This window comes from Vreelandella salicampi, from assembly GCF_013415105.1.
GTDB lineage: Bacteria > Pseudomonadota > Gammaproteobacteria > Pseudomonadales > Halomonadaceae > Vreelandella > Vreelandella salicampi.
The window spans coordinates 57,672-172,493 of the sequence record NZ_JACCDF010000010.1 but is presented as its reverse complement, the minus strand read 5'-3'; the positions used below and the strand labels follow the sequence as shown (position 1 = coordinate 172,493).

105 protein-coding genes and 2 tRNA genes (1 of these 107 cut by a window edge) are annotated in these 114,822 nt (G+C 54.4%); 48 read left to right on the top strand and 59 right to left on the bottom strand.

The window, feature by feature from the left end; all coding sequences use genetic code 11:
* Together HZS81_RS17975 and HZS81_RS12365 are read left to right on the top strand one after the other, a co-directional pair.
* A partial coding sequence (locus tag HZS81_RS17975) for a hypothetical protein (RefSeq protein ID WP_206679553.1) occupies positions 1 to 302 on the top strand: 302 nt, incomplete at its 5' end.
* A gap of 535 nt (positions 303 to 837) precedes the next feature.
* Entirely contained in the window at positions 838 to 1,827 is a 990-nt protein-coding gene (locus tag HZS81_RS12365) for a cytochrome-c peroxidase (RefSeq protein ID WP_179930863.1), read from the top strand.
* An 82-nt stretch (positions 1,828 to 1,909) separates the two neighbouring features.
* Here HZS81_RS12365 and HZS81_RS12360 read toward each other — a convergent pair whose 3' ends face one another.
* Positions 1,910 to 2,884 (bottom strand): calcium/sodium antiporter, encoded by a 975-nt coding sequence (locus HZS81_RS12360; protein ID WP_179930862.1) that lies wholly within the window; start codon positions 2,882 to 2,884, stop codon positions 1,910 to 1,912.
* A 235-nt stretch (positions 2,885 to 3,119) separates the two neighbouring features.
* Here HZS81_RS12360 and HZS81_RS12355 point away from each other — a divergent pair, with 235 nt between their 5' ends.
* From HZS81_RS12355 to HZS81_RS12320, 8 genes are all read left to right on the top strand, one after another.
* The gene (locus HZS81_RS12355; RefSeq protein WP_179930880.1) at positions 3,120 to 4,454 is read left to right on the top strand and encodes a PqiA/YebS family transporter subunit; all 1,335 of its coding nucleotides are present in this window, start codon (positions 3,120 to 3,122) and stop codon (positions 4,452 to 4,454) included.
* Positions 4,447 to 6,126, top strand: coding sequence for an intermembrane transport protein PqiB (gene pqiB, locus HZS81_RS12350; protein WP_179930861.1), 1,680 nt, complete (start codon positions 4,447 to 4,449; stop codon positions 6,124 to 6,126). Before HZS81_RS12355 ends, pqiB begins: the two co-directional genes overlap by 8 nt.
* 32 nt (positions 6,127 to 6,158) lie before the next feature.
* Entirely contained in the window at positions 6,159 to 6,773 is a 615-nt protein-coding gene (locus HZS81_RS12345) for a PqiC family protein (RefSeq protein ID WP_241697489.1), read from the top strand.
* Positions 6,774 to 6,936: 163 nt separating this feature from the next.
* The gene (locus HZS81_RS12340) at positions 6,937 to 8,190 is read left to right on the top strand and encodes a DEAD/DEAH box helicase (protein ID WP_179930860.1); all 1,254 of its coding nucleotides are present in this window, start codon (positions 6,937 to 6,939) and stop codon (positions 8,188 to 8,190) included.
* 112 nt (positions 8,191 to 8,302) lie between these two features.
* Entirely contained in the window at positions 8,303 to 8,806 is a 504-nt protein-coding gene (locus HZS81_RS12335; protein WP_179930859.1) for a hypothetical protein, read from the top strand.
* 9 nt (positions 8,807 to 8,815) lie between these two features.
* On the top strand, positions 8,816 to 10,015 hold the full coding sequence (locus tag HZS81_RS12330; RefSeq protein ID WP_179930858.1) for an MFS transporter: 1,200 nt from the start codon (positions 8,816 to 8,818) through the stop codon (positions 10,013 to 10,015).
* A gap of 33 nt (positions 10,016 to 10,048) precedes the next feature.
* Positions 10,049 to 11,119, top strand: a complete 1,071-nt coding sequence (locus HZS81_RS12325) for an asparaginase (protein ID WP_179930857.1) — start codon at positions 10,049 to 10,051, stop codon at positions 11,117 to 11,119.
* 112 nt (positions 11,120 to 11,231) lie between these two features.
* Positions 11,232 to 11,471: a DUF2789 domain-containing protein gene (locus HZS81_RS12320; protein ID WP_179930856.1), complete on the top strand. Its 240-nt coding sequence runs from the start codon at positions 11,232 to 11,234 to the stop codon at positions 11,469 to 11,471.
* A gap of 72 nt (positions 11,472 to 11,543) precedes the next feature.
* Here the strand turns inward: HZS81_RS12320 and HZS81_RS12315 are convergent, their stop codons facing one another.
* Positions 11,544 to 11,966 (bottom strand): SRPBCC family protein, encoded by a 423-nt coding sequence (locus HZS81_RS12315; protein ID WP_179930855.1) that lies wholly within the window; start codon positions 11,964 to 11,966, stop codon positions 11,544 to 11,546.
* A gap of 93 nt (positions 11,967 to 12,059) precedes the next feature.
* Complete coding sequence (gene trhP, locus HZS81_RS12310; RefSeq protein ID WP_179930854.1) at positions 12,060 to 13,472, bottom strand: prephenate-dependent tRNA uridine(34) hydroxylase TrhP; 1,413 nt, start codon at positions 13,470 to 13,472, stop codon at positions 12,060 to 12,062.
* Positions 13,473 to 13,669: 197 nt separating this feature from the next.
* Between trhP and queC the strand changes: the two genes are divergently transcribed.
* A complete protein-coding gene (gene queC, locus HZS81_RS12305; protein ID WP_179930853.1) occupies positions 13,670 to 14,392 on the top strand; it encodes a 7-cyano-7-deazaguanine synthase QueC in 723 nt (240 codons plus the stop codon).
* Positions 14,389 to 14,679, top strand: a complete 291-nt coding sequence (locus HZS81_RS12300) for a YkgJ family cysteine cluster protein (protein WP_179930852.1) — start codon at positions 14,389 to 14,391, stop codon at positions 14,677 to 14,679. Before queC ends, HZS81_RS12300 begins: the two co-directional genes overlap by 4 nt.
* A 21-nt stretch (positions 14,680 to 14,700) precedes the next feature.
* On the opposite strand, the gene HZS81_RS12295 is transcribed toward HZS81_RS12300, so the two are convergent.
* Together HZS81_RS12295 and HZS81_RS12290 are read right to left on the bottom strand one after the other, a co-directional pair.
* Positions 14,701 to 18,603, bottom strand: coding sequence for an ATP-binding protein (locus HZS81_RS12295; protein ID WP_179930851.1), 3,903 nt, complete (start codon positions 18,601 to 18,603; stop codon positions 14,701 to 14,703).
* Positions 18,604 to 18,633: 30 nt separating this feature from the next.
* Complete coding sequence (locus HZS81_RS12290; protein WP_179930850.1) at positions 18,634 to 19,290, bottom strand: MiaE family protein; 657 nt, start codon at positions 19,288 to 19,290, stop codon at positions 18,634 to 18,636.
* Between the two features lie 446 nt (positions 19,291 to 19,736).
* Here HZS81_RS12290 and acnB point away from each other — a divergent pair, with 446 nt between their 5' ends.
* The 3 genes from acnB to HZS81_RS12275 all read left to right on the top strand — a co-directional run bounded on the left by acnB (position 19,737) and on the right by HZS81_RS12275 (position 25,063).
* The gene (gene acnB / locus HZS81_RS12285) at positions 19,737 to 22,340 is read left to right on the top strand and encodes a bifunctional aconitate hydratase 2/2-methylisocitrate dehydratase (RefSeq protein WP_179930849.1); all 2,604 of its coding nucleotides are present in this window, start codon (positions 19,737 to 19,739) and stop codon (positions 22,338 to 22,340) included.
* Between the two features lie 185 nt (positions 22,341 to 22,525).
* Positions 22,526 to 23,038: a ribonuclease E activity regulator RraA gene (gene rraA / locus HZS81_RS12280; RefSeq protein ID WP_179930848.1), complete on the top strand. Its 513-nt coding sequence runs from the start codon at positions 22,526 to 22,528 to the stop codon at positions 23,036 to 23,038.
* A 141-nt stretch (positions 23,039 to 23,179) separates the two neighbouring features.
* Positions 23,180 to 25,063 (top strand): glycerophosphodiester phosphodiesterase family protein, encoded by a 1,884-nt coding sequence (locus HZS81_RS12275; protein WP_179930847.1) that lies wholly within the window; start codon positions 23,180 to 23,182, stop codon positions 25,061 to 25,063.
* 6 nt (positions 25,064 to 25,069) lie between these two features.
* Here HZS81_RS12275 and ggt read toward each other — a convergent pair whose 3' ends face one another.
* Both ggt and ppsA read right to left on the bottom strand, forming a co-directional pair.
* Complete coding sequence (gene ggt, locus HZS81_RS12270) at positions 25,070 to 26,866, bottom strand: gamma-glutamyltransferase (RefSeq protein WP_179930846.1); 1,797 nt, start codon at positions 26,864 to 26,866, stop codon at positions 25,070 to 25,072.
* A gap of 105 nt (positions 26,867 to 26,971) precedes the next feature.
* Positions 26,972 to 29,344: a phosphoenolpyruvate synthase gene (ppsA, locus tag HZS81_RS12265; protein WP_179930878.1), complete on the bottom strand. Its 2,373-nt coding sequence runs from the start codon at positions 29,342 to 29,344 to the stop codon at positions 26,972 to 26,974.
* Positions 29,345 to 29,608: 264 nt separating this feature from the next.
* Here ppsA and ppsR point away from each other — a divergent pair, with 264 nt between their 5' ends.
* Positions 29,609 to 30,442, top strand: a complete 834-nt coding sequence (gene ppsR, locus HZS81_RS12260; protein ID WP_179930845.1) for a posphoenolpyruvate synthetase regulatory kinase/phosphorylase PpsR — start codon at positions 29,609 to 29,611, stop codon at positions 30,440 to 30,442.
* A 22-nt stretch (positions 30,443 to 30,464) separates the two neighbouring features.
* Here ppsR and HZS81_RS12255 read toward each other — a convergent pair whose 3' ends face one another.
* The 4 genes from HZS81_RS12255 to HZS81_RS12240 form a co-directional block, all read right to left on the bottom strand.
* Positions 30,465 to 31,043, bottom strand: a complete 579-nt coding sequence (locus HZS81_RS12255; RefSeq protein ID WP_179930844.1) for a hypoxanthine-guanine phosphoribosyltransferase — start codon at positions 31,041 to 31,043, stop codon at positions 30,465 to 30,467.
* Positions 31,044 to 31,073: 30 nt separating this feature from the next.
* The gene (nagZ, locus tag HZS81_RS12250; RefSeq protein ID WP_179930843.1) at positions 31,074 to 32,093 is read right to left on the bottom strand and encodes a beta-N-acetylhexosaminidase; all 1,020 of its coding nucleotides are present in this window, start codon (positions 32,091 to 32,093) and stop codon (positions 31,074 to 31,076) included.
* A 66-nt stretch (positions 32,094 to 32,159) separates the two neighbouring features.
* Positions 32,160 to 32,678, bottom strand: coding sequence for a L,D-transpeptidase (locus tag HZS81_RS12245; RefSeq protein ID WP_179930842.1), 519 nt, complete (start codon positions 32,676 to 32,678; stop codon positions 32,160 to 32,162).
* Complete coding sequence (locus HZS81_RS12240; protein ID WP_179930841.1) at positions 32,665 to 33,333, bottom strand: TetR/AcrR family transcriptional regulator; 669 nt, start codon at positions 33,331 to 33,333, stop codon at positions 32,665 to 32,667. The genes HZS81_RS12245 and HZS81_RS12240 overlap by 14 nt, the downstream gene beginning before the upstream one ends.
* 273 nt (positions 33,334 to 33,606) lie before the next feature.
* On the opposite strand from HZS81_RS12240, the gene lexA reads away from it, so the two are divergent.
* On the top strand, positions 33,607 to 34,278 hold the full coding sequence (gene lexA / locus HZS81_RS12235) for a transcriptional repressor LexA (RefSeq protein WP_179930840.1): 672 nt from the start codon (positions 33,607 to 33,609) through the stop codon (positions 34,276 to 34,278).
* A gap of 24 nt (positions 34,279 to 34,302) precedes the next feature.
* Here lexA and HZS81_RS12230 read toward each other — a convergent pair whose 3' ends face one another.
* Both HZS81_RS12230 and purU read right to left on the bottom strand, forming a co-directional pair.
* Entirely contained in the window at positions 34,303 to 34,974 is a 672-nt protein-coding gene (locus tag HZS81_RS12230; protein ID WP_179930839.1) for an energy-coupling factor ABC transporter permease, read from the bottom strand.
* 22 nt (positions 34,975 to 34,996) lie between these two features.
* Positions 34,997 to 35,866, bottom strand: a complete 870-nt coding sequence (gene purU, locus HZS81_RS12225; RefSeq protein ID WP_179930838.1) for a formyltetrahydrofolate deformylase — start codon at positions 35,864 to 35,866, stop codon at positions 34,997 to 34,999.
* A 264-nt stretch (positions 35,867 to 36,130) separates the two neighbouring features.
* Between purU and HZS81_RS12220 the strand changes: the two genes are divergently transcribed.
* Complete coding sequence (locus HZS81_RS12220; RefSeq protein ID WP_179930877.1) at positions 36,131 to 37,714, top strand: ribonuclease J; 1,584 nt, start codon at positions 36,131 to 36,133, stop codon at positions 37,712 to 37,714.
* A gap of 19 nt (positions 37,715 to 37,733) precedes the next feature.
* Here the strand turns inward: HZS81_RS12220 and moaE are convergent, their stop codons facing one another.
* The 10 genes from moaE to HZS81_RS12170 all read right to left on the bottom strand — a co-directional run bounded on the left by moaE (position 37,734) and on the right by HZS81_RS12170 (position 45,710).
* Positions 37,734 to 38,186 (bottom strand): molybdopterin synthase catalytic subunit MoaE, encoded by a 453-nt coding sequence (gene moaE, locus HZS81_RS12215; protein ID WP_179930837.1) that lies wholly within the window; start codon positions 38,184 to 38,186, stop codon positions 37,734 to 37,736.
* Position 38,187: 1 nt separating this feature from the next.
* The gene (gene moaC / locus HZS81_RS12210; RefSeq protein WP_179930836.1) at positions 38,188 to 38,997 is read right to left on the bottom strand and encodes a cyclic pyranopterin monophosphate synthase MoaC; all 810 of its coding nucleotides are present in this window, start codon (positions 38,995 to 38,997) and stop codon (positions 38,188 to 38,190) included.
* 70 nt (positions 38,998 to 39,067) lie between these two features.
* Positions 39,068 to 39,646: a molybdopterin-guanine dinucleotide biosynthesis protein B gene (gene mobB, locus HZS81_RS12205; protein WP_241697488.1), complete on the bottom strand. Its 579-nt coding sequence runs from the start codon at positions 39,644 to 39,646 to the stop codon at positions 39,068 to 39,070.
* 31 nt (positions 39,647 to 39,677) lie between these two features.
* The gene (locus HZS81_RS12200) at positions 39,678 to 40,871 is read right to left on the bottom strand and encodes a uracil-xanthine permease family protein (RefSeq protein WP_179930875.1); all 1,194 of its coding nucleotides are present in this window, start codon (positions 40,869 to 40,871) and stop codon (positions 39,678 to 39,680) included.
* 161 nt (positions 40,872 to 41,032) lie between these two features.
* Positions 41,033 to 41,662: a uracil phosphoribosyltransferase gene (upp, locus tag HZS81_RS12195; protein ID WP_179930835.1), complete on the bottom strand. Its 630-nt coding sequence runs from the start codon at positions 41,660 to 41,662 to the stop codon at positions 41,033 to 41,035.
* Between the two features lie 96 nt (positions 41,663 to 41,758).
* Positions 41,759 to 42,442, bottom strand: coding sequence for a uracil-DNA glycosylase (gene ung / locus HZS81_RS12190; RefSeq protein ID WP_179930834.1), 684 nt, complete (start codon positions 42,440 to 42,442; stop codon positions 41,759 to 41,761).
* A gap of 65 nt (positions 42,443 to 42,507) precedes the next feature.
* A complete protein-coding gene (gene gpt, locus HZS81_RS12185) occupies positions 42,508 to 42,987 on the bottom strand; it encodes a xanthine phosphoribosyltransferase (protein WP_179930833.1) in 480 nt (159 codons plus the stop codon).
* 7 nt (positions 42,988 to 42,994) lie between these two features.
* Positions 42,995 to 43,540, bottom strand: a complete 546-nt coding sequence (locus tag HZS81_RS12180; RefSeq protein WP_179930832.1) for an adenine phosphoribosyltransferase — start codon at positions 43,538 to 43,540, stop codon at positions 42,995 to 42,997.
* Between the two features lie 33 nt (positions 43,541 to 43,573).
* Entirely contained in the window at positions 43,574 to 44,872 is a 1,299-nt protein-coding gene (locus tag HZS81_RS12175) for an NCS2 family permease (RefSeq protein WP_179930831.1), read from the bottom strand.
* A 211-nt stretch (positions 44,873 to 45,083) separates the two neighbouring features.
* Complete coding sequence (locus HZS81_RS12170) at positions 45,084 to 45,710, bottom strand: riboflavin synthase subunit alpha (protein WP_179930874.1); 627 nt, start codon at positions 45,708 to 45,710, stop codon at positions 45,084 to 45,086.
* Positions 45,711 to 46,193: 483 nt separating this feature from the next.
* Here HZS81_RS12170 and HZS81_RS12165 point away from each other — a divergent pair, with 483 nt between their 5' ends.
* From HZS81_RS12165 to HZS81_RS12150, 4 genes are all read left to right on the top strand, one after another.
* The gene (locus HZS81_RS12165) at positions 46,194 to 47,252 is read left to right on the top strand and encodes a methionine ABC transporter ATP-binding protein (protein WP_179930830.1); all 1,059 of its coding nucleotides are present in this window, start codon (positions 46,194 to 46,196) and stop codon (positions 47,250 to 47,252) included.
* Positions 47,233 to 47,886 (top strand): methionine ABC transporter permease, encoded by a 654-nt coding sequence (locus tag HZS81_RS12160; RefSeq protein ID WP_179930829.1) that lies wholly within the window; start codon positions 47,233 to 47,235, stop codon positions 47,884 to 47,886. The genes HZS81_RS12165 and HZS81_RS12160 overlap by 20 nt, the downstream gene beginning before the upstream one ends.
* 83 nt (positions 47,887 to 47,969) lie before the next feature.
* On the top strand, positions 47,970 to 48,761 hold the full coding sequence (locus tag HZS81_RS12155) for a MetQ/NlpA family ABC transporter substrate-binding protein (RefSeq protein ID WP_179930828.1): 792 nt from the start codon (positions 47,970 to 47,972) through the stop codon (positions 48,759 to 48,761).
* A gap of 74 nt (positions 48,762 to 48,835) precedes the next feature.
* Positions 48,836 to 49,312: a GAF domain-containing protein gene (locus HZS81_RS12150; RefSeq protein WP_179930827.1), complete on the top strand. Its 477-nt coding sequence runs from the start codon at positions 48,836 to 48,838 to the stop codon at positions 49,310 to 49,312.
* A gap of 77 nt (positions 49,313 to 49,389) precedes the next feature.
* On the opposite strand, the gene HZS81_RS12145 is transcribed toward HZS81_RS12150, so the two are convergent.
* The 3 genes from HZS81_RS12145 to HZS81_RS12135 form a co-directional block, all read right to left on the bottom strand.
* A tRNA-Val gene (locus HZS81_RS12145) sits at positions 49,390 to 49,466 on the bottom strand.
* Positions 49,467 to 49,513: 47 nt separating this feature from the next.
* Positions 49,514 to 49,590, bottom strand: a tRNA-Val gene (locus tag HZS81_RS12140).
* Positions 49,591 to 49,684: 94 nt separating this feature from the next.
* Positions 49,685 to 51,061 (bottom strand): class II fumarate hydratase, encoded by a 1,377-nt coding sequence (locus HZS81_RS12135; RefSeq protein WP_179930826.1) that lies wholly within the window; start codon positions 51,059 to 51,061, stop codon positions 49,685 to 49,687.
* A 257-nt stretch (positions 51,062 to 51,318) separates the two neighbouring features.
* On the opposite strand from HZS81_RS12135, the gene HZS81_RS12130 reads away from it, so the two are divergent.
* Positions 51,319 to 51,693, top strand: coding sequence for a phasin family protein (locus HZS81_RS12130; protein ID WP_179930825.1), 375 nt, complete (start codon positions 51,319 to 51,321; stop codon positions 51,691 to 51,693).
* 65 nt (positions 51,694 to 51,758) lie between these two features.
* Here HZS81_RS12130 and hda read toward each other — a convergent pair whose 3' ends face one another.
* Positions 51,759 to 52,463, bottom strand: coding sequence for a DnaA regulatory inactivator Hda (hda, locus tag HZS81_RS12125; protein ID WP_179930824.1), 705 nt, complete (start codon positions 52,461 to 52,463; stop codon positions 51,759 to 51,761).
* Positions 52,460 to 53,578, bottom strand: a complete 1,119-nt coding sequence (locus HZS81_RS12120; RefSeq protein ID WP_179930823.1) for an AI-2E family transporter — start codon at positions 53,576 to 53,578, stop codon at positions 52,460 to 52,462. The genes hda and HZS81_RS12120 overlap by 4 nt, the downstream gene beginning before the upstream one ends.
* A gap of 176 nt (positions 53,579 to 53,754) precedes the next feature.
* Between HZS81_RS12120 and purM the strand changes: the two genes are divergently transcribed.
* Positions 53,755 to 54,822: a phosphoribosylformylglycinamidine cyclo-ligase gene (gene purM, locus HZS81_RS12115; RefSeq protein WP_179930822.1), complete on the top strand. Its 1,068-nt coding sequence runs from the start codon at positions 53,755 to 53,757 to the stop codon at positions 54,820 to 54,822.
* Positions 54,819 to 55,562 (top strand): phosphoribosylglycinamide formyltransferase, encoded by a 744-nt coding sequence (gene purN, locus HZS81_RS12110; protein WP_179930821.1) that lies wholly within the window; start codon positions 54,819 to 54,821, stop codon positions 55,560 to 55,562. The genes purM and purN overlap by 4 nt, the downstream gene beginning before the upstream one ends.
* Before the next feature lie 62 nt (positions 55,563 to 55,624).
* Here the strand turns inward: purN and dcd are convergent, their stop codons facing one another.
* The 5 genes from dcd to HZS81_RS12085 all read right to left on the bottom strand — a co-directional run bounded on the left by dcd (position 55,625) and on the right by HZS81_RS12085 (position 60,981).
* Positions 55,625 to 56,191, bottom strand: a complete 567-nt coding sequence (gene dcd, locus HZS81_RS12105) for a dCTP deaminase (protein WP_179930820.1) — start codon at positions 56,189 to 56,191, stop codon at positions 55,625 to 55,627.
* 10 nt (positions 56,192 to 56,201) lie between these two features.
* A complete protein-coding gene (gene apbC, locus HZS81_RS12100) occupies positions 56,202 to 57,002 on the bottom strand; it encodes an iron-sulfur cluster carrier protein ApbC (RefSeq protein ID WP_179930819.1) in 801 nt (266 codons plus the stop codon).
* Positions 57,003 to 57,111: 109 nt separating this feature from the next.
* A complete protein-coding gene (locus tag HZS81_RS12095; RefSeq protein WP_179930818.1) occupies positions 57,112 to 57,912 on the bottom strand; it encodes an enoyl-CoA hydratase-related protein in 801 nt (266 codons plus the stop codon).
* The gene (locus HZS81_RS12090; protein ID WP_179930817.1) at positions 57,909 to 60,074 is read right to left on the bottom strand and encodes an acetate--CoA ligase family protein; all 2,166 of its coding nucleotides are present in this window, start codon (positions 60,072 to 60,074) and stop codon (positions 57,909 to 57,911) included. Before HZS81_RS12090 ends, HZS81_RS12095 begins: the two co-directional genes overlap by 4 nt.
* 61 nt (positions 60,075 to 60,135) lie before the next feature.
* Positions 60,136 to 60,981 (bottom strand): enoyl-CoA hydratase/isomerase family protein, encoded by an 846-nt coding sequence (locus HZS81_RS12085; RefSeq protein WP_179930816.1) that lies wholly within the window; start codon positions 60,979 to 60,981, stop codon positions 60,136 to 60,138.
* Between the two features lie 284 nt (positions 60,982 to 61,265).
* Between HZS81_RS12085 and HZS81_RS12080 the strand changes: the two genes are divergently transcribed.
* The 3 genes from HZS81_RS12080 to HZS81_RS12070 all read left to right on the top strand — a co-directional run bounded on the left by HZS81_RS12080 (position 61,266) and on the right by HZS81_RS12070 (position 65,970).
* The gene (locus HZS81_RS12080) at positions 61,266 to 62,192 is read left to right on the top strand and encodes a MurR/RpiR family transcriptional regulator (protein WP_179930815.1); all 927 of its coding nucleotides are present in this window, start codon (positions 61,266 to 61,268) and stop codon (positions 62,190 to 62,192) included.
* 239 nt (positions 62,193 to 62,431) lie between these two features.
* Positions 62,432 to 63,616 carry a TRAP transporter substrate-binding protein DctP gene (dctP, locus tag HZS81_RS12075; RefSeq protein ID WP_241697487.1) on the top strand — a complete coding sequence of 395 codons (1,185 nt, stop codon included), beginning with the start codon at positions 62,432 to 62,434 and terminating at the stop codon, positions 63,614 to 63,616.
* 155 nt (positions 63,617 to 63,771) lie between these two features.
* Positions 63,772 to 65,970, top strand: a complete 2,199-nt coding sequence (locus tag HZS81_RS12070) for a TRAP transporter large permease subunit (protein ID WP_179930814.1) — start codon at positions 63,772 to 63,774, stop codon at positions 65,968 to 65,970.
* Positions 65,971 to 66,044: 74 nt separating this feature from the next.
* Here HZS81_RS12070 and HZS81_RS12065 read toward each other — a convergent pair whose 3' ends face one another.
* Positions 66,045 to 67,022 (bottom strand): NADPH:quinone reductase, encoded by a 978-nt coding sequence (locus HZS81_RS12065; RefSeq protein WP_179930813.1) that lies wholly within the window; start codon positions 67,020 to 67,022, stop codon positions 66,045 to 66,047.
* Positions 67,023 to 67,140: 118 nt separating this feature from the next.
* On the opposite strand from HZS81_RS12065, the gene HZS81_RS12060 reads away from it, so the two are divergent.
* The gene (locus HZS81_RS12060; RefSeq protein WP_179930812.1) at positions 67,141 to 67,914 is read left to right on the top strand and encodes a glycerophosphoryl diester phosphodiesterase; all 774 of its coding nucleotides are present in this window, start codon (positions 67,141 to 67,143) and stop codon (positions 67,912 to 67,914) included.
* Positions 67,915 to 68,047: 133 nt separating this feature from the next.
* A complete protein-coding gene (locus tag HZS81_RS12055; protein WP_179930811.1) occupies positions 68,048 to 69,466 on the top strand; it encodes an amidase in 1,419 nt (472 codons plus the stop codon).
* 80 nt (positions 69,467 to 69,546) lie between these two features.
* Here the strand turns inward: HZS81_RS12055 and HZS81_RS12050 are convergent, their stop codons facing one another.
* Positions 69,547 to 69,978, bottom strand: a complete 432-nt coding sequence (locus tag HZS81_RS12050) for a hypothetical protein (RefSeq protein WP_179930810.1) — start codon at positions 69,976 to 69,978, stop codon at positions 69,547 to 69,549.
* 221 nt (positions 69,979 to 70,199) lie between these two features.
* Here HZS81_RS12050 and HZS81_RS12045 point away from each other — a divergent pair, with 221 nt between their 5' ends.
* From HZS81_RS12045 to HZS81_RS12020, 6 genes are all read left to right on the top strand, one after another.
* Positions 70,200 to 71,930, top strand: coding sequence for a proline--tRNA ligase (locus tag HZS81_RS12045; RefSeq protein ID WP_179930809.1), 1,731 nt, complete (start codon positions 70,200 to 70,202; stop codon positions 71,928 to 71,930).
* Positions 71,902 to 72,483: a lytic transglycosylase domain-containing protein gene (locus HZS81_RS12040; RefSeq protein ID WP_338401857.1), complete on the top strand. Its 582-nt coding sequence runs from the start codon at positions 71,902 to 71,904 to the stop codon at positions 72,481 to 72,483. The genes HZS81_RS12045 and HZS81_RS12040 overlap by 29 nt, the downstream gene beginning before the upstream one ends.
* Before the next feature lie 120 nt (positions 72,484 to 72,603).
* On the top strand, positions 72,604 to 73,281 hold the full coding sequence (locus HZS81_RS12035; protein ID WP_179930808.1) for a cupredoxin domain-containing protein: 678 nt from the start codon (positions 72,604 to 72,606) through the stop codon (positions 73,279 to 73,281).
* Positions 73,282 to 73,310: 29 nt separating this feature from the next.
* The gene (locus tag HZS81_RS12030) at positions 73,311 to 75,659 is read left to right on the top strand and encodes a bifunctional diguanylate cyclase/phosphodiesterase (RefSeq protein ID WP_179930807.1); all 2,349 of its coding nucleotides are present in this window, start codon (positions 73,311 to 73,313) and stop codon (positions 75,657 to 75,659) included.
* 164 nt (positions 75,660 to 75,823) lie between these two features.
* The gene (locus HZS81_RS12025) at positions 75,824 to 76,567 is read left to right on the top strand and encodes a DUF3034 family protein (protein WP_338401856.1); all 744 of its coding nucleotides are present in this window, start codon (positions 75,824 to 75,826) and stop codon (positions 76,565 to 76,567) included.
* A 33-nt stretch (positions 76,568 to 76,600) separates the two neighbouring features.
* A complete protein-coding gene (locus HZS81_RS12020) occupies positions 76,601 to 77,053 on the top strand; it encodes a group I truncated hemoglobin (RefSeq protein ID WP_179930805.1) in 453 nt (150 codons plus the stop codon).
* Positions 77,054 to 77,186: 133 nt separating this feature from the next.
* Here HZS81_RS12020 and ccoM read toward each other — a convergent pair whose 3' ends face one another.
* Complete coding sequence (ccoM, locus tag HZS81_RS18180; protein ID WP_277814995.1) at positions 77,187 to 77,297, bottom strand: cytochrome c oxidase subunit CcoM; 111 nt, start codon at positions 77,295 to 77,297, stop codon at positions 77,187 to 77,189.
* A 167-nt stretch (positions 77,298 to 77,464) separates the two neighbouring features.
* Positions 77,465 to 77,980, bottom strand: coding sequence for an FKBP-type peptidyl-prolyl cis-trans isomerase (locus HZS81_RS12015; RefSeq protein ID WP_179930804.1), 516 nt, complete (start codon positions 77,978 to 77,980; stop codon positions 77,465 to 77,467).
* A 94-nt stretch (positions 77,981 to 78,074) separates the two neighbouring features.
* Between HZS81_RS12015 and HZS81_RS12010 the strand changes: the two genes are divergently transcribed.
* Complete coding sequence (locus HZS81_RS12010) at positions 78,075 to 79,436, top strand: AmpG family muropeptide MFS transporter (RefSeq protein WP_179930803.1); 1,362 nt, start codon at positions 78,075 to 78,077, stop codon at positions 79,434 to 79,436.
* Between the two features lie 35 nt (positions 79,437 to 79,471).
* Here HZS81_RS12010 and HZS81_RS12005 read toward each other — a convergent pair whose 3' ends face one another.
* Positions 79,472 to 81,289 (bottom strand): SEC-C metal-binding domain-containing protein, encoded by a 1,818-nt coding sequence (locus tag HZS81_RS12005; protein WP_179930802.1) that lies wholly within the window; start codon positions 81,287 to 81,289, stop codon positions 79,472 to 79,474.
* A gap of 96 nt (positions 81,290 to 81,385) precedes the next feature.
* Complete coding sequence (locus HZS81_RS12000; RefSeq protein ID WP_179930801.1) at positions 81,386 to 82,636, bottom strand: ABC1 kinase family protein; 1,251 nt, start codon at positions 82,634 to 82,636, stop codon at positions 81,386 to 81,388.
* Positions 82,637 to 82,809: 173 nt separating this feature from the next.
* On the opposite strand from HZS81_RS12000, the gene HZS81_RS11995 reads away from it, so the two are divergent.
* On the top strand, positions 82,810 to 84,735 hold the full coding sequence (locus HZS81_RS11995) for a DNA topoisomerase III (protein WP_179930800.1): 1,926 nt from the start codon (positions 82,810 to 82,812) through the stop codon (positions 84,733 to 84,735).
* Positions 84,736 to 84,737: 2 nt separating this feature from the next.
* Here HZS81_RS11995 and HZS81_RS11990 read toward each other — a convergent pair whose 3' ends face one another.
* From HZS81_RS11990 to HZS81_RS11975, 4 genes are all read right to left on the bottom strand, one after another.
* Positions 84,738 to 85,253, bottom strand: a complete 516-nt coding sequence (locus tag HZS81_RS11990) for an MgtC/SapB family protein (RefSeq protein WP_179930799.1) — start codon at positions 85,251 to 85,253, stop codon at positions 84,738 to 84,740.
* Between the two features lie 70 nt (positions 85,254 to 85,323).
* On the bottom strand, positions 85,324 to 86,613 hold the full coding sequence (locus HZS81_RS11985) for a cation:proton antiporter (protein WP_179930798.1): 1,290 nt from the start codon (positions 86,611 to 86,613) through the stop codon (positions 85,324 to 85,326).
* A gap of 102 nt (positions 86,614 to 86,715) precedes the next feature.
* The gene (locus HZS81_RS11980; RefSeq protein ID WP_179930797.1) at positions 86,716 to 87,306 is read right to left on the bottom strand and encodes an O-methyltransferase; all 591 of its coding nucleotides are present in this window, start codon (positions 87,304 to 87,306) and stop codon (positions 86,716 to 86,718) included.
* Between the two features lie 35 nt (positions 87,307 to 87,341).
* The gene (locus HZS81_RS11975; RefSeq protein WP_179930796.1) at positions 87,342 to 87,968 is read right to left on the bottom strand and encodes a LysE family translocator; all 627 of its coding nucleotides are present in this window, start codon (positions 87,966 to 87,968) and stop codon (positions 87,342 to 87,344) included.
* 230 nt (positions 87,969 to 88,198) lie between these two features.
* Between HZS81_RS11975 and glaH the strand changes: the two genes are divergently transcribed.
* Both glaH and lhgO read left to right on the top strand, forming a co-directional pair.
* A complete protein-coding gene (gene glaH, locus HZS81_RS11970; protein ID WP_179930795.1) occupies positions 88,199 to 89,161 on the top strand; it encodes a glutarate dioxygenase GlaH in 963 nt (320 codons plus the stop codon).
* Between the two features lie 64 nt (positions 89,162 to 89,225).
* Positions 89,226 to 90,434, top strand: a complete 1,209-nt coding sequence (gene lhgO, locus HZS81_RS11965; protein ID WP_179930794.1) for an L-2-hydroxyglutarate oxidase — start codon at positions 89,226 to 89,228, stop codon at positions 90,432 to 90,434.
* A gap of 110 nt (positions 90,435 to 90,544) precedes the next feature.
* On the opposite strand, the gene HZS81_RS11960 is transcribed toward lhgO, so the two are convergent.
* From HZS81_RS11960 to HZS81_RS11950, 3 genes are all read right to left on the bottom strand, one after another.
* Positions 90,545 to 91,462 (bottom strand): extracellular catalytic domain type 1 short-chain-length polyhydroxyalkanoate depolymerase, encoded by a 918-nt coding sequence (locus HZS81_RS11960; protein WP_179930793.1) that lies wholly within the window; start codon positions 91,460 to 91,462, stop codon positions 90,545 to 90,547.
* A gap of 331 nt (positions 91,463 to 91,793) precedes the next feature.
* Positions 91,794 to 94,205, bottom strand: a complete 2,412-nt coding sequence (locus HZS81_RS11955) for a sensor domain-containing protein (protein ID WP_179930792.1) — start codon at positions 94,203 to 94,205, stop codon at positions 91,794 to 91,796.
* Between the two features lie 780 nt (positions 94,206 to 94,985).
* Complete coding sequence (locus tag HZS81_RS11950; protein WP_179930791.1) at positions 94,986 to 96,143, bottom strand: endonuclease/exonuclease/phosphatase family protein; 1,158 nt, start codon at positions 96,141 to 96,143, stop codon at positions 94,986 to 94,988.
* A gap of 207 nt (positions 96,144 to 96,350) precedes the next feature.
* Here HZS81_RS11950 and HZS81_RS11945 point away from each other — a divergent pair, with 207 nt between their 5' ends.
* Positions 96,351 to 97,388, top strand: coding sequence for a sodium:calcium antiporter (locus HZS81_RS11945; protein ID WP_179930790.1), 1,038 nt, complete (start codon positions 96,351 to 96,353; stop codon positions 97,386 to 97,388).
* A gap of 45 nt (positions 97,389 to 97,433) precedes the next feature.
* Here the strand turns inward: HZS81_RS11945 and HZS81_RS11940 are convergent, their stop codons facing one another.
* Positions 97,434 to 97,658, bottom strand: coding sequence for a ChaB family protein (locus tag HZS81_RS11940; RefSeq protein WP_179930789.1), 225 nt, complete (start codon positions 97,656 to 97,658; stop codon positions 97,434 to 97,436).
* A 326-nt stretch (positions 97,659 to 97,984) separates the two neighbouring features.
* Here HZS81_RS11940 and thpD point away from each other — a divergent pair, with 326 nt between their 5' ends.
* Entirely contained in the window at positions 97,985 to 98,920 is a 936-nt protein-coding gene (gene thpD / locus HZS81_RS11935; RefSeq protein ID WP_179930788.1) for an ectoine hydroxylase, read from the top strand.
* An 80-nt stretch (positions 98,921 to 99,000) separates the two neighbouring features.
* Here thpD and HZS81_RS11930 read toward each other — a convergent pair whose 3' ends face one another.
* Together HZS81_RS11930 and HZS81_RS11925 are read right to left on the bottom strand one after the other, a co-directional pair.
* On the bottom strand, positions 99,001 to 100,266 hold the full coding sequence (locus HZS81_RS11930; RefSeq protein ID WP_179930787.1) for a phospholipase D-like domain-containing protein: 1,266 nt from the start codon (positions 100,264 to 100,266) through the stop codon (positions 99,001 to 99,003).
* Positions 100,267 to 100,470: 204 nt separating this feature from the next.
* Entirely contained in the window at positions 100,471 to 100,926 is a 456-nt protein-coding gene (locus tag HZS81_RS11925; protein WP_179930786.1) for a hemerythrin domain-containing protein, read from the bottom strand.
* A 568-nt stretch (positions 100,927 to 101,494) separates the two neighbouring features.
* Here HZS81_RS11925 and HZS81_RS11920 point away from each other — a divergent pair.
* From HZS81_RS11920 to HZS81_RS11900, 5 genes are all read left to right on the top strand, one after another.
* On the top strand, positions 101,495 to 101,740 hold the full coding sequence (locus tag HZS81_RS11920) for a hypothetical protein (RefSeq protein WP_241697486.1): 246 nt from the start codon (positions 101,495 to 101,497) through the stop codon (positions 101,738 to 101,740).
* Between the two features lie 37 nt (positions 101,741 to 101,777).
* A complete protein-coding gene (locus HZS81_RS11915) occupies positions 101,778 to 102,200 on the top strand; it encodes a hypothetical protein (protein ID WP_179930785.1) in 423 nt (140 codons plus the stop codon).
* A gap of 181 nt (positions 102,201 to 102,381) precedes the next feature.
* Positions 102,382 to 103,509, top strand: a complete 1,128-nt coding sequence (locus tag HZS81_RS11910; protein WP_179930784.1) for a type III polyketide synthase — start codon at positions 102,382 to 102,384, stop codon at positions 103,507 to 103,509.
* Between the two features lie 4 nt (positions 103,510 to 103,513).
* The gene (locus HZS81_RS11905) at positions 103,514 to 104,215 is read left to right on the top strand and encodes a methyltransferase domain-containing protein (RefSeq protein WP_179930783.1); all 702 of its coding nucleotides are present in this window, start codon (positions 103,514 to 103,516) and stop codon (positions 104,213 to 104,215) included.
* 5 nt (positions 104,216 to 104,220) lie between these two features.
* Complete coding sequence (locus HZS81_RS11900; RefSeq protein WP_179930782.1) at positions 104,221 to 105,396, top strand: NAD(P)/FAD-dependent oxidoreductase; 1,176 nt, start codon at positions 104,221 to 104,223, stop codon at positions 105,394 to 105,396.
* A 227-nt stretch (positions 105,397 to 105,623) separates the two neighbouring features.
* On the opposite strand, the gene HZS81_RS11895 is transcribed toward HZS81_RS11900, so the two are convergent.
* The 7 genes from HZS81_RS11895 to HZS81_RS11865 all read right to left on the bottom strand — a co-directional run bounded on the left by HZS81_RS11895 (position 105,624) and on the right by HZS81_RS11865 (position 110,525).
* Complete coding sequence (locus HZS81_RS11895; RefSeq protein ID WP_206679552.1) at positions 105,624 to 106,718, bottom strand: mechanosensitive ion channel family protein; 1,095 nt, start codon at positions 106,716 to 106,718, stop codon at positions 105,624 to 105,626.
* 339 nt (positions 106,719 to 107,057) lie between these two features.
* The gene (gene brnA / locus HZS81_RS11890; RefSeq protein ID WP_074396173.1) at positions 107,058 to 107,327 is read right to left on the bottom strand and encodes a type II toxin-antitoxin system BrnA family antitoxin; all 270 of its coding nucleotides are present in this window, start codon (positions 107,325 to 107,327) and stop codon (positions 107,058 to 107,060) included.
* On the bottom strand, positions 107,317 to 107,580 hold the full coding sequence (locus HZS81_RS11885; protein WP_179930780.1) for a BrnT family toxin: 264 nt from the start codon (positions 107,578 to 107,580) through the stop codon (positions 107,317 to 107,319). Before HZS81_RS11885 ends, brnA begins: the two co-directional genes overlap by 11 nt.
* A 99-nt stretch (positions 107,581 to 107,679) precedes the next feature.
* The gene (locus HZS81_RS11880; protein ID WP_179930779.1) at positions 107,680 to 108,150 is read right to left on the bottom strand and encodes a restriction endonuclease PLD domain-containing protein; all 471 of its coding nucleotides are present in this window, start codon (positions 108,148 to 108,150) and stop codon (positions 107,680 to 107,682) included.
* Positions 108,151 to 108,171: 21 nt separating this feature from the next.
* Complete coding sequence (locus HZS81_RS11875; RefSeq protein WP_179930778.1) at positions 108,172 to 109,002, bottom strand: hypothetical protein; 831 nt, start codon at positions 109,000 to 109,002, stop codon at positions 108,172 to 108,174.
* Positions 108,999 to 109,841, bottom strand: a complete 843-nt coding sequence (locus HZS81_RS11870; RefSeq protein ID WP_179930777.1) for an ion channel — start codon at positions 109,839 to 109,841, stop codon at positions 108,999 to 109,001. Before HZS81_RS11870 ends, HZS81_RS11875 begins: the two co-directional genes overlap by 4 nt.
* Before the next feature lie 111 nt (positions 109,842 to 109,952).
* A complete protein-coding gene (locus tag HZS81_RS11865) occupies positions 109,953 to 110,525 on the bottom strand; it encodes a hypothetical protein (RefSeq protein ID WP_179930776.1) in 573 nt (190 codons plus the stop codon).
* A 341-nt stretch (positions 110,526 to 110,866) separates the two neighbouring features.
* Between HZS81_RS11865 and HZS81_RS11860 the strand changes: the two genes are divergently transcribed.
* The gene (locus HZS81_RS11860; protein ID WP_179930871.1) at positions 110,867 to 111,799 is read left to right on the top strand and encodes a ketopantoate reductase family protein; all 933 of its coding nucleotides are present in this window, start codon (positions 110,867 to 110,869) and stop codon (positions 111,797 to 111,799) included.
* Here the strand turns inward: HZS81_RS11860 and mmsB are convergent.
* The 3 genes in view from mmsB to HZS81_RS11845 are tightly spaced (at most 59 nt apart) and all read right to left on the bottom strand, a layout consistent with a single transcriptional unit that may run on beyond the window.
* Positions 111,781 to 112,677 carry a 3-hydroxyisobutyrate dehydrogenase gene (gene mmsB / locus HZS81_RS11855; protein ID WP_179930775.1) on the bottom strand — a complete coding sequence of 299 codons (897 nt, stop codon included), beginning with the start codon at positions 112,675 to 112,677 and terminating at the stop codon, positions 111,781 to 111,783. The two genes, HZS81_RS11860 and mmsB, sit on opposite strands and share 19 nt — an antisense overlap.
* Positions 112,678 to 112,736: 59 nt before the next feature.
* Positions 112,737 to 113,858, bottom strand: coding sequence for an enoyl-CoA hydratase/isomerase family protein (locus tag HZS81_RS11850; RefSeq protein ID WP_179930774.1), 1,122 nt, complete (start codon positions 113,856 to 113,858; stop codon positions 112,737 to 112,739).
* A gap of 34 nt (positions 113,859 to 113,892) precedes the next feature.
* Positions 113,893 to 114,822 carry the 3' portion of an acyl-CoA dehydrogenase family protein gene (locus HZS81_RS11845; protein WP_179930773.1) on the bottom strand. 225 nt of this gene lie beyond the right edge of the window, so only the last 930 of its 1,155 coding nucleotides appear in the window; its start codon lies beyond the right edge, outside the window — the gene reads right to left on this strand; the stop codon is at positions 113,893 to 113,895.

Genomic DNA, 114,822 nt, shown 5'->3' with positions numbered 1-114,822 from the left:
TCAATCTGAGCCATGATCAAACTCTTCAGTTTACAATCATTGTGATCCTTACTCGTCTCTTCCGGAGAAGACACAAAAGCGGATCAAACTTGGCTCAAGGTTTTCAAACGTTCTTCAAAGACCCGAAGATCTTTGTCGAGTCGCTTGCCTTGATATTTGGTGATTTATCACCCTCATCGGCAAGCGCCCACATGAATTACCTGATCACATTATTAAAGAGCAACAAGATGACAAAACTCTTTGCCCTCTCGATGGGTGCGTATCATACTAGCTTTTCGATCTCGGTCAAGGCCTGCCAATAACTTTTCATTCCCAAGAGAACTATCGACGACGCACCATCGTATCAACCACTCGAAAACCAAGAATTCCAAAAAATATTGCGATCAAGACAGTGGGAAGAAAGTAGTAGGCGTGCGTAAGCACCCATAAATGGTAAATACCCATCCCGCCGAAACATAAATGAGGCGATGCAACCAACGCTAAGCGGACCACCTCATTTTCTGGGGAACCCAACGAAAAGATGTCAACGCAGGTTCTCAAAGAGCCTTTCGGGGTAACTTCTGCCTCGGGAATGGGGTAACGAGGCATTAGCATGCCTCCTCGCGGTCAAGCTCTTTGACATCTGTAAGCGATGGCATTTCATATAAATAACCACGCTAGCACGATAAATTCGTGTTAGATGAAGCAAAAGCTGACACAACTCAATTTAAAGGCTTATCCGACTAAATCACTAGGTTGATTTTTGCCGCTAGATCAACCTTACTGGTGACTATAACCACACTAAATATCACCCTCCGCTCGAGAGGGGCCGTGAATAGCAAGTAAAGGGGACACTCTATGAAAGCCGTAAAAAGAATCTTGCCTGCACTTATTGCAAGCGCAGCACTCTTACCAGCAAGTTTGGCCGTTGCGGAAGATGGACTCGAAGATTATCGAGATCGTTTTGAGCCACTGCCCTATCTTCCCCCTATCCCAGCAGACAACTCCTTAAGTGCTGAAAAGGTTGAGCTTGGCAATATGCTCTTCTTTGAGCCGCGTATTTCCTCTAGCGGCGTCATCAGTTGCGCAACTTGCCACAATCCAGCTTTGGGTTGGGCTGATCGCATCCCACGTGCGACAGGTCACGATGGCCAGGTAGGTGAGCGTAATACACCGACAGTACTCAATAGTGGCTTTTTGGAATCACAGTTCTGGGACGGTCGAGCACCCGATCTTGAGGCTCAGGCACTAGGCCCCATTGAAGCTGGCGTTGAGATGGCAATGGATCTTGACTCTGCACTTGCACGACTAAATGAATTCGACCTCTATCAGCGTAAATTTAAAGCCGCTTTCCCTGATGATGAAGATCCTATTAATGCGGACAATCTGGCAAAATCGCTAGCGTCGTTCCAACGTACACTGAATACGCCCCATTCACCGTTTGACCGCTATCTGCGCGGAGATATGGAAGCCATTAGCGACCAGGCAAAAGATGGTATGGTTGCCTTCGTTGACAATGGCTGTGTTGCTTGTCACCGCGGCCCAGAGCTAACTGATAGCCAATTCCATGCGATTCAAGTCCCCGGCTCAACTGATTTAGGACGCTACACCGTCACAGAAGAAGACAGTGACAAGTATCGCTTCAGAACGCCGACGCTGCGCAATGTGGCTGTCACTTATCCCTACATGAATAACGGCGCTACTGAAAGCTTGGAAGAAGCCGTGTCGATTATGGGCAAAGAAATGCTAGGTCGTGATCTTGAGGAAGAGACTGTCAATGATATCACTGCTTTCTTAAACACGCTGACGGGTGAAATGCCGGACTTCGAAATACCCGCACTCCCCTAACCACCCACAAACCTAGATATTGAATATCAATCGGCCAGCTGTCACCAGCTGGCCGATTGATTTTACATCTATAGCTAAGACGTCAAGCACCAACCACCAACGAAACCATGTACGCCGTATAGGCAACAAAAAGAAGGAGTAACGTTCCCCCTTCTACCCGATTGATGCGCCTTGATCGTCCTCTCCAAGAAAAGGCAAACACAACCATAAGGATTGTCATCACGACCATCACTATCCAATCGCGTGATAAAACCTCACTGCCTGTTTGTATGGGCGTGATCACGCCGGCCAACCCAACCACACCCAACGTATTAAATAAATTAGAGCCGACCACATTACCCAGCACCATATCGTGCTCGTTACGCCTTAGCGCACTAATAGACGAGGCCAATTCGGGCAGTGAGGTGCCGATAGCCACCACGGTAAGGCCAATAATGAGTTCACTGACGCCGAAAGCCGTCGCGATTTCAACCGCACCCCACACAAGAAACCGGGAGCTTGCCACCAAAAGAGCAAGACCTATCAGTGTCCAAGCCACCGCCTTACCACGCGTCATAGGGTGGCTTTCCAGCGTAGAGGCAACTTCATCAACCAGGACGTCATCTTGTTCACCGCGTGATTTCACGATACTGATAGTGATGAATGTCAAAAGCACCAACAACAAGATGATCGCTTCCCAGCGCGCCACGAAACCATCCCATAACATCAGCCCGGTAAGGAGAGTGACGGCAAAGAGCACAGGCATCTCCCTACGAATAACACTCGAGTGAACAGCAAGCGGCGCCAATAACGCCACAAACCCCAACACTAAGCCAATGTTAGCAATATTGGAGCCATAGGCATTCCCTACCGCTAACCCCGGACTTCCTTGCAATGCGGCCAGAACCGATACCATCATTTCGGGAGCAGAGGTCCCGAAGCCAATCACCAGCATCCCGATCAGAAGCGGCGATAACCCCAGCCAGCGCGATGTCGCGGCCGCTCCTTCGATAAATTTCTCAGCACTCCAAATGAGTAAAATCAATCCCCCAACGACGGAGAGTATTGGAAGCAACATGTTATTTCCTTAAATGGCAGGACCAAGCACAATTGCGCGAGCATCGTTGTGCAAGCAAGCATCCAGGTCAAGTATTTCATGCTATTTGTACCAAAGCTTGACTCGTGTAGTGAGGTCGGCATATTAGCATCATCCATGGTGAAATTTGACGAGGCGCTCATTGCGTGATTCCCATTCCCCCAATTTGCGCTCACCCCAAAAGCACAAGGGGCTTTTTCGCGTCGTCCCTTATCGGCTGGCCAAACAGCGTTTACTGGCACCGCCTATATCGGACGTTGATCACGCACCACCCGAGGTTCGTACTCAACGTAGACGGCTAAGAGCCTGCCATGAGTGCGACTGGGTCAGCGCATTACCGCCGCTTAAATCCGGCGAAAAGGCCACCTGCCCACGTTGCAGCTATACACTTGTGAGACGTCATCGCTACCCAGCGCAACGCAGTATGGCACTGGCGATGTCTGCCCTGGTGGCGTTACTGGCCGCCATCTCATTTCCTTTTGTCAGTTTTAGCGTCAGCGGGGTAGGCAACCGTATTGAGTTAACGCAAACAGCCACAACCCTGATTGGCTTTGATCAACCGCTGGTTGCCATTGCCGTTATCATGACCATTGTGGTGCTACCGGCTGTTTACTTGATAAGTGTAATCTGGCTTCAGTTTGGACTTCTACGTAACCATCCTTTGCCGTTCAGCCGCGATATTGCACGCTCTTTGTCTCACTTAGCGCCTTGGCTAATGGCAGATGTGTTTATTATTGGCGCGCTGGTCAGCCTCATCAAAGTTGCAGGCATGGCTCAGGTAGAGCTAGGTATTTCTTTTTGGGCCTTCTGCGTATTCGCCGTTTTGCTCCTCGCCACCACTCAGTCGCTTGATGCCGACTGGATGTGGTTTTCACTCGATGACGGCGAGTCGCGAGCCCCGGAAGGTACACGCACGGCTGCCACTGCCGCGACGCAAGGTTTGGCCGGCTGTCACACTTGCGGCCTAATCAACCGCATCGATCCGGCGGCAAAAAAGACGCGTTGTTTACGCTGTCATGAACCGCTTCACAACCGATTACCCCATAGCTTACAGCGAACATGGGCGCTGATTATCGCCGCGACGATCATGTATATTCCTGCTAACCTTTACCCCATAATGAACACTACAAGCCTAGGAAACACGTCTCCCTCTACGATTATTGGCGGCGTAGTTGAGCTTGCCCAGATGGGTTCCTGGCCAATTGCGGCAGTTATTTTTATCGCCAGCGTGATTGTTCCCGTAGGCAAACTGGTCGCCCTTACGTGGCTTTGCCTCGTGGTCAAACGTAGCAATGAAATTAACGCCCACAAACGCACAGTGCTATATCGCATCACTGAATTCATCGGGCGTTGGTCGATGGTCGACGTTTTTGTCGTCGCCATCCTAGTCGCATTAATACGCGCGGGCTCTCTCATGTCGATAACACCTGGCCCCGCAGCTCTCGCCTTTGGCGGCGTTGTGGTACTCACAATGATAGCCGCCATGACGTTCGATCCGCGCCTCATCTGGGATACACCACCCCCGCGTTACTCAGGAAATGTTGATGACTAACGAGAACTCAACACATAACTCCACGGATGAAAAAGACCTACACCGCGCCAAACCTTCCCCACAGGCACGATTGTCTCCTATTTGGATAATTCCTCTCGTTGCCATTCTTATCGGTATGTGGCTGGTTTATGATAATTACACCAGTCGCGGCACGCTCATCACGCTCACCACTGAGAACGCAGATGGCATCGAAGCCGGCAAAACGCTTATCCGCAGCCGCAGCGTTGAGGTTGGTCGCGTAGAAAGCGTTAAGCTCTCTGAGGATCTTTCTCACGCTGTCATCGCCGCGCGCATAAACCCAAATGCCGAGTCGATGCTCAATGCAGAGAGCCGTTTCTGGGTCGTCAAACCGCGTATCGGTCGTGAAGGAATCAGTGGTCTAGGCACTGTTCTTTCGGGAGCCTATATCCAGTTAGAACCCGGCAATGCTGAGCAACCAAAACGTCAATTTAATGTTAGCGACACCCCCCCTGTTTCCCCCGCTGGTGTTGCGGGTTTACAGCTTAGCCTGGTCAGTCAATTAGGCAATTCACTCAACGTGGGTGACCCCGTTTCCTACCAAGGTTACACCGTAGGGCGTGTGGAAGAAGCGAACTTCAACGCCGAAGAGCGCACCATGAACCATCAAATCTTTATTGAAGAGCAATACGCTAATTTGGTGACGGATAGCACACGTTTTTGGGTCGCTAGTGGCATCGATTTCCAACTGGATGCCGACGGCGTTCGCGTCAACCTTGAATCGCTTGAGGCGCTACTTGGTGGCGGGGCGACTTTCGGTGTGCCGGAAGACCTACCTATGGGGCAACCCGTTGATGCCAATACCCGTTTCAATCTTTACGCGGATGAAAATAGTGCACGGGAAGGGACCTTTAACCGTTACCTTGAGTATGTGTTGCTTGTTGATGACTCCGTTCGCGGCCTAAGCAAAAGCGCCTCTGTGGAGTTTCGCGGTGTACGTGTCGGTACCGTCGCCGCGGTGCCATGGAATTTCACTGCACCCCAGCCCGATTCTCGCGCACGTTTTGCCATCCCCGTCTTGATCCGTATTGAACCTCAGCGCCTGGGTATCGAAAGCGCAGACATTGATTTAGAGGAGTGGGACGAACGCTTTAAGCGTATGTTCAGCATAGGACTTCGCGCCTCTCTGAAAAGTGGCAATTTGCTCACGGGCGCTCTATTTGTAGACCTTAATTTCCAGCGCGAGAGTGCAAAAGAGTATCAGGCTGAAACCTTTGCAGGACATACCGTTTTCCCCACAGTAGCGGGCGATTTTGCGCAAATTCAGGCACAAATCACCGCCCTGTTAGACAAGCTCAACAGTCTAGAGGTCGAACCGATCCTGACGGGGTTAAACCAGAATTTGGCCGCTTCGGAATCGGTGCTTAAGGAAATAAACACGTTATCTCAGTCAATTAACCAGCTGCTCAATGACCCTGAAACGCAGGCCGTCAGTGGCAATATCAATACGACGCTTGAAGAGTTGCGCACGACACTAGAGGGTATGTCCCCTAGCTCGCCTGCCTATCAAGAGCTTATCTCTACGGCTGATCGTATAGACCGCTTGCTCCGCGATTTACAACCCCTGACGCGGACACTAAACGAAAATCCTCGCGCGCTTTTATTCGATAATGTCGAGACACAAGATCCTATTCCTCGCGCGCCGCGTGATTAAGGCGTGTGTTTACCGAAAGGGTGAAGGAAGCGATGATGTATAAGGAAAAAAAAGTAACCCAATGGGCACAACCGACGTTACTGGCACTACTCCTAAGCTTGTTGTTAAGCGCTTGTGCGAGCAACGTCACGCCACCTACGCGCTATGTGCTCCTCAACGACAACCAGCCACATGCGCCCGGATCTCCCAAGGCGGAACTGAGTATTGATACGGTGCGTTTGGCGCATTATCTCGATGTTGAAGGTATTGTCATGCAGCTTGACGATATCGAAATGCGAGAAGCACGCGAGCATCAGTGGGCAGAAGGCCTAAATCGCCAATTAGCGCGCAACTTACGTGATGATCTCGCTGTTTTATTAAAAGAGGTTCAGGTGGTACAAGGCAGTACGGGAAGCGATGACGCTTTAACATTGCAGCTAGATGTCGATGAGTTTCATGGCCGCTACGATGGCTACGCGGTTGCTAGCGGCCAGTGGCAATTGCGCGACGCACAAAATAAGCTATTACATCTCGACCGCTTTCAAGCGCGCGCGGCATTAGAAAACGATGGCTACCCGGCACTCGTTCGTGCGCTTAGCCAAAGCTGGAAGAATGTTGCCGACGACATTGCCTCTACCTTGACCCAAAAAGGCTACTTACCGCAGTAGTCTCGTTCAAAGCGCTATGTTGGCCCTGTAGGATTCATGCCTACAGGGTTTCCAGCATGTTATGCTTACGGACAGTTTGATACTTGTCATCCCCTTTATAAATGCTGAGAAACTCAGCTACATCACATCAAAAGCGTGGCTCCTTTGGCTACGCGGAGACACTATGCACGCTTCTTCCGCTGTTGCTTTTTCTGATCTATCCCTATCAGAAGACCTTTTAAAAGCCGTTAAAGCCAAGGGCTATACGCACCCTAGCCCGATCCAGATTCAAGCTATTCCCGTTATCCTTGAAGGCCGCGATTTACTCGCCAGTGCGCAAACCGGCACCGGCAAAACCGCAGGCTTCACCCTGCCTCTTTTGCAGCGTCTAAGCCAATCGACCAAGAGCCAAAAACATCATATCCGGGCGTTAGTACTTACACCGACGCGCGAACTCGCCGCTCAGGTTGCTGAAAGTGTCCGGGACTATGGTCGTTATTTACCACTGAAGTCGCTAGTGATTTTCGGCGGTGTTGGGCAACAGCCCCAAGTCGACGCATTAAAGCGTGGTGTTGATGTTTTAATAGCCACACCTGGGCGACTACTCGATTTACATCAGCAGGGACATGTCGATCTTTCGCAAATCGAAACCCTGATATTGGATGAAGCTGACCGCATGCTCGACATGGGCTTTATCCATGACATTAAGCGATTGCTGCGTTTGTTGCCAAAACAGCGCCAGAACTTACTTTTTTCGGCGACGTTCTCCAATGAAATTCAAACGCTGGCGAAGCAGCTCCTAAACGATCCTGCGTTTATCGAAGTCGCTCCACGCAACACCACCGCCGAAAAAATCGAACAGTCGGTATATCGTGTTGACCGCGATAAAAAGCGCGAATTACTCGCCCACCTCATCGAAAAGCATCGCTGGTTTCAAGTGCTGGTCTTCACCCGCACAAAGCACGGTGCTAATCGCTTAGCGGAACAGCTTTCTAAGCAGTCTATTCCGGCGATGGCCATCCATGGCAATAAAAGCCAAGGGGCGCGAACCCGGGCACTTGAGTCCTTTAAAAGTGGTGACTTACAAGTTCTCGTCGCTACTGATATTGCAGCGCGTGGCCTGGATATTGACGATTTACCCCATGTGGTAAATTTTGACTTACCCAACGTCGCCGAAGACTACGTACACCGCATTGGACGTACAGGCCGCGCAGGACGTCAGGGTGAGGCTGTATCACTTGTCTGTGTTGACGAAAATAGCTTACTCCAAAACATTGAGAAGTTGATTAAACAACCTCTCACACGGCATACCGAGCCTGGTTTCGAACCCGACCCCAATGCCACTCCGCAGCCAATTGAAAACGGTCGCCGGCAGCAGCGTGCCCCGCGTCAAGGAAAACCATCCAGTCATCAACAAGGCAGGCGCTCACGCCGCTAACCCGTGCTGCTAGCCCCGCTAACCCGTGCTGCTAGCCCTTGCATAAGGAATATGCGATGGTATTGCTTACGTTTTTATTAACCATGCTAAATCACCACAGTGGGAGTGACTAATGGCGTCGTCTCAACTTATGGCGGACTATCGCCGCTGGCTCACTTTTCAACGTCAAGAACAGCTTAGCCGTGAACATCAGGGCATTGAGCAACGTATTGAACAAGCAAGGGCTAGCGCAACACAAGTCGTGCAGGGTTATCGTAGCATGGCAGAAAAAGCCGCCACGGAGGGCGCTTGCTATCGTACGCTATTTCTTCGTAGCCACGACAACGAAGACGCGCTGGTGTGCGAAGGCTGGTTATTTATTCGCCGCATGTTAAGTGAAAGCAATCAAACGCGCGTGCGGGCGACGCTTTTGGAAACCTTCACGCTCGAAGACGGCATCATGCAACCCGGTGACAAGCCCGCTCGCAAAGTGACATTAGAGATTTATGATCGCTTGCAAATGGAAAAGGGAATGCGCACCAACCCAAGGGTTGACTGCATTGATGCCTCTGAAGGCTATCACTTCCTCACGCTATTGGACGCTGTGCGTGGCGACTTACGACAGCACTTGAAGTAATCGCCGCTTATGTTCTCGCGACATTCGCTCGTATTTTTACTGCTTATGGTGGCGGTGGGGCTTAACTTGCGCCCTGCAATGTCTTCGGTCGCCCCATTGCTTACTCGCCTACAGGAGACTGCGGGGCTCTCTCCCGCAGCGGCCGGGATGCTGACCACTCTGCCCGTGTTGTTTCTTGGCTTAACGGCACCGCTTGCGCCGCTGCTTGCCATCCGTTTAGGCAGCGAACGTGCCCTGAGTACCGCTCTTATCATACTGGCCGCAGGGCTAATTCTGCGCGGACTGCCATTACCCGGCGCCCTATTTATCGGCTCCGCCCTGGCGGGGAGTGCCATTGGTTTAGGTGGTACGTTGTTACCAGCATTGGTGAAGCGTGAACTCCCGGACAGCGCCGACCTAGTCACCGGGCTTTACACAATGGCGCTCTGCTTAGGGGGTGCCCTTGGCGCTGGACTAAGTGTGCCGCTGACCAACCTATTGGGGGGCTGGCAAGCAAGTTTAATGAGCTGGTCACTGTTGGCCGTCACCGCACTGCTTCTTTGGCATTTCAGCATGCCAAGCCGCCCCCAAACAGCCATCACGCAGCCGAAAGCCAGCGGGTTACTGAAACTCTTAGGTCAGCCGCTTACTTGGTATGTAATGCTGTTTATGGGGCTGCAGTCCTCTATGGCGTACGTGGTGTTTGGCTGGCTGCCCTCGCTTTTGGTGGGTCGCGGTTACAGTGAAGCCGCCGCAGGCTGGACGATGGCGATTTCTATTATGTTTCAACTGGTATCGGCACTCACCGCGCCTTGGCTCGCTCGTCTAGGGCGTGACCAGCGCCCAGCGCTTTTGCTCGTTCAATGCCTTACCGCATCGGGGCTTTGGCTACTGTTGATGGCACCTATGGCGTGGAAGTGGCCAGGCGCTATGCTATTAGGACTGGGCCAAGGGGGAAGTTTCAGTCTCGCCTTGAGTTTGCTGGTGTTGCGTACGGCCAATTCCCGCCTTGCCGGACAACTCTCCGGCTTGGTACAAGGCGGGGGCTACACGCTTGCCTCCATGGGCCCATTTCTCGTGGGATTACAACTTCAAGCAGGGGCAACGATCTCGGCAATCACTTGGATGCTAATCACCATCCTTGCCCTGTGCAGTGGGTTTGCCCTCTTTGCCGGACGTAACCTTCGGCTGGATAATCGAGATGGCGAGCTGATTGTGCATCGTTATTAGCCTCGCCCAGTCGATCCAAACGGGAGTTTTACCATGAGCACACCCTCGCCTTTAGCAGCCTGCGCTCCATCTGAAGAGCGTATATTGATTATCTATACCGGCGGCACGATCGGCATGGAAGTCTCCCCAAATGGCCTAGTCCCTAGTGGCCATTTCGATAAACGCCTAGACCAAGCGCTAGCACAGTTACCTCTGCCCGAGCGCCAACGTCTTCCAGTGTTTGATCTTTTAAGCTATTCGACGCCCATCGACTCAAGCGCTGCTAATCCCATGACCTGGCAACACATTGCTGCTGACATTGGTGCTCGCTTAAGCGATTATCGGGGCTTTGTGGTGCTCCACGGCACCGACACCTTAAGCTGGACGGCCGCAAGCCTTGCGTATCAGCTACAAGGGCTAGATAGGCCCGTTGTGGTCACCGGGGCTATGCAGCCGCTGGAAATCGCCAATAGCGACGCACTTGAAAATATCCAAGGGGCGTTACATTTTGCAGCTCAATCAGCGCTTCAGGAAGTCGCCATCTATTTCGCAGGTCAACTCCTACGCGGTACGCGAGCCGTAAAACAGCACACCGAAGCGGCGAATGCCTTCACAAGCCCCAATTACCCTCTGCTGGGCGAGCGTGTCGAAGAGGATTTTGTTTATTACCCAAGCCGTGGCCTTTCCCATCAACAGCGCGGTGCACCACGTTTTGAGTTGCCTGACTACGCCCCTCTGGCTCAAGGCGAAGTGGTCAGGGTAACGCTTTGGCCGGGCATGGCCGCTTGGCAACTTGCAGCATGGCTAAACGATGCCCGAGTACGGGGCGCACTGTTAGAGCTTTGGGGAGCGGGCAACATCGCCAACGACCCCGATATCGTAGCGGCTATCGCCGCGGCAACCGGAGAAGGCAAACTCATTGCGGCCATCAGCCAAGCCCCGCAAGGTAGTGTCCATCTTGGCGCCTACGCGGCTGGCCACGATTTAGTAGAAGCTGGCGTTATCTCGGGCGATGGTATGACGCCTGAGGCGGCTTATACCAAGCTCATCCACTTGCTTGCCCAGCCCCTCACTGAGGCCGGGCGTCGTCAACAATTCGTGACACCCTTGGTGGGCGAGCGCTAGTATATTTCGTCGCGACCCAGTGCCACGTCAACGTAGCATAAACGCGCATACGCGCTATGGTGAGAGTAGCGACGAATCACTTGTTACCGACTGTATCGAAAGGAGAAAATCGATGGATAAACCGGTTCACCACTTTAGCGAACTGTTTGAACAACTTGGCCTAGCCAATGACACAGCCTCAATTGAGCGCTTTATCGAACGTAACTCGCCGCTGCCTGAAGAGATGCCGTTGGCCGATGCTGCTTGCTGGAACGAAGGTCAAGCGGAGTTTCTGCGTGAAGCCGTGGATGAAGACGCCGACTGGGCAGAAGTCGTTGACCATTTAGACGTCTCAATGCACAAAAACAACTAAGCAATTCAAAACGTAGTGTTTAATCTCAACATGACCCGCTAAGTGACTGGATTTTAAGCCATCACTTAGCGATTATTTCTCTGCGTTTAGCCGGGCTTCTACTCGTTCCAAAATTTGACCGCTGACCTTTCCCACTAGCGGGTTCACCGCTTTATTCACCGCCTTTTCGACGAACCGGTTGCGGATCTCATACGTTAGTGTAAGCGAGACCTCCGTGCCGTTAGGGACTGGGCGCAACTGATACCGCCCTTGATTTTTCACGCCATCAAGCGACTTCCACGCCAGTACTTCCGGTGCTTTTGCTTCCGTTACTTCCACGTCAAACGTCCAGTCCATACCGACCGCCCGCACGTACCAGCGATAACGGTCATTGCCTAACGGCTCAATACGCTGAATTAGGTCGGAATAATCAGCAAAATCTTCCACACGGCGCAACAGAGCAAATACTCTGTCAGGCGAAGCAGATAGGATTTCACTATGTTGAATCGTTGCCATAAGTTTATCTCGCGTTGGCGGAGGTTCAGCGTAGCACTTACTAGCTCAGCGACGCCGTGAAGACGCTGGTTGGTCTACTCATCTTTGATGCTCTCACGTTAAATCGCGCATCAATAGGGCGAACTCGATGCGTTCTGACGCAATCGCCTCACCGGGTACGGGAATACGCACCACATGGCCGGAGCCAGGCGCTACACCAACTGACTCGCCGCGCTTGTTTTGGATATATTCCAGCACAAAGCGGCGGTTACCGCCCGGCAACATCAGCTCCACCCCGTCACCGACTTCAAAACGATTTTTCACATCGATTTCTAGTTCGCCATGGGCAGGATCATAGCCGATCACCTCGCCGACAAATTGCTGATGCACACCGATCGAGTTACCTTGTTGGTAATTTTGGTATTCGTCGTGCACGTGGCGGCGATAAAATCCTTCGGTATAGCCGCGGTTGGCCAGATTATCGAGCTCATCCATTAAGCGCATATCGAAAGGACGACCCGCCACGGCGTCATCGATGGCGCGACGGTAAACCTGAGCAGTGCGCGCCACATAGTAATGCGACTTGGTGCGCCCCTCAATTTTCAGAGACGTCACTCCCATACGGGCCAACTCCGGCACATGCTGAACCGCACGTAAGTCTTTGGAGTTCATGATATAGGTGCCGTGCTCATCTTCGAATACCGGCATGAGCTCACCGGGGCGTGTGCGATCTTCAATTAACGCAGAGAGCTCGTCTTGGCCTTCTAAACCGCCGGCGGTGGCGGTTGATTCCGCGACACTTCCATTGCCTGCGGCAATCAACCCGCCTTCACCTGGTACCCATATGCCGCTTGCCGAATGAGCGCGCGCCGAGTTAGCCGGCACAATATCGCCGGTTTCATCCTGCGAAGCCGCCACAGTGTTGTACTTCCAACGGCAAGCGTTGGTGCACGTACCTTGGTTGGGGTCGCGGTGATTAAAATAGCCCGAGAGCAGGCAGCGGCCTGAATACGCGATGCACAGCGCCCCGTGAACAAAGGTTTCGATTTCCATATCCGGACACTGCGCACGGATTTCCGCAATCTCCGCAAGCGACAGCTCACGCGATAAAATAATGCGACTGATACCTTGCTGCTGCCAGAACTTTACCGCCGCCCAGTTGACCACGTTGGACTGCACCGAAAGATGGATCACCTGATCTGGCCAGCGCTCACGAATCATCATGATCAAACCGGGGTCGGACATGATCAGCGCATCGGGGCCGGCTTCTATCACCGGCTCCATATCGCGCAGGTAGGTTTTCAACTTGCTATTATGCGGCGCAATATTGGAGGCGACATAAAATTGCTTACCGCGCTCGTGAGCGTACGCGATACCTTTATGCAAGTTATCAATTTTAAAGTCATTATTGCGGACCCGCAGCGAGTAGCGCGGTTGCCCCGCATAAACCGCATCCGCCCCATAGGCAAACGCGTAACGCATATTTTTAAAGGTGCCAGCGGGTGAGAGTAATTCAGGCGCTTTCATCAACAATATCCACTCATAAGGTGGGTGAATAGTACCAAGCTGGCTTTTCACTGACCAGGCAGCCAAGCCTGGTCAGATAAAGATGTGTTACGTACACTTGCTGACTTCCGGACCGGACCCCGGAAACCTTCTCGGCGCAAATACCCTACTTTGCGCCAGCCAGAAGAGATAAATTCTCCGACCAAGAGACGTTTTATATGCCCCACCCTTCAGAAAATACTACCGTGGTAATCTATTCCGGTGGCATGGATTCATTTACCGTTCTTCATCGTGCCCTGCGCGAAGGACTTAACGTTCATGCGTTATCGTTTGATTATGGTCAGCGCCACCGTCGCGAACTCGACGTGGCAACGCACGTTTGCCAAGCGCTCACCATCCCTCATCAGGTGGTCGATATTCGCGCCATCCATGGTTTAATGGATAGTTCAGCGCTGACTAACCCCGGGCGCAGCGTACCTGATGGCAACTACGACAGCGAAAATTTGGCTGCCACAGTCGTTCCCAACCGTAATATGGTGCTGCTCTCGCTAGCCATTGCCAAGGCCGTGAATATTGGCGCGACACGAGTGGACTATGGCGCCCACGCTAGCGATCACGCGCTATACCCGGATTGCCGCCCCGAGTTTTTCGACGCGATGAACCACGTTGCAGGCATTGCCAACTTCACCCCGGTCACCCTTCACGCGCCCTATCTTCACGCCAGCAAGGCCGATATTCTGCGCGACGGCCTCGCTATGGGGCTTGATTACACCCACACCTGGACTTGCTACGAAGGTAAGACATTAGCGTGTGGGGTGTGCGGTAGTTGCCGTGAGCGCCTTGCCGCCTTTGAGCAAAACGGCGCGGTAGATCCGCTCAGTTATGCCTCACACCCCGATGACTCAGACTCCACTGCGCCTCTTGTTGAAGGCTCGCCATGAACGCTCTGATTCAAACCGATCAAGCCACCCCTAGCGAGGGTTGCCGCCCCGGTTGCGGGGCATGCTGCATAGCGCCTTCCATCAGCACCCCCATACCAGGAATGCCTAACGGCAAGCCTGCCGGGATACGCTGTGTGCAACTCGATGAACATAATTTGTGCCGCCTATTTGGCGACGCCTCACGCCCAGCGGTTTGCGCGCAGTTTCACTTCGATTCAGCGCTATGCGGCGAGAAACGTGAAGACGCCCTCGCCGCGCTAACCCAACTGGAAAGCGCAACAGGCTAAGCCAGCCGCGCCAGGACAGCGCTAATCGCTTTCTAGGCTTTCGGGTGCCAAGCGACGACCAAGCAGGCTGACCCAGCGCACTAGCACCGGTGCGTCACTGTGGCTGACTTCATTGAGCAAGCGCCGGAAGGTTTTCCGAGCTTTTTCATCATCCGGCGCTATATCCGTCAGCCAAAACTCCAGAGCCGCTAACTCTTGATGGCGGTTACCGTGCTTTCGCGCCTGAGAAATCGCCAGACTCGCAAGCGCTTTAACCTCTTGAGGTGCGTGCCCCAAACGCTGACGAACCCGAGCTAACTGAGTGGCCAACTCAGGCAAAAATAGCGTGGTACGTTCCTGCGCAATAACCAAACACTGATCTAAGTAGTCTTCTGCGGCTTTCAGCTCACCTAATGCCACACACGCATCGGCGTACCATAATACCGGGCGCTGGTAACGATCACGCCCATTCAGCTCGGCCATTTGATTCAGGCTCTCTTCGATACTCTGCAAGCCGTTTTTGTCGCCGCCTAACGCTCGCTGCCAGCCCAAAATGGCTTGGGCGGCAATTTGCCAAAGTTGTAAATCCGGTGTGCCGGTCATCGCCGCTGCCCGCTCGGCGTGGCGCGTAGCCAAATGCACATGTCCAAGTTGGCGATAAAGAGCCGCTGCAAACAACAATGCCATAGCGAGCGTGCCGGGGTGGCCGATTTGCTCCGCCAAGCGAATGGCCGCAGAAACTTGCCGTTCGGCGCGCTGATAATCACCGCGCAAACACAGGGCCCAGCCCTGAAAACACGCCGCCGTGACTTGCGGGTGATCCGAGAAGGGCAACCACTCAATCATCATCGGCGCGTTGAGCGGATCGATCTCATCAAGGTGATCATGCGCTTGCTGAATACGCCCTGCCCAATATTCGCAGTGGGCTCGTGCGTAATCCGCCAGGCGCTGATAGCGCGGGTCTTCTAACTTCGCGGCGATACCCGCCAACGTTGATGCCAACGCAAACGCGTCCGCATGCGCGTAACGCTGACTGCGCCCCACCCAGAGCCCCCACTTCACCAAAAAGATTTGTTCTAAATCTTCTGGCTCATCGGCACTCTCCTGACCGGTGCTACGCAAAAGCTCTCGAGCACGGACAAAACTTTCATGCGCGGTTGGCGAGCCGTGGCCTTCCAATGCAAACGCGGCCTGGCCACGCACGGTAAGTAAGCTGACTTCGCGCTCGGTTTGATGGTCTACATGACGCAGGCTAGCAATGCCAAAGTCAGCCATACGCAGCGCCGTGCGGTTAGCGCTGACTTTTAGGGCCTCGCGCGCGGCAAGCTCAAAGTAACGTGCACCGCGGGCGTAATGACCACTACGGCGCAGATGGGTGGCAAAATCGCCAGGATGTCGGCTAATCCACATCGGAAAGCGCTCTTCGATCAAGCTCACCACTTGTTGATGGAGCTTGACGCGCACATCCCGTGGGCAGGAAAGATAAGCCGCTTCCTGCAGAAGCTGATGGCTAAACTGGTACTCCGGATGATCCCCCTCTTTTTCAACCGGCTCGACAATTTCAAGCTGGCGCATATGTTCCAACGCCTGCTGCAGCGCTGGTGGCTCGACGCCGCTGCACTCGGCAAGAAAATCCAGCCGAAAGCGTTTACCCAATACAGCAGCCACATGGGCTAAGTGGCGATCTTGTTCTAACTGATCAATGCGGCTAGCGAGTAGGCCTAAAAGCCCTTTGGGCAAATCATCAAACTGTATGGATCGCCCCTCACGACGGTCCATATCCAGACGCCGGCAAATCTCCTGCATATAGAGCGGCACGCCGTCGCAACGCTCAATAATTTGGTTGCGCAACCGCGGGCTAAGATGAATACGGTAACGACGTGCCAACTGCGACAACAACCGCGAGGACTGCAATTCATCCAAACGCCCTAGCGTGATTTGCTGGTCCCAGTGAAGCTTGACCGGCAGCGCCTCGCGACCATGGTGACTTGCGACGAGCATAAAGGCCGTGTTGATGGGTAAGCGTGCCTGTAAGCCAGATAGCACTTTGAATGAAGGCTCATCTAACCACTGTAAATCATCGAGCATTAATACGAGGGTTCGTTCCGACGCCTGCTGCTCTATTAAACAATGCAGCAGGTTTACCACCAGCTCTACGGCTTCACCGCTTTGTGTCAGCTGGGTAATTTCCTGAACGTCGCGCACCCCTAGCGCTTCTTCCAATAAGCGCTGGCGGGCATCGTCAAGCTCAGGCATGCCCAAGCGGGCCTGCAGCTCATTCACTAGGCCAGTATCAGGCTCGGCATCGAGATACCAAGCGATCAACGAACGAGCCACGCCGTATGGCTCTAATACCGACAAGCGTGTGGCAGGCTGCCAACAAATCGCGGCGTCGCGGCTAAGTTCCAACTGACGAAACCCGACCATCAGCGCGGATTTCCCCATGCCGGAAGGCCCTCGCACTAACACGCTTTGGCGTAACCCAATGCCAGCCCGTGCCAGGGCATCACGCAATGTGCGTAAGGCCATTTCGCGCCCGACCAAACTTGGCGGCATGGCATCGCGACCGCCCTCGTTTTTGCCTAGGGCTAAGGCTCGCAGTCGCACGCGGCCATCGCTTGCTAGCAAGCGCGACGTAAGGCGTGGTTGCAAATCAAGCGCGGGCGGCATGTGTTGGCTCGCCTCTTGCGAAATCACAAGTTCACTACCTTCTGCGGCACTCATTAGTTCAAGCGAAACCTGCGTCACTTGCCCTAGCGGGTCAGCTAACTGGCGTTCTGGCAGGTAAACGACGCGGCCACTGTGCAAGCCCGCTGCCAACTCAAAGCTTGGCGGCTCACCTTCTCCCGTCCAGTGGCGTTCGCACTCCTGCGGCAGCGCATGTCGGCAGTGCTCGTATAACGCCACTAGCTCAGCCAGCTGGTGCGCGGGCCCGTGCGTGCCAAAGCAGGCTAAGCCCAAGCCCCCCGTGGCGCCAGGTAACCAAAATCCGCCCAAGTGATGGCACTGTTGCTCCAGCCAGCGCAGCAACTCAAGCTGCAAGGTCAGGCAGCTGCGGGTCGCTCCGCGGTCTTGCCAATCACCTTGCAAACGCAGACGTATGGCCATAACCGAAAGCTGACGAAGTTCGATTTCATCCTCGCGCAGCGGCTTACTATCTGCCGCCAAGGTACGAGAATAGGCCCCTTGCGGGCTGATCATGCGTGGGTCCTGGTGCCCATCTGACCAATAGTTAGCAAGCTGTAAAAAGCTGGGTTCCGGTTGCTGACCCGAGAGCGCCAACAGCTGTAAATAACTATTGTACTGCTCATGGGCAGCGGCCATTTGGTCTTGCTCCGCCAACTGCTTCACCAGCCGCTCATGGAAAGGGCCATAACCCGAAAAGCGGCTTACCAAGGTTTCTAACATGGCATCCGGCAGATCGGTGTGTGCGTCCAGTACCTGTTCGGCAAAACGGATAACACGCTGACGCCATTCGTTGCGTACTTGCACCAGCCAACGCTGAAATTCGGCACAGTTGGTTAGCTGCAACTCTTCGATCAAATCCCCTTGGTAGCAGGCCAGCACCGCGTCGAGCGTTTCAAGATCGCGCGGCCTTTCGAGCAAACGCTGCAACTCATGTAAATCCACCTGCCAATGGGGGGGCAAGTTAAAAGCGATTGTTTGGCGGGAAACGTTGAGCACCTGGTCCGCTTTATCCCCAAGCGACTGACGCAAACAGTGCAACGCATGACGTAGGTTAGTACGCCCTGACGATAACCCTTGGTCTGGCCAGAGAAGCTCCGCGAGCGCGGCACGATTCACCGGCTGGCGGTGTAGTAGCAAGTACACCAGCAACGCTTTCACTTTGTCATAGCTGAAATGGGTCAGCACATCCTCCCCCTGGGAGAGGGAGAAATGGCCGAAGAGAACCAGCTGATCAGACTCACTTACTTCATCGCGCATGGGACACATCCTGCCTAAGCGAATGGCGGGTTACGCCGGGACACCACTGTGAAAACGAAACACCGTATCAACCGACATAATCAATTCCTGCTCACAAGCCACAAAGAACGCAATGCGTTCATCGATAGGTTCTCGGGTCTGCTGACCTGCCAGCAAAAGGTAATCCTCAAAATGGCGCCCTTCCGATTTCACCAGCGTACGATAGAACTTAGCAAGCTCGGTATCTAAATAAGGAATCAAGCAAGCAAAACGTTCACAGCTACGCGCCTCAATCAACGCACCGATAATCAGCACATCGATCAACCGCTCAGGCTCATTGGTGCGTACATGCCGTCGCAGCCCTTCGGCATAGCGCGAGGCGGTTAAATGCCGATACGTTACGCCACGCTTTTCCATCAATTGAACCACTTGTTCAAAATGTAAAAGCTCCTCACGCGCTAGCTGCGACATTTTGCTAAGCAGTAAGGGTTGATCAACATACCGATAGAGCAAACTCATCGCCGTTGACGCGGCTTTTTTTTCGCATTGTGCGTGATCAATCAGTAGCAGCTCGGGATTTTCCAGCGCCCAACTCAACCACACCTTAGGGGTGGGGCAGGCTAAAAAATTCAGCAGACTATCAGGCAGCAAATCATCTCCTGTTAGAGAATGATCCGCCTGGTTTAATTCAGCGGCAAATATCGACATAACACCCGTACTCAACAAAACGTTTTCGCCATTGTACAAGACATGTATCTAAAACGTAGGCATTGTGCAACATCAATTATCACTACAGGTACACGGCATGACATTTGCTATTACGTCATGATTAGCCGATTCATATTAACGTGGCAACGCCAGAATCACACCTATTGGCTTATGCTCCATCTTGATACTGGATTCTCATCTGCGGGCTTTTATCAAAACACTTTCGCCATAGTGCTTGCACCAAAGTACTTTCACCGAAGTACTTTCACCAAAGTACAAGGCCTTTACCCGTCTGCTCGCTTAACATTGTCGACAGTTTACCGTAGAATCGCCTACACCTAACCAGACGCTGTTTGTCAAGCGTATATCGTATGCCTGGCCTGTCCGCTGCTGACTTTCAGTCGCTACCCAGCCAGCCATCATAAAGCAAATGAGAGGGCCCCAACGTGCTTGAAGCTTACCGCCAACATGTCGAGGAACGCGCTACAGAGGGCGTACCACCCAAGCCCCTGACCGCAGAGCAGGTTGCTGATCTTGTAGAGTTATTGAAAAACCCACCGGCGGGTGAAGAAGAGTTCATTCTCGACTTGATCACCAACCGTGTGCCGCCCGGCGTCGATGAAGCAGCTTATGTAAAAGCAGGCTTTTTAACCGCCATCGCCAAAGGTGACGCCACTTCCCCGCTGATCGACAAGATCCACGCGGTCAAACTGCTCGGCACCATGCAGGGCGGCTACAACATTGTCTCGTTGGTTGAGCTTTTAGATAACGAAGACTTGGCCCGCGAAGTTGGCGAACAGCTCAAGCACACCCTACTGATGTTTGATGCCTTCCACGACGTGGAGGAGCGCGCTAAAAACGGCAACGCTGTTGCCAAGGACGTTATTCAGTCCTGGGCAGAAGCCGAATGGTACCTCTCTAAGCCGGCGCTGGAAGAAAAAATCACCCTGACCGTATTCAAGGTGCCGGGCGAAACCAACACCGATGACCTGTCTCCGGCACCGGATGCTTGGTCGCGCCCGGATATCCCGCTGCACGCTCGCGCCATGCTGAAAAACGAGCGCGAAGGCATCAAGCCGATTGAGCAAGGCAAGGTTGGCCCGCTCGAGCAGATCGAAGAAGTAAAAGCCAAAGGCTTCCCGGTGGCCTACGTCGGCGACGTCGTGGGTACCGGCTCTTCACGTAAATCCGCTACCAACTCGGTGCTGTGGTTCTTCGGTGACGATATCCCGAACGTGCCTAACAAGCGAGCCGGCGGCTTCTGCTTTGGCGGCAAAATCGCCCCGATCTTCTTCAATACCATGGAAGACTCGGGCGCGCTGCCGGTTGAGATGGACGTATCCAATCTCAACATGGGCGACGTCATCGACGTTTACCCTTACGAAGGCAAAGTGTGCAAGCACGGCACCGACGAAGTACTGACGACTTTCGAACTCAAGACCCAGCTGATTCTTGACGAAGTGCGCGCCGGTGGCCGTATCCCGCTGATCATCGGCCGCGGTTTGACCGGAAAAGCACGCGAATCGCTCGGCCTTGAGTCGTCTGACGTCTTCCGTCTGCCAGAACAACCGGTTGATACCGGCAAAGGGTTTACGCTGGCGCAGAAGATGGTCGGCAAAGCGTGTGGCATGGACGGCGTGCGTCCGGGCATGTACTGCGAGCCGAAAATGACCACCGTGGGCTCTCAGGACACGACCGGCCCGATGACCCGCGACGAACTTAAAGATCTTGCTTGTCTCGGTTTTCAGGCCGACCTGGTCATGCAGTCGTTCTGTCATACGGCGGCCTACCCGAAGCCGGTTGACGTCGACACTCACCACACACTGCCCGACTTCATCATGAACCGCGGCGGTGTTTCGCTGCGCCCGGGCGACGGCATCATTCACAGCTGGCTTAACCGCATGCTGCTGCCGGATACCGTGGGTACCGGTGGCGACTCGCATACTCGCTTCCCGATGGGTATTTCCTTCCCTGCCGGTTCTGGCTTGGTGGCATTTGCCGCCGCTACCGGCGTGATGCCACTGGACATGCCGGAATCCGTGCTAGTGCGCTTTAAAGGCGAGCGCCAGCCGGGCGTTACACTGCGCGACTTGGTTCACGCCATTCCGCTTTACGGTATCAAGCAAGGCCTGCTGACCGTCGAGAAATCCGGCAAGAAAAATGCTTTCTCCGGCCGCGTATTGGAAATCGAAGGGCTTGACGACCTTACCGTCGAGCAGGCATTCGAACTTTCCGACGCGTCTGCAGAGCGCTCTGCGGCGGGTTGTACCATTACGCTTTCCGAAGACAGCGTAAGTGAGTACTTGAAGTCCAATATTACACTGCTTAAGTGGATGATCAGTAACGGTTACGGCGATGAACGCACTATCAGCCGTCGTATCGAGGCAATGGAAGCCTGGTTAGCCGATCCGAGCCTAATGCGTGCTGACAAAGATGCGGAATACGCCGAAGTCATCGAGATCGATCTGAGCGAAATCAAAGAGCCGATCCTCTGCGCACCGAACGACCCGGACGACGCCCGTTTGCTTTCTGATGTCGCTGGCGAGAAGATTGATGAGGTATTCATCGGTTCGTGCATGACCAACATCGGCCACTTCCGCGCCGCAGGCAAATTGCTTGAGAAGCAGCCGGCCGGCAGCCTGAAGACCCGCCTGTGGTTGGCGCCGCCTACCAAGATGGACCAGCATCAGCTGACCGAAGAAGGGTATTACGGCATCTACGGTCGTGCTGGCGCGCGTATGGAAATGCCAGGTTGTTCGCTATGTATGGGTAACCAAGCACGCGTTGCGGCGAAATCCACGGTGGTTTCCACTTCCACACGTAACTTCCCCAACCGTTTGGGCGATGGCGCCAATGTCTACCTCGCTTCCGCCGAACTGGCTGCCGTGGCGGCGGTAGAAGGTCGTCTACCCAGCGTTGAAGAGTATCAGCGCTACATGAGTGAATTTGATGCCATGGCCAGCGAAATCTATCGCTACATGAACTTCCACGAAATCGAGGAGTATCAAAAGATCGCCTCGAACGTGATTCCGGTGGAACAAGAAGCGTAAGCATCTCCATCTGACCGACATCGCCGATGCTCGCACCATCACAGAAGCAAGCATTACGCTTCTGAGCCGATGACCGAACGCCCCGTTCCTGCCTTTGCAGGCGGGGCGTTTTTTTGCACATTAGCATTCATGGCATGCCATTGGATAAGATCACTTTCTATTAGATAAAGCAGAAGGAGTTTTCCATGAACGTTTCTATTAACGTCAATACAAACGATATCGTGACCCCCGATATTTGCGATAGCTATCCCGACGTCGCCGTCATTGAGCCACTCTTTGCCAATTTCGGCAGTTTAGACGCGTTCGGCGGTCCGGTACGGACGATTAAGTGCTTTGAGGACAACTCAATGGTAAAACAGGCTGTTGCCGAGCCAGGAGACGGCGCCGTACTGGTGGTCGATGCTGGCGGCTCTTACCGCTGCGCGATGCTCGGTGATATGCTCGCCGAACAGGCAGTAGAAAACGGCTGGGCAGGCGTTGTGATGTATGGCTGCGTACGTGACGTCGATATACTCGCCACACTGTCCCTCGGTGTGCAGGCGCTCGGTAGCCATCCGCGCAAAAGCGAAAAGCACGGCGAGGGGCAGCGCGATATTGCCATCACCTTTGGCGGGGTCACCATTGAACCCGGGCAGTGGCTCTACGCCGATAACAACGGCATCGTGATTGCCAAAGAACGCCTGACACTTCCCGCTTGATTGTCGCTTCGCTTGCCAGCGGTGGTGGAACAGTGCCACCCTGGCTCTTTAACTCGATACGCTTCGGCACTGTTTAGCCACTTATCGTTTCTCACGGCCGTTTCATCACTATTGGTCAGCTACGCTTATTCAACCATCACTATGCAGCCACTGAAAACGCTAGGAAGATCCTTAGTCAGAACACTGCGTGACCACCTCCGGCCACTCATAGCATTTCACCTGTTTTTTACCCTGCTCGCCTCTTCTCTGCTTCTACCTGCCGTTTTCTGGGCGATACACGCGTTGTTGGCGCAGCTCAATCGAACGGTTGTCACGACCGATGAACTGGTAGCCCTTTTGTTTAGCCCACTGGGACTTGGCGTGTCGCTAGTTGCATTGGGGCTTGGTTTTTTGGTGCTTTATTGGCAGCAGGCCGGCATGCTTCACGTTGCCATACGCCCACGTAACAATCACTACCGCTTAGCCTTAGACGCACTGTGGCTAAGCACCCGGCGTCTGCCCGCGCTAGCCAGCCTCGTCACCCTGCAAGTCGGCTCTCACCTCTTGCTGATTGCGCCTTTTATGTTCGCCCTCACATGGCTTTACGGCGCTTGGCTTGGTGGGCTAGATACCTATTACCTGCAACGCGTAAAGCCGCCAGTACTGTGGTACTTTTTAGCGTCGGCACTGCCCATAATGGGGCTTTGGGTATGGCTTGCAGCGAGACTTTACCTACGGTGGTTACTGGCACTGCCTTTAGTGGCACTGGAGAACATCTCACCCTGGGGTGCCCTCAAGCGCAGCGTTGTGCTTACCCGTGGCTGGCATCGCTCGATTGGCATGGCGGTGCTTCTCGTACTGGTCAGTATTATTGTGCTGCCAATTTTAACCACGCTGCTTTTTGATCGATTGTTCACCCCTCTGCTTTGGTGGTTACCGGAACATAACGCCGTCCTGTTGCCGGCAATGTTGGCCTATCTGACGGGCTATGTCCTCGTGACCCTTGCCATCACGTTTTTGGGCATTGCGGTCAACGCCATGCTGTCAGCCTGCTTATACCTGCAACTTTCCCATCGCTCGCAGCACGCAGCAGCACCCCAAGCTTCACACCCGGGGCGTCTTGCGTGGGCAGTAGAGCTTGGCGTGCTGCTATTTGCGGGATTACAGGCGTGGTGGATACTTAATAGCTTCGAGCTAAGCGACGATATCGAGATTATCGCCCACCGGGGCAGCTCCATGGTGGCTCCTGAAAACACGCTAGCAGCGATTCATCGGGCAATCAGAGACGGTGCCGATTCAATTGAGATTGATGTTCGCTTAACCGCCGATGATCAAGTAATGCTCTATCACGATCGCAGTATGGCGCGCCTAACAGGTGACCGGCGCGAGTTTGGCGATTTAACCCGCGAAGAGCTAAGCCACTTTGATGTGGGCAGTTGGTTTGGTGATGCCTTTCAAGGTGAGCATATCCCTGGCCTAGATGAAACCTTACGTGCCGTGCGCGGCAAAGCCAGCCTGATGATAGAGATGAAGCCACTCCCAGGCCAAAGTCGACGACTCGCCGATGCCGTTATCGCCTCGCTACATACTGAAAGCGACGAGCGACGTACTTGCTGGTCTCAACAGCAAGCACCACTGGATGCCTATGCACGCTGCGGTTTTCCTAATGCATTTATGGAAATGAGCGTGGCTACGATGACACCAGCGTTACTTCGCCATTTAGAAGCACGCGCGCCCGCCTTACGCACAACGTTACTGGCCCAACTGATTCTACCTGGCACCCTCAACCGGCATGAATTTGATGCGCTTGGCTTGCGCCACAACCGCATCACAGAACGAGAGATGCGCTTGGCAGTCCTTTATGATTACGAAGTCCACGCTTGGACGGTCAATAGCCGCGCCCACATGTCAACGCTGATAGATATGGGCGTCGATGCGATTATTACCGACTACCCTGATCGGCTCAATGAACTGCTGACTGATCGCCACGAACTTAGCGACGGTGGCCTTATGCTGGTCAAACTGCGCAGCTGGTTACGCCAGTGACGAGCGTTATTCGCCCATCACGACCCCTTCTCGCCGAGGATCAGCACCGCCGAAAAGAGTGCCGTCATCTTGGCGCATAATCACTTGTAGCCCACTTGTGAGTTCGCGCTGCGTTACCTTGTGTCCGTAATCCTCTAGCGCGTCTAGCGTCTCTTCCGGGAAGCTATCAGCTTCAACAAACACACGATCACCGAGCGTTATAGCATGTGGGAGGTTTAACGCCTCTTGGGCATTTAGCCCCCAATCTCGCAACGCCACTAACGTACGCGCCGTGTAGTGAATAATTGCCGCCCCGCCGGGTGAGCCTAAGCTGCCCACCAGCTCTCCACTTTCGCGCTCGAAAATGAGCGTTGGGCTCATGCTAGAGCGTGGCCGCTTACCTGCTTCTGCTCGGTTAGCAACCAGTTTACCGTCTACTTCGGGCACGAAAGAGAAATCCGTGAGTTGATTGTTGAGCAGGTACCCCCCGGCAAGCCCTGTGTCACCATCGGCAAGAATTCGCGAGCCAAATGCCTGCTCAATCGAAGACGTCATCGCCACCGCTCGGCCGTCGGCATCCACGATGCTGATATGGCTGGTACCATATTCTGGTTGCGAAGGTGCAACCGCCCAGCTAACGTCTAGCTCACCCGGGTTGCCAGGCTCGGCCCCGTTTCCCATGCTTTTTTCAGAAGATACCAAGGCTGCACGCTTGGCCAAGTACGCAGGCGCAAGCAATGTGTTCCAGTCATCGCCTGGCGCATCTACAAAGGCGGGGTCGGCGATGTAACGGTTGCGATCTGCAAAGGCGAGCCGCGAGACCTCTAAAAACTGGTGCAACCAGCCCCCACTTGGCGCCCCATCATCTAGCGGCGCTTCAAGCATTGACCGCTGGTCCAGCATGCCCAATATCTGCATTACGGTTAAATGCCCCGACGAGGGCGGGGGAAAACCACATACCTCCCATTGAAGCCAGGGGGTACACAAAGGCTCACGGGACAAGGCGTCATACTCGGCCAAATCGTCCAGGCTCATCTCCCCTGGGCGGTGGCGATGCGTATTGACGCGTTCGACCAAATCTTTCGCGATGGCCCCTTCGTGCAGGGCATGACTGCCGTGCTGGGCAATTTGGCGCAGAATCGCTGCCAGCGCAGGATTTTTCAGCGTCTCTCCGACGCTCACTGGCGTATCTTCGCCTTGGTAGTAAAACGCTTTCGCCAACGGGTCGTTTCGAAGCGCCTCATCGCTCGCTAGGCTTTCATGTAACCGGGGGCTAACCTCGAACCCCTCTTCCGCCAAGGTGATAGCCGGAGTAAAAAGCACTTCCCACGCTAGCGCACCATGTTCGCTATGCGCTTTTTCGAGCATTTTTAGCGTACCCGGCACGCCGACTGAAAGCCCGCTTGCTACGGCCTCCATAAAAGCCAGCGGCTCGCCTTGTACGTCAAGGAAAAGATCCTCGTCCACGGCTGCCGGCGCTGTCTCACGCCCATCGAATGCTTGAACGTTGGCCCCATCAAAATGGAGCAAAAAGCTGCCGCCACCGATACCGCTTGACTGCGGCTCGACCAAGGCCAGCACCATCTGCACCGCCACGGCCGCGTCCATCGCATTGCCACCCGCTTTGAGCACCTGATAACCCGCATCAGCAGCCAACGGGTTTGCCGCCGCCACAGCAAACATCTCTGTCTCCCAGCCAGGCTTCTCTTCAAAGCCCGATTCGGTTTCCGGCGAGATGGCAGGGGCTTCGTAGCTAAACCCCGCAGCAGACAGCGGCAGCAGCAAAAAACCTAGCGGCCAGAGGTTTTTCCAGTGGCGTAGCATAAGCACTCCTTTTCGGACGTGGTGTTCATTACGTCTCACTTTACCTCAAGCTAAAACGCCCGACGTTAGGCCGGGCGTATGAAACAAGAAAAGACGTTACCGTTTTTAGGCGAGCTTCTCACCGGCGAGCATAAACCAGGTTTCCAAGACGGCATCAGGGTTGAGCGAGACCGAATCGATCCCTTGCTCCATCAGCCATTTTGCCAAGTCCGGGTGATCCGACGGACCTTGTCCACAAATCCCCACGTACTTGCCTTGCGCTTTACACGCTTGAATCGCCATGGCTAGCAGTTTCTTGACCGCTTCATTACGCTCGTCAAAGAGATGCGCCACGATACCCGAGTCACGATCTAGGCCCAATGTCAGCTGGGTTAAGTCGTTAGAGCCGATCGAGAAACCGTCAAAGTACTGCAGGAACTCATCGGCCAGTAGCGCATTAGCCGGAAGCTCACACATCATGATGACCTTCAAGCCATGGTCACCTCGTTTGAGCCCGTTGGCCGCAAGCAGATCCACCACCTCACGCGCTTCCTCGGTCGTACGCACGAAAGGCACCATGATTTCGATGTTATCCAGCCCCATCACTTCCCGAACGCGCTTAAGCGCACGGCACTCAAGCTCAAAACAAGGGCGAAATGCATCGGAGATATAGCGCGAAGCACCGCGGAAACCAAGCATCGGGTTTTCTTCACCGGGCTCGTAAAGCTTGCCGCCGATTAGGTTTTCGTACTCGTTGGACTTAAAGTCCGAGAGGCGAACGATGACGCGCTGCGGATAGAACGATGCTGCCAGCGTCGAGATGCCTTCAACCAATTTATCAACGTAGAAGCTAACCGGATCATCATAGCCGGCGGTGCGCAAATCGATAATTTGCTGCAAATCCGACGGCAGCGTGTCGTACTCCAACAGCGCTTTGGGGTGAACGCCAATCATACGGTTGATGATAAACTCAAGGCGCGCCAAGCCCACACCTGCATTGGGTAAGCTGGCAAAGCTGAACGCACGATCTGGGTTGCCGACGTTCATCATAATCTTGAACGGGATCTCCGGCATTGCATCAATGCTTGTGACCTTACGATCAAACTCTAGTAGGCCCTCATAGACGTGGCCGGTATCGCCTTCCGCACAAGAGACTGTCACGTCGCTACCTTCATTAAGAAGTTTCGTGGCATCGCCGCAACCCACTACAGCAGGTACCCCTAATTCGCGGGCAATGATCGCCGCATGGCAGGTGCGCCCGCCTCGGTTGGTAACAATGGCAGAAGCGCGCTTCATGATCGGCTCCCAATCAGGGTCGGTCATGTCGGTCACCAGCACATCGCCGTCGTGAACCTTGTCCATTTCATCCGGGCTGAGTACCACCTTGACTGCACCACGGCCAATACGCTGGCCGATCGCACGCCCGGTTACCAACGTGCGCCCCTTCTCTTTGAGGTTGAAGCGCTCAAGTTTGCCGCCCTCTTGTTGAGAGACGACGGTTTCCGGGCGGGCTTGAACGATGTAAAGCTTGCCATCATCCCCATCAAGCGCCCATTCGATATCCATGGGGCGCTGATAGTGCTCTTCAATCGTCATAGCTTGTCGCGACAGCGCCATGATCTGCTCATCGTTGATGCAGAAACGTCCCCGGTCCTTAAGCGGTACATCGACGGTTTCCACTGATTTTCCTGCGCTGGCATCTTCACCGTAGACCATTTTGATCAACTTAGAGCCAAGATTACGGCGCAACACGGCCGGGCGACCTGCCGCCAGCGTCGACTTATGCACATAAAACTCATCCGGGTTCACCGCGCCCTGTACCACAGTTTCACCCAAACCCCAGGAAGCGGTAATAAACACCGCATCGCGATAGCCCGATTCGGTATCCAGGGTAAACATGACCCCGGCTGCGCCGGTTTCCGAGCGCACCATTTTCTGGATACCGGCGGAAAGTGCGACGTTTTCGTGGGCATAGCCGCGATGAACGCGGTAGGAAATCGCACGGTCATTGAACAGCGAGGCGAAAACTTCTAGCACCGCACGTTTGATATTGGCGAAGCCTTCGATGTTAAGAAATGTCTCTTGCTGGCCAGCAAACGACGCGTCGGGAAGATCTTCAGCGGTTGCCGAGCTGCGCACGGCAACTTTCAAATTCGGGTGTTGCTTCTGAAGGTGCTCGTAAGCCTCGCGCAGCGAGGCTTCAAAAGCGGGAGGCAGCGGTGTATCCATAACCCACTGACGGATATTGCGTCCAGCTTCGCTTAGCGCTTTAACGTCATCGACATCCAAGCGTTTCAGCGTGTCGTTGATGCGTTCGTTGAGGCCTTCGTGGGAAAGAAATTCACGGTAGGCGTGAGCGGTTGTAGCAAAGCCGCCAGGGACGGTAACCCCCACTTCCGACAGGTTGGAGATCATCTCACCCAGCGAGGCGTTTTTCCCGCCGACGCTCTCAACGTCGGCCATGCCCAACTGATCAAACCACAGAATGTACTCTTCCACGCAACCCCCTCGCATTTAAACTCCGTACGGCCAGTGGGCCGCCACTAATTGACGCTGACACCCTAGCACTAGCCGGATATATTCGCCATTAGTCTAACTGCGGAGAGAGTGGAGGATATTTACAACATAACGGTTTTTTTGTCGAGTTGTGTAGTCAGAACACTAATGGCTCGCAGGAGAACATTGTCATCCGCGCCACATTGTCATTAGCACTCCAACGCTCGACAATAACCGCTACTTTTTTGACTGCTGATTGGGAGCACCATGACACGCACCGCTTTTTTTATCTCTGACGGCACCGGGATTACGGCAGAAAGCCTAGGCCGCAGCCTGCTGGCACAGTTTGAAAATGTCGATATCAACATGCAGACGAAGCCCTACATCGACACACTGGAGAAAGCCCAGGCGTTAGTAGAAGTGATTGAAGCCACCGCCAATCGCGACGGCGAGCGCCCGATCATCATTGACACCATCGTGGATCAAGAGATTCGCGACGTCATTCGCGAAGCGTCAGGCTTCAAGGTAGATATTTTTTCTACTTTTCTTAAACCGTTGGAGCAAGAGCTCAATACACACTCCTCGTACAGCGTCGGGCGTACGCACTCCATCGGCAGCGATGACGTCTACATGGACCGCATCCACTCGGTTCACTTTGCGCTGGATAACGACGACGGGGCGCGTACACACCAATACAATAAAGCCGATATTATTCTGGTAGGGGTCTCGCGCTGCGGCAAAACGCCTACGTCGCTCTATCTAGCGCTGCAGTTTGGGATTCGCGCGGCCAACTACCCCCTTACTGAGGACGATCAAGACGAAGATGGTGTACTCAAGCTGCCGAAAGTTTTGGCCCCGCACCAGCATAAACTCTTTGGCCTGACCATCGATGCCCGTCGGCTCGCTGCGATTCGTCACGAGCGCCGGCCGAATAGCCGCTATAGCTCAATGGATCAGTGCTTGCAAGAAGTGGAGCAGGCCGAGTCACTCTACCGTTCGATGCATATCCCTTACATCGATACCACTCGCTTCTCGGTAGAAGAGATCTCGACCCGCATGATTGCCGAAACAGGGCTGGCTCGGCGTTTTTCTCCGCGCTGATGGCAGCGCTTAACGCATTACCCTAAAGTCCTTTGGGCGCAAAAATACCGGGGGCGTTACGCCAATAGCCTTTGTAATCCATGCCAAAACCAAAGACAAAACGATCCGCGACTTCTAGCCCGCAATAATCGGCTTTAAGTCCGGGTACCGCTTTGCGATCATGCTGTTTATCTACCAGCACGGCGGTGCTGATACTCGCCGCTTGCGCTTCTTTGCAGTAAGCCAAAATAGCGGCAAGGGTGGCGCCCTCATCCAAAATGTCGTCAATAATCACAACGTGGCGACCCGCCATAGGGACTTCGGGTGAGACACGCCAAAAAAGCTCACCGCCGCGCAGTTCACTGCGGTAACGCGTCGCGTGGAGGTAGTCCACTTCCAAAGGGAAGCCAAGACGTGTCAGCAGATGCCCGGTGGTAATCAAGCCACCGTTCATCACACAGTAAAAAACAGGCAGTTTATCGCCAAGATCACGGTTAATTTCGTCTGCCATACGGTCAAGCGCGTGCTCGACCTGCTCTTGGGTGATCAAGCAGTCCGCGTCGTCCATTAGCTCACGCATGGAGTCGAGCGAGGCGAGCGCCTCTTTGTCTAGCTTAGCCATGTCTTATTTCCAAACGTCACAAAAGAAAATTTAGGCGTACTCAGCCGCCAGCGCTTCAAGCTTAGCGTGAGTACGACGCCAACGCCCGAGGGCGGTGAGCGCATTGATATCTGGGCGAGCACGCGCGTAACGTAGTTTCGTCGGTCGCTTGGCACCGAGACCAGCGCAGGCAGCCACCACGTCGAGCGCCGCCTCGCGGTCATTACACACCAGCAACATATCGCAGCCTGCTCGCAGGGCTGCTTGGGCGCGCTCCGCTGGGGCTCCAATCTCTTGGGCACCAGTCATGCTTAAGTCATCCGAGAAAATACAGCCTTTAAAACCTAACGATTCTCGCAGCATCCCCAACCAGCTGGGCGAAAACCCCGCAGGACGATAATCAAAAGCGCGATAAATCACATGGGCGGGCATGATGCCATCTAAGTCGCTGGCGAGGTGAGCAAACGGGATCAGGTCGTGCTGCTTGATAGTGTCCAACGGGCGCTCGTCAATGGGTAGCGCTAGATGCGAATCTTCTGCCACGCTGCCGTGGCCAGGAAAATGCTTACCAACGGCTGCCATACCCGCCTCATGGAGGCCAGTAATAAAGGCTTGGCCCAATGCGCTTACTTGCTCAGGGTCGGCGCCAAAGCTACGATCACCAATCACGCTCGAAACGCCGCTGTCGATATCCAACACTGGCGCGAACGTGATGTCTATGCCGCAAGCCGCCATTTCCATACCTAATAACCAGCCGGCATCTTTCGCCAAAACAGCGCCTTCTGCTTGCGTGCTTTGGTATCGTTTACCCAAAGCGGCCATCGGCGGTAAGCGCGTCACCCCCTCTTTGATGCGCTGTACGCGTCCGCCTTCTTGATCCACCGCGATAAGAAGCCCTGGCCGTTCACGGCGAATGGCATCGCAAAGCGTTCGAACCTGATAGGCACTTTCGACGTTACGCGCAAATAAGATCACGCCGCCAACGGCTGGGGCTTTTAATAGCTTGCGCTCATCGCGGGTTAAAGAAAGCCCGTCAAGGTCAAGCATGACCGGGCCAAAGGGGTGCGACATGGCGAAAGATCCTGAAAAAAAAGGAGCGCTAATTCTAGACAAACACTCGGTACATGCAACTATTCGCTAACCGTGCAGCCACACCGGCGTTCCCGGCGGGGCATGATCAAACACGTAGAGCAAATCGTTTCGGCTTAGGCGAATACAGCCATGAGACAGCGCTTGCCCCATAGGCTCGCTTTCCGGCGTGCCATGTATATAGATATAGCGGCGTTGGGAATCCACGCATCCTCTACGGTTACGGTCCGTTTCTAAACCACATAACCACAGGATACGGGTTAATATCCAATCGCGCTCGGGATACTGCTGGCCTAGCGTGGGCGTGTAGACTTCACCTGTCCAGCGTCGACCACGAAATACCGCATTCACCGGCGCATCGGTACCCATAGCGGCACGCACATAGTGCCACCCGTGAGGCGTTTTCCCGCTGCCCTCCTCCTGCCCAATGCCGGCTTTCGCCGTAGAAACCAAGCAAGAGAAAAACGCTGTCCCCCCTTTCCATAAAGTAAGCCTCTGACACTGGGTATCAATCTCTAGCCAATAGGCGTGCGAAGGCGGCAACTCACTGAGCTTAGGCGTTCGCATACTTCTCCTCATCGACGTTTGCCGGCAGCGGTGCGTTCATCGCAGCTACTACGACGGGGCGCAACCGCCTAACAAGGTCACGCACGGAAACCTGCTCTTGATAGTCTTTTTCCGCAATATCGCGTAGGGCATCCAAACCCGAAAGAGTAAAAATCACCGTACCAAGCATGAAATGCAGGCGCCAAAATCGCTCGGCATCGGGGATATCTGGCGTTGCCTGACGCACTAGCTCCGTAAAGCGCGTGAACACATCACCGTACTCGTCTTGAATAAAACGGCGTAAATGCCCTTGCGCTTGGCTATAAGCAAGTCCGAGCAGGCGCATAAACACCTTCAAGCTATTACGCTCGGCAGGTACGGCCAGCACCGTAGTGGCCATGGTTTCCAGTAGTTCTTCTAGAGGAATCACCTGTCCTTCGTAGCGCCCTTCCAGCGTATCAAGCGCAGTGTGAAAGCGCTGCGTAAAAGGATCAAGGTAGCGCGAGAACACCGCTTGAATCAGGGCTTTTTTAGAGCCAAAGTGATAATTCACGGCGGCCAAATTGACCCGTGCCTTACTGGTGATATTACGCAGTGACGTTTCCGCAAAACCGCGTTCGGCAAACAATACTTCAGCAGTATCCAGTATCCGTGTCACCGTATCAGACTGAGCCATGGTCGCTCCTAAAAAACGAGTGTTTTAAACATTCTAGAATGTTACGCCATGTGTTATGCGGGCTCAATGTCGATGAATCGGGAGTTTTTAACGCTAAAGTGACGTTTGCCCTTTTACACTTAAACAGCCATACCAGAAAAATGAGGAAAAATGCACATAACGGTTGTACTGGACAGAGCGACATACTGTATACTTAATCACACAAAACCACTTTGCGTTATTGACGTAGTAGTACCATCGAGATGTCAAAACGTGCATAAATAGGAGCTTGCGATGTCACGGCCTTTAACAGCTCGTCAGCAAAATGTTTACGACTTTATTGTCAAAACCATGGGCGAGTACGGTTACCCGCCGACGCGCGCCGAAATTGCTAAAGCACTTGGGTTTCGCTCCCCAAACGCAGCCGAAGAGCACTTGCGCGCACTAGAGCGAAAAGGTGCCATTCGCATTATCCGCAACACCTCTCGTGGCATCCGCTTACCCGCGCAAGAGACCATCGAAGGACAAGAGTTCTCTAACGAGAGTACTGCTGAGGGCACAGCGCCCAACGGCTTGCCGGTCATTGGCGAAGTCGCAGCGGGAAGCCCCGTTTTAGCCGCCGAACACATTGACCGCTACTGCCCGCTACCGCCTGAATACTTCACGCCGAAAGCCGATTATTTATTGCGCGTGCGCGGGCTCTCGATGAAAGATGTGGGAATTTTAGAGGGCGACCTGCTAGCGGTCCATCGCACCGAGCGCGTGCGCGATGGTCAAATCGTTGTCGCTCGTATTGAAGACGAAGTCACTGTTAAGCGCTTTAAGCGCCAAGGACACAACGTTCAGTTGATCGCGGAAAACGCAGAGTTTGATCCGATTGTGATAGACCTGCGCACTCAAGCGCTAGAGATTGAAGGCGTTGGCGTTGGCGTAATTCGTGGTGGTAATGGTCAAGCCCTTGGGTAGAGTAGAATGCTCTAAGCTAAAGAGTTATTGCATATCGATATAACGGTGGTCATTGAATGTGGCCACCCAGCTGGGGTAATAAACCATCAACACGCTTAACAGCATCCCCGTAATAAAGGCTTCAGACGGCATCAGTAAAGGCAAAAAGCGCGCATACTCTTGCGCCAAATGAATAGCTTCGGGATCAGTACCCGCAGCGACAATCAGCCCAACGGCCGTCAAGCCGCCCCCCAGTGTCGCAAGAGCCGAACCAAAAAAACCGCACACAAACAAAAAAATCATTAGGTTATCGGGCAGCTTACGATCCACAAGACGCCAGATAATGCCCACCACCAACGCCGGCATAATGCCGGTGACGAGCACATTCGCGCCAAGCAGTGCCCACTCATTGCGACCAATCACCACCATCGCCACGTTAATCATCACATTACTGATCAGCGCAAGCGGTGCTTTAAAAACCAGTGTCATCAATGCCGTGAAGACCAAGTGCAGCGTCAGCCAGTCAACGGCTTGAGCGCGCAGCTGCCACATCAACACGACCGCTAAGGTAGCGGCCAGCCAGCGATGCTGCAGCGCGGTATCCTCGAGTAAGGATTGCCACGGCTTCAGCGCCATGACACACACCAGCACGGCCAGCGAAATAGCGCCACATAACCATAATGCCCAAGGAGCCAGCACACTTTCCGCGAATGACATAGCCACCTCAGCCGTCGATGAATTAGCTAAACACCACTGTCTTGTTACCGTGAATAATCACGCGGTCTTCCAAATGCCAACGCAACCCACGCGCCAGCACAGCTTTTTCTACATCACGCCCAAAGCGCACAAGATCCGTCGGCGTGTGGCAGTGACTCACGCGGTGAATATCTTGTTCGATAATCGGCCCGGCATCGAGCTCTTCGGTCACGTAATGGCAAGTAGCGCCAATGAGCTTCACACCGCGTTCATATGCTTGGTGGTAAGGCTTCGCTCCCGCAAACGAGGGTAAAAAACTGTGGTGAATATTGATCACACGCCCCCGATAGCGCTGGCACAGTGCTGGCGGCAAAATCTGCATATAACGCGCTAGCACCACGCAGTCAGTATCAAGAGTTTCTATTTGCGCTTCGACGGCATCAAATGCCGGCTGCTTATCCTGCGGGTCAACGGGGATATGGTAATACGGAATACCATACCACTCGGTAAGCGCGCACATATCGCTGTGGTTTGAAATAACGCCCACAATGTCACACGCCAATTCGCCCGCCTGCCAACGGTAAAGAAGGTCCACTAAGCAATGGGATTCCTTGGAAACCATCAGTACGACACGCGGAAGGCGCTTCGTATCGGTCAGCGCCCATTGCATGTTGAACGCTTGCGCTATTGGGGCAAAGCCCTCGCGCAACGCCTGCGCTGTAATACCAAGCGACTCCGCCAGAATTTCGTAGCGCATGAAAAAGCGCCCGGTTTCTAAGTCAGAATGCTGGCTTGCCTCGGTAATAGAACCGCCCTGCTGGGCGATAAAGCTAGATACACGAGCTACAATTCCGACCTGATCGGGACAAGAAACCACCAGGCGATAATAGTGAGACTGAGGAACATTAGACATAGGTAAGTGTACTCTATCAACCGAATCTAACCGCCAAGCGGCGAAAAACAACTATGGTAACAACGCAAAAAACACCCGGCACTGCACACCGCAACAGGCGCCATGAGTGACAAGTACGATTGTGACACGCCCCTGCAATCCCGTATAGTAAAGGCCCAACTTTCAAGGCTTTTCATCAACATGCAAGCACCGCGCGTACTCATTCGCCCTCGCCGCCGTCGCCCCTTGCGCTTACTGCCGCTAGGGGGGTGTGGTGAAGTGGGGATGAATTTCACGCTGTATGGTTTCGCGGAGCATTGGATCGCCGTCGACTGCGGCATGATGATACGCCAGGACTTGCCCAATACCCCACTGCAAGTCCCTAATCTTGATACGCTGACAACGCTTGATATTTCCCCAGCCGCACTATTTATCACCCACGGGCACGAAGATCATATCGGCGCGGTGGCTTGGCTGTGGCCCCATTGGCAATGTCCGATTTACGCCACGCCATTAGCCGCTGGGCTATTGCGGCTCAAATTTGCCGAGCACGGCCTAAAACACGATGCCATTAAGGTTATCGAGCCCGGAGAAGCGCTAACCTCAGGCCCTTTCACGCTGCGTTACTTAGCGCTAACCCACTCTATCCCAGAGAGCTGCGCGCTTGTCATGCAAGCCGGCGACTACCGGATACTGCACACCGGTGATTGGAAGCTCGATGCCGAGCCACTGGTAGGCAAGCCGATCGATGCCGCTCAATTTCGCGCTCTCGCTCCGATTGATCTCGTCGTAGGTGACTCCACCAATGCCCCTATGCCAGGTCATTCAGGCAGTGAGGGCGATGTTGGCCGTGCTTTGGCCAAAACGCTTGCTACCTGCAAAGGCCGTGTCGTGGTGTCGTGCTTTGCCAGCAATGTAGCGCGTATTGTCGCCATCGCCCGCGCAGCGCAACGCTGCGGGCGAAGGATCAGCTTGATGGGGCGTTCAATGGAGCGCATGGTAACGGTGGCACGTGGATTAGGCTACTTAGACGAGCTGCCTCCGCTGGTACCCGCACACGACTTGGGTTATTTGCCGCCGGAAGAGATCGTGATTATTGCCACCGGCAGTCAAGGCGAACCACGCGCGGCTCTTCAACGCTTAGCGCAAGGTCGACACCCGTTTGTCGACCTGGAGCCGGGCGATAATATCATTTTCTCAGCAAAGGCCATCCCCGGTAACGAACGCCCTATCGAGCGACTGAAAAAACGTTTCGTTCAACTCGGTGTTACGGTATTTGATGAATTCAACCACCCTGAACTTCACGCCACCGGGCACCCGGCCCACGATGAACTATGCACGCTCTATCGCTGGGTAAAGCCCAAGCATTTGCTACCGGTGCACGGTGAAGCCCGCCACCAGCAGGCTCACCAAGCTATCGCAGAGTCCCTGGGAATTGAAGCGCCATTAGCCCCGATTAACGGCGATATGCTGATATTTGATAGCCATGGGCTGCGATGCGAAGCGCGCTATCCGCAGCCACCCTGTATTGTGGATCAAAACAGTGTTACGCCCCACCCTGGGCTTGAAGCGCCCAGCCATAGCTCGCGACGTGGCAGCCTCTACCTCGCCTTACCCGTTACTGCGAGTGACACGGGCTGGTGGCGCATCGGTCGTTTGATGTTGGATAACGCCGGCGCCAGCCCACTAGATGAAGACAGCTTTAGCGATTGGCTCGACGAGCAGCTAGACGAGATCCACGCGGATACGCTGGCGGAGCTCCGCCAAGCCTTGCAACCTCGTCTGATTGCGTGGCTCGCGGAGCATATGCAGCATTTGCCTGAAGTGCATTTACAAATCATGGCCGCCGAGATGCCTGAGTCACCTTGATGCTTAACTTGCGTTTCAATCACCAGCGCGAGGCATCGTGTTGATCGGTATCGCGCTCTTTCACCCAATAGTCGCCTTTTTGAGCGTGCTCTTTTTTCCAAAACGGCGCCTGGGTTTTAAGGTAATCCATAATAAAGTCACAGGCTTCAAAGGCATCACGACGGTGTACACTTGCCACGGACACCCGCACGATAGGGTCGCCCGGCGCCATGTAGCCGATGCGGTGAATGATACGCACGCCCTGAAGCGACCAGCGCTGCCAAGCTTGTTCACTAATGTCTTCTAGCGTGCGCTCGGTCATGCCCGGGTAGTGCTCAAGCGTTAAGCCGGTTACCTCGGGCGACTCGTTAAAGTCACGCACCAACCCCGTAAAACTCACCACGGCGCCCACATCGGTTCGCTGAGCGAGCAAATCTTCATAGCCATAGGCCATATCGAACGGGGCCAACTGTACCTTCACGCCAATATTCATCTTACCCCCCGGTGACAGGTGGAAAGAACGCCACTTCGTCATCGTCGGTTACCGGTGCATTGTCGTTGGCCATCACCTGATTAACGGCACACAACGCACGGCGATCACTCAACGCGGCAAAGATATCGCTGCGCTTTGCGAGTGCCACTTTAAGCCCACCAACGTCGCGCGACTCCATCTCATCTAAGTTGATGATGGCTTCGCTCTCACCCAGCCGCTCGCGTAATTCGGCAAGAAACTTCACGCGGACACATGGCGAGGCACAGCGCTCACCTATACTGACTTCACCAGCGGCGCCGGTACCGGTCACAATGGGGGGCACATTTTCATAACCGCTGCCGTCGCGCTGGTAGTCACCGCTCTTACCACCTCGCTTACTCTCAAGCTGAACGGCGTCGATGCGCATCGTTTTGTCCACCGCCTTGCACATATCATAAAGCGTTAGGCATGCGACCGAGACCGCCGTCAGCGCCTCCATCTCAACGCCGGTTTGCCCACTTAGCCGGCACATCGCCTCAACGTGAACACACTCATATTGCTCGTCGATGTCAAAATCGAGCGCCACTTTTGACAGCGAAAGCGAATGGCACAAAGGGATCAGTTCATGGGTTCGCTTCGCGGCCTGAATACCTGCAATGCGTGCTGTCGCAATCACATCACCCTTAGGCAACGCGCCGTCCACCAATAGCTTGAGCGTTTGTGGCTGCATCATAATGCGCCCTGTTGCCACGGCCTCACGGCGCGTTGCTTGTTTGTCGCCCACATCCACCATATTGGCTTCACCACGGGCGTTAAGATGCGTCAGCTGCATGTAAATCACCTTAAATCACTTTAGCGGATAGGATACCAAGTCAGACGAGCGCTCGGCACCACCACGTCTGTTAAGCATTCACCTCACGTGTTGCCAGCGTCCACTGCCTCACCCACTGGGCAATTGCGTGAATATCATCAATATCTAGCCGGGTGACATCTGGCCTTAACGGGCGCTCATATTCCACTTTAAGCGCCGCCGCGCGCGCCCACGCATCATCCAAAATCGCGGGGTCTCCAACCCCCTCACGGTAGAGGACCAACTTTGCCAACGGCCAGGCTTTAAAGCCTTCAACAATCACCAAATCGGGCGCATGCGGCACCATCAAACCAAGGAGGTAATTAAGATCGGGCTCCTGGTGCTCAGGGGTTTCCTGCATCAAAGCAAAGCGCTGATGTGAGGCAACCAGCATAGGCGATGCCCCTGCCTGGCGAAGCTCATAGCTATCTTTACCCGGCTTATCGACATCAAAGCTGTGGTGCGCGTGTTTAACGACGCCCACGTGAAGGCCGAAATCGCGCAGCATCGGCATTAGCTGTGTGAGCAGCGTGGTTTTACCGGTACCGCTCCAGGCAGCAACGCTTAGCACAGGAAAAGGCATCGGCGTCACAGGGGCGATATGGGCGAATGACGAAGGCGTTGACGGCATTGCGGCGTGCTCCTTTTATTTCGTAAACGGGTTACGCATCTTCACTGGCACCCGGCAACACCCAATTCAGCACAATACCCACTAGCGCCGCAAGACTTACGCCTTGAAGCGTGAATTGACCACTGCCGAACTGCATACCGCCGATACCAAAAACAAGTATTAGCGACACGACCACTAGATTACGGGGAGCTGTCAATGAATGCCCCGCGCGCACCAGCGTGTTCATCCCCACAACGGCAATCGAACCAAAGAGCAACGTCATAATACCGCCCATCACAGGACCGGGAATGGTCTGTAAAAGAGCCCCTAGCTTAGCAACGAAAGCCAGAAGGATAGCTATCACCGCTGCTACGATCATGTACATCGGGTTAAAAGCACGTGTTAGCGTCACCGCGCCGGTCACTTCCGAATAGGTCGTGTTGGGAGGACCACCAAAGAGAGCCGCCAAGGTCGTCGCTAAGCCATCGCCTAAAAGCGTGCGGTGCAGCCCCGGTTTTTCAAGATAGTTATTACGCGTGACCGAACCAATCGCGACCATATCACCAATGTGCTCTACCGCCGGCGCAATAGCGACAGGAATCATGAACAAAATTGCGGCCCAATGAAACTCGGGGGCGGTAAAACTGGGTAAAGCGATCCAGCTTGCCTCAACCACCGGTGAAAAATCGACCACGCCCATTAAAAGTGCCAGCACATAACCGGTCACGATACCGCCAATAATGGGCACCAAACGAAGCAATCCGCGCCCAAAAACGGCGAGCACCAGGGTCACCAAAAGGCTTGCCATCGACAGCACAATCGCCTTGGTATAGTTGATACTATCGCTCGTTTCGCCGGTGGCCATATCCACCGCTACCGGCGCTAGCGCCAACCCAATCACCATAATCACCGGGCCCACCACCACGGCTGGCAGCAACCGGTGTAACCATACCGTGCCTTTGAGTCGCACCGCTTGGGATATCACCACATAGACCAAACCCGCTGCCATCAAACCGCCTAGGGTGGCGGGAATACCAAAGTTAGCAATGGAGCCTTGGATGGGGGCAATAAACGCAAATGAAGAGGCCAAAAATACGGGCACGCTTTGCTTGGTGACGGCATGAAAGACTAACGTGCCTGCCCCGGCGGTAAACAATGCCACACTTGGGTCGAGCCCAGTAAGTAGTGGCACCAGCACCAACGCGCCGAAGGCAACAAAGAGCATCTGAGTTCCCGTCAGTAGCATTTTGAGCCATGAATCAGTTTGCGCAGTTGTATCTGTCACTCTGGCCTCCTTAATATCCAACAAAATAAATTTCACGCTGCCCTATATGCTTCATGTTTATCACCAGGGCAAAAAAATGCCCCCAACGCGCAGGGCGTAAGGGGCCGTTAGTCTAGGGACGCTTATCGCGTACCAAAAATTTTATCGCCGGCGTCGCCGAGTCCGGGAACGATATAGCCGTTCTCGTCTAGCCTTTCGTCGATGGACGCCGTGTAAATCTCAATATCCGGATAGGCTTCTTGTACACGCTTAATGCCTTCGGGCGCTGCGACAAGGACGATCACTTTCATGCTTTCGCAGCCGCGCTCGCGCAGCATATCAAGGGTTGCCACCATGGAGCCGCCCGTGGCGAGCATCGGGTCGATCACAATGGCCATACGCTCTTCGATATCATTGGCAAACTTGGCAAAGTAAGGTACCGGCTGCAGCGTTTCTTCATCACGGTATAAGCCCACTACGCTAACACGCGCACTGGGAATTAAATCCGTCACGCCTTCCAGCATGCCCAAGCCAGCGCGCAAAATCGGCACGACGGTGACTTTTTTGCCTTTAAGTCGGCGTGTGGCAATCGGCTCTCCGTTCCAGCCTTCAATATCGTGGTCTTCAAGCTCTAGCCCTTGAGTGGCTTCATAAGTAAGAAGCTTTGCCACTTCACCGGCTAACTCACGAAAGCTTTTGGTGCTGATATCCGCTTCGCGCATCAGCCCCAGCTTATGCTGCACAAGCGGATGATTAATGGCATGAACACTCATGGGACTTCCTCACTGCAGGCATTTGATTCAACGACGTTCGTCGTCTCGACGGGCATACAAAATTGCGCGCCATTCTACGCGCAACCAGTCTTGAGGTTAAGGGGTTTCCGGCAATTGCCAATCAATCGGCGTTCGTCCTTGAGATTGAAGAAAGTCATTCGCCTGGGAAAAGTGGCGCGAGCCAAAAAAACCGCGGTGGGCGGAAAGCGGCGAAGGATGAGGCGCTTCAAGCACCAAATGTTGCTGACGATCGATCAATTGCTTCTTCTGCCGTGCATGGCCTCCCCACAGCAAAAAAACGCAAGGAGGCGATTTTTCACTGACCGTCTCAATCACACGGTCGGTGAACGGCTCCCAGCCTTTGCCTCGGTGCGATGCCGCGTTGCCCTGTTCAACCGTTAATGCCGTATTGAGAAGCAATACGCCCTGCTTGGCCCAGGCCTCCAAATAGCCGTGCTTGACCGGCGTAAACCCGATATCAGAGGCGAGCTCTTTGTAGACATTGGTAAGCGACGGCGGTACGGGTACACCCGGTTGCACGGAAAAGCAAAGCCCATGCGCCTGGTTCGGGCCGTGGTAAGGATCTTGACCCAAAATAACGACCTTGACTTCATCAAGCGGTGTCAGTTCAAAGGCGCGAAACCAGTTCGATGAGTGTGGGTATACCACCTTTTTTGCCGCTTTCTCGTCCGCGAGAAATTGCTTGAGCGAGTGCATATACTCAGCATGAAACTCGCTTTCTAAGGCTCTTCCCCACTCACCCGGTAACGGATTCGCCATCTCCCCACCTCTTTATTGCTTCACACATTTTATTGTTTCAGACATTAATGTTAATGCTTCAAACGTTACTTTCTGACTTGATCGACGAGCGGCTCTACATAGGCCACACCCATATCCCAGGGAAACTGGATCCAGCACTGCTGGGCCACTTCCGTGAGGTATTGGTCAACAAGCGGGCGCCCTTCTGGTTTAGCGTAAATCGTGACGAAGTGCGCTTTAGGCAGCATTTCTCTGACCGCCTTGGCCGTTTTCCCGGTATCCACCAAGTCATCAACGAGAAGCCAGCCATCGCCATCATGGTCAACCCCTTTCAGGACATCCAGCCCACCTTGATCCATGTGGTCATAGCTTTTGATGCAGACGGTATCGATCAGGCGCACGTTAAGCTCTCGGGCAATCAACGCCGCCGGAATGAGTCCGCCGCGTGTAATTGCCACGATGCCTTTAAAATCACGCTCAATTAACTGATGACACAGCTGACGCACATCGCGATGCAGCTGATCCCAGGAGACCGTAAAATGTTGGTGATAACGGTGAGTACTCATAAAGGCGTTACTCGTCTTCGGTGAAGGAACAAACCGCGAACACACCAAAGCCTGCATCGCGAATTTTCTGCGACCCACCCAGTTCAGGTAGATCGATAATGGTGGCCGTTTCAACCACATGGCCACCGCTACGCTGAATCAGATTAGCCGCTGCCAGCATAGTGCCGCCGGTAGCGATCAAGTCATCCATCAGAAGAATACGGTCATCTTTCTGAAAAGCATCGGAGTGCAGCTCAACTTCAGAATGACCGTACTCAAGGGTGTAGGTTTCACTAATGGTTTGAAAAGGCAGCTTACCCTTCTTACGTACGGGCACAAAACTACAGCCAAGCTCGTAAGCCAAAGGCGCACCAATGATAAAACCTCGCGCGTCAATGGACGCGATGGCATCTAAGTTCATCTCTTGATAGCGGTGCACAAAGCTATCGATCAGCTTGCGAAAGGCGGCACTGTTTTGTAGTAACGGGGTAATATCGCGAAAATTTACCCCCGGTTCAGGCCAGTCCGGCACCGTGCGGATAACGGACTTAATATAGTCGCCATAGATGCTCATCGCGTCTCTCGTTTCGTCGGAAAGTGTCGAGGTTTAGTCTAAAAAGAAGAATTTAGCCACGAACAGCAGCGCCAATAACACCACTGCAATATTTAAATCTTTAAAGCGACCCGATAGCGTTTTAATCGCCACGTAGCTAATAAAGCCCAGCGCGATACCTTCTGCGATAGAAAACGTCAGCGGCATGGCTAATGCGGCAATTAAGACGGGTGCGGCTTCCGTTGCGTCATCCCAGTCAGCGTGCGCAAGGCTGCCTGCCATCAATACCGCCACGTAAAGCAGTGCCCCGGCGGTCGCATAAGCGGGAATGGAGCCAGCCAAGGGGGCAAAAAAGAGACTAAGCAAAAACAGTACACCCACGACCACGGCGGTCAAACCGGTACGCCCGCCAGCCGCAATACCGGCGGTGGATTCAATGTAACTGGTGGTGGTCGAGGTACCCAGGGCCGCGCCTGCCATTGATGCTGTGCTATCTGCCATCATCGCGCGGCCTACCCGGGGCAATTTACCGTCTTTATCCAGTAGTTTGCCCCGCTGGGCGACACCGACCAGCGTGCCGGAGGTATCGAAAAGATCGACAAACAGAAAAGCAAAAATCACGCTCAGCATGGCGACATCAAGCGCGGCCATGACATCCATTTGCATCAGCGTGGGCGCAATAGACGGCGGCATCGACATAAGGCCACCGTACTCATTGTGCCCGAGCACCATGGCGACCACCGTAACGCCCAAAATACCAATCATCACCGCGCCGGTTACATTCAAATACGAGAGGGCCGTGATAACAAAAAAGCCCACCAGCGCATAAATCGCCGATGGCTCAGAAAGGTCTCCAAGGGCGACATAAGTCGCCGGGTTTGACACCACGATACCGGCATTTTTAAGCGCCACCATGGCCAGGAAAAGACCAATACCCGCAGCAATACCCAAACGCAGCGATAGCGGAATCGAGTTGATAATCCACTCGCGAATCTTAAATATACTCAGCAAAAAGAAACAGAAGCCCGACAAGAAGACCGCCCCTAGGGCCGCTTCCCAAGCATACCCCATACCTAAAACAACACCATAGGTAAAGAAGGCGTTTAGCCCCATACCCGGCGCCTGCGCGATTGGGTAATTAGCCCAAATCCCCATTACCAAACAGCCAATTGCAGCAGCCACACAGGTCGCCACAAAAACCGCGCCATAATCCATCCCCGCCTCAGAGAGAATGCTGGGGTTAACGAAAATGATATAGGCCATCGTCAGGAACGTTGTAATCCCGGCGATTACCTCAGTTTTCACGTTCGTTTTGTGCTCAGAGAGCTTGAAATGTTGCTCAAGAAATTTCATAGAGTTTTTCTATCCTTCACGCCAACGCGTAGAGTCCCTGAGTGTAAGAAAAGCCGCACATGTTAACGAAAGGCACTTGTTATCGAAAGACAATTCGCGATACAAGCGCCAACAAAATGCAGCCGAGCATCTTGGGCATTTGCCCACCTATAGTGACTAGCAAACTTTAGGCCAAAAGCTAACCAATCGGTCAACAAACCCAAAATCTCACCTACACGCGGCTCGCTAAGACACGCTCCACCGTCTCGACAATAACCTGGGTTTGCGGGTCAATCTCGATATTGACCTCATCTCCAAGGGACCGCTCGTTTAACACCGTGCGCAACAGCGTCTCGGGTATGAGATTCACGCTGAATTCCACTCCCTCATTCTCATCCGCGCGGCGTACATCGGCCACGGTCAGGCTAATACCGTCCACCCCGATATACCCTTTCTCAAATACAAATCGACTGACTTTTTTAGGCAGCGCAAACCACAGGCGACGATTATTCGGCGCTTCTTCGATCTCAACCAGCTTCGCTTTGCAGATCACATGGCCTGACATGGCATGCCCGCCAATTTCATCGCCGAAACGCGCGGCACGCTCAATATTGACGCATTGCCCAGGCGCAATTGCACCAAGATTGGTCAATCGCAGCGTTTCACGCATCAAGTCAAAGCTTACGTTGTCGTCATCAATCGCCGTTACGGTCAGACAAACACCGTTGTGGGCAACAGACGCCCCAATCTCAAGCCCATCCCGCATGTGGGCAGGCATTTCCACCACGTGCGTACGAAAGGCATCGAGTTCGCGTACCGCAACAACAACGGCAGTACCCTGGACAATCCCGGTAAACATCGCTTCCCCCTGGACACGGTTTTCAATCAACACGGTTTATCGCCAAACGCTTGGCCGTAAGTCGGTGACATTGTGCCACTTTTAGACTGAGTTCACCCCTTCCACAACACGGGCAAAGTGAAATTTCCCATACAACGCTTTAGGTAACGTACTTCAACACTAAATGTGCCCAACAAAAACACCTAAAAAAGTAAATAAATCTACAATATGACCTGATCATAAAAAATAGCGCTAAGTCCATTTGACAGCGCCCTGCCAGATCTTTAGACTTTCGCCGCAAATGTAAAGACGCCGATTTGAACCCAGATTGCGGGCGTCACCCCAGCTACTCGCCGGGTAAAATGCAGCTAAAAGGGTGTGTCCAGCGTTAATGGCCACCCGTTTAGGGTGGCCTTTTTTTGTTTCCCGCCCTACGCTTGCCCCTCGCACTCTATTGTCGGCCTAACTTTACGTCTTTGGCCTCACATAAGGCAGACGCGACCCATGATCGAACTTAAAAACGTCAGTAAAACTTACTTTAGTAAAGCTAATGGCAGTGACACAGGCGCTGTGCACGCGTTAAAAAACGCAGACTTATACATCCCTAAAGGGACTATTCATGGCGTCATTGGCCTGTCGGGCGCAGGTAAATCAACACTGATACGCTGCGTAAACCTTTTGGAGCGCCCGACAGAAGGTAGCGTCACGGTTAATGGCCAAGAAATGACGCGCCTGAATGCCCAAGAACTAAACCGTGCTCGCCACCGTATTGGCATGATTTTTCAGCACTTTAACCTGCTCACAACGCGCAATGTGTTTGATAATATCGCCCTACCGCTGGAATTGATGGGGCGCTCTAAAAAAGCAATTCGCGAGCGCGTTCTTCCGCTTTTAGAGCTTGTCGGGCTTAGCGACAAGACCCATCAGTTTCCCGCTCAGCTCTCCGGTGGGCAAAAGCAGCGCGTCGCGATTGCCCGGGCGCTGGCCAGCGAACCCGCGGTATTGCTCTGCGATGAGGCGACATCAGCGCTAGACCCGCAAACAACCGGCTCCATTCTTGAGCTACTGCGCGATATCAACCATACGCTTGGCATTACCATTTTGTTGATCACGCATGAAATGGAAGTGGTTAAATCTATCTGCCATCGCGTCAGCTTGATTTCTGACGGCGAGCTGGTGGAGGACGCCGTCGTCGGCGATTTCTTCACCTCGCCTCGCACCCAGCTAGGGCGTGAATTCTTAAATGACTTCCTGCAGCTAGCGCCGCCGAAAGAGCTAGTGAATCGTTTGCAAGAAAACCCGGGCGATGCCACCCACCCGATCGTGCGGCTCACGTTTTCCGGCGATGCCGTCTCAACTCCGCTGATTTCTCAGCTCGCGCGGGAGTGCGGCGTCGATGTCAGTATTCTTCAAGCCAAAGTGGAGTCCATCCAGGAACGCACCTTAGGCTTGATGATCGCCGAACTACTCGGAACGCCAGAACAAACCCAGCAAGCCATGCATTTTCTTGAATCTCACCAGCTACAAATAGAGGTATTGGGTCATGTCCAGCGCGATGATTGATCTTATTCTGCAGGCAACGCTGGATACGCTCTATATGGTAGGAGTATCCGGCCTTATTTCAACACTGCTCGGCGTACCGCTCGGAGTAATGCTCTACGTGACGCGTCCACGGCAAATTTTGTCCATGCCGATACTCAATCAGGTGCTCGGGATTGTAACCAATATCGGCCGTTCAATTCCGTTTATCATTCTGATGGTGGCGCTCATCCCCTTTACGCGCATGTTAGTGGGTACCTCCATCGGGATTAACGCCGCTTCAGTGCCACTGACCATAGCCGCTATCCCTTTTGTCGCGCGGCTAGTAGAAGGCGCGCTCAACGAGCTATCACCGGGGCTCATCGAGGCCGCACAAGCCATGGGCGCCACGCCCTGGCAGATTATTCGTAAGGTGCTACTACCTGAAGCACGCGGCGGCATTATTACCGGGTTGACCATCACGCTGGTAACGCTTGTGAGCTACTCGGCCATGGCCGGCGCAGTCGGCGGTGGCGGGCTCGGGGACCTAGGTATTCGATACGGCTATAACCGCTTCAACCCTACTATCATGCTTATCACCGTGGTCATTTTGGTGGTCATGGTACAAGGCTTCCAAAGCCTAGGCGACTATTTAGTGCGCAAAAGTGATCGTAAGTAGCCATCACCATTATAATCAAAAAGAATTAGACATCGTTTTTTTATTACCCCAAAATAGTATTTACACGGAAACAGGAGACCTATATGAAAAAGCTTTTAATTAGCGGTTTATCCGCTCTCGCCCTGGCCGGCAACGTCGCGAATGCGGACTCTCACAGCATTAAAGTGGGCACTGTGGCAGGCCCAGAAACCGATGTCATGCAGGTCGCGGCGGGCATTGCTGAGGACGAGCATGGCCTGACGGTTGAAATCATTGAGTTTACTGACTATGTCACGCCCAATGCTGCTCTGGCAGATGGCAGCTTAGATGCCAACGCCTACCAGCACGAACCGTACATGCAAGCCATGGTGAATGATCGTGGCTACGACTTTGCCGTTGCTGGCTACACCTTTGTGTACCCGATTGGCGCCTATTCAGAAAAATACGAGAGCATTGATGAGCTGCCGGAGGGCGCCCAGATTGCCCTTCCCAATGATCCGTCTAACGAAGGGCGTGCGTTAATCTTGATGCACAACCACGACTTGATCACGCTCAACGACCCGGAAAACTTGGAAGCGACCCCTATCGACATCACTGAAAATCCGCATGATTTTCGTTTCCGCGAAATTGAAGCGGCTCAGCTGCCCCGCGTACTGCCAGATGTCGACCTAGCATTCATCAATAACACCTTTGCTCAGCCGGCGGGGCTAAGCCTCGACGACGCCTTGATCAAAGAAGGCCCCGAGTCGCCCTATGTCAACCTGATTGTGGTACGTGAAGGTGACGAGGATCGCGAAGCGATTCGTCAGCTGGTCGACGCCTATCAAAGCGAAGCGGTTATAGAAAAAGCTGAAGAGCTGTTTGATGGCGCGGCCGTCCCTGGCTGGACCGAATAAGCGCAAAGCACTTCGACTTCAAGAACGACCATCAGGCTGGCTTACGCCGGCCTGATGTGTTATCAGGACACGAGATGACGCAACCACCTATCGATTACGCTTTACTGGGCAAACAACTCCACGCCCTGCTAGATACCCGCGACTGGCTCACCAATAGCGCTCAGCTCAGTGCGTTTGTTTTTGAGCAAATCCCCGAACTCAACTGGGTGGGGCTTTATCTACAACGTGAGGCTGAAGTGCTCTCCCTTGGCCCGTTTCAAGGCAAGCCGGCGTGCCATCCCATTCCATTCAGCAAGGGGGTTTGTGGCGCCGCAGCACGCAGCGGGCAAACCCAGCGAGTGGATGACGTTCACGCCGTAGCCGATCACATCGCCTGCGACGCTAACTCGCGCGCCGAACTTGTGATACCCATTATGTCAGGCGATGCGCTTTGGGGCGTATTCGATCTCGACAGCCCCCAGCCAACGCGCTTCAGCGCGGCGGACCAAGCGGGCCTTGAGTCCCTCGTGGCCATCTTTACCCAGCGCACAGAGCTTCCCCGTTTTTGCTGAGCGTTATGACAAAGCGCTGGGCAGTTAAACCCCAAAAACAAAAACGCCCCATACGATTAGCGTATGGGGCGTTATTTTGGTAGGACCAGGCGGATTTGAACCGCCGACCTCCACGATGTCAACGTGGCGCTCTAACCAACTGAGCTATGGTCCTGGAAACGGGTAGTAAACTGACTAAGCTGCGGAATACTATTAATTTATTGGTAGGACCAGGCGGATTTGAACCGCCGACCTCCACGATGTCAACGTGGCGCTCTAACCAACTGAGCTATGGTCCTGCCGCTCCACAACGGATGCGTATTCTACGGCTTTATGACTGAAATGCAAGCATTTTGCACTAGCGTCGCCATAAAGCACCTGTGTGTAGCAAGCTCACTCCGGCACACCCCCCTCGGTGAGTTTTTTCGGGTTCAGTAAGCGTTCAAGCGTTGGTCGATCAAGCTCCGTTTCTTCCTCGGCAACGTCGATAATCGGTCGCCCGGCCTGATACGCTTTTTTAGCGATTGCCGCCGCCGCGTTGTACCCGATGACACCGTTAAGGGCCGTAACCAAAATGGGATTACGCGCCAACGGCTCGCTCAACTGATCTTCCCGCACGTTAAATGTTGCAATCGCTCGATCCGCCAACAAGCGTGCCGTATTGCTCATCAGCGTGACAGACGTCAGCAAATTCGAGGCCACCAACGGCAACATCACATTCAGCTGGAAGTTACCGCTCTGCCCGGCAACGGTAATCGCCGTATCCAAACCAATCACTTGCGCTGCTGTTTGCGCTGCGGACTCAGGAATGACCGGGTTCACTTTGCCCGGCATAATCGAGCTGCCGGGTTGCAGCGCCTCAAGCTCAATCTCGCCAAGCCCGGCAAGAGGGCCGGAATTCATCCAGCGTAAGTCGTTGGCAATCTTCATCACCACACAGGCCAAACCTTTAAGCTGGCCGGAGAGTTCGACGGCCGCATCCTGCGATGAGAGGCTGGCAAAAAAGCTATCGTTAGGCACAAAGCTAAGACCGGTTTGATCACTCAAGTGCTCGGCCATTCTAGCGCCAAATTCGTCCGGCGCATTAATACCGGTACCAACTGCCGTTCCACCTTGCGCCAAGCGTTGAAGGCGCGTCATCGCGCCCTCAATACGCTCAATCGCTTGATCCAACTGACTTACCCAGCCGCCAAGCTCCTGCGCCATGGTTAACGGCATGGCGTCCATTAGGTGCGTACGCCCCGTTTTCACCACGTCCTCTAGCTCGCTAGCACGCCGAGCAATCACCTCGCGCAGGTGCGTTAGCGCAGGTAGTAGCACGCTATCTACGCCAATTGCCGCGGAAACATGAATCGCTGTCGGGACCACATCGTTACTCGATTGCCCCATATTGACGTGATCATTTGGCAGTACCTCGACCCCTGCCCGGCTGGCGAGGTTGGCTAAGACCTCGTTGACGTTCATATTGCTCGATGTGCCAGAGCCGGTCTGGAAAACATCCACCGGAAAGTGAGCATCGTGCTTGCCGTCGATTACCTCTTGAGCCGCGTTTTTAATGGCAGTGGCACGCGCCTCATCGAGCAAACCCAAGGCATGATTGGTATCGGCTGCGGCGAGCTTGATGCGCGCAATAGCATGGATAAACGCAGGCGGCATTGGCTGGTGCGATACCGGGAAATTATTCACCGCGCGCTGGGTCTGGGCGCCGTAAAGCGCCTTGGTGGGGACACTTAACTCGCCCATACTATCGCGTTCGATGCGTGTCGACATGATGCTCTCCTTTTCATTAATGAAACGAACAGTCGTTAGTTACTCTTCAGCCTAACGCCCTTACCCGAGTAAGCAAATGCGCCATACGCGACTCAGGCCTCGCCTCTTATCCGGTTATTTAAAATCGCACCACTAATAATGTTGCACTGCACAAAAACAGCATCTATACTGCAACGCAACATGACGAAGATTGCATAGATATTCACACCAACGGTCTTCGCATTACCACCACAACGATCACCCTAGGAGGGTTTATCATGCGCACTATTAACACTAACGAAATGACTCAGCAGTTCGACAACATGTTCATGGCACCGGCTCGCGCTTTTGCCGCACTGAATGTCGATTTCGCCGAAAAGATGTTTAATGCCCAGCTTGACGCAGGCAAAGCCTACGTCGACACCAGCATTGCTCAAGCGCGCAGCTTCATGGACGTTAAAGACGCTGAAGGTCTGCGTTCTTACATGGAAGGCCAGCAAAAAGTCGCTAAAGAACTGGCTGAGCGTGTTAAAGGCGATACAGATAAAGTTGTCGGATTGCAGCAAGACTTCATCCAGAAGAGCCAGAAGCTGACCGAAGATAACGTCAAACAAGCGCAAGAAACGGCAACCAAGATGAGCAAAACGGCTTAATCTTCAAGCACCGCGCTTTTTCAAAACCGCCAGTGGCTTGCCATTGGCGGTTTTTTTATGCCTGTTTACCAGCCTAGCGCTTGCTTCACAAATGGGATGGTCAGTTTACGCTTTGCTGACAGCGAGGCTTGATCCAGCGTTTCCAAAGCACGGCATAGCTCGCTAAGCTCACGCGGCCCGCGGTGCAAAATATAGCGTCCTACATCGTTAGGTAGCTGCATTCCTCGGCTTTTCGCTCGTAGTTTTAACGCACCTAGGCGCTCATCATCATCCAAAGGATGAATATGAAACGTCACGCCCCACGTCAGCCGCGAGGCAAGATCCGGCAGTACAACCGGTAGCTGCCGCGGTGCTGCGTTCGCGGCAATCACTAAGCATTTACCCGCATCGCGTAAGCGGTTAAATGCGTGGAATAACCCCTCTTCCCAGCGCTTACGCCCGACGACGCACTCAAGGTCGTCGATCATGACCACGTCTAAGCGTTCAATCTCTTCTAGCATTAGCGGCGGAAAGTGGCCTAAATCCGCCAAGGGTAAATAGAGCGCGCGCTTATCGTGATCCGATGCGGCGTGACACGCCGCTTGCAGCAGGTGACTTTTACCGCTACCAGAACTACCCCATAGGAACAAATACGGCTCACCTTGAGACGCTATTTGGCTCACCAATGCTTGCACCAGCGCTGCGTTAGCCGCACTGGTATAATAGTTCTCGAAGGTGGCATCATCGCGCAACCCGACGCCTAAGGGTAACTGTGCCGGCACTCGGCTCATGGTGTCCCCCTATCGTCATAAAGATCCTGATTGAGTTTGTGCTGCTCTGAGGCTGCACTTTCGGACACCGCTTCGGCATCATATAGCGAGCTGGCTTTGTAGCGATCAAACGCTTCGCGTAAGAGCACCATGATCACCGCCGCAGCGGGCAATGCCAACAATACGCCGATAAAGCCAAACAGCTCCCCTCCTGCCAACACGGCAAAAATCACCGCCACGGGATGCAGACCAATTTTGTCACCTAAAAGCTTAGGCTGAAGCACAACACTTTCGATCACCTGGCCAATGGAAAACACCACAATGACGCCCAAGATCGCCCAAACGGTGCCCATCTGAAACAGTGCCACGACTAGCGCAATGCTCATCCCGACGATAAAGCCTAAGAATGGCACGATGCTGGCTATCCCGGAAATAAAACCGATCAAAAGGCCGAAGTTCAGCCCCATCAAACTCAGCCCCAGCGCGTATATGATGCCCAAGCACAGCATTACCAGCAGTTGCCCACGCAAAAAGGCCGAAAGCACTTCATCGCAGCGGGCGACCAACCGATAGGTATCTTCGACCCACTGTCGGGGAATCAGGTTGGCGACATTGTCAATTAACCGGTCCCAGTCAAGCAGTAAATAAAATGTCACAACGGGGACCAAAGCCACATACGTCACCCAAGAGACCAGTGCCATACTAGAGCGCCCCACCTGCCCAAGCGCCTGCGCTAAGTAGCCCCCGGCATCACGCCAGTTCTGGACCAGGATTTCGCGCAGATTCGCTACTTCCGCTTGCAAGTCGTAGCCTGTCCACGCTTGCAGCTGAGGGGCAAGCGTGACTTCTACCCATTGCAAAATGGCCGGAAGCGCTTCACCTAACTCTTTCACCTGCTGAATAATCAGCGGCACCACAATCAGCAAACTCACGATCAGAATCAGCGAGAGCACCAAAAAGACACTCGTCACAGCCAGAGGGCGCTTCATCCCCCAGCGTTCAAAGTGATTAGCCATCGGATCGGCCAGATAGGCTAGAATCATGCCGGTCACAAACGGCATTAGGACCGCATCGAGCAAATAGATAAACCCTGCGATGACCACCAACAGCAGGATTCCCCACCAAGAATGACGCATTCAGCGACTCCTCCATGAACCAAAAGGCTGGTTAGCCTGTCGTGTTACGCTGCTTGTAGCGATGCGACTAACGCCGCTGGGTGTTACAATTCGGCCTGTTACCGCATCGGCGCTGGCTATCCGCCAGCATTAGCATCGTTACTTTCATCGATATTTTTTGCACCACAGGATCTGCTATGACCGAGACCCCCTATTCATCCACCAAGCCCTCGCTAAGCTACAAGGATGCGGGCGTTGACATTGACGCGGGTAACGCCCTTGTTGACCGCATTAAGCACGTAGCCAAGCGTACCTCGCGCCCAGAGGTAATGGGAGGCCTCGGTGGTTTTGGCGCCCTGTGTGAGCTTCCCAAAAACTATAAAGAGCCGGTGTTGGTATCGGGCACCGACGGCGTGGGCACAAAATTACGCCTAGCGATGGACCTTGGCAAACACGACACCATCGGCATCGACCTTGTCGCCATGTGCGTTAACGATCTGATTGTTGCCGGTGCCGAGCCACTGCTCTTTCTTGACTACTATGCCACGGGAAAGCTCAACGTGGATATCGCCGCCGACGTCGTCGAAGGCATCGGTGCCGGTTGCGAGCAAGCAGGCTGCGCGCTTGTTGGCGGTGAAACAGCCGAAATGCCGGGCATGTACGAAGGTGACGATTACGATCTCGCCGGCTTCTGCGTGGGTGTCGTCGAGAAAGCGAACATCTTGGACGGCAGTAACGTCAGCGACGGTGACGTGCTATTAGGGTTGGCTTCGTCGGGACCGCACTCCAACGGCTATTCGCTGATTCGCAAAATTCTTGAGGTGAGTGAGGCGCCGCTCGACACCGCCATCGATGGCAAGCCGCTAAGCGAAGCGCTGATGGCGCCAACGCGCATCTATGTCAAGCCATTGCTATCTCTAATGCGCGAAACGGATACGCCCGTCCATGCCTTGTCGCATATTACCGGCGGTGGGTTGTTGGAAAACATTCCACGCGTGCTACCCGAGCATTTAGCCGCGCACATCGATATCGCCAGCTGGCAACGCCCTGATGTCTTCAACTGGTTGAAAGCCCAAGGCAACGTTGACGAAACTGAAATGCACCGGGTGCTCAACTGCGGTATCGGCATGGTGATCGTTGTCCCGCCGGCTCACGCCGACAAAGCCCGCGCGCACCTGCAAGCGCAAGGCGAAACGGTTTACACCTTGGGCAACATCGTACCACGTGAAGGTGACGCCGTGACGTTGGAGAATCTTCCCGCATGAGCAGCACCGATTACACCAGCGATACGTTAAAAGAGATAGAACCCGAAGCCACGGACGCACGCCGCATTGTGGTGCTGCTTTCCGGTAGCGGCAGTAACTTGCAAGCGTTGATCGAAGCGCAATCCCACGACCGGTTGGGCGGTGAGATCGTTGCGGTTATCTCTAACGAGGCGGATGCCTATGGACTAAAGCGCGCCCGCGACGCCGGCATCGATGCGGTGGCTCTACCGCATCGCGAATACGATAGCCGCGAGGCTTACGACGGGGCGTTGATCAAGGTCATCGAGCGTCACGAGCCCGACCTCATTGTGCTCGCCGGTTTTATGCGCATCCTGACACCGCGCTTTGTGCAGCGTTTTCTCGGGCGAATGCTCAATATCCACCCGTCGCTGCTGCCCGCCTACCGGGGCCTAAATACCCACGCTCAAGCGCTCGCCGATGGCGTGTCAGAGCATGGCTGCAGCGTTCATTTTGTGACCGAAGAGCTCGACGGCGGTCCGGTGGTGATTCAGGCCGCCCTCAAGGTTAGCGCCGATGACACCATTGAGACGCTAAAAGAAAAAGTCCACGCCCGCGAGCACTTGATCTACCCCATTGCGGTCGGCTGGTTTTTAAACGGCCGCCTACAATACAGCGGGACAGGGGCCACACTGGACGGCACCGCGTTGCCACCTCAGGGCCTCCGCTTAAGCCACGAAGACGCCGCTGAGGAGCTTGACGAACTCGACGATCACGCCTAAGCCAAACGCAAAACGGCGCTTGAGCGTTTGTACGCCAAGCGCCGTTTTTTGTGCCCTGCTTTTTAGGTTCGGGGGAGTGTCACTCCCTGCTGGCCCATGTACTTACCGCCCCGGTCTTTATAGGACGTTTCACAAATCTCATCGGATTCCAAAAAGAGCATTTGCGCCACGCCTTCGTTGGCGTAGATTTTGGCTGGCAGGTTGGTGGTATTGGAAAATTCCAGCGTTACGTGCCCTTCCCATTCGGGCTCAAGCGGCGTCACGTTGACGATAATCCCACAACGCGCGTAAGTCGATTTTCCCAAGCAAATGGTCAGCACGCTGCGCGGGATACGAAAATATTCCACCGTACGCGCCAGCGCGAAAGAGTTAGGCGGAATAACGCAGACATCCCCCTTCACATCGACAAAGCTCTTATCGTCAAACCCTTTCGGGTCGACCACCGCCGAGTGAATATTGGTGAACACCTTAAAATCATCGGCGCAGCGCACATCGTAGCCATAGCTTGATGTGCCGTACGAGATCACGCGCTGGCCATCAACGTAGCGCACCTGTTCTGCTTCAAAAGGCTCAATCATGGCGTCACTGGCGGCCATGCGACGAATCCATTTATCCGATTTAATGCTCATTGCGTTACTATCACTCACTAAAAGAAATCGTCGGGCCTTGCTCGGCGGCGCCGTCCACACCTGCTGCTACACGCTTGGCGATCTCACCAAACGTCTGGCTCACGGGGCTATCTGGCTCAGATATCACACTCGGGTTGCCGGAATCCGCCAGTTCACGAATCGACAAACTCAGCGGCAAGCGACCAAGCACTTGGGTTTCGTACTCGGCTGCAATCCGCTCGCCGCCACCGCTACCAAAAATGGGCGCTTCGTGACCGCAATTTTCACAGTGATACGTGCTCATATTCTCGACAATGCCGAGCACCGGCACGTTAACCTTGCGGAACATCTCGATGCCCTTGCGCGCATCCAGCAACGCAATATCCTGCGGTGTGGTGACGATGACAGCCCCAGACACCGGTACGCGCTGCGAAAGTGTTAGCTGAATATCACCGGTACCAGGTGGCATATCGATGAGCAGAAAATCAAGATTATCCCACTGGGTTTGGGTTAAGAGCTGTTGGAATGCACCGACGACCATGGGGCCACGCCATACCATGGGCTCGCGGGTGTTAACCAGAAACGCCATCGACATGGCCTGAATGCCATGGGCTTCAAGCGGGAAAAACTTATCTTCCCCTGCAGCTTGCGGGCGCTCACCTTCTTTCACGCCGAGCATCTGGGCCTGGCTTGGTCCGTAAATATCGGCGTCCAACACGCCCACACGGTAACCCTGCGCTGAAAGCGCTAGGGCTAAATTAACCGTTACCGTGGATTTACCCACGCCACCCTTGCCCGAGGCAACGGCGACGATATGTTTCACCCCTTCCATTCGTGGCACTCCTCGTCAATTGATTAAACCATCGCCTGCGATAATACGCGCAAGCGGCTCATTCATAAACTGACGAAAAGCGCACAGGGAAAATACGCGTTTTTAACGCCTATTTTTTCGCCATGCTATCCAGCATTTTATTCACGGCGTCTAAATGTTCCGGTTCATTGTGACACATGCCTTGGAAGGTGGCGCAGACGTCAAGAAAGCCTTTCAGCTCCATATTGGGCGCCATTTTCATTAGCCGTTTGGTCAGCCGCGTGGCGTTGGGCGGCTGCGCGGCAATACGCTCGGCATGCACCCGTGCCGCCTCCATCAGCGCGTCAGGCTCTGCCACTTCTAGCACAATGCCATAGGCTTTGGCTTCTTCGGCATCAATGATGCGGCCTGAAAGCGTGAGTTCAAACGCGCGCTGGTAACCAATCAAACGCTGCATGAACCAGGCACCGCCATCGCCGGGAATGATCCCCAAATTAAGAAATGTCTCGCCGAACTTCGCCTTGCGTGAGGCAATACGGATATCTGCCATATTGGCCAGATCAAACCCCGCACCAATCGCCGGCCCATTAACCGCCGCGATAATTGGTGCCTCTACATCTTGCAATGCTAGCGGTATGCGTTGAATACCCCGCCGGTAGCGCTCGGCCACTTCGGCAACATTGCCAGCAAAATCGCCCCTGCGGTTGGCCATGTCTTTAACGTTTCCACCAGCAGAGAACGCTGAGCCCGCGCCGGTGATCAGCAGCACTGACACGTCGTCGCAGCGGTTGACCCACTCGGCCACCGCCACGATATCGTCAGCCAGCGCCGTCCCGGTTAGGGCGTTACGTACATCGTGGCGGTTTAGGGTTAACGTCGCGATACGATGCTCGAGCTTTAATGTGGCGTCTTGCAGTGTCGGCAGGGTCATTGGGGCTCCTCAACAATAATTCGCGCATCCACCACGGCGTAGCCATCGGAGTAGGCAATCACCGGGTTCATATCCAATTCAGCAATGTGGGGGTAGGCTTCTACGATACGTGAAACGCTGAGCAGAAGCTCAACGAGTGCCCCTTTATTAATCGCTGAGGCGCCGCGCACGCCTTCGAAAAGTTTCTTCGCTTTGATTTGCTCCACCATCGCGGCAGCATCATGGTGGCTAAGCGGTATGGCGCGGAAGGCCACGTCTTCAAGAATCTCGACAAACACACCACCAAGGCCAAACATCAACACCGGGCCAAAAATCGGGTCGCGCATCATGCCGATGATCACCTCAAGGCCCTTTTCCGCCATGGGCGTTACCAATACGCCCTCGATGTCGGCGTTAGCATCATAAACACGGGCGGACGCCATAATCTGATCAAAACCGCCCCGCAGTGCCGCCTCACCGACTAAATTAAGTTTAACGCCGCCCGCCTCGGATTTATGCAGAATATCTTTCGATACTACCTTCATCGCCAGCGGCTGAGCGCCAAACTCGCGGGCAATTTCACCAAGCTCATCGACACGGCGAACGACGCGCTCGACCGGCACGCGGATACCGTGCTCCGCGAGAAGCGTTTTTGCTTCAAACTCTAACAAGTCACGCCCCTGAGCTTGCGCCTGGCGTAGCAACGTTCGCCCATTTTCCGTGGCTTGTGTTTGTTTTTCGGGCTTCAATACGGCGCATTGCGCTAGATACTCGCCGCGCTCACCGAGTGCTGCAAGCACCCGCACGGCGTGCTCAATTGAGGTGTAAACCGGCAGGCCCGCTTCGTGTAAGCGCCGAAGTGCAGGCGGCTTGACCGGCGCGTAAAGACTGTAAACCACTAGCGGCTTTGAGGTACTATGGGACAGATCCACCATCGCCTCGGCGCCGCGCATCTCGTCACCCAGCAGTGACTCGGCAAAGCGCAAGCTGTAGCCGCCGAACATCCCCACGAGAAACACGCTATCGACGTTATCGTCGGAGGCGACAATCTCCATACATGTGGCAAGCAGCGACGGGTTGGCATCCGATGTGCCAGCAACGTCCACGGGGTTTGCGGTAGAGGCCTGAGGAAACAGTATCTCGCGTAGTTTGGCACGCGTTTCATCCGAGAGCTCGGCAAGGGTCAGGCCAGTTTCGGCTAAGCGGTCAGAGGCAATAGTCGCCTGGCCGCCGCCGTCGGCGATCACCGCTACGCGCTTGCCGCACGCTTTCTGCAAAAGGCCCAAGCCTTCGGCCACCGGCAAAATTTCATCGGAGTACTGCACCACACTCACGCCAGATTGGCGCAGCAGGTCCACCGTCATTTGGTAACTGCCCGCTAGCGCCCCAGTATGCGAACTGGCCGCTTTTTGGCCTTGCTCAGTGGAGCCAGATTTGTACACCACCACCGGCTTCATCGCCGTCACATCGCGGGCGACCTGCAGGAACTTGCGGCCGTCGCGAAAGCCTTCCACATAAAGCGTGGCAACGCGTGTGTGCTCATCCTCACCGAGATAGCGCAGGTAGTCGTTAAAGCCGATATCGCTCTGGTTTCCCGGGCCAATGTAGGTGCTAAACCCAACTTGGCCGTTGTGCTGCGCTTCTAACGCCAGCGACAACAGCATGTTGCCCGACTGCGACACTATCCCAATATTCCCGGGCTTAACGTTATCGAGGGCAAGCAAGTTCAGCCGATGGTGTAGGTTGAACACACCCGATGTATTGGGGCCGATAATACGCACGCCATGAGCACGCGCCTCGGCCATCATTGCCTGATCAAGGCGCGCCCCTGCGTCCCCCACTTCGCCGAAGCCGCTGGCAAGAATGACCGCGCCTTTGATGCCGTGCCGGCCGCACTCGCCAATTAACCCCGGGATGGTCGCTGCAGGGGTACAAATCAGCGCAAGCGCTGGATTACCCGGAATGTCTGCCACCGATGGCCACGCTTTTACCCCTAAGATCATATCGGCTTTGGGATTAACCGGGTAAATCTCGCCTCGGTAACCGTCTTTAATTAGGCCTACCATGGCTTTGTAGCCGCGTTTGGTTGGGTCGGCAGATGCCCCCACCACAGCAATACTGGTGGGCGCTAAAATATCGTGAAGCGGGCTACGCAGGGGAAGATGACCTTCAATCGGATTCATGCCTAAACCTTTAACCTTTGCAATACAGCAAGACTGCCTTGAGACGAGAAAAACAAACGGGTTAGCGACCTTGGAAGCTCGGCTTGCGCTTTTGCGCGAAGGCATCCACGCCCTCCTGCCAGTCATCCGTGGTCGAGCAGGTGAAAACGGCGTCTAGCTCCTGCTGGAGATGGCTATCGACATCGTTGGCACTGCTAACATTCACTAAGCGTTTAAGCATGGCCATCGACACCGGGGCCTGCTCGGCGAGTTTTGCGCCGAGCACATGGGCTTCGACGAGCAGTTGGTCTTGCGGGTAAGCGGCCAGTGCCAGCGAGATACGCGCCGCCTCCGTGCCGGTAATTTTCTCACCAGTGAACAGCAGTCGCCGCGCCTGTACGAGCCCGACAATTTGCGGTAAAACCTTCGAGACTCCACCGCCTACGCAGGTACCGATACTCGTCTCGGGGAAGCCTATCTGTGCATTTTCAGCCATCACAATAAAGTCACAGGCCACTGCCATTTCCGCACCGGCGCCCAGGGCGTAACCATTGATCGCCGCTACTACGGGCTTTTTCAGCCGATAAACCGCTTCACAAACATCGTTGCCCAGCTGCAAGTACTGGCGGCGTTGATAGAGTGTACGCGCAGCACCGCCATGCTCTTTCATATCGGCGCCAACGCAGAATGCCCGCCCTTCGCCGGTTAACACCACGGCACGCACGTTTTCCGCCCGCTCAGCCACTGCGAGCGCATCAAGCAGCTCGGTATAAAACGCTTCCACCACCGCATTGAGCCGGTGCGGGCGATTAAAACGAATTTCGAGCACCTGCTCCTGCAAAGAAACCAGCAGTGTTTCATAGGGTGGTATCGCATCGGCTGTTAGCGTGAAGCGAGGCGAGACGTGATAGGGGGTGTGAATCGGCATAATGGTAGTCAAAGCCTGCGATAAATCGTTAAGCGTGGGTGGGTAATGCGAACGTGCGCATCGCGCCGAATAAAACATTTGTGTTATAAATACATTTAATTAAACACAATTGTTTTACTCGTATCGTAGTCCACGGAATTCACCCTCGTCAACACACTCGTACCGTTACCAATCAACAATGAAACAAATGTATCTCTTCCACTCGACACAGCGATGCCCACCGCACCAGCCGTGGGTTACAATGCCCCACTTTTTCGCATGCTGCCGAGGATTAGGAGCCGTGTATGTCAGACCCTACTCAGCATGACCCAACAGAGTTCTTGCCCGTTACGCCACCCTCTGTTCGCCCAGATGAGATTAATCAACAACTGGCAGAGGCTTATTCTGACCTTAGCCCCCAGCTCAAACTGGCCGCGGGCTATGTTCTCGAGCACCCGTTGGATATTGCCTTTCAATCGATTCGTAAATCCGCAGCGGCGGCAGAGGTTACCCCTTCTACGCTTGTCCGCTTGGCCAAAAGGCTGGGGTTTGATAGCTATGAGCTATTTCGCGACGTGTTTCAGTCGGCGGTACAAGCGGGACCGGTCGAGTTTTCCGGACGCGCCAGCCAGTTACGCAACCTAGCCAGCCAGACTGATGACCGAGTGTTCCTTGATGTCGGCGATGCGGCCTTCGATAATATTGGCCGCCTATTTACCGCCGACAATCAATCACGCGTTCGCGACGCCGCCCAGATGATTCTGGGCGCACGCAAAGTGGCAGTGGTTGGGTTTCGCGATACGTTTGCCTGCGCCTACCACTTCGCCTACGTGGGGCGCATCGCGATACCAGATATCCATCTCATTCGCGGCCTGGAAGGCGGGCTTTTGACCGAGCTTGACCGCTTTGATGAGGACGATGTTGTGGTCGTCTTCGGTTTTGAGCCTTACTGCGCCGAAACGGTTAAAGCGCTAGATGTCACCCGCGCTAACGGGGTGAAAGCCATCGTGGTGACGGACACCATGCGGTCACCGCTAGTGCCGGGCGCGCAAATCACGTTTAACGTCGCCAACACGACGCCCCATTTCTTTCCCTCGATTCTGTCCGCGATCACACTGATCGAAGCGATTTTGGCGGAGTGTGTCGCCTTCGGCCCTAACGATTTGGTCGACAACGTTTCGAAATTTGAGCAACGCATGCGTCACATGGGGGCATATGTCGATGTGGACTAACGGTGCTTAGGCTTCAATAAATGTCGCCATTTTTACCTTAGTCATTCGCCTTACTATGGCGACCGTTGAAAAAAATAATTGGCTCTTAGCTCAGGACTCGCTAAATTCTCTTTACGTGAAGTGATGCTTTTACGTTAGGCATTACCTTACTTGTGCCACAGGGAGACCCTAAGTGGTGCACTTTTCAGTATAGGAATACAAAAAAATCTGTGGTCTGAACCACTGCTGGAGTTTCCAACATGCCAAATAACAAGCACAACGTTAATGAACCGTCTTCTATTTCTACATCGACCGAACAGCCTTCTCTTTTAACTAACGCTTCGAATGCCTCGACCACGCGACGCAACTTCCTCAAAACCGCCGCGGTAGGTTCCGCTGCTGCCGTCGCCGCGCCTTGGATTGGTAACGTTCAGGCTCAGGAAGGCATCCGCATTCGCATGCAGTCCTCTTGGCAGCCGGGTACGACGGGCTACCGAATCTTTGAGGAGTGGGCCGCTGGTGTTGCCGAGGCGACAGGGGGCGAAGTGCGCATCGAGCCCTTCCCCGCCGGTGCTGTAGCAGGTGCTTTTGAAGTCGCTGATGCGGTGCGCAACGGCGTCCTCGACGGCCAAAACTGGTTTACCGTCTACTGGCCTGGCAAAATGCCCGCCGGTGTATTCCTTACCGCCTACCCGATGGGCCTTTCTGTGCCACACCAGTGGGATATGATGTTCGGCGCTTACGGTGGCTTTGGTATCGCCAAGGACCTCTACCGCAAGCAGGGTCAGGAGCTGCTGGGCTATGTCCATCACGACCTCAACCTAATTCACTCCAAGGTTCCGTTGCGCAGCTTCGATGATTTCAAAGGGGTTAAGATTCGCATGCCGGGGGGTATCGTTGCCGAAACCTTCGCTTCAATCGGTGCGCAAACGACTCTGCTGCCGGGTTCCGAGGTCTATCCAGCGCTTGAAAAGGGCATCATCGACGCAGCCGATTACACCGGCGCAGCGGTCAATTACGAGCTAGGCTTCTGGCAAGTGGCCGACTACATCATCATGGGGCCGCCTTCTACGCCCTGCTTGCACCAGGCTGTCGACTTGATGGACATCTCCGTCAACCGTCGCACCTTCGAGCGTATGTCACCGCAAACCCAGGATCTGATGCACGACTTGGTAGCCGCCTATTCACGCGAGCACTATGCGGCGATCCAAAAAGCCAACGCCGAAGCATGGCCCAAATACCGCGAGAAGGGCGTGGAGATCATCCACCTTACCGAAAACGATGCCAGCCGCTTCCGCGATGCCGCCATCCCGCTATGGTTCAAGTGGGCCAACAAAGATCCAGATGCTGCCCGCCTGTTTAGAGCGCACCTCAACACCATGATGGATCCTGCGGTAGGGTTGGTCACCGAGGAGGACATACAGGGTTACGAGCTCAACGCTTGATGCTCAACGTCTGACCTACCTGTTCGACAATCGGGTGTTGCGAAGCAAAATCGCAACACCCGTTTTGGCCAGAATAACCACTATTGTTCCGCATCCCCTCGACTCGATGATCCGGAACCGTCGCCGATGAGTGATGGTGTCACGGAGGAGTGTCCATGAATCTTAATATCGATTTCGTTCTTCCACACTGGCTTTACTGGTCGGTGCTGATTCTTTTGCCACTGGTGGTGATGTTTTTCGTCGATCGTAGCTTCCGTCGTGGCGCTACCATTGATGGTGGTAACGTTGCCGAAGTCCCTCCTGGCGAAGAGGTTGAGGCGGCTTACCAGCCACCGGGTAACGTATTTACCATCATTGTTGACCGCATTTCCGGGTTTTCCGGCCGCTATGTGGCCTATTGGGCGTTGATCGCACCCTTCGTCTTCGCCTACGAAGTGTTGATGCGCTATGCCTTCAACTCGCCGACTAACTGGGTGCATGAGTCGATGACGTTGATGTTCGGCATGCAGTACTTGATTGCCGGTGCTTATGCCCTTCGCGAAGGTGGCCATGTCCGTGTCGATATTCTGTACACCCGGGCAAAGCCACTTAACAAAGCGGCGCTGGACTTGGTGACCTCGGTTTTCTTCTTCATCTTCACCATCGCCTTGCTGTTTACGGGGTGGAAATTCTTCTCTCAAGCAGTAAGCGATGAATACTTTTTCGGTTCCAGCTACTCCAACGAATCCTCTTTCACTGAATGGGCCATCCAGTTCTACCCGGTGAAATTCATGCTCTTCTTTGGCGCGCTTCTTCTGCTACTGCAGGGGCTCGGCCAACTGATTCGTGACGCTCAGGCATATCGCTATCACTGGCGCTCACATGATGGCAGTCGGACCTTCGCGCACGTGCTACTTATCATTGCTGGCTTGCTAGCGGCTTGGGTGGCCTTCGAGATAATTAACATCGCGGTTACTGACTACGACAGCCTGGCAGGAAGTCTTGAAAACAGCCTTGGCTCCGTCGGCATCGGTGCCTTAACGTTGGTGATGTTCGGTTCGCTGATGGTGGTGCTGGTAGCAGGTTTGCCGCTGGCCTTCGTGACAGGTGGTCTAGGGGTGGCTTTTCTCTACCTAATCGGCGATCAGAACATGCTCAATCTGATGCCGTCGCGCATCTTCCCGATGATGACCAACTATCAGCTCTCGGCCATTCCGCTGTTCATCTTCATGGCATCGGTGCTCGAAAAAGCGGGGATTATTGAGGAGCTCTTTGACGTCGTCTATAAGTGGATGGGTGGCCTCAAAGCAGGCCTGGCCATCGCCACCATCATCGCATCCACGCTACTGGCTGCGATGGTCGGCGTGATTGGCGCAGCGGTGGTCACCATGGGCCTGATCGCCCTGCCAGCGATGCTCAAGCGTAACTACGACCCGGAAATTGCCATTGGCTCGATCATGGCCGGCGGCACCTTGGGCATTCTCATCCCACCCTCGATACTGGCGATTATCTACGGCGTCATCGCTCAGCAATCGGTGGGCGAATTGTATCTAGGCTCGTTGATTCCCGGTTTGATGCTGGCCTTCATGTACGGCTTTTACTGCTGGATACGTGGCACCTTAAACATCAACATGGCGCCGCCGATGCCGGTCGAAGACCGAGTTGACATGAAAGAAAAGCTGCGCCTGCTGCGAAACATGCTGGCTCCTATCGTCCTGGTTGTGCTGGTGCTGGGTATCATCTTTACCGGCATCGCCACCCCCGTGGAAGCAGCGGGTATCGGTACCTTCGGTGCCCTGGTAGTAGCCGCCATGCACAAGCGCCTGACCTGGGCCAACCTGCATGCCGCCTGTATGACCACGCTAGTGGCTTCTGCCATGGTGATGTGGATTATCTTCGGTGCCAGTATCTTCGTCGGCTTCTATATCTTGCAAGGCGGTCAGACCTTCGTGCAGGAGCTGATTTCTGGTGCGGGTCTTGGGCCCTATGCGGTGCTGCTGCTGATGATGGTACTACTGGTGGCGTTGGGGATGTTCCTCGACTGGGTAGGCATCTTACTACTAGCAGTGCCAATCTTTGTGCCGCTTATTGAGGGACTTGCCTTTGACGGTGTGCTTGGGTTACCCGGCGTAGACCCAACCGACGTATCGCTGTGGTTTGGCGTTATCTATCTGGTCAATATGCAAATGTCGTTTTTGAGCCCGCCGTTTGGCTATGCACTGTTCTATATCAAGGGAGTCTGTCCGCCGCATATCACCATGGCGCAGATTTTCCGCTCATCCTTCCCCTTCCTGGGCATCCAGGCGTTGGGGCTACTGCTGGTGATACTCTTCCCGGCGTTGGTCACTTGGCTGCCTAACTTGGCCTACGGCTAGCCACTAGGTACTGTTTGCTCCCTTTACCGCCCTCGCCTTGCGAGGGCGGTTTTGCGTTTTAACGCAATAACGCTTTAGGGCAATAAAACCGTTGAGCCGGTTGTCTGACGACTCTGCAGCGCGTCCTGGGCTTTGCCAACGTCTTTTAGCGGATAACGGTTCGCCACGTCGATATGGATCTTGCCGCTTTCCAGCATGGCAAAGAAGTCCTCGCACATCATTTCGAGGCGCTCACGGGTATCCGCGTAGCCATTCAAACTTGGACGGGTAACAAACAGCGAACCTTTCTTATTGAGAATGCCGATATTCACGCCATCAACCGGGCCGGATGCGTTGCCGAAGCTGACCATCAAGGAACGCGGTTTCAGGCAGTCCAGCGACATCTCCCAGGTATCTTTGCCCACCGAGTCGTAAACCACGTCACACATCTCACCGTTGGTTAGCTCGCGCACGCGCTGCACGACATCCTCTTCGGTGTAATTGATGGTCGCCCAGGCACCGTTGGCCATGGCTAAATCGGCTTTATCTTGTGAACTGACAGTGCCAATCAGCTTTACGCCTAACGCCTTGGCCCACTGGCAGGCAATCGAACCGACACCGCCGGCTGCCGCGTGGAATAAAATCGTTTCACCGCCCTTTAGCTCGTAGGTTTGGCGCAGTAAATACTGCACCGTTAGCCCTTTGAGCATGCTGGCCGCAGCGGTTTCAAAATCAACAAAATCGGGCAGCTTAACGACTTTATCGGCAGGGAGCGTATGGTGCTCGGCGTAAGCCCCCAGCGGGCCTTGGGCATAAGCCACTCGATCGCCTTCTTTTAGGTGGGTGACGCCCTCGCCCACGGCATCTACCACGCCAGCGCCTTCGGTGCCCAGCCCCGAGGGCATGGCGGGTGCAGGGTAAAGTCCGGTGCGAAAATAGATATCGATAAAATTAAGGCCAATTGCCTTGTTGGCAATGCGGACTTCGCCAGCCGCTGGCGCATCCAGGGCCACATCGACCAGCTCAAGCATTTCTGAACCACCAGTTTTAGCAAATTGAATCCGTTGAGACATGCGGGGGAACTCCTTTTTATTGAGGAATCCAGCACGCTAACGCTATCGGGACGGCTGCGCAACGCAGCTGTCACAACGCGCATGATAGACTCCAGCTATATTGGCTAACGGAACGCTCATGATGCACCCAGAAATCTCGCTGCCCGCCTTAATTGCTCACCGCGGTTATTCGTCCGCAGCACCTGAAAACACTCTGGCCGCCGTTAAAGCCGCGCATGACGCAGGCACTCGCTGGGTAGAGCTCGATGTGCAGCTTCTCGGCGATGGCACAGCGGTTATTTGGCACGACAAAGACGTTTCGCGCTGCTCCGATGGGCATGGAAATATAAGCCGTATAAGCTGGGCGCAAGCGTGCCAGCTTGACGTGGGCAGTTGGTTTGGCGATGCCTTTCGCGGTGAGCGCATGGCCAGCTTAAAATCCATGTTAGCGCTTTTAGACACACTCGCCATGGGTGTCAATATAGAACTTAAGGTTAACAAAGGCCGTGACGGCGAAGCACTGGTCGACCGCGTCATCCCCCTACTGATGTCAGCGCTACCGCCTGAGCGGTTGATTGTTTCGTCATTTGATATTCAGGCGCTGAAGCGCTGCCGCCAACACGCCAATGCACAGGAGCTAGCATTGGGGGCACTCTTTCGTGCACTACCTGCCAACTGGCGATCTCAGTGCGAGGCCATCGACGCTTATAGCGTACATTGCCACTGGCCACGGTTGTCACGCCATCACGTCAACGCGGTACGCGACGCGGGTTACCAACTACTTTGCTACACCGTCAACGACCCAAGTGCGTTTCACCCGTACTGGGCATGGGGTGTTACAAGCGCCTTTACGGATGACCCGGACACGTTTCAGCGCTACCTAAAAAGCCATCAAGACGAGGCAAAACAATAAAATACAGTGGTGCTCATATTAGCGCCGCCATCTAAGCCAAGTGAGAGCACTTCGTATTGCCCCTTTTTGCAGACCCATGCTCCCTTGCCTAGGCTTATAAACATAACCCATTAAGCATCGCAAGGAGCGGCAAGTGAACGATAACGATTTGGGCGTAATGGATGCGCAATCCCTCACTGCTTTATTTAAAGCGCGCGAAGCCTCGCCCTTAGAAGCAACCCGTGCAGCACTTAAGCGCATTGCGCGGTTTAATAAAGAGGTTAATGCGTATGTTTACGTTGATGAGGAAGGAGCAGAAAGCGCTGCCAAAGCCTCTTCAAGGCGCTGGGGGCAAGGCAAGCCCCTTAGCCCCATAGACGGCGTTCCCATTTCCCTTAAAGACCTTACCCAAGTAGCGGGTATGCCTTGTCGAGGTGGTTCGCTCACGACCCCGGACACTCCCTGCGATACCGACGCCCCACCAGCCCGAATGCTGCGTGAAGCAGGCGCGGTTATTCTAGGTAAAACCAACACCCCGGAATTTGGCTGGAAGGGGGTTACCGATAATCGCGTGTTTGGCGCAACCGCCAACCCCTGGGATACTCGCTTGACTCCCGGTGGCTCATCCGGCGGCGCGGCCGCAGCGGCAGCGCTTAATATGGGAGTGCTTCACCAAGGAGGCGACTCGGGCGGTTCGATTCGTATCCCCGCTGCGCTTACCGGCGTTTTTGGCTTTAAACCGACTTTCGGCTGGACACCTCAATGGCCGCCCGCCACTGAGCCGAGTCTTTCCCATTTAGGGCCACTTACACGCTCCGTTGAAGATGCGGTCAGTATGCTCAACATCATAGGACGCTACGACTATCGCGACCCCTACGCGACACGGGGTCAGCCAGATGATTGGGGTGAGGATATTGGTAAAGACCTGAAGGGTTTGCGCATTGGTTTTTCAGCCGATCTGGGATATGCCACGGTTGACCCGCAGGTTGCGGCACGTGTACGGGAAGCGGCCAATAATCTTTCCGAACTCGGGGCTGAGGTTGTAGAAGTGGACCCCGGTTTTGCGTCACCGCTCGATACGTTTCGCAAACTATGGTTCACGGCCTCACTAGAGCAATGCTCGAAGATGAATGATGAACAACGAAAATTACTCGACCCAGAGCTGGTCGACAATGCCAAGCAGGCCGAAAAATGGTCAGCGGTAGAGCTATTTCGTGCACTCAACGACCGCGCTAGGCTCACTCAACGCCTTGAGTATTTTAATCAGCAGTTCCATCTATTAATGACTCCTGCCGTCACCATACCCGCCTTCGAGATCAACCATCAGGTTCCCCCCGGCAGCAAAATGCACGACTGGGAGGAGTGGGCCTCTTTTAGCTACCCGTTTAACCTAAGCCAGCAGCCAGCTGCATCCGTACCCTGCGGATTTACGGAACAAGGGCTCCCGGTAGGCTTTCAGCTGTCAGGCGGTAGACACGACGATATCCGCGTGTTGCGCGCTTGCCATGCCTATATGCGCGCCCACCCACCACGCTTCCCTAGCGTTCCTAACCCGTCAGAGTACGCGCATTAGATAAAAAACAACTAAATACACACTGCCATCAACGAAAATACCTCCAGCAGACAATCTGTTGGAGGCATTTTAGCGATGACTTACATGGTGGCGAGTTTTTCGTCATCCAACACGCCAGACATGCGCACCATTGCCATGGCAACATCGAGGCTTTCGACCTCTTCCACCATGAGCAGCTCGTTATCCAGGCGCACCGGCTGCCCTGCCTTTTGCGACAGCAGCGTTTCCAGTGCGACTACGTCGTTGACATCATTTAAGCGTTCAACGTCAAGTGAGGCCGAGTCATGGCTGGGTAGATAGATCGTTCCGTTTGAGAAATCAACGGCATAGGCGATTACCCCCGGCACAATAAAAAACAGCAGGCCAACACCATTGGCAATGGCCACAACCGGGTCAACATTACCGCTCATCTGTCCTTTACGCTCAGGATAGAAAAGCGTTCCACAGCCACTTAACGCCACCACACAGATGGCAACGACTGCGCCTTTTAACCAGCGATACCGCGTTTGCATAGCTTTTTTCCTCACCGAGGCAAAACGGTTTAGTAACACAGTTTCGCCAATACGCTTAAAAACACCAACATACTAGCACAGCCTAACGCACGTTTGAGTTTTGCCGCTGTTAACGCTTCGCCGTACAATGTCGACACTCGTTCGTTGCCAGCTCACATCGGCAACCCCACCGATCACGGCTTTACATCCATTGCTAAGAATATCAAGGGATACTTAACCCCATGCGCGCCAGCCAACTACTCATTGCCACTTTAAAAGAAACCCCGGCCGACGCCGAGATCATCAGCCACCAGCTGATGCTGCGCGCCGGGATGATCCGCCGCTTAACCTCCGGGCTCTATACCTGGCTACCGGTAGGCCTGAAGACCCTGCGCAAGGTGGAGCGCATCGTACGCGAGGAGATGGATCGCGCCGGTGCCCAAGAGGTACTGATGCCGGCAGTGCAACCCGCCGAGCTGTGGCAGGAGTCCGGCCGCTGGGACAAGTACGGCGACCTGCTGCTGCGCCTCAAGGATCGTCATGACCGCGACTACTGCGTCGGCCCCACCCACGAGGAAGTGATCACCGACCTGGTGCGCAAGGAGATCGCCAGCTACAAGCAGTTGCCGGCCAACTTCTACCAGATCCAGACCAAGTTCCGCGATGAGACCCGTCCACGTTTCGGCGTGATGCGCTCGCGTGAATTCATCATGAAGGACGCCTACTCATTCGATGTCGACCAGGCTGGGCTTAAGCGTTCGTACCAGTTGATGTATGACGCCTACATGCGGATCTTCACCCGGTTGGGGCTCGACTTTCGCGCTGTCGAAGCTGACAACGGCGACATCGGCGGAACCGGCTCCCATGAGTTTCAGGTGCTGGCCGATTCAGGCGAAGACGCGGTGGTTTTCTCCACCGAGTCAGACTACGCCGCTAACATCGAGAAAGCCGAGGCACTTGCCGCCCCTCTGGGTAGCAACACCGAGCGCGCGGCACCAAGCGAAGAACTTCGCCTTGTCGATACACCGAATGCCAAAACCATCGCCACGTTGGTTGAGCAGTTCAAGCTGCCGATTGAAAAAACCGTCAAAACGCTGATGGTTCACGCCGCGGAAGGCGGTTTGATTGCGCTATTGGTACGTGGCGACCACGAGCTTAACGACGTCAAAGCAGAAAACCTTTCTCAAGTAGCGGCCCCGCTGACCATGGCCTCCGAAGAAGAAATTCGCGCCGCGGTAGGCGCAGGCCCAGGTTCGCTAGGCCCGGTGAACCTAGACATGCCGATTATCGTCGATCGCAGCGTGGCATTAATGAGCGACTTTGGCGCAGGCGCTAATACCGATGGCAAGCACTACTTCGGCATCAACTGGGAGCGCGACGCCGCGCTGCCGGAAGTGGCGGATCTTCGCAACGTGGTCGAAGGTGACCCCTCGCCCGACGGCAAAGGCACGCTTGCGATTAAACGCGGCATTGAAGTGGGCCACGTTTTCCAGTTGGGGCAAAAATACTCTGAATCGATGAACGCCACGGTACTTGGCGATAACGGCAAAACCAGCCACCCGTGGATGGGCTGTTACGGTATTGGCGTGACCCGCTTGGTCGCCGCCGCCATTGAGCAGAACCACGACGACGCGGGCATTATCTGGCCTAACGCCCTGGCGCCTTTCCACGTCGCACTAGTACCTATGAACGCGCATAAATCCCAGCGCGTTCGGGAGGAGTCTGAACGCCTCTACCAAACGTTAACCACCGCCGGGCTCGACGTTCTCTTAGACGACCGCGACACCCGCCCCGGGGTTAAATTTGCCGATCTAGAACTGATGGGCGTTCCACACCGCATCGTGGTTGGTGATCGCGGCTTGGATAACGGTGAGCTTGAGTACAAAGGCCGCCGCGATAGTGACGTCACGATGATTCCTGCTGAACAAGTTATCGATTTTCTGCGTGAAAAAGCCGGGCTTGCGCAAGCGTAATTGCCTATGGCTCGTGCTTGCGGCGTGTGGGCTTATCAGTCTGACGCCGCAAGCGTCTGAGCCAGCCAGCGTGACAGCCCTTCGCCCCACGTTCGAAGCCGCGACTGAATCCTCTATCAACGCCAACCAACGGGGAAAAAAGCGCTGGGTCGAGCGCATGACGCCCGCCTTAACCCGTTTCATCGCTGACGCACCCAAGCGAGATCGCTTACTGCGCCGTATCTACCTCGAAGCCAGATTAGCCGATTTACCGCCAACGTTAGTGCTGGCACTGATTCAAGTCGAAAGCGGCTTTGACGCCAACGCCATCTCGTCTGCCGGCGCCGTTGGGCTGATGCAGATTATGCCGTTTTGGGTTGATGAGCTCGGCGTGCCTGCCGATGATCTCAAAGACCCATGGCGCAATTTACGCTACGGGTGCACTATCTTGTCGCACTATTTGGCGGTTGAAAGGGGCGACTTTACCCGAGCACTCGCGCGCTATAATGGAAGCCTTGGAGAGACGTGGTACCCCGAACGGGTGCTCCGGGCATGGCGAGAAAACTGGCGCTAGGGTGCCTTACTGTTAACTCTATTTTGCCTTCTGTGAGGGTACCGTTAATTCGAAAACCTGACTTTTGCGTATTTCTATTACATTATTGGGAGCTCTTTGCTTCTACTCAGGTATTACTCCATGCGCTCACCGCTTACGGGTTTACGCTCAAGCTGCCATGCCTTGCCACTTGCATGTCTGACGGCTCTCTTTAGCTTAAATGTTGAGGCGGCGACGGTTAACGTGACCGATTTAGCGGGAAACCCTTTAGAAAATGCGGTAGTAGAGGTCTATTTCGAACCGGCGCCAACCGTGGAAGATCAATCCCATAACATTGTCCAACGCAACGCTACCTTTCACCCTCACGTTCTTACCGTAACCACCGGAAGCCATGTCGCCTTTCCTAACAAAGACACGACGCGCCATCACGTCTTCTCTTTTTCTCCGGCTAAAATCTTCGATTTGGAGCTGTACCTAAGCGAAACGCCACCACCGATTCATTTCGACCAAGCTGGCATTGTGGTGCTGGGCTGTAATATCCATGATCATATGCAGGCATTTATCGTTGTGAGCGATGCGCCTTACGCCGCCCAGACCGATAGCGAAGGCACACTGACACTGCCCGCATTACCAGAAGGAAGTCACCATATGCGGGTGTGGCACAGCCGTATGGATGATAGCCAAACTGTGTGGTGGGAAGGCGATATTAGCGATTCGGAGAACGTGGCCGTTAGACTAGAGCTAAACGCCATACCGCCACAGCCGCCTGAACCTTCTCCGTTGCAGCAACGTTTCCAACAAGCCACCCAAAGCCATTAAGCACAGACTCTGTCCAGTAAGAGGTATTTATGCGCTTTCGCACGCGCTTGTTACTAGTGCTGCTGACCGTTGTGATCGTTTCCCAACTTGCCACTGGCGTTGCGTTTTTACGCGCCACGCAAAACGACGCACTGGCAAAAGGCAGCCAGCGGCTTGAGGTAGGGGCTCGCGTGCTTCAGCAGCTGCTCGACAATCGTGGCGAGCAGCTTCGTAACAACGTCGCGATTTTGGCGGATGATTTCGGCTTTAAAAGTGCAGTGGCGACCAAAGATACGGCCACACTTTATTCCGTACTTGCCAATCACGGAGACCGCGCCAACGCTGATATGGTCATGCTCAGCGACCTAGATGGGAACGTGCTGGCCAGTAGCCACCATGCCCAAGACAGCACGATGCCCTTTCCTGAACTTTTTGAACGCGCCCAGCAAAACGGCAATGGCGTTGGGGTGGTGATTGCTGAAGGTAAACCTTACGAATTTGTCCTGATGCCGGTTCGCGCTCCCAACCTCATAGGCTGGGTGGGCATGGGCTTTTTGCTTGACGAAGATGTTACCCAGGAAATCAACACGCTGACAGGGTTGGATATCAGTATCGTGACCTACGATGCCAGTGGCCAAGTGAGTTATGTGGCGAGCTCCCACCAAGAGCAGCTTGCCATGAACCTAATGAACGACCAGGGCGATAGGCTGATGGAAGGAGGCTATACCACCCGCAGCCAGATGTCTGACGATGATAACTACCTCTCTTACGCCTCCATACTGCTGGATAATGACCGTTATCAATCATTTGCCTTACTTCAGCTATCGCGAAATGAGCTTCTGGGCGCCTACAGCAACCTGATGTGGCAATTAATCGGTATTGTGGTGCTGATGCTGCTACTCACGACAGCGGCGGCGATGTGGAGCGCTCGCAGCATCAGCAAACCGCTTATCGCCCTCGCTAAGACGGCCCAACGTATTGGCCAAGGCGAACGTATTGAGCGCATTCCCGAAGGGGCTTCCGTCGAAGAAACTCGCTTACTGGCCAGCACGCTGCTTTCTATGCAGGAGGATATCGACCGGCGCGAAGCCACGTTGCGTCACCAATCGCGCCACGATCTATTGACCGACCTTCCCAACCGCATTAGCGCACTAGAAGATATTCACCAAGTCATCCAACAACAACAGCCGTTCACGTTGCTGCGTATTACCGTTAATGACTTTCGCGATATTAAAGACACCTTTGGCTATGCGCTGGGAGATCAATTGTTGGTCACGCTGGCCCAGCGAATGCAGCAACTGCCTGCTCCGGTCAAGAGAGCCTACCGCCTGGATGGTGATGAGCTGATCCTGCTGATCGAACAACCACATTGTGAGCCCGTCACCCGGGCGAAACTAATGGCCATGCTGAGCCAACCGATCAAACTGGCTGAATCACCCATTACACCATCGCTCTCTGCCGGTGAGGTTAACTACCCAGCTCACGGCGATAGCCCACAGCTGCTGCTGCGGCGCTCGGATATCGCCCTCGATAAAGCAAGCCGCCAGCGCTTAAACCATGAAAGGTACGTGGAAGGCCAAGATGAACAACATCTGCGTCAGCTAGCGCTGATTCGCGATTTGCAGGAAGCGGTCAATAACAATGAGCTATGGATGGCTTACCAACCCAAGGTGGATACCCGCACCGGGGAGGTATGCCAGTTTGAAGCCCTCATGCGCTGGCGGCATCCAACATTGGGGTTTGTACCACCGGATGAATTTATCGGCTTGGCTGAGCGCTCTGGCAATATCGCGATGCTTAGCCAGTGGATGCTTGGCCATGTTTGCCAACAAATTCACCTATGGAAAGCCCAGGGGCAGCACTTGTCGGTAGCGATTAATCTATCGGCAAGCGATGTGACCGACACAGCGCTACCCGAACGGCTAAATAAGCTATTTAGCCACTATAACCTCACCCCCGACCAGCTAGCCCTAGAAGTCACCGAAAGCGACGTCATGCACGATGTCGATGCCGCGACAGAGACACTGCTTGCCCTTAGTCAACTGGGATTAAAGATTTCCGTTGATGATTATGGCACCGGCTATTCGTCGCTGGCGCAAATAAAGCGCTTGCCCGTTGATGAGCTGAAAATCGATAAATCCTTTGTACTGAAGCTCGATACCCAAGAAGAAGACCTCACGATTGTGCGCTCCACCATTGAAATGGGGCACAACTTGGACCTAAAAATTGTGGCTGAAGGCGTTGAAAACAGCGCCAGCGCTGAGCTACTAAGCCGCCTGCACTGCGATTATCTGCAGGGCTATTGGATAGCGAAACCGATGCCTGCCGATGCCGTTACCGCTTGGCTTACTGGCTTTAAACCCCTGCTGCTACCTGACAGCTCCATAACCAACGAATAACAGCACAACTAACATATAACTCCATAAATAACGTACAGAGTACCGCTATGTTCCAACACCTCTCCTCCAAACGATGCCTTGCGTTCACGGTTTGCTTAGCACTTAGCACTCTACTGACGGCGGCTCCAAGCGTCGCGGGCAGCCGAATCTTAGGTACTGGTGCCGTGAGTGCCATTGAAGGCGCGGCTGGCGGCGGGCTTTCTCCCTGGGCAGTGCTCACCAGCACCGCCAGCGAGGGTGAGCTGAGCGTTACTGCGTCGGCGACACGGGCTTGGCTCGATGATTACCGGCTAAGCGTTATCGGCACCAGCGTTAATATTCACGACCGAATGGAATTCTCCATCGCGCGCCAAACCTTTGAGTTGACGACACTGGGCGGCGAACTTGAGCAGGATATTTACGGTGCCAAAGCGCGCCTGTTTGGCGATGTGTTGTATCACCCGTTGGGTATTTGGAGCGCCGGCATACTGCACAAACGCTTGGTCGATGGCACTGTGCCAACAGCACTGGGTGCCGACGACACCAGCGGCACCGACGCCTATATAAGCGCCAGCAAACTGCTGTTCAACGCCTTTTTTGGGCGTAACGTACTGGTTAACAGCACACTGCGTAACACATCTGCCAACCAGGGCGGGCTCTTGGGTTTTGGAGGCGACCAGGGAGGCCGTGGCTGGGAGGCGGAAGGTAGCGTAGGCGTATTTATTACACCCAACTGGATCGTCGGCACCGAATACCGTCAAAAACCGGATAACTTGAGCGTGGCCCAGGAAGACGATTGGCAAAGCCTGTATAGCGCTTACTTCTTTAATAAGCATGTGTCGCTTACCGGCGCGTGGCTGGAGCTTGGTGACATTGCCGGGCTGCCCTCCCAGCGCGGTGGGTATGTGTCCCTTCAAGCAGCTTTTTAAGTTGCCTATTTTTGCTTACGAAAAGGAACTACCATGCGATTAACAGGCATCGCCATCCGCCACTTAGTGCTTACATGCATACTATTTAGCGTATTGTCTCTGGCGGGTTGCGCTCAGCGTCACGACACCCCCACGCTTTACGAGCGTATGGGCGGCCAATCCACCATTGAGGCCGTCGTGGAAAACCTGCTCTACCGAATTGCCGATGATGACGAAGTGGTTAGCTACTTTGCCAATACCAATATCGACCTCTTTGCCACCTCGTTTGCCACACAGCTATGCGATATCAGCGACGGCCCCTGCCAATACGAAGGACCACCGATGGACCGTGCCCACCAAACCATGGGCATAACAGACGCGCACTTTAACCGGGTTGTTGCGTATTTGGATGCAGCGATGCAGGAAGAAGGCGTGCCGCTGTCGGCCCGTAATGACATGCTAGGCCGCCTAGCGCCGATCTATGAGGACATCATGCGCTTGCAGTAAGGGCTCATGGACAAGCAGTGGTTTTTATTTTTGACATACAAAAAAATGCCGGCCCAAATGGGCCGGCAACTGGAAACTTACCTATTACAGTAAGCCTCCTCCCCTGACGACTGGTTACCAAAAAAAGGCTAACTTACTTTTTGCGTTTATGATCACGGACAATAAAACCAATCCACCCTGCCATAAAAGCAATCATTAGCCCGACGGTGATTAATCCAAAAATTACGGCATCATCCCAATACATGTGCTTACTCCCCCGCCGTGATGTGATGTCTTAATCATAGTCACGAACGCGGGGAAGAAAGCTGACTTGAGTCAATTTTGCCGACGCCGTAACGGGCATGTACAAAATAACTTGATGTATATCACTTTTCCTTTAGCAGCCGAAGTATTTTGTATCAGCGCGGGATGTTATAGCACCTTGCGGTCTTCTACCTTGGTGTGATCGGTACCCGGCGGTAGCGGATGCCCTTTGGCCAACTCGGCCCGGGTGGCCTCACGCACATCCAAAATACTCACCTGATAGTGAAGCGTTCGGCCTGCCAGCGGGTGGTTGGTATCCACCGTCACCTGATCCCCGTCTACGCTGACCACAGTAACGATCTGCGGCCCCGCCTCACCTTCAGTTTGAAAACAGCTGCCTGGCTTTAAGTCGGCGTTGCCAAACGAAGCGCGACCCACCTGCTGTACCAGCGACTCATTGCGAACGCCATATGCGTCGGCTGGCATTAGCGTTATGCTAAGTTCAGCACCCGCCTTTTGGCTCTCTAGCGCGCGCTCCAGCCCTGGCACGATGTTATGATGTCCATGCAGATACTCCAGTGGCTTATTGCGTGCCTTGGAATCGTCCAGCACCCGCTTGCCATCGTTGAGCACATCGCTCAACACATAGTGCAGCGTCACCACCTGATGCGACGTAATCGACATGGAAAACTCCTCTCCGGTAAGCTATTGGCGTTTCAATTTTCGCTGCGCAGTTTATCACCTGCCCTAGCCAACGTCTTTCCAGGAGACTTTATTAATGCCTACCCCGACTCCTCAGCGTAGCTGGCGGGCTGCCCTGGCGATTTATTGGCAAGCGCCGGTGCTTACCATGCTGTTTTTAGGGTTTTCCGCAGGTTTGCCGTTTTTGCTAGTGTTCTCAACGCTGTCAGCTTGGCTTCGCAGTGACGGCGTGGAAGTGGCGGCAATCGGCTTTTTTGCCTGGATTGGGATGCTCTATTCGATCAAGTTTTTTTGGGCGCCGGTAGTCGACCGTTTGGCGCTTCCTGTTTTGACACGCGCCTTTGGGCAGCGCCGGGGCTGGATGTTACTGGCTCAAGCGATGATCGCAGGGGGGCTGATCGGGCTTGCCGGGCTTGACCCGGTGGGAAATCTAGAGTGGGTGGCTGCCTTCGCGCTGTTGGTGGCATTTGGCTCAGCCACACAGGATATTGCCATTGATGCCTTTCGCATCGAATCCGCCGATGACAATGTACAAGCCGCCATGGCGTCGACGTATATCATCGGTTACCGGGGCGGGCTAATGGCCGCCGGCGCCGGCGCGCTATTTGTCGCCTCAGCCATTTCGTGGGATGTGGCGTATTTAACCATGGCAGCGCTGGTGGGCATCGGCGTGATCACGGTACTGCTGCGCCCGGAACCACCACGTACCAACCTGAGCATTCAATTAATCCATGAGCCGAAAGTACGCACTTTTCTGCGCGCCAGCCGTGGCAAGACCAAAATCTTCAGGCGTTTAGGCGCTTGGAGCATCGGCGCGATAGTTTGCCCATTCACTGACTTTTTTAATCGCTATGGCGTCAAGGCGCTCTGGGTATTGGTGTTTATTGCCGTCTTTCGCATTAGTGATTTAGCCATGGCCTCAATGGCAAACCCGCTGTATATCGATTTGGGGTTTTCGCTTGGCACCATTGCCAGTATTACCAATATTTTCGGCATTGCCATGAGCATTGGCGGCGGCATCTTGGGCGGCTTACTGGTCGCCCGCTACGGCATTGGCCCGCTTTTAATCTTCGGGTCGGTGATCGTGATGCTCACTAACTTATTATTTGTCATGCTGGCGATGATGGGAGACCAGCTGCCCATGCTGGTGGTCACGATTATCGGCGACAACCTCGCTAACGGATTGGCCAGCGCGGTGTTTATCGCGTTTCTTTCGAGTCTCACATCGCGGGCTTATACCGCCACACAATATGCCCTTTTCTCGTCGCTAATGACGCTACCGGGCAAGTTTTTGAGCGGCTTTGGGGGGCTTGTGGTGACCTCACAAGGATATGCAAGCTTCTTTGTGGTGGCAGCTTTGTTGGGCCTTCCCGCGGTGGCCTTAGCCATCTGGGTAAACCGTGATGCCCAGTTAGTACCGACGCCGCAGCCGCGTTAATCTAACGCATGAAGCAACATAAAAAGTAGGCAATATTACCGGTTTGCCACCAACCACTTAAGTGCACCGGTTGAAGCGCGCCACTGATCACGCATCAGCGTGCGATACTGCCAGGCCTCTTCTCGACTACCCGGTTTGACATCACTATCTCCAGTGGGCAGCGCCGAACGTGGGTTATCCGCACACAACATATCAATCGCGTAACGGTTATGCTGTTTCACCACCTGTAGCGCCGTATCGGCTTCTTCATATCGAGCTAGCCGATAAAGCGCGAGCGCCCGCCCGAGCAAAATATTCAACGGCATTGAACCATCGTCACTATTCTCTTCTGCCAGCGCTAAGGCTTCTTCGTTACGCTCGTCGCGCAACAGCTGGTCAAGTACGAGCTCACGCAGCCCCAGGCTATCCTCACGGTTGATGGCCAACAGCTCCTCGGCGAGCTCCCGCGAGTGTTGACGCGCGCCGCGCTCCATCCCGACCACCAGTGCAAGGCCCGTGCGCAGTAAAATCGCGTTATCCGCATCATCCCAGCATAGACTCCCGTTGCCCTCGGCTCGGGCTTGCTGTAGCCAACGCGAAAGTCTTATCGCCAGCGGCTCCAACAGGCTGGGCGCCATCCAGGGCAAACTGCCAAAGCGGCTTGTTAACGCTAACGTGAGGTCCTGCACGACTTGGGGCGCATCCAGCCACTCGGGATGCGCGCAAAGCGTCGACATCCACTCCACCGCATTGCCCCAGGGGTCATCGCGAAAGCCCAGCGCTACGTCTTCATCCACCAGCACCTGAAACTGCTCATGCCAGGCGGCAAAGAGCGTGGCCTCGCGGGCACTGACGTGATAGCACAAGCGGCCACTATCTGGTGCCACGCTGATATCAAGCTTGGGTGCCGTCGGCAGGGCTGCGAGTAGAGATTGCAAACCGATCAGCGGCGTGGCGAGATCTTCTTCAGCGCTTAATAGCTGATCCGCCAGTGTGGCGCCCGGGTTATCCGCCAACGCAGCGAGAAAATCGAGCTGATCTTCATCCAGCTCGCCTTGGCGCACCAAGCGCCGATACCAGAAGTTAGCCCGCTCTTTGGCCTCATTCTCGTGGCCTTCGTGAAGCAGCAGCATCGCTTCTATATAGGCAAGTGTCGGTGAATCCGGTAGCGCCTGCTGAGCTCGCACAAAAGCGGCACGGGCGCTGTCGAGATCATCGCTATCCAAGTGCATCAAGCACAAACGTTCAAGCGCCACACCGCGCAGAAACAGCGGCCCCCGCTCCAACACCTCATCAAGAAGTTCGGCACGCTTGCGGGTAAAGCTCCGCTCTTGATAGATATCGAGCAAAATTTCAAAGGCGGGCTCGGCCTGTTCCGGCAGGCGCGACCAGTCGCTGCCGTCAAACAGCGATTCCAAAATCTGCATGGCACGGCCCGTTTGCCCGCTTTCCGCAGCAATCAAGCCTGCTTCCAGAAGTGCCTGAGCCGGCGCGCGCTGGCTCGCCAATGCGGCTTTCAGCGTGGCGCCCTTCCACTCGCGCAGTGACAGCATCCACATCATTTGATCGGGGATCTCTGTCGGAAAATCAACGCGGTAGCAGCACTCTTTATATTTACGCCCGGAATCGCACCAGCAAGGTTCATTGCGAGCCGGTGTTGCCAACGGCTCGCAGGCAAAACCTAAGCGCACAAGCGGCGTCTGTGACCATAAAATGGGCGCCAATGCCTGAGCGATGGCAGCGTCGCCGTTAAAGTAATCGGCGCCCTCAGCCCGCACCCAGATCATAAAATCGGGATAGTGCTCTTTTTGCCTAATTGCCGAGAGTGCCCCAGAGGCAAACCCCAGCAGCTGATCGACCCATACCGCCAGCATTGCCGTCTCCATACGATGTTAAAAGGGCCGCAGTTTAGCATGTTGAGAGAGGCTTAAGCAGTGGTACCTTCTGTCAGACGTCTCACTCGACATGATTTAGGCTGGCTGACGCGCCCACGCGAGAAGCGGCTGGGTGCGCGCATGCATATCAAGGCGGGCACCAAGGCGAACCAGGTTCCAGTAGTGACCATTCAGCGCCCGCGAAAGCAAAAGCGTATCCGCAGGGGGCTGCAAACGATCCATTGCCGCCCACACCTTGGGAGTTAACTCGCGCAGACGGCGATGCACACGCACGTCGCTGAAGTCCTGCTCGCCTGGGGCAAATAGCGGCGCCACGCACTCGGCGGATTCGCGGTAAAGCGATAGCGGCGCGCCCTGCCCCTGGCGGCCGCCCATCTGAACCAGCGCCTCGTCCATGGCCATGGGGTCATGAGCCAGCGTGGCTTCCAGCATCTGCATCATCGCTTTGAGACGAGCCTCAGGCACTGGAATCACCGCACCAAAATCATAAATCACCAGCCTGCCCTGCTCATCAGCGGCAAAGTTTCCCGCATGAGGGTCGGCGTGGAGTTCGCCGTAGGTAAACAGCTCCTCGGTGATCCAGTCCGACAACGCCACGGCGACTTTCTGACGGGTTTCGTCGTCGGCGCTTTCCAGATCGCGCAGCGGCGTGCCGCCCACAAAACGCATCGCCAGCACATGCTGGCCGGAAAGCTCGAAAAGCGGCTCGGGGATCACCAGGCGGCTATCGGCCTGGTAGCGCTCGCGATAGCGCTCCATCGCCTCGGCTTCGGCACGGTAGTCCAGCTCGTCACGCAGTCCTGCCGCCAATTCTTCAAACAGCGCATCCAGCCGTGCCTGGGGCACCTTGAACCAGCGGCCCAAGCCCATCATGCGCCTTACCTGCTTTAAGTCGCTTTCCAACACGTCGGCCAAACCGGGGTACTGTACTTTTAACACTACCGTTTCGCCTTCGTGGGTAACCGCCTTGTGCACCTGCCCCATGGAGGCGCTGGCAAAGGGCCGCTCTTCAATCTCACGAAAATGGGCCTCCACATCACCGTATTGCATCACCAAGGCTTCGCGAATGCGCGGCCAGGGCATTGGCTCTGCCTGGCGTTGCAGGCGAGCCAGCTCATCGGCCAAATCAGCCGGTAACAGGTCGTCCCACTGGGACATAATTTGAGCAAGCTTCATTGCCGGGCCCTTGAGCTCGGAAAGGCCCTCAAACAGCGCCTCGCCTAGCGAGCGCCAGTCGGCTTGCCCGCCCAAGCGCGTTTTGAGCAGCGCGCCGCCGGTGCGGGCGCCCAAGCCCATTAAACGTCGTGTTCTACCGCGATCTCGCATGGAAACTGCCTCGTTAAGCGTCTGGTAGACAGCTTACGCAATCAATCATATTTATACAAAAGCTATACGCATAATCTTCAAGCGTCACTTAATCGATAGCCTTTCAGGATGCTCAACCCCACATCGTGTCTGGTACTATATCGCCCACCTTTAACGACCCAGGCAAAGCCCGCATGCGCTTGATTATTGCCGAAAAACCCAGTCTTGCCCGGGCGATCGCCGAGGCACTCCCCGGCAGCGCCAAACGCCAGGACGGCGCGATTATCTGCGGCGACACCACAGTAACCTGGTGTTTGGGTCACCTATTAGAACAGGCCGCCCCGGAAGCCTACGACCCCGCCGATAAACAGTGGCGGCTGGATCGGCTACCCATTGTGCCCCAACAGTGGAAACTGATGCCGCGACCCAAAGCGCGGGGCCAGCTAGCCGTGATTCGTAAGCTAATCAAACAAGCCACGGACGTTGTACACGCGGGCGACCCTGATCGCGAAGGCCAACTGCTGGTGCAGGAAGTGATTGAGCACCTCAAATACCGCGGCCCGGTGCAGCGGCTATTGATTAGCGACCTTAACCGTCCGGCGGTAAGCCGAGCACTTGCCGCCCTGCGCTCCAACGCGGATTTTCAGCCGCTGTACCAGGCAGCTCAGGCCCGCGCCCGCGCCGATTGGCTGTACGGTATCAACCTTACCCGCGCCTGGACCCTCACCGGCCGCCAGGCAGGCCACGATGGCGTGCTGTCCGTTGGCCGCGTGCAAACACCGGTGCTGGGTCTGATCGTGCGCCGCGACAACGCCATCCGCGACTTTGTACCCCATCCGTTCTACCCGCTATGGGTGGATCTCAAAGTGGCAAAGGGCCAGCTGCGCGCCTGGTGGGCGCCGAAAGAACATCAGCCGCTGGACGACCAGGGGCGACTAATCGACCGCGCCCCTGCTGACGCGCTGGCGGCGCAGCTTCCCGGTGCGTCTGGGCAGCTGACACAACTGGACCAGCAGGAAAAACGCCAGGCGCCGCCGCTTCCCTACTCGCTCTCTGCACTGCAGGTAGACGCCGCACGCCGCCATGGGCTTTCCGCGCAGATGGTGCTGGATATTTGCCAGCGCCTTTACGAGCAGCACAAGCTGATTACCTATCCGCGTTCAGACTGCCGCTACCTGCCCGAAGAACACCTCCCGCTTGCCCAGCGCAGCTTGACCGGCGCCTGCCAAAACGACGACACCCTGCGCCAGTGGCTCAACGGTGCTGACTTCTCCCTGCGCTCCAAGGCGTGGAACGACAAGCAGGTGGGCGCGCACCACGCCATTGCCCCCAGCGGCAAACCTGTGGATTTCGGCCAGCTGTCCACCACCGAAGGGCATGTATTTCGACTGATCGTGCGCAACGTGATGGCGCAGTTTTACCGCCCGCTGCGCACCTTTGAAGTGAAGGCAGAATTCACCCTGATGGACGAGGCTTTCCGCGCCCGCGGCCAGAGCATTCTCGACCCCGGCTGGAAGCCGCTTTTCACCACCCGCGAAGAGACACCACCACTGCCGCCGCTGACGCAAGGAGAAGCCTGCCAGGCGCTCGGCGCAGGCGTTGAGGAGAAAGAAACCCGCCCGCCGGAGCCCTTCACCGACGCCAGCCTGATCAAGGCGATGATGAACATCGGCCGCTACGTGGATGACCCAGAAGTGCGCCGCACCCTGCGCGACACCGACGGCCTAGGCACCGAGGCCACCCGCGCCGGCATTATCGAAACCCTGGTACAGCGCGGCTACCTGGTACGCAAGCAAAAAGCCCTGCGCGCCACGCAACTCGGCAGTGCACTCATTGCCGCCCTGCCCCGTGCCGTGAGCACGCCGGAACGCACCGCCCTATGGGAGCAGCGCCTGCGCGCGATTGCCGAACAGCAGGATAATGCGAACGCCTTTCAGCAGGCGTTACTGGATGATTTACGCGGCCTGCTTACCCATAGCGACGCGGCCAAGCTAAGGCAGAGCTTGCAGACCGCACAGGGTGAAGCCGGTGCTCCCGCGAAACGTGCGGGCAAGACAAGAAAGCGCTATAGCAACAAGAAAAGCAGTGGTAGCAGAGGAAAAACAACGGCCAAGCCATAAGCTCAAGTATCCGGACTATCGTCATTTGCCTCTGAGCGTGCCGATTTTTTCTTGTTTATTGGGCGTGAAAAGAAAGGCACCACGTAAAGTACTATCCAGGCCAGCACCGTACACAGAACCGCTGTCTGCTCGCGCCCCAGGCCAACGGCTATTCCAATGGCAGCCGTCAACCAAACGCCCGCCGCCGTAGTGAGCCCTGAAGCACCTCGTTCATCTTTACGGGTGATGATAGTACCAGCACACAAAAAGCCAATGCCGGCAATAACGCCTTGAATGACGCGACTCATTTCCGAGTCTGAAATACCCGCTTGCTGGGGAATTAATACAAATAAAGCAGCGCCCATGCAAACCAGCATGTGCGTCCGTATTCCGGCAGCTTTGCCGCTCTGCTCTCGCTCGAGACCCAGCAGGCCACCGAGAAAGGCAGCAAGTAGCAACCTAACAACCACAATGACGAATTCACTTAAGTCATTAAAATCAGAAAACTCGGAGACTATGATGTTACCGACCGCTTCCATCTTTTCGCTCCTTTAGGTGCCCAAGCTAAAAGTCCCCGTTGGCAAAGACAAACCGGGACTCTGTCCTCTCCTAGGACGACCACCATTTTGACATCATCGGCTTGACGGTGAGCCCGTGGATAATGATTGAGAGTACGATAACCACCAGCGTAATGTGGATGAATTCCAGGGCCAGCTCTTCCGGCAGACCATAGACGATCGCGAACATCAGGTAATAGATCGAACCGATACCGCGCACGCCGAACCAGCCCACCAGCATCTGCAGCCGAACCGGTGTGCCTGAGCCAAGCAGGCCCAGGAATACGCTAATAGGGCGAACAATGACAAAAAGGAACAACGCCAGACCGACGGCCCTGAAACTCCACGAATCCAGAAACAGCATACCCCCCAGTAGCATGACGAGCACCAGCTCGGACAGCCGTTCAAGTGATTCCTTAAACAACAGCGAACCTTCAGCCACTTGCGTGCCGTGCTGTGGCGTCGATTCTTCGGGGAGAACCTGAATAGCCGGGGCCGATGACGGCTCTTCACCAGGCGCGTGAATACTCGCCAGCTTGCGTTCCGATTGACGCAACGAAATGGCGGCGGCAAACACAGCCAGAAACCCCCAGGCATCGAGTAACAGGCAGATCCCATACACCATGCCGATCAAACCTAAGCCGAGAAAGTCATCCAGTAAGGGGCCCTCGCTAATCAGGAAGCGTTGCTTCCACACTAGCTGCGCCAATAAGCGCCCCATCAAAACCCCGACCACAAGCGCGGCTACCGTCGACCACAAAACATCTTTCAGCACCCAGGTTCCAAGCAGTTCAAAACTGACCGGCGCACTAAGCATAGCAAGCCCCAGCATGACAAACGGAAAAGCGCTACCGTCATTCATGCCTGCTTCACTGGTCAGGGTGAAACGCAAAGGATCTTTATCACCCATGTGTCGAACCTGTACGTCGGTGGCCAACACCGGATCGGTGGGCGCTAGAATGGCGCCCAGCACAACAGCCGCCCCCAACGGCAAGGCCAACACGTAATAACCGAAGGCAGCAGTCAGGGCGACACTGATCGTCATCGAGAGAAACGCGAGCCGTACCGGCGCATGCCATTCCCGCCATCTGAACGGCAAAGGCATTTTCATTCCAGCGATAAACAGAGACACCAAAACCGCAATTTCAGCGAGCACTTCCAGCAAATGCGCCTGTTTCAGCGGATTAAAATGAAACGCCCCCAAAATCGACGGGCCAAGGGTTATGCCAATGGCCAAATAAACAATCGATGGCGTCAGTCGCAGGCGTTGAAAAAAGGGAGAACGCAACCCCATCATGATCAACAGGGTTCCGATCAATACAAACCAGGCGGCGTTGGTCAAAGGGATTCTTCCGAAAGGAATAGAGTGGCAGTGTGACCTATGAAGGCAGTCCGGTCACGAACACAATTCGTTCCATTCTAGTTGATAAATGAGTCCATGCTGCTAGCGGGCACCCCTAGTTGCCAGGAATTGGCCATTGCCGACTGGCACAGTACACGTCGTGAAATCAGCATCTGCCGACACCAGCGCCATAAAAGGTGCCATTTCGCTAGTATGAGACGTGGCATTATCAACCACGAGCAGACCACCCTTTCGCAGCACACGTTTGAGAGTGGGCCACCACTGCACGTATTCAGAGCGTTTCGAATCAAGAAAGACAAGATCAAAACTGGCATCCGACATGCTTTCAAGATGACCCCTCGCCTCCCCTTGACGCTGGGTGATAAATTCAGCGAGACCAGAACGCTCAAAATTATTAGCGGCTAGTTCAAGCTTGAACTCAGATTGCTCAATCGTCGTAACGTGCCCGCCAATCTTGCTTGCTGCCTGGCCAAGCCACAACGTCGAATAGCCGTTTGAGGTACCAATCTCAAGCACACGCCGCGCATTGGTTGCCATAATAAGTACCAGGAGAAATTCCCCGGTATCCCGGGTGATATTCAGCATACGGCGCGGGCGGTCAGTAATGGCAGCATCGTTTTCCTGGCCAAATTGCTCTAACTCGCTTAGCAGCGCTTGAAACGATTCACTCATCTTTTCCATATAGAGCATAAACTTGTTATCCGAGCTTAAACGGGCCGCTTGGCAAGCAGTGCCCATACACCCGCCGAAGAAAGTAATGTTCCACCCACTACGTTGAAGCGGCGCTGCGCGCGACGCGAAGCAAGCATCTGGCGCACCGACGTCGCAAACACCGCATAGAGCATGGCATTGAGCGTTGCCAACACCACGAACGTGACCGCAAGAATCCAGAGTTGCTGCCCCGCATCGGCATCTGGGCTGACGAATTGCGGTAAAAAAGCCACGAAGAAGATGATGCCCTTCGGGTTGAGTGCCGTCACGAGGTAGGTATTGGTGAAAAGCTTCCACCGCGACCCCGACATGGTCGGAGTCACTGGCTGAGCTGATGATATACCGGCACGCAAAAGCCGTATGCCCATATACAGCAGGTACAAACCGCCTATCCATTTGATGACGGTGAACCAAAAGGCCGAGGTTGCCAAAACGGCGCCCAGGCCGAGCAGAGAAAAGACTAGCGCCGTTGAATCCCCCAAGGCGACCGCAGCGACAAGTGGAATATTGGCACGTTTTCCTTGGGCGATGGAGTAACTGACCACCGTCAAGATCGTCGGCCCAGGGATAGCGAGCAACGCTACGGATGCGAGAGCAAAGGCAAACCAAATTTCGATAGACATAGGGACGTACCTCAAAAGTCGTTAATACCAAATTAGCATAAGCTTTACGACGGTTGGAGTGCTTCGCTAGCGGTTTAATTTGATTTCCCTGTCCGAGCCATCGAGAAGCGGCTTCTCATAGAATTCACAAAAATTTTATCTATATTATTAGATAACGTTGACGAATTTATAAAATATAGATATTTTCTGAGTGCGGGTTCTTTTATTCTTTTGCTCCAGAGAGGTGTCCAATGAACGCTCCAGCCAATATCCACTCACAGCAGCATCATGGCTTCACCCTTGGCCGCTCGCCGCAGTCGGATCGCTTACTGCAACTTAGCTTTCCAAAAGAGACGGTGAATGCGTTTCTTGACGCCGTGTCGGAATGGCCGGTTCAGGCGCTGGAATACAAGTCTTTTCTGCGCTTTCGGGTGGCCAAGATTCTGGATGATTTGTGCCAAAACACCTTGCAGCCGTTGCTGATCGATACCATGGTGGACCGAGAGACGGGGGCTTTTCTGGTCACACCCGAGGGGCTGGATCAAGTTGAGCAAGCAGACGACATGGTGATGTTCGCCACGGCGGTGTCTCACCTAATGGGCCGCTCTAACTTCGATGCCATGAGTGGTCAGTACTACGCGCGCTTTGTGGTCAAAAACGTCGATAATTCAGATAGCTATCTGCGTCAGCCGCACCGTGTCATGGAGCTGCATAACGACGGTACCTTCGTAGAGCAGGACACTGACTACGTATTGATGATGAAAATCGACGAACAGAACATGCAAGGTGGCAACTCGCTATTGTTGCACCTCGACGACTGGGAGGGGTTAGACACCTTTTACCCGCACCCACTGGCGCGTCGTGACATGCGCTGGACCGCACCGCCGAGTAAAAACGTGGATCGCGATATCTACCATCCGGTATTTGATGTGGATACAGAGGGACGCCCCATCATGTCTTATATCGACCAGTTCGTGCAGCCCAAGAATTTCGAGGAAGGTAACTGGCTAGCCAACCTTTCCGATTCGTTGGAAGGTAGTAAACACCGGCTTTCGATTCCGGTATCCATAGGCAGCTTCCTTCTCATTAACAATCACTTCTGGCTGCATGGTCGTGATCGTTTCACGCCACATCCCGACCTGCGTCGCGAGCTGATGCGTCAGCGTGGTTATTTCACTCATGCTAAAACGCTGCGTCAGCCGCGCCAGGTGTAACAAGCAAAAATAAGTCGGCCACTGCCATGACGGTGGCCTTTTCCCCTTGACCACCGAGACGCCTATGTACGACTACATTATCATCGGGGGCGGCATTCTTGGGCTGTCGACCGCCATGCAACTTATCCGAGCCTATCCTGATAAGAAGATGCTGCTGGTCGAGAAAGAGAACGGTCCTGCCCGCCACCAAACGGGCCACAACAGTGGTGTCATTCACGCTGGCGTTTACTACACGCCCGGCAGCTTAAAGGCGCGCTTCTGCCTAGAGGGAAATCATGCCACCAAGGCGTTTTGTGATGAGCATGATATTGCCTACGATGAATGCGGAAAATTGCTGGTCGCCACGAATGACCTCGAACTGCAGCGAATGCAAGCACTGTGGGAGCGCACAGAGGCCAATGGCCTGGAACGGTATTGGCTGACGGCGGAGGAACTGCACGAGCGTGAGCCTAACATCACCGGTGTAGGCGGAATCTTTGTCCCCTCTAGCGGCATCGTTAACTACGCTGAAGTCGCTACCGCTATGGGCCGTGAGTTCGAAGCCGCTGGTGGCGAGATCCGCTACGATACATCGGTGACCGGCTTAAGTGAGCGTACCAACGAGGTGGTGGTATCAACCAACCAGGGAGATTTTTCTACCTGCTTCATGGTGTCCTGCTCGGGGCTAATGGCAGACCGCGTGGTGCGCATGTTGGGTATCGAACCAGATTTCACCATCTGCCCGTTCCGTGGCGAATATTACCGTCTGCCCACGCAGTACAACCAAATTGTCAATCACTTGATCTACCCGATTCCAGACCCCTCAATGCCGTTTCTTGGCGTGCACCTAACGCGCATGATCGACGGCAGCGTGACAGTCGGCCCTAACGCGGTACTGGCTTGGAAGCGCGAAGGCTACCGCAAGACTGACGTGTCGCTATCCGATACGTTAGCTATGTTACGCCACAGCGGCATCCGCCAGGTGCTTAAGGATAATCTGCGCCCAGGGCTGACCGAGCTAAAGAACTCGCTGTACAAAAAAGGCTATCTTCAGCAGGTACGCAAGTACTGCCCGAGTTTAACGCTCGCGGATCTTGAGCCCTACCCTGCCGGCGTGCGTGCCCAGGCGGTGTCCAACGACGGTAAGCTGGTCGACGACTTTCTGTTCGTCAACACCCCACGCACGGTTAACGTATGCAACGCACCCTCACCCGCCGCCACCTCAGCGATACCCATCGGGGCGCATATCGTTGAGAAAGTGAAGCAGCAGGTTGAGCCTACCGCCTCACCTTGAGTGTCTAAGCGGTGGCGGCGGAACAACCCGGCCACCGCTCGCTCCACTGCTATTTTCACCGATTTTTTTATCTACTTTTTTCACCTACTTTTTTCACCTACTTCTGTCATCTACTTCGTAAGGCCCCAGAAATTCGCTATGTGGCGGGTCGAAGAAATGCCAACTTCCAGCATGTACTTGTCTTCTTCCCCGAGGCCTTCGTCTCCACCGGCCATGATCGGCGTGCCGTGGCCCATACCATCGATGATGTATTCTTCGATCACTTCTCGCCCGTCGTCGTTGCACCAGACCTGGCGGGGAGAACCGCTGACTTCCTCCACCCGTGTCGGCGGCCCATCAACCTTGTGGACTCTCTGCCACTGCCGGACGATGGAATCAGCGTTGGCATTGTCGACGGTCGAATCGCTACCGCCATGCCAGACCGAGATCGTTGGCCAAGGGCCACGGAATGTCGAGGCTTCGCGCACCAGCGAATCGAGCTTACTATCCGACGGGCCACCATATCCCTGCATACGAGCCATCGCCTCCATCAGGTTATCCGCGCTACGGTAGGGAAGCCCGGCGATGATCGCGCCTCCCGCGAACACTTCCGGATAGGTCGCCAGCATCACAGAGGCCATGGCGCCGCCCGAGGACAACCCCGTGATGAAGATGCGATCAGGGTCGATGCCATAATCATCAACGACCTGCTTGATCATATGACGAATCGACAATGGTTCGCCTTCGTCGCGGCGAGAATCACTGGACTTGAACCAGTTGAAGCTACTGATCGGACTGTTGGTGATTCTTTGCTCCGGATACAGCAGTGCTATCCCACATTCGTCGGCGAGTTCGGACCAGCCTGATCCGTGATCATAACTCTCAGCTGATTGGGTGCTGCCGTGCAACACAACAACGAGTGGCCCGTTCTTCACAAAGTTCTTGGGGAATTTCTTCGGTATATAGGTGTGAGCCTGCAACGACCCAGGGTCAGTGCCGAATTCTTCCAAGTCGGTTAAACGGTTGTGGCTATCTAAAGATGTCGGCATATGACCTCCTTTGCCAGCTTAATATGGCGCATGCTGCTTGCAGATAAAGACTGCGGTATCTGGAAGATTGCGCATCGAGAACAACGTCAAGTGGCTATCCTCGGTAACAGGGAAAAACACGGGACGAAGAATGAGAGACTATCGAAGACTCGGTCTACTATTGAGAAAAGCGCGCTGCACATCCCCTGCAGCGCATTGCGCAACGTCCTTGTTTAGGCATATTCCTTGCCTCGCTCACCCTTAGGATGAACTTTTAAGCACGCATTGACTGTGCGCTAGCGAACATAGCACTCCAGATGGGTCAGCTTTAATTGTCATTGACGGCCTTGACCTAGGCCCCCATGGCCTCCTGCTCTCTGTGACGTTCATTAAGAAATTCCTTCAATCGAGCCAAGGGCATAGGTCTTGCGAAATGAAAGCCCTGGAAATACGTGCATTGCTGGCGGGAAAGATAGGCGTATTGGGCATGAGTCTCGATACCTTCGGCCAGCACCTCCATCTCCATCGCTTGGGCCATAGCGATAACCCCCCGGACGATAGCGGCATCACGACGGTCGCTGATGATGTCATTGATGAAGGCCCGGTCTATCTTGACCTTGCTCACCGGCAGGTGCTTTAGATAGCTGAGACTCGAGAAGCCAGTTCCAAAGTCATCGATGGCAAGCTGGAGGCCTTTCCGGCGCAGGAACCCCAGCGTCTCAAGCGCCCAGCCAGCGCTCTCCATCAGTACACCCTCGGTGAGCTCAAGCTCGAGCAGCTCAGGTGCAAGGCCGCTTTTCTCAAGCATTTGGAGAAGATCTTGCACGAAATGGGTACGTTGGAACTGCATGGGCGAGATGTTGACCGCCATGGTGAAGTTGCCCATGCCCAGGGTATTGAGCTCTTGGGCATCACGGCAGGCGGTGGCGAGTACCCAGTCACTGATAGGAATGATCTGCCCGGTACTCTCACCAAGACCAATAAAATCAGCCGGCGATACATAGCCCCGCTCGGGATGCTGCCAGCGGATCAACGCTTCAAAGCCGGTGACCCGCTCGCTTGGACCATGAATCTGAGGCTGGTAATGAAGCTCGAATTGCTCGCTGTCGATGGCTTTTTGAAGGTCGCGGCGCAAAGAAACCTTCTCGCTTGCCTTTTGCCCGAGCTCTTGGCGGTACCAGTAAATGGCATTGTGACCCTGGCGCTTTGCCCGATACATCGCCATATCGGCCCGCTGCACCAAGATCATCGGCGAATCCAGAAGGTCCTCTTTCACGGCGACACCGATGCTTGCGGTGATGCGAAGTTCGTTTTGGTTGATGCGATAAGGCCGCGCAAGAACGGCAAGAATCTCCTCGGCCATGGATTGCACCGCTGTCGCATCCATACAGGCTGGCATTACCACCACGAACTCGTCTGCGCCGAATCGGGCCACACTGTTGCCTGGCCCGGCCTGCCGGGTTAGGCGCACGGCCACCTGCTCGAGCAGCATGTCACCGATCTGATGGCCCAGCGTATCGTTGATCGGTTTGAAGCCATCGAGATCGACGAAGAGCACCCCAAGTAGGCAGCCATCTGACGTATCAAGGGTCGCCTCTTTCAGGTGCTCTTCCAGCAGGGTGCGGTTGGGCAGCCCGGTCAGAAGATCATGGTTAGCACTGTAGGCCAGGCGCTCCTCATAGTCGCGCTGGGTGGTGATGTCGTGCTGTACACCAATGAAATGCGTGACCTGCCCTTCCTCGTCAAACACCGGTGAGATGTTCAGCTCGTTCCAAAAAAGCGTACCGTCCTTGCGGTAGTTACGAAGCACCACCTGCGTTTTTTGGCGGTCGCGGATGGCCGCACGCACCTTGGCAGTGGCTCTGGGGTCGGTGTCCGGACCCTGAAGAAAGCGGCAGTTGTGTCCCAGGACCTCCTCGCAAAGGTAACCGGTCAGCCGTTCGAACGCCGGATTGGCATAGATGATCGGTTGATCGTCCTTGCAGGCATCGGTGATGATCACGCCGTTGATGCTCGCCGCGATACTGCGTTCGAGGATGTGAAGCTGCTGCTCGGTGGACTTACGCCGACTGATGTCGCGGAAATACACCGCGAGCCCTTCACAAGACGGGTAGGCATTGACCTCCAGCCAAAGCCCAAGATCCGGGTAGCGGGCCTCGAAGGAAACGCTGACGTTGTCGTCAAATGCGCGCCGATACTCCCGCTCGAACTGAGTGCCAAGCCCCTGGGGGAAGACGTCCCAGAGAGTCACACCTTTGAGTTCACTCAAGTCGTGCTCAAGCAAGTGCTCCGCCTCAGGATTGAGATAGGTGAAGCGCCACTGGGTATCCAGCGTAAAAAAGCCGTCGGTGATGCTGTCAAGGGTGGTGATGAGGCGCTCGGCCAGGCGGTCGACCTCCTGGCGCAAACGCCGATGATGAGTGATATCTCGGGCCACCATGTGGATCAAGGACTCTTCACACAGGGCGGCATTGACCTCAAGCCAGTGCAGGTGACCCCATGAATCCTCGACCCGCACGACCAGCTCCTGCACGGGGCGATCCTCGTCCAGGCACGCCAACGCCTCTTCGACCAGAGGGCGGTCTTCGGCTACCACCAGATAGGCATAGGACTTGCCTTTCAGCGTTTCGAGCTCGTAGCCCAAAAAGCGCTTAAAGGCAGGATTGACCTGCAGAAAGTTTCCCGCCCGATCCACCCAGGCAAACAGGTCGAGAGACAAAGTGAAGAAGGGATCCTGCTCGAGCAATAAGTCAGAAATTTTCATGGCATCTCGCCGGGCAGAAAAATAGATTTTGAAGTGCTAAAGAAGGATTTAAAGGGGCATTCGAGATGCTTGGGTGACGCCCGGTCCTTCGCCTTTCATCTTGAATCAGACGCTGCCTTCCTCGCAGCCGGTTCGCAACGCGATCTGAGTGAAGCTGATACCGACAAGTGCATACGCTCTTGCTCAAATAAAATGAGAATAATGGAGTGATGAGGCTGTTTCTGTGCGTTAGCGAACACGGTATGAGCGTTGGTCCATGCACAGGGATTAGCTGTTGCCCACGTATGTCTTGGATGGCTGATTCGATATACGAACAGCCGTCACGACGGCCTACCTAAAGTGGTGAGAAAACTTCTTCACTGGCTGCGGAACTGTAGAGATATCATTGAGCCAGAGACCAACAGGACTCTGGGCATAGCCATTGGCTGAGATAGCGAACCATCTAACAATTGGAATAAGCCCCACTCTACAGAAACGTTTATGTTAAGCTGAAAAAAACTTAACTAACTCTCTTGACTTATATTAAATTAAACGGTGTACCTATCATAGCAAAGCAACAGGAAGCAACGGATCCTTCTTTTATCGCTCCGACAAAAAATGCCCCGGAGAAAGCTCCGGGGCATATTGATTCGCCGCTTGTGAGACTATGAAATGAAGTGATCGCTCACGATTCTTAAGATAACTTTATCGAAGTCAGTGGCCAAACCAGCTGCTTGTCATGAGAAAATTAGCCTATGGCACTGCGCACGCCCTGCCAGGCAATGACGGTTAAAGAGATTCTCACTTTGACTCTGCCTCCCCTTCATCCGACGAGCTAACATTGTGCTCAGTCGCGTCTTCGTCACCTTCTTCCACCATCTCCTCAGCCGCCTGCTCGTCTTCCGCTGAGGCTTCCGGCTTTCCTTGATCCTTTATAGCCTCGGTCAGCGTGGTAGAAATGCCAAAGTGGTCAGAGCCTTGTACTTTCACTCGGTCGAGGTCGATTAGGTGAAATCCGTCAGAGACGAACAGATGGTCGATGGGGTATCGCCACAATGGGTATTCCGCGTGATAGGTGCTCAGTAAACGCCGCCCACGTCTAGGGTCTTTCAGGTCCCCCAAATCGGCGAAAAGCCGAGTGGTGTCAGACCATGCGACGTCATTGAAGTCCCCGGCGATGATCCAGCGGTTGTCCGGGTCTTTTTCAATATGGCGAGCAATGAGCATGAGCTCTGCATCGCGAACGCGGCTATCTCGACGGTCATCCGTCTTCTCGTTGCTGAGGATTCTATCCTGCAGCCCAGGTGGCACCGGGTGGGCGCCGACGAACCTCACGGGTCCAATTCCCGGCACGTCGAGGGTCGCGAAGATCGAAGGCCGACGATCAGAGACTAGGTGTTTGACCTCTTGCTCCAGCAGCGGAAAACGTGACCACAGGACAAGCCCGAGACCTTCACCGCGAACCTCCCCTACCCGGTGTGCGTAATGTTCATCCAGCGGTGCCATACCCTCGGCCCAGGCGCGGTCAACCTCGATCAGCAACAGTAAATCGGGATCCTCGCGTCGGACCATGGCCAATAGCTCGGTGTAGTCGTCATTGGTGTAGGAAATATTGGCGGTCAGCACTTTTAACGTCGTCTGGTCACCATCGGGGTCCAACTCAGCGGCTGGCACCTCGGTCGTCCCAACAGGCGTGAACGGTAAGATGTGCGTTAAGTGCCATCCAGCTATCGCGAGGATCACTAGCATCAATACGGCGTGCTCTTTATGGGGTCGCTTTTGCCACGAGTGCACTCCCAGTAGCAGCACTGGCACAATCAGTGCTCCAGTCAACTGTAGCCGCGGGAAAGCCCATAGCCTGACCCACCACTGACCGCTGGGTATCAACGGCAGTATGCACAACACGGCCATGACGAGCACCAACAAACGGGTGGTCCAGAGAAGGAGTTTTAACAACATGAGGCCTCTCAACGCGGCAGTTGGCCCGAGTAATCCGGGGCATACATGCCTAGATTGCCGCAAGCATTGTGACAATTTAAGCAGATTTGTGTCTGGATTGCTGCCCGCCGCGCTAGCAACCTTCTAAGATGTGGAGCAGACACTGAAGCGCGACTACAATGGCTTTACAATCACCATATCCCGCAAAAGGCGTGAAATGGGAGGAAGATGCCTATTTTCAGTCCGGAAGAGTGGTCATTGCTGCAAAGTGTCGGTGTGTTTGCAGCCTGCGCCGTCACGATTGCGCTGGCCGGGACGCGCCTGACGCGGGTGGTGGACCAGCTCGCAGACAAAACAGGGCTCGGCGAGGCCATAGCCGGTGCTCTTCTCTTAGGCGCGGCCACATCACTTTCCGGTATCGTTCTCTCGGTTACCGCCGCGTGGAAAGGCCATCCCGAGTTAGCCATCAGTAACGCACTGGGGGGAATAGCGGTACAGACTCTCTTCCTTGCGGTAGCGGACCTGTTTTACAGAAGAGCGAATCTCGAACATGCCGCCGCCTCCGCACCGAACTTGTTGCAGAATGCCCTGCTTATTTCGCTCCTTGCCGTCATTCTTTTAGCGCCATCTCTCCCCGATTTCACTTTCTGGGGCATTAGTCCAGTAACGCCTGTTCTCTTCGCGCTTTATGTCTACGGGATCTTCCTGGTGAAAGGGGCGCGTCACACACCGATGTGGAAACCGTCTGTGACCAAAGAGACCCGCAGCGATGTTCCTGAGGATGATGCCGACACTCCTGCCCTATCTAGGCTCGTGATTGAGTTCGTGGTGTTGATGTCTGTTATGGGGCTGGCAGGTTGGACCTTAGAGCCCGCCGCAACCAACATTGCGGCTCAAACCGGCTTGGGGCAAACAGCCGTAGGGGTATTGCTGACCGCTACCAGCACCTCCCTTCCTGAGCTAGTGACATCCGTGGCTGCCGTGCGACGCGGTGCTCTGACCCTGGCCGTTGGGGGCATTATTGGTGGAAATGCATTTGATACGCTCTTTACTGCAACATCTGACATCGCCTATCGCGAGGGCTCTATCTACCACGCGGTAACCGAGGATACGATTATCTGGATCACCCTGTCGCTGTTAATGACCAGCGCCCTTATGATGGGGCTGATCCGGCGACAGGAGCAGGGTATTGCTCGGATTGGCACCGAGAGCGTCGCCATTGTGCTGATTTATGGACTTGGCGTTGTGCTGGTGCTAATCCGCTAACGGTAAGCTACTTCGGCGAGTCATTGCCGAAACAAGATTTATCCCTCAATCCCTCACCCACTTCTCGCCATCCTTGTGATACTCCTTTTTGACGGCAGACCATGCCACTTTGTGAGCGGTTTCTTCCCGATCTGAATCGCCACGGCGATCTTCCGGCTTGCGGTACTCCTCCCAGGCGGCATTAAACGCTTTCCGATAAATTTCCTGAGCGTGAGATGGCAGGTTGTTGCGTACGTTGTCGGGCAACTCTGCATTGCTGTCGTAAGGCATTTGATCAATCCTCCTAGATGATTGGGCAGCTTTTCTTCCGGCCAGCCGAAATACTCTGTTGGGGCTGTGTGCGAAAACGCACAGTGAGTGCGTGCCGAAATGGTTATTCTCTGGCTGAGCGTAGCAAAGGAAATGCCTAAACAAGGACGTTGCGCTATATCTGGTTCTTCGAAAACTTCCTGCTCGAGCCGTTTCTGAAGGAATATGTGCCCTTCAACACAACCTGTGGCCACTTATCAATTCCTATGATGGATCGGGGTAGTCGGGATTCATAGTTGTTGTCCCAGAACACTAGATCCATTCATTTCAAGATAAAGGATTTTGCCATGAGACAATCCAACGATGCCTATCCTTCACGTTTAAAAGAGTCCGAAGATCGGATCGCTCCCTTTATCCGGACCGACCCCGTGATTCATTCCGGCAACGAATACCGTTGGCATGGGCCGCTGGATGAGGTCGCGTTATCACAGTATGAGCGGGATGGTTTTCTGTGGTTTGAAGGGTTTTTTAATCAGGAACGAATGGCGCCGTTTTTTGACGAACTTCGTGAGATGGGTCAGGACAAGGACATGCTGGCGTCAGATCAGGTTATCCAGGACCCCAACACCGGCGACATCCGCTCAGTGTTCGCCATGCATGAGCTTTCCGATCACTTCAGCCGGCTGACCCGAGACCCCCGCATCCTGGGCATGGTCAGGCAGCTGCTCGGCAGTGAGGTCTACATTCATCAATCGCGAATTAACGACAAACTCGGGTTTGAGGGCAGTGGGTTTTACTGGCATTCGGACTTCGAGACCTGGCACAGCGAAGATGGCATGCCCCGCATGCGGTCGGTTAGCGCCTCACTGATGCTCACTGACAACAACGAGTTCAATGGCCCGCTGATGCTGATTCCCGGCTCCCACCACTACTTCATCCCCTGCGTGGGTGAAACGCCGGACCTCAACTGGCAAGAATCCCTCAAGTCGCAGCGGCTGGGGGTTCCGGACCAGAAAGCACTCGCTATGATGGCCAATCGCGGCGGTATTCAGGCGCCCAAAGGGCCGGCAGGTTCGCTGATGCTGTTTGAGGGCAACACGCTGCACGCATCGAACCTAAACATGTCGCCTTGGCCCAGATCCAATCTGTTCTTCGTCTACAACAGTGTCGACAACCTGCTGGAAAAGCCCTATGCCGCCAAGTCGGAACGGCCCGATTTCCTGGGCTCGCGGAAAAACACTGCCCCCCTGACCATGCATGACGATTTCCCGGAGCTATGCTGACCAACTGTTCTGATCGACCCTCCTGACCAACCCTGGGCCCTGGGAAAGTAAAAAAAGCAGAATGCTAAGCGGTGTGGTCATCAAAGTTGCGATCTGATTGGGTACAGAACCTTTTCCGAAAATTTCTCACGCAGCCCGCGGTTTTTCCAGCGGGCATAGGAATACGGCTCTGCCTGTCGCAGATCGTTCTCGAATACCGCCGTCATTTGTGTGGCAAAATTGTTGCTGTAGACATTCAAACTCGCTTCGTCATTGAGCCGAATCGAGCGAATATCGAAGTTGGTTGAACCTACCGAAACAAACTCGGTATCGATGACCAGTAGCTTCGTATGAAGCATGGTCGGCTGATAAACATGGATCTCGACACCGGCGTGCAGTAGTGCACCCCAATTGGCCTTGGAGGCAACCTTTACCGTTAGCGAATCGATATACGGCCCAGGTAATAGGATACGCACGCGAACGTCGCGACGGCGGGCAGCGATCAAGGCCTCGATTAACAGCCTGTCGGGCACAAAGTAGGAAGCCGCCAGGTCGATCGTTGCGTCGGCCGCTGCGATGGCAAGCAGATACATCAAATGCATGCTCTCGCTCCCGCCGGATGGCGAGGCAACGAACACGTGCGACTCCATCTCGCCCTCCTCCTGCAGGTCCGGAAAGAAGTTCGGGCCGTTCAGCACTTGGCCAGTGATCTTGATCCAATTGTCGTTGAAAGCCGCTTGCAACTGCTGGACGACGGGCCCGTCAATCCGGAAGTGAGTGTCGCGCCAGTGCTCGGGATCGCCTCCGTCGCCAGCCCACTGATCCGCGATGCCTACCCCGCCGGTGAACCCGATGCGTCCATCGATCACGAGCAGTTTGCGATGGGTGCGGTTGTTCATGCGCTGGAGGCTGTACCACTGCAGCGGCCGATATTGATGCAACTGCACACCAGCGGCCTGCAGGGAATTCAGCAGCGACGGCTCCATCTTATTGCTGCCGACCCAATCGATGATGACCCTAACCGCAACGCCTGCTCGGGCCCGTTCACAAAGCGCTTGCGTGAACGTTTCACCAGTGTGCCCCGACCAGTAAATGAACGTCTCGAAAGTGATCGACGTCTGAGCCGAACGAATGGCCTGCAGCATCGCTGGAAAGATCGCCTTGCCGTTTTGTAGCGCGGTCACTTTACTGCCGCGCATGATCGTCGGGCCCAGCAAGACGGACATTTCGCGCCGAAATTGCGGCTCGGATACCACATAACGATGCTCTAGTTTCCGCTCCAGCACTTTCTCGGGTGCCTTGAAGTTCTGTAACAGTAACAGCGTCAGGCCTGTGGCCAGCACAGTGATCCCGATTACCCACAGCATAGATTTCCGTCTCCCAGTCAGTGACATCCAAGCTGGGCAAAGGAGATCAGCCCTATCAATGGATGCGGGCGCATTCTATTTGCGGCGCACAGCAATATCGCCGGTATCGGCCAGCGCGGCAACTGCAGGGCGTAAAACGTCAATGAGCGAGCCGGGCTTGAACCCGGCTCGCTCATTGACGTTCAACAAGTGAACCGTGCCAAGTTACCCTGCCATCAATTGCGCCTTGCGCTCTTCCATTTGTTCGCCAAGCCTTTCAAGTTCATCTCCCGAGATCAGCTTGCGGGCGTGCTCAAACATTTCGTCTTCTTCCTCGGTCGCATGGTGTTCGACCAGTTCCTTCAAGACTTTGGCCTGACCGGAAAACTCCGTGCTGCTTGGATCGGCCTGCTTCAGGTCAGGCATTACCTGCTCTTCGACAGCGCGATGCTCGCCTAGTGCTTCGTGGTAGAGCCTTTCGTCTTCCTTTTTCTTGGCCGCTTTCAAAAAGGCGGGATAGAATATTTCTTCTTCAATTTGCGTATGTACATGGAGTTCTTTTTCGATCTTAGCCAGCAACTCCGGGCGCTTTTTCTCGGCCTGCTCGGTGGTATTGACAAGTTGGGTCAATAAATCGCGCACCTTGTCGTGGTCCTGCTTGAGCAATTCCAGGGCATTCATGATGTACCCTCCTGTTAACGGATTATTGCGTTCGGTGATTTTCTACCCAGTCTTCAACATTTTCTCAGCGTGCTTTTCCATCGCATGCATATCGCGCCACCAATCTTCCAGACATGTGTTATCCATTGAACACTCTCCTGAACATTAAGGCCAAAATGCACCAGCCCTGTGCGCCAACGCAAACATGGAATATTGACGAATGCGACCATGTAACGCCCGGCACGAACTAGAGAAATTAATAAATAAGGGTGGCGCCGCGTCCCATGCAGCGCATAGCAAAACATCCCTGTTTAGGCATTTCCTTTGCCTTGCTGAACCTGAGGATGAACCTTAAAGCACGCATTGACTGTGCGCTGACGAACGGAGAGGTGAGGAATTGGCAGACGTATGGAAATTATCGACGGGATGGGTGAGCAGTGGAAAACCAGCTCGACAATACTGTCCAGCTGTAATCGAAGCGATGGTAGCAACGAAAGTTCCGGAAAGGCCTATCTTGAGTAATGCGGCTCACAGCGGTTTTCTCTGTGGGCAGCATCGTGCGCCGTACTAAACTGGTAAAGGAGGTCATATGCCAACATCTTTAGATAGCCATGACCGTCTGACCGACTTGAAAAGATTCGCCACTGATCCCGGGTCGTTGCAATCGGACACCTATATCCCGAAAAACTTCCCGAACAATGGACCGCTCGTCGTCGTTCTGCATGGCAGTACCCAGTCGGCTGAGGGTTATGACTGCGGGGAAGAAGGCAAGTATATGCTGGAAGTCGGCATTTCTTCGACCCGCCATATAGCGAATTTCTGGGGCCTTACGTAGTTGCCAGACGACCACAAGTTTAATAAAGGTGCAACGCATGACTCAAATAACGCTAAACGCCGACGATAGCCAGTTGTTTATCCAGGCCATCGACACCGCCATTGCCGTATATCTTGAAGCGGCCACCCGGATGAACGGGGGCATCCCCCCATTAGAAATGGATTATCAGCCGCCTACTGACGTTGAATATACACCGGACCCCGTTGTGGTCACTGGGCTGTTGACCACGCTGCGAAGCCTAACGGATTTGCGCGACGCGATTCGTCAGCCCATCAGCCAGCAATCAGCCATCACGGTGGAGGTGGATGTTGATGAGCGTGGGTGCGACCTCATCACCATTTTGGTGCCAAGCCCTATCGCCACCGACGAGGCCGATAACCTACTCATGCAAGCGATCCTCTATGCCAACGCCAAAACCAAGAACCATGAGGTCTTGCGCCTTATAAAGCGAATGAAATAGCCACCCTACTTGCCAATCAATACCGTCATCAAAATCTCGGTCGTCTGTCTGTCACCGCACATACGGCTCTCATGCTTGCGTTTATTCTCACGTTATCTGACGACCATTTTTGTCGTCGCCAGTGTCCCGTACAGCTCAAGTTTTAGCCGGGCTGCGGTAGCGATCAATCGGTGAGAATGGCATGACAACAGCCCACATTAACGGGATCGGCACAGCAGTGCCTGAGCACGATATTCATCAGCCTATTAATGCAGTGTTGCGCACCATGCTCCCCGATCAGCGTACACGTCGGGTATTCGACCGCATGACTGAGCATTCTGGCATTGGCCATCGCTATTCCTTTATGCGTGCAGGCGGACGAGCCGATGAACAGGAGGTAGAGGAGCAGGAAGTAGATGCGGGCGGCTTCTACCCACGCGGTAACTTTCCCGGCACCCGTGCACGCATGGCACTCTACGAAACGCAGGCCCCGCGTTTGGCAAGACGCGCCGTGGCAGCACTGGAACGTGAAATTCCAACGGGTGCGTTGGATGACATCACTCACCTGGTGGTGGCGTCATGTACTGGCTTTACAGCACCGGGCTTAGACCTGCAACTGGCGACAGAACTGGGTCTAAGGCCTGACGTACAACGGACTTTGGTGGGTTTTATGGGCTGTTCTGCAGCCGTGCCCGCCCTGCGAGTAGCGTACCAGGCGGTAAATACGGATCCAGCCGCCCGTGTCCTGGTCATCAATTTGGAATTGTGTTCGCTGCACCTGCAAGAATCCTCAGACCTGAACGCCCTGTTACCACTGACGTTGTTTGCTGACGGAGCCAGTGCCGCGTTGGTAACGGCGCAGCCTACAGGCATTGCCTTGCTTGATTTCCTGTCGATGATTATTTCCGACAGTTGCGATCTCATGACCTGGCATATCGGTGAGCAGGGTTTCAACATGCATCTCTCGGGTCAGGTTCCGCAACGGATCAAGCAGACCTTGCGCGAGGATATGGAACAAGCCGGAGCCAATAAGATATTGCGCGGCGAGCAGGTCAAGGATTTTGACTTATGGGCAATTCATCCTGGCGGCCGCTCGGTGCTTGATGCTGTTGAGGCTGGACTTGGGCTCGCGCCTGCCGACCTCAGTAGTTCACGTCGCATACTGCACGACTATGGCAATATGTCCTCGGCAACCGTCATGTTTGTGTTGCAGGACATGCTGCGCGTGCATCAAACCCGTGACAACCATCACGACGAAGCGCGAGGCATGGCAATGGCCTTTGGCCCGGGCATGGTCGCTGAAACGTTCCGCTTCCAGATGGCGGGCTGATCTCATGAAGTTGCTGAAAGAGCGCAGTTCCGAACCCGAGCTGATGGATAATGACGACATCAGCAGAGAAGATTACAACCAATGCCTGGCCGACCTGGCCGCTGTCAATCGGGTGACCCGGACTCATCAGGCCACACTGCACTGGCTGGACCAGGCGATACGCGGATTACCTGCCAACACCCCCATTACCCTTCTGGATGTCGCCTGTGGCCAGGGCGATTTGCTGCGAGCGATTCATTGCTTTGCCGATCAGCGTGATATCAAGGTCACACTGCAAGGCCTCGACATGAACCCAAACAGCGCCATCGCGGCTCGGCAGACCACCCCGTTGAGCATGGATATTGCCTATTACACGGGCGATGTCTTTACCTTTACACCGGCACTGCCTCCCGATTTCATCGTAAGCTCGCAGTTCACCCATCACCTTAGTGATAGCCAGGTCGTGAATTTCCTGCAATGGATGGAGCGGCATGCTCGGCGTGGGTGGTTTATTGCCGACCTGCACCGTCATCCACTGGCCTACTATGGCTATTCACTATTGGCGGGGTTGGCCCACTGGCACCCTATCGTCCGTCATGACGGGGCAATCTCCGTTGCCCGTAGTTTTCGTCGTGCCGATTGGCAGGCTTTATTGGCGCAAGCAGATATCTCTGCGGATATCCGCTGGCATGTGCCGTTTCGTCTGTGTGTCGGAAGGCTGAAATAACCGCCATGCAAACCACTGCTTCCACAAAAATACCACCGACGACAGCCGAGGTGGTCGTTGTCGGTGGGGGCCCGGCTGGGGCTGGCGCGGCTTGTATGTTGGCCAAGGCAGGCCGTGAGGTGATGCTATTGGAGCGTGAGGCCACTGCCACCCACAAAATTTGCGGCGAATTTCTGAGCGCGGAAACACAAAGCTACCTCAGACGACTTGGTCTGGATCTGGATGCACTAGGGGGTCACGTCATCTCCCACTTGCGTCTCATCCGCGAGAAAACAATCGTGGAAACAGCCTTGCCGTTTCATGCTCTCGGGCTTTCGCGCTTTCGTCTGGATGAGGCCTTGCTGAATCATGCATCTGAGAGTGGTGCGTCACTCTGGCGTGGCCAGCGTGCCAGTGTCTCTAACGTCAGTGGGTCTCATATTGATCTCGACGTTAAAAGCGCCGGAAAAGTGAGCACCAACACGTTATTTCTGGCCACCGGCAAGCACGACCTGCGCGAATTGCGGCGTCATCCCGTTACCCCTCCCGAAGACCTGGTCGGCTTCAAGATGCATTTCGACGTTGATAGCGCGCAGTGTGATGCGCTCGCCAACCATGTCGAGTTGGTCTTGTTTGCCCATGGCTATGCAGGCCTGCAACGCGTTGAGGATGGCCGGGTTAACCTCTGTCTATTGGCTAAAGGTAGCTGGCTGAAAGCCTGTGGTGGTACCTGGGAAGGCTTACTGGAAGAATTGTTGCGTACCTGCCCCCACTTGCAGCGACGCTTATCCAACGCCACACCCCTGCTCTCGCAGCCCCTGTCCATTTACCGCGTACCTTATGGTTTTGTCTATCACCCGCCTGCCAATGACGCAGACAATATCTATCGGTTAGGCGATCAGGTTGGGGTGATTCCTTCGTTTTCAGGTGATGGAATGGGCATTGCCCTCCATAGCGGAGTCGTGGCTGCCAGCGATTATCTCGCGGGTTTAGACGCGGGCCATTATCATCGCCATATTCGTCGCGATATTGCCCGCCAAATCTGGCGGGCTGGCCTTCTCTATCGCGCAAGCCGCTGGTCGCCCAGCCGACGCTTGCTCATGAGCTTGGCTGGTTTGACGCCCCGTAGTTTGAGTCTCGCCACCAGCCTGACGCGGATACCGCCTGCTGCCGTGACGCGTGCCATGCGGCGCATATCTTGAGGGATACCGGGTATGTAAACGGCCATTCTAGCGTGGTCTTCATTTGTGAAGAGCCACAAGAATGATGGGGTCAATGCTGCAGCCATCTGCGAGGCAATGGGACGCCCACAGATGACATTCGTCACCCTGCCCCCGTATTAGGCCCAGCCAGAATAGGAAATTCTGGCGACAGCCCTACGGCTTTTTTTCGATTGCCAGATTGGAATCGGCGTCCGAGCCCAGATACCTCAGGCGGTTCTCTTTGGGGGTCCGTCAGGTTGTTGGGTGCTGCCTTCAAACTCCGGAGAAGTATCCACCAATCGCGCCCGAAGGCGGGGCAGTTGCGAGGGGTAATGCTGCTGTATAAATGTCACCAGCCCCTCACGGATAGCGCATCGCAGATCCCAGTTCTGGTTGGAATTAGGTGCACTCATAAGGAAGCGGACCTGTAACGCCTGTTCATTGGAGTCAGTAACCTGAACAGTCGCCACCTTGCCATCCCACTGCTTCATCGTATCCAGCAAGCGCGAGAACTCCTGGCGCAGTGGCTCGATGGGCATGGTGTAATCAACCCAGATAAAGACCGTTCCCTGCAAATCCGCCGTATTCCGCGACCAGTTCTGGAAAGGGTTCTCGATAAACCACTGCAGCGGTACTATAAGCCGACGCTGGTCCCACACCCGCAGAACGACGTAGGTGGCAGTCACTTCCTCGACCCAGCACCACTCGCCCTGCACGATCAGCACATCATCAATGCGGAACGGCTGGGTGAGCGCAATCTGAATGCCCGACAAGAGATTACTGAGTACCGGCCGTGCCGCAAAACCCAGGACAATGCCGCCAACACCTGCGGACGCCAGCAGACTGGCGCCCACTTTCTGTACCGGCTCGAAGGTCATCAGCGCGGCACCAATGCCCACGATGATAACGAGGACATTCAGGCAACGGACCAAAAAGCGTGTCTGTGTCTCTACTTTGCGGGCCCGTTTCCACTGTCCTTCCAATACCGGATTCAGTAACACGATAACGTCACCAATGACCGAGGTCAGGCGAACGGCTGCCCACGTCAGTGACAGAATCAGTAGCAATGTGGCTATCTGTTTCACCGGCACCAAGAGCAGCAGGTCATCCGGAGCGCCATCGAGCATAGCCCTGAGTACCAGCAGGCTGATGACCAAGCCCAGCGCTTTGGCAACCGCGTCCAGAAACAGCCGGGGGACGGTTCGCCGTTTCGAAAAGTGTCGGATCACCGCTAGCGTCAGCCGGTAGAGGATGTAACTGGCTATCACGGCAAGCAACGCCGAAATGCCCGGAAACATCCAGGCCTGTAAACCTGCTTCCAACGCTTTCAGCATGGCTCTTTCCTTCTCGACGGTGGCTCCACCCCGAACAACCTAAGATATGTGACTCGGAAAGGCCAGAAAGTCACCCAGAGGCTTTGATAAATCTCTATAACTGTCCGCACTTATGAAAGTAGCGTCTCCCAAAGCGCCTTGGCTGATATTGCTTTAGCTCACATTCCAACTCGTTTACTCCATTAAAACAAGGTTCTGGATCAAACACACTCTCGGAGGGCTGACAGGGTCACAACGGAGATTGTGAAGCCTCGCTGCATACGTTCATACAACTTCTCGAACGGTAGAGAACGGCCGCGGTGGAACCTCAATGCTGTTAACGCTCGGCTAATGTGCGCCGCCTGCAGCGTCACCATTGAGCGGCTTGTTAGCAGACTCTGCTTGAAGTCGCTCCACCAACCACACCTTGATGATAGATTGGCGGGTAACGCCAATACGTGCAGCCTCACGGTCCAACGATTCTACAACCCAAGCCGGAAAATCGACGTTGATTCGCTTCTGTTCTTGATTGACGCGGCGAGCGGAAGAAAGATCAAGATCATCAACGATATCTTCCTGACCTTCTTCGAATTTTTTATCGAAATCTTTAGCTTTCATAGAGCTCAACCTCCTTCTTGCGAGAGCGCCTGACTGAAATCAGACGAATACGACCTTCCCTGTATGTGACGACAGCCGACCAGTGCTTTTCACCAATCTTGCCTACCAGCAAGAACCTCGGCTCATCCTGTGATTTTGCGCGGAGTTCCAGCAGATACGGATCTTTCCACAGCCCCTGGGCAGCCACGAAGTCGATACCGTGCTTGTCCAGATTGGCCAGGCTTTTGGCTTCGTCGAATTCAAATTCATCCATGAGTATAAATTATTCCCTTTTTACTCACCTCGCAAGGTATGGGAGGAGAAGTGCCGCTGCTAACGCCCGCAGCATGCGCTGGTCGCGTGCTTGGCCTTGTTAGAGCTGCGTTCGTAGATAGCTTTGCACTTCATCCAGATACCCTCTGATTTCTTTTTGAATATCATCGCCTAGGTGCCCTGCAATATGTACGCTCAATTCGTCACTGCTCGATAGCCCGCCTTGTGTAATATTTGCGGAGCCAATGACCGCGCTATAGGAATCTCCTGTTTGAAAATAGTAAATCTTCGAATGTATAGTTCGATGATTTTTGGTAGCCATGAGATGAGTGACATTCGGCCATTTGGCAATAGTCTTGGCGGAGTTACCTTTAGTATGAAATTTGTTTGAAATGATCGAAATCTTTGCTTTTCTCCTAAGTGCCTCCTCTATCGCAGGACGAAGTGCCTGAATTCCCTTCGGCTTGATCCAACCCGAGCAAAGTATCGATTCTTCAGACCGTTCAATTAACGAAGCCAGTAATGCTAGATGGTCCCCATGCTTCGAATTATGGGCTAATCTTATATTCATTTGGTAGCTCTAACGCCGCATTCAGCGGCTTGTCCGCTGCAATGCTTTGTTAGGGCCAAAAGTAGAAAAGTAGGCCGGATCTTTTACAAGTACAGAGTACTTTCTCATGCTTTCGTGAAAGTGATAATGAGAGCATAGTAGCTCTATTGTTCGTAGCTGAGAATACGATCCCTCTATCGCTTTCTCGGGGGCTGCTAGAACCTCCTTGTGGCTACCAAACCTAAACTTTCTGTTCTTATCCATTATCTTTTTTGTAATTTGCTCGAGATGCTCAAAAAAACTCCAATCTAATTTTGGAGCCAATCCTAATCGGTACCCATTTTTATATATTCTCGCTTGACGCATTATCTTTTCATCAACATCATTTATCAAATTATGTCTTTTACTTTGGGCGAGCACATCCCTCCATGAAAAAACAAAAAACCCATTGTTTGCCAATTTCCTTATCAGTATATTTCGAAGGCTACAAATTACTATATCGTTAACTGTAGCCAAAGCTTCTATTGTTGAAGGGATTGCTTCTAGAACCCCCAACATTTCAATATTTTCTTCAATTTCTTGGTCATAGCATGGTGCTGAACGCCACATATTTTTTATTTTTATCCTATCTTCATCGCTTCCTTCGGTTACCAATCCTTCAAAAAAAACGTGGTGAATAAATAAGCTTCCTTTGGCGGACAAATACTCAGCCCGATCTCTAGAAGATACGGTTACCGAATAACCCTGTCTTTCTAGCTTGCCTTTTTCTTGAGATACATCGTCATTTGGCCCACAAAGTAGATATACATCTTTGTCGGAGAACAAATCATGACATCCATGGCGACGGCTTCCAAACTCAATCACGGTGGTCATCTTATGACCTTTCGAAAAATTGAATTAAGAGTTGCTGTAAGCAGACTAATTCCGATTAGCACGTTGATGGTTACTACGGCATAACCAGTCTCACTTAGAGGGGAGAATCCAGATGCACCTAAAGTAGCCATTGTCGTTATGGTGAAATATATGGATTTTATAACTGAAGGACGCTCGTCACCGATAAAAAGGCATTCTGCAAACCAGTGATTTATTGTTACAACCACTGTAACCAAAACGATAGTTGAAATAACCAGATTTCTAAGCCTATACCCATACCCTAAAATCAAATCATACAGCAAAGAGGCAATATAGGTCGGGATATACTTATATTTAGGGAGGCATTCTCTTTTTGCTTCTACTACCGCAAGCTTTCGCTTCCACTTAGAGAAATAATACTCAGCCTCATTTTTAAATTCTCTCTGTGACTCGGCGTGATAATTCTCTCTAAGTTGCTGATATAGATGGACGGCGATATTGGAGTATTTTTCGTCAGTTACTGAACTCTTAAACTGTTCAGGGCGACCATATATTTTCGAAAACTTAGATTTGAAGAAATTGCAGTTCTTAAACGTGCATTTGTGGAACTCAACTTCATCAAATAGGGACCCTATGAATAGGCAATCTTCGAACGAGCAGTTCCTAAATGTACATTTTGAAATCTTAGTTTTTGAAAGAGAGACATTTTCAAATTTGATACTATCGATCTTCTTTTCCTTCAGTTCGTCTGGCCGAAACAAAACATTGACAATGTGCTTGCTTGTCTTTATCTGACTTGACATTCGTTCTTCATCAAACTCTTCAAACGAACCATTTAATTTAAAAAAATCTCTTAGCATCTCATATGTCTTTTTGGTTGAAATACAATTTTCTAGAAGCCCTAACGCCGCGCACACCGGCGCGAGCTTGCGAGCGTCCGGCAGCCGAAGGCTGCGTAGTGCTGCGCCTTGTTAATGGCCTGGCAGATAGACTTTCGTACCATAGAACTCCCCATCTTTGAAAAGGAGTTTCGCATCCACCAGCTGAATAGCACTCTGGTCCGCCCCGAACTGAAGGTGAATGCTATCTGCCTCGGCCTCCGAGACTGAACTTCCGAATAGATCCCGCGAAAGTGTGAGCATATTTGAGTAGGATGTATCCGCGTCTGATGCTTTGAAGAGCATCTCGACTTGTGCGACTGTTCCAACTTGCTTGAAAAAAGCTTCCTCCCACTTAGTATTCTGCCAAAAAAGAAAGGCATTAAGCCCCACTGATACAGCGAGAGAGGCGAGAACGGCAATAGCTGCGTGAGTCGATTTCATGATTCCATTAACAGTTTTATTCATGCGCATGCGCGTTTTTCTGAGAAGCCCCACCTTGCCAAAAGCCCCTAATCTACTGATAAAAAAGGGGAAAACACCATTTTTCTTCGTAAGACTCGCTAGAAAAATGCGCATGCGCGTTAACATTATCGCCAGCCTTTGAAAATTGCGCATAAGCATAAAGGGGTCAATCTTAAGCCATTGTTTTATATTATTTTTCAAGATAGATCCCCAGCAATACAAGCAATCACGTTACAGACCCGACCAGAAAAACACGCATTGTGAGCTAAGAGCTCCTATGAATATCCAATTTCTGCGGATAGCCGCTTTGGGTCTAAAGCCAAGGTGGCGTGTAGCGCTGTACACGCATCACCATTTTCAGCTTTGGCGCGGCTCGGACGCTTATACCAAAATCGCTTTGGATTAACGCTAGCAGATATTACTTCGTCTCGTCATTAATCATTAGCCGTGCATATAGCGGTCAATCGCCGCGCCTTCGTTTCCTTGTGCTGAACACGGTAAGCTTGGGGGTAAAATCTCTTACTGATGGCGCAAAATCAATGATGGCATCCCACTGGATACTTGGCCCCGGCGCGATTGGCCGCTTGTTGGCGCATTCGCTTGTACCTCAGTTTGCCGTCACGCTCATTGGGCGGCGGGCACTATCTAATGAGCAAAGGCTTACCACGCCGGAAGGCGAACAGCGGGTGCAGCGGTTGAATACGCTCACCGTTGCACAAATGGGCTCTGAAGCGCAGCCAGCGCCTGGGTTTGTGCATATCACCACCAAGGCCATGGCCGCTGAGGCGGCGCTTGAAAGCATCGCTAGCCAGATTCCCCCCACTACCACGCTGGTGCTGTGGCAAAACGGCTTTTTGGCGCAGCCGCGTATAACGCAGGCGTGGCCGGGGCCGGTGCTTTGCGCGACCACCACACAAGGTGCGTATTTAACCGGGGATGATGGCGTGGTGCATGCGGGGCGTGGGCCGACGTTTATTGGCGATTTAACGAATCAGCATCACGCGCTGGCAGAAGCGCTGGCCGAAACGTTGTCACGGGCACACTTTAGCGCCTCGGCAGTCGGCGATATCCGCCAGCGCTTATGGCAAAAACTGGCGGTGAACGCCGCGATAAACCCCTTGGTGGCGCTGCATGAGGTGCATAACGGCGAACTGCGCCATGAGGTGTATTCAGCGCGTGTAGAAGCGGTAGTGAAAGAAGTCGCCGCGATCATGCAGGCTGAGGGTATTCAGCCGCCAAAGGGGGAGCAAGGGGAACACGCGTGGTTGGCATTGGTGTGGCAGGTCGTGGATAACACCGCCAACAACAAGGCGTCTATGCTGCAGGACGTGGAGGCCAAGCGCCCCACCGAGCGGGGCGCGATTTTGGGGCCGTTAATGGAAAGCGCAAAACGCCACCAACTCCCCTGCGAAGAGCTGGTGGCGCTTGATCAGCAGCTTTCCAAGAAAGAAACGGCTTATGCGTCTTTATCCTGATAGAACTGCATCAGACTCGAGAAATCCAGCTTGCCGTTGCCGTTGGCTTTGTGCAGGTTAAACAGCGAGCGCGCGGCGGAGCCCATCGGCACCGGTGATGCGCTTAGCTGGCTGACATCCATCGCAAGGCCCAGGTCTTTAAACATCAAATCCACCTGGAAGCCGCCCTGATAGCCGTTGGAAGCCGGGGCGTTCTCCATCACACCGGGGTATGGGTTATAGCCATTGAGTGCCCAGTTGCCGCCGGAGCTTTGCTTCATGATCTCGGAGAGTACCGCAGGGTCCAGGCCGTTTTTAACGCCCATATTGATCGCCTCGCAGGTGCCCGCCATCAGAATCGACAGCAGCATGTTGTTGCACACTTTGGCGATTTGCCCCGCGCCGTGGTCACCGGCGTGAAAGATGTTTTTGGCCATCGGCTCGAGTACCGGCTTGGCTTGGGCAAATTGCGCCTCACTACCGCCGACGATAAAGGTGAGCGCGCCCGCTTTAGCCCCGCCTACCCCGCCGGAAACCGGTGCATCGACAAAACCGATTCCTTTTTCGGCGCCTGCAGTTGCGACGTCGCGAGCGGTATCGGCATCAATGGTTGAGCAGTCGATGACCAACGCCTCGGTGCTCAACACATCAAATAGCGGTGTGTCGCCATCGACATACAGCCCGCGCACGTGTTTACCCGCTGGCAGCATCGAAATGACGAAATCCGCACCTTTAGCCGCTTCTTGTGCTGAGTTGGCTACGCTGCAGCCTTGCGATTTCGCCTCATCCAGCGCCTTCGACGAGAGATCAAAGGCACGCACTTCGTGGCCTGCCTTTGCCAGGTTCGCCGCCATGGGGCCGCCCATGTTGCCCAGGCCGATAAATGCAATTGTTGCCATGGTGTCGCGTCCTTATTGTTGTCTGAGTTGGAATGACATGCGTTATGGGTCAGATCGATTTAATCGCCCAGATCCGCCAACGGGTTTTGCGCCCAAGGCTGAGTCAAAAGCCCGTCGATAAAGCTATCTTCTACCGCTGCCACATTCGAGTAGGTCCATTCAGGCTTACCGTCTTTATCCACCAGTAGCGCACGCACGCCCTCCGGGAACTCGCGGTGGCGGCAGCACTGCACCGAAAGCGCAAGCTCTGATTGGAACACCTGTGCCAGCGACATGTATTTGGCTCGCTTGAGCTGCTCATCGATCAGCTTGATGGAAACAGAGCTACCGTGGGATAGCGTTTTCTGCGCTTTACCGAACCACTTGTCATCACTCTCTACGGCGAGAATGGCCGCCACGGCTTGATCGATGGTGTCGTGATCCATCAGCTCGCGAATCAACGGGCTGAACTTGTAGACCGGCGCTTCCATCTCTTCAAATACCGGCTGAGACTCACGCTCTAGCTCGCGCAGTATTTTGTTCACCACCCCTTGGGCATCATCGGCTTGATCATCGTCGCCCCAACGCGCGTTGGTAAGATGCTCAAACAACACCCCACGCTTATCGCTTGCAATCATGCGGTCGGCGAGGCCTAGGTGATGAGCATCAAGCGCGTTGATCTGGCTGCCGGTAATCGCTAGAAAGCGACCGGTGCCGTTGGGTAAACGGTTCAAAAACCAGCTGGCGCCGACATCCGGGTAAAGGCCGATGGTGACTTCCGGCATCGCTAAGCGCGAGGTTTCGGTCACGATGCGATGGCTGCTACCACTGAGAAGGCCCATGCCACCGCCCATCACAATGCCGTTGCCCCAACAAACCACCGGCTTGGCGTAAGTGTGCAAACGGTAATCCAGCCGATATTCACGATCAAAAAACTGCTGGGGGAAATCCGGGTCGCCTTCGCCAATAATCGCTTTGTAGAGATTGACCACGTCACCGCCGGCGCAAAACGCCTTCTCCCCGGCGCTATCGAGCAAAATCGCGACGATTTTATCGTCCTGCTCCCAGCTTTCGAGCCGGGGCAGAATCTCGTCGATCATCTCAAGCGTTAGCGCGTTGAGTGAACGCTCGGCGTTGAGCTTAATCTCTGCGATGGCGTGACCATCTTGGGTCGGGTGTTCAGTAAAAATCACACTACTCATTCGGCGCTCCTTATGGGTTACGGGCTACCTGAGCTTATAGCTCGGTGGCACTGTCCGCCAAGACGCGGCGAGAAATGATTAAGCGCATGATTTCATTCGTCCCTTCAAGAATGCGATGAACGCGGGTATCGCGCACATAGCGTTCCATCGGGTATTCCTTGATGTAGCCATTGCCGCCGTAAAGCTGCAGCGCCTCATCGCAAACGTTAAAGCCCACGTCAGTCGCGAAGCGTTTGGCCATGGCGCAGTAGGTCCCGGCATCGGTGTGGCCAGCGTCAAGCTTGGTCGCTGCCAGGCGCACCATCTGCCGCGCTGCGACCAGATCCGTCACCATATCCGCTAGGCGAAACTGTAATGCCTGGAAGTCCGCCAGTTTTTTACCAAACTGCTTACGTTCGCGCATGTATTCGCGCGCTTTGTTAATCGCTTGCTGCGCCGTGCCGATGGAGCACGTGGCAATATTGATGCGGCCGCCATCCAGGCCTTTCATGGCAATTTTAAAGCCGTCGCCTTCGTTACCTAACATATTGATCGCCGGCACGCGGACGTCTTCAAAGGTAATCGTGCGTGTCGGTTGGCTGTTCCACCCCATTTTTTCTTCTTTGCGGCCATAACTAATGCCCTCGGCTTTGGCATCTACGGCAAAAGCGGAAACACCGCTGGCACCTTCACCGCCGGTGCGCGCCATCACCACGAGAAAGTCCGTGCTGCCCGCGCCCGAAATAAACATTTTACTGCCGTTGAGCACAAAGTCGTCGCCGTCACGCTTGGCCGTGGTTTTTAACGAGGCGGCGTCTGAGCCGGCGTTGGGCTCGGTGAGGCAGTAAGAGCCTAAAAGCTCACCAGTGGCGAGCTTCTCGCCCCACTGCTCCACCACTTCCGGCTGACCGAAGTCCGCCAGCATCCACGTCACCATGTTATGGATGGTGAGATAAGCCGTGGTAGAGGTACAGCCCATGGAGAG

What these genes read in the sequence shown, in the direction of transcription:
- HZS81_RS12020 (WP_179930805.1), top strand. Translation starts at nt 76,601, where the DNA reads ATGCGATTAACAGGCATCGCCATCCGCCACTTAGTGCTTACATGCATA.
- HZS81_RS11870 (WP_179930777.1), bottom strand. Translation starts at nt 109,841, where the DNA reads ATGCTAAGAGATTTTTTTAAATTAAATGGTTCGTTTGAAGAGTTTGAT.
- HZS81_RS12170 (WP_179930874.1), bottom strand. Translation starts at nt 45,710, where the DNA reads ATGTTTACCGGGATTGTCCAGGGTACTGCCGTTGTTGTTGCGGTACGC.
- HZS81_RS12065 (WP_179930813.1), bottom strand. Translation starts at nt 67,022, where the DNA reads ATGTCTCAACGGATTCAATTTGCTAAAACTGGTGGTTCAGAAATGCTT.
- purN (WP_179930821.1), top strand. Translation starts at nt 54,819, where the DNA reads ATGAGCAGCACCGATTACACCAGCGATACGTTAAAAGAGATAGAACCC.
- ppsR (WP_179930845.1), top strand. Translation starts at nt 29,609, where the DNA reads ATGACACGCACCGCTTTTTTTATCTCTGACGGCACCGGGATTACGGCA.
- HZS81_RS12005 (WP_179930802.1), bottom strand. Translation starts at nt 81,289, where the DNA reads ATGCTGGCGGTATGGGTCGATCAGCTGCTGGGGTTTGCCTCTGGGGCA.
- HZS81_RS11920 (WP_241697486.1), top strand. Translation starts at nt 101,495, where the DNA reads ATGCCAACATCTTTAGATAGCCATGACCGTCTGACCGACTTGAAAAGA.
- HZS81_RS11945 (WP_179930790.1), top strand. Translation starts at nt 96,351, where the DNA reads ATGCCTATTTTCAGTCCGGAAGAGTGGTCATTGCTGCAAAGTGTCGGT.
- HZS81_RS12180 (WP_179930832.1), bottom strand. Translation starts at nt 43,540, where the DNA reads ATGAGCATCTATGGCGACTATATTAAGTCCGTTATCCGCACGGTGCCG.
- queC (WP_179930853.1), top strand. Translation starts at nt 13,670, where the DNA reads ATGCCCCACCCTTCAGAAAATACTACCGTGGTAATCTATTCCGGTGGC.
- moaC (WP_179930836.1), bottom strand. Translation starts at nt 38,997, where the DNA reads ATGCAGCTGACGCATCTTAACGCCCGTGGTGAAGCCAATATGGTGGAT.
- HZS81_RS12220 (WP_179930877.1), top strand. Translation starts at nt 36,131, where the DNA reads ATGAATTTCACGCTGTATGGTTTCGCGGAGCATTGGATCGCCGTCGAC.
- HZS81_RS12340 (WP_179930860.1), top strand. Translation starts at nt 6,937, where the DNA reads ATGCACGCTTCTTCCGCTGTTGCTTTTTCTGATCTATCCCTATCAGAA.
- HZS81_RS12010 (WP_179930803.1), top strand. Translation starts at nt 78,075, where the DNA reads ATGCCTACCCCGACTCCTCAGCGTAGCTGGCGGGCTGCCCTGGCGATT.
- HZS81_RS12120 (WP_179930823.1), bottom strand. Translation starts at nt 53,578, where the DNA reads ATGCGTCATTCTTGGTGGGGAATCCTGCTGTTGGTGGTCATCGCAGGG.
- HZS81_RS12365 (WP_179930863.1), top strand. Translation starts at nt 838, where the DNA reads ATGAAAGCCGTAAAAAGAATCTTGCCTGCACTTATTGCAAGCGCAGCA.
- HZS81_RS12255 (WP_179930844.1), bottom strand. Translation starts at nt 31,043, where the DNA reads ATGGCTAAGCTAGACAAAGAGGCGCTCGCCTCGCTCGACTCCATGCGT.
- HZS81_RS12050 (WP_179930810.1), bottom strand. Translation starts at nt 69,978, where the DNA reads ATGCAAACGCGGTATCGCTGGTTAAAAGGCGCAGTCGTTGCCATCTGT.
- HZS81_RS11880 (WP_179930779.1), bottom strand. Translation starts at nt 108,150, where the DNA reads ATGAATATAAGATTAGCCCATAATTCGAAGCATGGGGACCATCTAGCA.
- HZS81_RS11905 (WP_179930783.1), top strand. Translation starts at nt 103,514, where the DNA reads ATGAAGTTGCTGAAAGAGCGCAGTTCCGAACCCGAGCTGATGGATAAT.
- HZS81_RS12130 (WP_179930825.1), top strand. Translation starts at nt 51,319, where the DNA reads ATGCGCACTATTAACACTAACGAAATGACTCAGCAGTTCGACAACATG.
- HZS81_RS12360 (WP_179930862.1), bottom strand. Translation starts at nt 2,884, where the DNA reads ATGTTGCTTCCAATACTCTCCGTCGTTGGGGGATTGATTTTACTCATT.
- rraA (WP_179930848.1), top strand. Translation starts at nt 22,526, where the DNA reads ATGAACGTTTCTATTAACGTCAATACAAACGATATCGTGACCCCCGAT.
- ggt (WP_179930846.1), bottom strand. Translation starts at nt 26,866, where the DNA reads ATGCTACGCCACTGGAAAAACCTCTGGCCGCTAGGTTTTTTGCTGCTG.
- HZS81_RS11955 (WP_179930792.1), bottom strand. Translation starts at nt 94,205, where the DNA reads ATGAAAATTTCTGACTTATTGCTCGAGCAGGATCCCTTCTTCACTTTG.
- HZS81_RS11850 (WP_179930774.1), bottom strand. Translation starts at nt 113,858, where the DNA reads ATGAGTAGTGTGATTTTTACTGAACACCCGACCCAAGATGGTCACGCC.
- HZS81_RS12095 (WP_179930818.1), bottom strand. Translation starts at nt 57,912, where the DNA reads ATGACCCTGCCGACACTGCAAGACGCCACATTAAAGCTCGAGCATCGT.
- HZS81_RS12035 (WP_179930808.1), top strand. Translation starts at nt 72,604, where the DNA reads ATGCGCTCACCGCTTACGGGTTTACGCTCAAGCTGCCATGCCTTGCCA.
- nagZ (WP_179930843.1), bottom strand. Translation starts at nt 32,093, where the DNA reads ATGTCGCACCCCTTTGGCCCGGTCATGCTTGACCTTGACGGGCTTTCT.
- HZS81_RS12300 (WP_179930852.1), top strand. Translation starts at nt 14,389, where the DNA reads ATGAACGCTCTGATTCAAACCGATCAAGCCACCCCTAGCGAGGGTTGC.
- HZS81_RS12325 (WP_179930857.1), top strand. Translation starts at nt 10,049, where the DNA reads ATGAGCACACCCTCGCCTTTAGCAGCCTGCGCTCCATCTGAAGAGCGT.
- dcd (WP_179930820.1), bottom strand. Translation starts at nt 56,191, where the DNA reads ATGAGCATTAAATCGGATAAATGGATTCGTCGCATGGCCGCCAGTGAC.
- thpD (WP_179930788.1), top strand. Translation starts at nt 97,985, where the DNA reads ATGAGACAATCCAACGATGCCTATCCTTCACGTTTAAAAGAGTCCGAA.
- HZS81_RS12175 (WP_179930831.1), bottom strand. Translation starts at nt 44,872, where the DNA reads ATGAAATTTCTTGAGCAACATTTCAAGCTCTCTGAGCACAAAACGAAC.
- HZS81_RS11885 (WP_179930780.1), bottom strand. Translation starts at nt 107,580, where the DNA reads ATGGATGAATTTGAATTCGACGAAGCCAAAAGCCTGGCCAATCTGGAC.
- brnA (WP_074396173.1), bottom strand. Translation starts at nt 107,327, where the DNA reads ATGAAAGCTAAAGATTTCGATAAAAAATTCGAAGAAGGTCAGGAAGAT.
- HZS81_RS12315 (WP_179930855.1), bottom strand. Translation starts at nt 11,966, where the DNA reads ATGGCAACGATTCAACATAGTGAAATCCTATCTGCTTCGCCTGACAGA.
- HZS81_RS12085 (WP_179930816.1), bottom strand. Translation starts at nt 60,981, where the DNA reads ATGCCGATTCACACCCCCTATCACGTCTCGCCTCGCTTCACGCTAACA.
- HZS81_RS12345 (WP_241697489.1), top strand. Translation starts at nt 6,159, where the DNA reads ATGATGTATAAGGAAAAAAAAGTAACCCAATGGGCACAACCGACGTTA.
- HZS81_RS11940 (WP_179930789.1), bottom strand. Translation starts at nt 97,658, where the DNA reads ATGCCTTACGACAGCAATGCAGAGTTGCCCGACAACGTACGCAACAAC.
- HZS81_RS11995 (WP_179930800.1), top strand. Translation starts at nt 82,810, where the DNA reads ATGCGCTTGATTATTGCCGAAAAACCCAGTCTTGCCCGGGCGATCGCC.
- HZS81_RS11930 (WP_179930787.1), bottom strand. Translation starts at nt 100,266, where the DNA reads ATGCTGTGGGTAATCGGGATCACTGTGCTGGCCACAGGCCTGACGCTG.
- HZS81_RS12155 (WP_179930828.1), top strand. Translation starts at nt 47,970, where the DNA reads ATGAAAAAGCTTTTAATTAGCGGTTTATCCGCTCTCGCCCTGGCCGGC.
- HZS81_RS12015 (WP_179930804.1), bottom strand. Translation starts at nt 77,980, where the DNA reads ATGTCGATTACGTCGCATCAGGTGGTGACGCTGCACTATGTGTTGAGC.
- mmsB (WP_179930775.1), bottom strand. Translation starts at nt 112,677, where the DNA reads ATGGCAACAATTGCATTTATCGGCCTGGGCAACATGGGCGGCCCCATG.
- HZS81_RS12200 (WP_179930875.1), bottom strand. Translation starts at nt 40,871, where the DNA reads ATGCTACTGACGGGAACTCAGATGCTCTTTGTTGCCTTCGGCGCGTTG.
- ung (WP_179930834.1), bottom strand. Translation starts at nt 42,442, where the DNA reads ATGGCGAATCCGTTACCGGGTGAGTGGGGAAGAGCCTTAGAAAGCGAG.
- mobB (WP_241697488.1), bottom strand. Translation starts at nt 39,646, where the DNA reads ATGCCGTCAACGCCTTCGTCATTCGCCCATATCGCCCCTGTGACGCCG.
- HZS81_RS12150 (WP_179930827.1), top strand. Translation starts at nt 48,836, where the DNA reads ATGACGCAACCACCTATCGATTACGCTTTACTGGGCAAACAACTCCAC.
- HZS81_RS12245 (WP_179930842.1), bottom strand. Translation starts at nt 32,678, where the DNA reads ATGCGAACGCCTAAGCTCAGTGAGTTGCCGCCTTCGCACGCCTATTGG.
- HZS81_RS12135 (WP_179930826.1), bottom strand. Translation starts at nt 51,061, where the DNA reads ATGTCGACACGCATCGAACGCGATAGTATGGGCGAGTTAAGTGTCCCC.
- HZS81_RS12165 (WP_179930830.1), top strand. Translation starts at nt 46,194, where the DNA reads ATGATCGAACTTAAAAACGTCAGTAAAACTTACTTTAGTAAAGCTAAT.
- purM (WP_179930822.1), top strand. Translation starts at nt 53,755, where the DNA reads ATGACCGAGACCCCCTATTCATCCACCAAGCCCTCGCTAAGCTACAAG.
- HZS81_RS11900 (WP_179930782.1), top strand. Translation starts at nt 104,221, where the DNA reads ATGCAAACCACTGCTTCCACAAAAATACCACCGACGACAGCCGAGGTG.
- gpt (WP_179930833.1), bottom strand. Translation starts at nt 42,987, where the DNA reads ATGAGTACTCACCGTTATCACCAACATTTTACGGTCTCCTGGGATCAG.
- trhP (WP_179930854.1), bottom strand. Translation starts at nt 13,472, where the DNA reads ATGAAAGCGCCTGAATTACTCTCACCCGCTGGCACCTTTAAAAATATG.
- HZS81_RS12335 (WP_179930859.1), top strand. Translation starts at nt 8,303, where the DNA reads ATGGCGTCGTCTCAACTTATGGCGGACTATCGCCGCTGGCTCACTTTT.
- HZS81_RS12090 (WP_179930817.1), bottom strand. Translation starts at nt 60,074, where the DNA reads ATGAATCCGATTGAAGGTCATCTTCCCCTGCGTAGCCCGCTTCACGAT.
- glaH (WP_179930795.1), top strand. Translation starts at nt 88,199, where the DNA reads ATGAACGCTCCAGCCAATATCCACTCACAGCAGCATCATGGCTTCACC.
- HZS81_RS11960 (WP_179930793.1), bottom strand. Translation starts at nt 91,462, where the DNA reads ATGCCGACATCTTTAGATAGCCACAACCGTTTAACCGACTTGGAAGAA.
- HZS81_RS11975 (WP_179930796.1), bottom strand. Translation starts at nt 87,968, where the DNA reads ATGTCTATCGAAATTTGGTTTGCCTTTGCTCTCGCATCCGTAGCGTTG.
- HZS81_RS11990 (WP_179930799.1), bottom strand. Translation starts at nt 85,253, where the DNA reads ATGGAAGCGGTCGGTAACATCATAGTCTCCGAGTTTTCTGATTTTAAT.
- HZS81_RS12070 (WP_179930814.1), top strand. Translation starts at nt 63,772, where the DNA reads ATGAATCTTAATATCGATTTCGTTCTTCCACACTGGCTTTACTGGTCG.
- HZS81_RS12000 (WP_179930801.1), bottom strand. Translation starts at nt 82,636, where the DNA reads ATGCGAGATCGCGGTAGAACACGACGTTTAATGGGCTTGGGCGCCCGC.
- pqiB (WP_179930861.1), top strand. Translation starts at nt 4,447, where the DNA reads ATGACTAACGAGAACTCAACACATAACTCCACGGATGAAAAAGACCTA.
- HZS81_RS11925 (WP_179930786.1), bottom strand. Translation starts at nt 100,926, where the DNA reads ATGAATGCCCTGGAATTGCTCAAGCAGGACCACGACAAGGTGCGCGAT.
- HZS81_RS12060 (WP_179930812.1), top strand. Translation starts at nt 67,141, where the DNA reads ATGATGCACCCAGAAATCTCGCTGCCCGCCTTAATTGCTCACCGCGGT.
- HZS81_RS12230 (WP_179930839.1), bottom strand. Translation starts at nt 34,974, where the DNA reads ATGTCATTCGCGGAAAGTGTGCTGGCTCCTTGGGCATTATGGTTATGT.
- HZS81_RS12160 (WP_179930829.1), top strand. Translation starts at nt 47,233, where the DNA reads ATGTCCAGCGCGATGATTGATCTTATTCTGCAGGCAACGCTGGATACG.
- HZS81_RS12240 (WP_179930841.1), bottom strand. Translation starts at nt 33,333, where the DNA reads ATGGCTCAGTCTGATACGGTGACACGGATACTGGATACTGCTGAAGTA.
- HZS81_RS12330 (WP_179930858.1), top strand. Translation starts at nt 8,816, where the DNA reads ATGTTCTCGCGACATTCGCTCGTATTTTTACTGCTTATGGTGGCGGTG.
- HZS81_RS12080 (WP_179930815.1), top strand. Translation starts at nt 61,266, where the DNA reads ATGTCAGACCCTACTCAGCATGACCCAACAGAGTTCTTGCCCGTTACG.
- purU (WP_179930838.1), bottom strand. Translation starts at nt 35,866, where the DNA reads ATGTCTAATGTTCCTCAGTCTCACTATTATCGCCTGGTGGTTTCTTGT.
- HZS81_RS12320 (WP_179930856.1), top strand. Translation starts at nt 11,232, where the DNA reads ATGGATAAACCGGTTCACCACTTTAGCGAACTGTTTGAACAACTTGGC.
- HZS81_RS12045 (WP_179930809.1), top strand. Translation starts at nt 70,200, where the DNA reads ATGCGCGCCAGCCAACTACTCATTGCCACTTTAAAAGAAACCCCGGCC.
- HZS81_RS12295 (WP_179930851.1), bottom strand. Translation starts at nt 18,603, where the DNA reads ATGCGCGATGAAGTAAGTGAGTCTGATCAGCTGGTTCTCTTCGGCCAT.
- HZS81_RS11860 (WP_179930871.1), top strand. Translation starts at nt 110,867, where the DNA reads ATGGCATCCCACTGGATACTTGGCCCCGGCGCGATTGGCCGCTTGTTG.
- hda (WP_179930824.1), bottom strand. Translation starts at nt 52,463, where the DNA reads ATGAGCCGAGTGCCGGCACAGTTACCCTTAGGCGTCGGGTTGCGCGAT.
- HZS81_RS12030 (WP_179930807.1), top strand. Translation starts at nt 73,311, where the DNA reads ATGCGCTTTCGCACGCGCTTGTTACTAGTGCTGCTGACCGTTGTGATC.
- dctP (WP_241697487.1), top strand. Translation starts at nt 62,432, where the DNA reads ATGCCAAATAACAAGCACAACGTTAATGAACCGTCTTCTATTTCTACA.
- upp (WP_179930835.1), bottom strand. Translation starts at nt 41,662, where the DNA reads ATGAGTGTTCATGCCATTAATCATCCGCTTGTGCAGCATAAGCTGGGG.
- HZS81_RS12290 (WP_179930850.1), bottom strand. Translation starts at nt 19,290, where the DNA reads ATGTCGATATTTGCCGCTGAATTAAACCAGGCGGATCATTCTCTAACA.
- apbC (WP_179930819.1), bottom strand. Translation starts at nt 57,002, where the DNA reads ATGGAAGGGGTGAAACATATCGTCGCCGTTGCCTCGGGCAAGGGTGGC.
- HZS81_RS12275 (WP_179930847.1), top strand. Translation starts at nt 23,180, where the DNA reads ATGCAGCCACTGAAAACGCTAGGAAGATCCTTAGTCAGAACACTGCGT.
- moaE (WP_179930837.1), bottom strand. Translation starts at nt 38,186, where the DNA reads ATGAATATTGGCGTGAAGGTACAGTTGGCCCCGTTCGATATGGCCTAT.
- HZS81_RS11875 (WP_179930778.1), bottom strand. Translation starts at nt 109,002, where the DNA reads ATGACCACCGTGATTGAGTTTGGAAGCCGTCGCCATGGATGTCATGAT.
- ccoM (WP_277814995.1), bottom strand. Translation starts at nt 77,297, where the DNA reads ATGTATTGGGATGATGCCGTAATTTTTGGATTAATCACCGTCGGGCTA.
- HZS81_RS11980 (WP_179930797.1), bottom strand. Translation starts at nt 87,306, where the DNA reads ATGAGTGAATCGTTTCAAGCGCTGCTAAGCGAGTTAGAGCAATTTGGC.
- HZS81_RS11915 (WP_179930785.1), top strand. Translation starts at nt 101,778, where the DNA reads ATGACTCAAATAACGCTAAACGCCGACGATAGCCAGTTGTTTATCCAG.
- lexA (WP_179930840.1), top strand. Translation starts at nt 33,607, where the DNA reads ATGTCACGGCCTTTAACAGCTCGTCAGCAAAATGTTTACGACTTTATT.
- HZS81_RS11910 (WP_179930784.1), top strand. Translation starts at nt 102,382, where the DNA reads ATGACAACAGCCCACATTAACGGGATCGGCACAGCAGTGCCTGAGCAC.
- lhgO (WP_179930794.1), top strand. Translation starts at nt 89,226, where the DNA reads ATGTACGACTACATTATCATCGGGGGCGGCATTCTTGGGCTGTCGACC.
- HZS81_RS11950 (WP_179930791.1), bottom strand. Translation starts at nt 96,143, where the DNA reads ATGTTGTTAAAACTCCTTCTCTGGACCACCCGTTTGTTGGTGCTCGTC.